This is a genomic window from Streptomyces sp. GS7 (assembly GCF_009834125.1).
Classification (GTDB): Bacteria; Actinomycetota; Actinomycetes; order Streptomycetales; family Streptomycetaceae; genus Streptomyces.
This window is the reverse complement of the sequence record NZ_CP047146.1, coordinates 6,291,550-6,406,892: the sequence shown is the minus strand read 5'-3', so window position 1 is coordinate 6,406,892 and position 115,343 is coordinate 6,291,550. Positions and strand designations below refer to the sequence as shown.

Here is a 115,343-nt window from a genome sequence, read left to right as displayed (position 1 = left end):
CCAGCAGGACCAGGATCCTGATCTCGCCCGGGGCCCGGTAGGCGGTGAGCAGTTCGTACTGCCGCTGATGGCCGGTCAGCCCGGCCGGGGTGTCGACGACCAGGAAGAGCGGGTGGTCGGGTTCCGGCAGTCCGGCCCGGCCGAGTTGCCGGGCGACCGTGGCCCGCAGAGCGCGGGCGGTGCCGAGTTCCGCCGCCCCGGCGCGCAGGTCGAGGTGGACGACCGCGCCGATGTCCTCGGGGTTGATCACTCCGTGTCTCCGTCCCAGGGGTTGCGTCGCGAGCGGTCCCGGCCGCCGTCGTCGGCGGCCTCGTACGGACGGGGATCGCCGGGCTCGTCCCACGGCACCGAAGACCGATCGGCTCCGCCGGAGTGCCCGTTGACGCGTTCCCCGGAGGAACGCGGGAGCCGGTCGTCGCACGCGTCGTCGTAGTCGTCCGCCGGGGCGCGTCGCGCACGCTCGTCGATGCCGCCGCCCTGGTAGGCGTCGGTGGAGGCCCGCGGGGCGGTGCCCCAGTCGTCGTCATCGGCCACGGAACGCCGGGGTTGCGTGAACTCCTTGCGCGGACGTGGCTTCGGTGTGCCGCCGCGGACGTGCTCCAGCAGCGTGCGCAGGGTCGGCTGGACGGCGCGCTGGTCCCCGAACTCGGCGTCCAGCGCGGCTGGCAGTGTCTCCGCCCAGAACTCCCACAGCGGCCGCACCCATCCCTCGACCTGCTCGCCGCCGCGCTCCCGGCGCCCCCTCAGCAGCTCCAACTGGCGCGGGGCGGTCTTCTCTACCAGCTCGACGAAGAGCGAATGCGGTTCGCTGCCATTCCTGGCGAGCCCCAGCGGCTGGGCCGTCATCAGCTTCTCGCAGTAGTCCTCGACGGTCCGCTCGTCGTCGAGGACTATCCAGCGTTCGTACGAGCGCAGCAGCTCCGCCCAGCTCGACACGCCGCCCGGGAAGTCCCCCAACCGCAGCCGGACGCCGGGCACTTGGTCGCCCGTCTCAGGGAAAAGACGCAGCCGGATCCGGCCCGGCGACGCGGGGTCGCCGTCCAGCACGTCCAGCTGGCCGTTCCACATGCAGCACAGCAGCCGGTGCAGGATGGCGCGGCGGTCCTCCGCGCTGCTGACCATCCAGCTGTCCCGGAAGCCGAGCCGTTGACGCCACCTCAGCACGTCCTGGGCTTGCTCGGAGTCCTTGGCCCTGGCCCACTGGCGCAGCACCTTGCGGGCCTCGGGCACCTGGGTGAGGCTCATCTCGCTACGGAAGAGGACCACGGTGATCGAGTCGCTCTCCATTCCCCGGTACTCCACGGCATTCTTGGCGTCGGAGGGCAGCCGCAGCGCCTTGCCGAGGAACTCCTGCACCTCCTCCACGGCCTGTACGCGCGGGTGCGTGACGAGCACCCGCAGCGGTCCGGTGCCCTCCGGGGTGAAGCCCACCGGCAGCAGGCCGGTCAGTTTGCGGCCGAACAGGTCGAGCGCCTCCTTGCTGACCTGTTCGGCGGCGTCCGCGTCGCCCGCCGCGGCGGCCAGCAGGGTGCTCATTGGCGGCAGCAGCGGGCGCTCCTCCAGATGTTCGCCGCTCTCCGCGAACAGCCGGGTGATGCGGCCCTCCAGCTGGGCCTTGACGGCCGCCACCGCGCTGTCGGGGTTGCGGCGGCTGAGCGAGTGGGCCCTGCGCCAGATGTCGCCGTTGATCATCTTGAGCAGGAGCGCGGCCTCGTCGTCGTGCTCACGCAGCCCCTCCCGGCGGATCAGCCGGGTCACCAAGTCCTCGTAGAAGTGGTTGAGGGTGCGCTGCGGCGGGAGCAGATACGAGATACCGGTGCGGTCCTCGTACAGGTCGAGGCCCTTCTGCGCGGAGACCTTGCGTTCCCGCTCGGAGTGCGTGAGGAAGGCGTTCACCAGGCGTCCGAGGTCGGTTCCGGCCGCATCTGCCTGGGACTGCCAGCGCTGCTGCTGCTCGCGCCACGCCTCGTGCCACACGACCCGGCAGCGCCACTGGTACCAGATGTTCTGCGCCTGGAGCGCCGCCTGCACGTCGTCGTCGCCCCAGCGGGCCGGCGACATACCGGCCAGCCGGCCCCTGATCCGCGGGATCTTGGGCGGTTGCTCGGTCACACCCGGCGGGCGCTGGGGGGCGACGGCTCGGCTGTTGAGCATGCCCAGGAAGCCGAGCCGGGCGATCGGTTCGTCGCTGTCCGGGACGCCCCGCACGACGCGTTCGGCGAGGAAGGGGTCGACAGTCTGGAGGAGCTTGTCGATGGCGGGGCGCGGGGCGAACCGGTCAGCCATCGAGGCAGCCTGGCGGTCCGCGACGGACTGGAGGTCGGACAGCAACCGCTGCATGTCCGCGATCCGTTCGCCCAGCGCCAGCTCGATGGCCCTGCTGCCGCGCGGCAGCGGTTCGGGCTCCGGTACCGGCAACTGCTTGCGCTCCCAGAGTTCTTCGAGCTGGGAGTCGGCGAACAGCTGCCGGATCATCGGCACCGCGGTGTCCCGCAACGAGGTACGCGGTCGCTCCACGAGATCCGTGACGGCCTCCCGCAGCAGCCGGCCGGCAACCAGGTCGGCCAGCTGGTCCATCGGGGCGGTCATGGAGGCCACCAGGCTGGTGGAGACGCCCTGCCGGCCGATGCCGGTGGGGGACAGGGCGCTGCGGTGCACGCCCCGGTTGATGAAGCTCGCGGCAAACGTCTGGTAGTCGTCGTCGGCCGCCGCCATCCGGCCCCGGGAGCGGCCGTCGCCCAGCTCGGTGCCGACCAGGGACATCACCAGGGAGACGATGGAGCGGCGCAGGTCGTCCTGGCGGATGCCCGCCGTCGGGCTGAACAGGAACGCCGTGGGCAGAATGCCGGTCCGCAGCCGGATCGGTGTCGTGCCCGGGTAGCGGATGCCGATCCCCGCCTCGTGATCCAGGTCGCCGATCTCCGCGCCCTCCGTCGGCGCGTTCTGCCCATCCACCAACCGGAACAGGTCGACCACGGCGCGGGCCGCGTTGAGATCCGCCTCCCGCCCGCCGCCGGCGGCAGACGGGAACGAGGAGGGCATCACGACCAGCGGGTAGATCTTCACCCCGTCGAAGCGGCGCATCCGGAACGCGTGGTTGATCAGGTGCAGGTAGTCCAGGAAGATTCCGGCGCCGGTGCCTCCGGCCACCGAGAAGGCGACGAACACGTCGCAGCCGTTGACCTTGCCGCCGCCCAACTCGCCGAGCTCGCCAGCCGACTTGGCGATCGCGTCGATCGCCTGGAGCAGCGGCTCCAGGACCGGGGCGAGGCTGTGCCGGAGGGTGGCGAACAGGGCGGCCCGCCCGACGGTGGGCAGCTGGCCGGCGCCGTTGTGGAGCGGGGTGACCTTCGGCTCGTCGATGCGCGGCGGCAGCCAGTCGGCGACCTCGTCGCGCAGGCTCGCCCGGAGCATCTTGGTCACTTCCGGTGAACTGTCGAAGTTCGGCAGGAGATTGTGGGTGGCCCGGGAGGTACGGGCGTACGCGGCCCGCAGCGACGGGTCCACGTTGAACTGCGGCAGCCGCTGGAGATCTGACTCGCTGTAGTCCGCGTACACGAACTGGAGGCAGTCGGGAAGCTGGTAGGGGGCGTGGCCGCCGAGGCGGCCGGTGAGCGCGACGCCGTCCGGGCCGCACAGCTCGGCGCGCAGCCTGCGTTCCAGTTCGGCACCGACCAAGCCGCCGGTGCCGCCCAGACCGACGAAGAGCATCGGCTGGAAGATCTTCATGGGTTTCCTCCCGTTGCGGCCGTATCGCGGACGGTTCGTCCTCGATACGTCTGTGGACTGCCCGCGGCACGGTGGCCGCGGTGCGGTGTGCGGGGGCGGGCCGGCGACGCACCGTTCCCGCCCTGCGCCTCACCGGTACGACTCGTAGGCGCTCGCGCTCTCGCCCTCACCGGTCGTGGGGGTGGTGGCCGTGGTGGTCCGGGACCGGGAAGGCCGTGTTCTGCGGGCCTTCGGGGTGCGGGTCTCCTCGCCGAGGGACAGGCTGAGCGTGTCGGTCAGCGGGACGCTGCCGTGCGCGGGTAGCCGGGTCCGTCCGCCACCGCGCGTGCGCAGCACCGCGCCGCCCTCGGGGCTGCGCTGGATGGCGTACGGGCCGTGGCTGCGCCGCTCGATGCGCGGGCTGCGGTGGGGTTCGACGACGGCGAACTCGTACCACTGCTTGTGCCCGTGCCCCGCCGGGTGATCGTTGAGGACGTCCCCTTCCTCGGAGACCAGTTGCAGCACCAGACCGAACGGGTCCCTGCGCATGCGGCGCTGTCGCAGCAGGGCGATGGCCGCCGCGATGGCCAGCGCGATCAGGACGGCGGCGAAGAGGAACGCCCACCAGTACGTGTCCCAGACGCCGGGTTCCGGCGTCAGCCGCACCGAGAGCGGCGACCGCACCAGCGCCCGGTTGCCGTCCGTGGCGTCGGCGACCGTGACGGTGCCGCCGAGGCGCAGCCCGTCGCCGTGGAGGCGGCCCCCGAAGGCGCCTTCAGGACCGATCTCGACGGTCACCTTCCGCGTCCCGGACTCGCCGGGCTTCACCTCGATCTCGGCCGGGGTGACCGAGAGCAGCCCGGGCTGGAGGTCGGTGACGGACAGCCGCAGGGTGTGCCGGGTGCCGCTGGTGTTGTGGACGGCCAGGGCGCCGGTGACCGTGGAGCCGGGGTGGGTGTCCGCGGTGGGCAGGGTGAGCGCGGCGGTGACGGGCAGCTCGCCGGGCGCGATCTGGCCGCTCTCGCTGCGGGTGTCGGCGGTCAGCCCCGAGGCCGTCAGCGTGCCGCTCGCCTTCAGCGCCCCGTTGGCACTCCTGGGGATCTGCACGGTTCCGGTGAAGGAGCCGTCGCCCGCCTCGCGGTCGGGCCCCTTTCCGTCGTCGGCGAGGTGCACCGGCAGCGGGGCGAAACCATCGCCGGTCAGCTCGCCGCGGACCTGCAACCCGGCGTAGTCGCGCGGGTCCTTGATCTCGTAGCCCTCGCGGGTCTGCAACCGCATGGTCACCGTGGCCTTCTGCCCGGCCTGCGGCGACGGCGGGTCCATGGTGATGGCGCCGCGCAGCTCGCCGTGCCACAGCGCGCTGACGCCGACTGGCAGGGAGCGGTGTCCTTCGGGGGCTTCGACCTTCACCTTCCAGACGCCGGGCACCGGGTCGGTGATCTTCAGCGCCTCGACGGCGTGCCCGGCGCCCGCTAGCTCGAACCGCGACTTCTGGTACATCCCCGAGGTGGGTACCTGGTGGCCGCTCGGGTCGAGGTAGGTGACCGTCACCTCGGGGTCGCTCTTGTCGACCACGATGGTGCCCACCGTCGCCAGCGGCGAAATGCCGATCTCCAGGGTGGCGGGCGGCCGTTCGGTGGTGCCCTGCGCGTACCGCAGGCAGTGCGCGGCGGCGAAGATCTGCTCCAGCATCGGGCCGACGTCCTTCGCCCCTGAGACCTTGCCGGCCTTGGGGAGCGCGGAGGGCAGTTCGACGCAGCCCTTCTGGTATCCGCCGGCGGCCATCCTGTCGAGCTGCGTCTTGTCCGGTTCGGGGCCGAAGCCCAGCGGCCAGATCTGGACATGCTGGTCGGCGGCTTCCTTGAGCGCCAGCTCCAACTGCCGTTCGCCCTCGGCCCGGCGATGCGCGGGGTCGCCGTACTGGGGGCTGTCGCTGACGTCCAGCATCCCGTCGGTGAGCAGGAACAGTACTCGGGGCACCGACGGGTCGGAGCCGGTGCCGAGCTCGTGCACTCCCTGGCGTATCGCGCTCGGGAAGTCGGTGCCGGCGCCCTCGCTCTTCTTGCGGCTGCGCAGCTTGCCGACGCACCCGCCGATCGACTCGCGCCCCGCCGCGTCCAGCGCGGTCCGCGGGCACACCGGGTCCACCGCGCGCTGGTCGCTGGACTCGGCGTCGGCGAATCCGAATACCGTGACATGGGAGGACGGGGTGACGTCGCCCAGCGCGATCCGTGCGGCGGCGGCCTTCTCGGCCGCCATGTCCTCGGGCGCGAGGCTCGCGGACTCGTCCACGGCGACCGCGTAGTCGACCGCCCCGAAGGCCGGCTGGGCGTCCGCCGCCGGCACCGGATCACGGCCGGGGGGTGCCAGCAGGGACACCAGTACCGCGGCGCCACACAGCACACGGGCCGCGCCGCGCCGCGCCCGGCCCCTTCTCGTCCGCCGGCTTGCCCTGACTGTTCCCACGGCCGTCCCCTTGCTTCGTCTCTGCTTCGTGTGCGTGATGGCCCCGCGCCGCCCGGCGGCGCGGGGCGGCCGCGGTCAGCGCGCGGTCAGACTCCAGGTCAGTGCCAGTGCCGCGGCGGGGCTCAGCGCGCCCACTCCCCAGCGGATGGCCCGGTATTTGGCGGCCAAGATCGCGCTGACGTCCACGGCCTGTGTGAGTAGCCACCCGGCCGGATCCCGGCCCGCCTCGGCGATCTCGGCGGACAGCCGCCCGATGTCGCGGCGAGACAGCAGGTCACCGAAGTACGTCACTCCTTCCTGGGTGCGGAGCGTGCCGGTGCGCGGCATGAGCGCCCGGACCAGCGCAGCCACCGCGACCGCCCAGAGGACGCCCGCGGCGACCAGTGTGAGGTCGGCGGGCCCGTGCCAGTCGGGTACGCCGTTCCCGCCGATCAGGAACGCGGGCAGCGCCAGCGCCGCGGAGAGCAGCACGGCCGCCTTCGAGTCGGCTCGGCCGAGGTCCTCCCGAACCGAGGTCAGCAGGTTTTCGGCGATGCGTTCCCCGGCCCGGTCGCGACCGTGCCGACCCTCGTCCGGCACGACCGGGTCCGGGGAGGTCCGCGCCTCGCCGTCGGCGGTCATCGGTCCTCCTCCACCCAGGACCATCCGTCGTCCCGGTTGCGGCTCCGGCGGCGCGGCGGCTCCGGTGCCGTGTCCTCGTCCTTCCGCAGGGAGGGCCGGTACTCGGTCCGGGAGGGCGGTTCGTCCGCCACCCAGTCCGGGGTGAAGGGCTCGGCCGCAGGCGGCGCCAGCTCCGGGGTGTTCCGGCGGGCGGGCAGCGAGCCGATGGGCCCCTGGACGCGGTGGCGGCCGCGGTTGAGAAGTTCCAGCGCCTGGGTCTCCACGTCGTTGGAGTGGATCTGGCCACTGGCGACCATGCCGAAGAGCCGCTCGACGCGTTCCTTCTCGTCCTGCCTGCCTTCCTGGCGGATCTTCTCCAGGAAGGCTTTGGCCGCTTCGGGTTCGGCCGCCAGCATGTAGCTGAGCTGGTCCAGCTCCCCGCCCTGGAGCATGGCTCGGAACTTGTTCTGGTGCACCCGGGTCAGCTCGGCCGAGGCACGGGCGTCCCGGATGCCGTCCATGTGCTGGATCGTCCGGTCGTCCACCCGCAGCCGGACGTACAGCCGTACCCGCAGGCCGAGTTCGGACCCCAGGTCGTCCCAGCGCCCGCTGGCGCAGTGCCGGGTGATGTCGCGGTCGGCCTGCTCGGCCTCGGCCACCGGGTACTCCGAGGAGACCTCGCGCAGCCGCTCCAGCACCGGGGCGGTGAGCCGCTGGGCGACATCGGTCACGACCTCGGTCGCGGCCAGATACGGATCGCTCACGGCCCAGTGGATGTCCACCTCGGCCTTGAAGAACGTGGTGCCGCCCGCGGCCGGCAACTCCATCTGGAGCGTCGTCTCGAAGGTGCCGAGCGCGATCTCGCAGACGGTGTACGGCCGGGCCAGCGTCCGCTTGTCGTGGTGCTCGACGCCGGTGACGGTGACCACGCTGTGGCCACCGTTCCGGTAGAAGAGCACCGAAGCCGTCCGGGCGCTCGCCTGCCGGAACGCACCGGTCGGCGTGTACTCCCGCAGGAACGGACCTGCGGGCATCGGGCCCGCGGCAGCGCCCCCGTTCGCCACGTCCTCAGCCATGCCTCTCCTCCTTGCCCGTCCGGTCCCGCGGCGGGACGGCGAGCCGCCACAAGGAGCGCGCCTGTGCGTCGGGGAGCGGATTCTCCGGATCGTTCATCATGCGGCGCAGCAGCCAGTCCAGCCGCCGCCGGTCGTGCTCCTCGGCCGTCAGGGCGGGCAGCAGTGCCGCCAGGCCCGGCCGGGTCCACTCTGTGCCGTCCCCGCGTTCGGCGGAGCGCAACAAGGTGTCCAGCGCGTCCATGGCCACCTCCTGCGACCGTGGGGTGTTGAGTGCGGTCCACAGCAAATCGGCCATCGGGCCGACGAGTTCGGGGTATGTGGCGGCCAGGGCGAGCGCCAGCGGCCAGTCGCCGCGGTCCCCGAGCGGGGAGCCGGGCTCGTCGTCCAGCACTTCGGCCACCCGGGTCACGGCGAACCGGACGGTGGTCGCCAGACCGAGGTCCTGGTACGCCTCGCGCGGATGGTGGGTCCAGTCGGCCAGCCTCCGCAGCACCGTCGCGCTGTCCCGGAGCGCCAGCAGCCGTACGACGTTGAGCGAGGCGACCGCCAGCTGCTCCCCGTCATCGCGGCCCCCGATCCGGGCCAGGGCGTTCAGGCTGGCCTCCGTCGTGGCCGCCGCGTTCCCGTAGCCCAGCGCCATCGCCGCTGTCCAGCGGAGGGACTTGGTCCCCTGCCGGCTCCACTCGTCGACCAGGTGCTGCACCGCCTTCCGGTGCGAGGCATGACCGGCCGCCTGGTCGATCATGGTGGCCGCGAAGATCCTCCGGCGTGCGGTGGTCGCCTCGGCGAGGGGCCGGATCAGATCCGCGTAACCGTGGTCGAAGTCCCGTACGCACAGTTCACCGGCGGCCACCGCGGCCCGCATCCACACCTGGGGGCGGGGATCGTCCGCCAGCAGCCGCAGCCAGCGGACGACCGGTGCCCGTACGGGGAAGTGCCGGTCCCAGATCTCGGACAGCACCGCGGCGGGCAGGGCTGAGCCCCGATACCAGATCAGCTGGGCTTCCACCTCGGTGCCGGCCACCTCGACCCGGCCGTCGACGAGTTCGCCGCGCGAGAGTGCCAGGTCGGATTCCGGGTCGTCGCAGAACAGCGGGCGGGCGGGGGTGCTGTCCGGATCGGTCTGTACGGACAGTTCCCAGGTCAGCAGATGGGCGGCGGCGGCCACGGCACTGTGCGAGGCCCCGCCCAGTACGGCGAGCGCGATACGGAATGCCACCGGGTGGAACAGGGCCGCCGTGCCCGGCCGCACCACCGCGCTCCCCTCGGCCGGGGGCGCTGCCGCCACCCGGTCCACGCCGACGAACCACTCCTGGGCCTGGGCCGCGGCGAGGCTGCGGCAACCGGTCAGCAACTCCTTGTAGGAGACGTCCTCCAGCAGATGCCCGGCCAGCAGCGACGCCAGCAGCTCGGCCTCGGCGGGGCGCAGGTCCTTCAGGCCGACCGCGTCCCTGACGTCCTCCCGGCCGGCCAACTCCTCCGCCTGGCTCAGCAGGTCCGCCACCCGATGCCCGTCGTCCGGCACGTTGCCCCCGGCCTCGGCGACATGGTCCTCCAGCCGCTCCCGCAGCCGGGTGGTGAGCAACTCCTTTGTGGGCACGGGTAGGCACAGCATTCCGTACCGCCCGGCAAGCAAGGGGTTCGCAGCCGATCCGACCGGGACGACGATCACCGCGAACCCCTGGCACCTGTCGAGGGCAGCGGCCAGTGCGTCCAGGTCCATCGCGTCCGGCGGCGGCGAACCGGTTTGGGTGAGGGCGAGTTCGAGCAGATACCCGGGAGCGGGTTGCTCCTCGGTGGCCTCGCCGCCCGGTGCGTCGCCGAGCGATGTGGCCAGCCCACGTACGTCGGCTTTCGGATCGACGCGCAGCACCCGCGGCCGAGTCGGCGGCTCCACGCCTGCGCAGCTCACCGCGAGGGCGGTGACCTCGTCTAGGAGTGCGAGCGCGGTGCTGGTGCGTCCGGTGCCGGGCGCGGCACCGAGTACCAGCAGCCGGCGGGCACGAAGCGCGTTGCGCAGCGCCGTGTACCCCTCCGGCTCCACATGGACCCGGCGGAGCCTGCGCAGCTCCTCTTCGGGTACCGGCCCGCTGCGCATCCCCTCGGCGGACTGGTGGGCGTCCATCCGCAGATGGATGTCGCCGATATGGGCGCTCCGGATGTACGAACGGTCGAAGCTGTTCAGGTCCCGGCCAGTGTCGAACAGTATCCGGGTGGAGCGGCGGGCCCGCGACGCGGCGGCGAGATCCGTGGGCCCGTCCTCGCTCTGCTCCTCAGCGAGCGGATCGCGGGTGTACTCCCTGAACCGTTCCGCGGCACGCTCCCGTTCGTGTTCCCTCTCCGCGGCCTCGTCGCGGGTGGCGTCCCCGTCGCCATCCGCCGCGCCGGCTTCCCGGGGCGCCCTGTCGTCCCTCTCCCCGCCCGTGGCCTGGTTGCCGGCGTTGTCGGCCTCGGGAGACCTGCCGTCGGCCGCCCTCCCGGGTGCGGGTTCGGGGGAACCGTCCGCCTGATGTTCGTCGGGCATGAAGCTCAGCCCTTCCGTCGCTCGGCGCCGGTGATCCGCCCGATGTGGACGGACTGCTGGTAGACGTTGTCGCTGTGTTGGGACAGGTCGCCGTGAACGGTGTATCGGGCGCCGGAGGCACCACACCGGTCGCTGTCGTCCGCACCGGCATCCGCGGCATTGTCCGCGTCGGCGGCCCCGACGTCCCTCTTATCGGGCTTCTCGGGCATCCGTGCATCGGCGGCCGGCGGCGCATCGCCCATGCCCGGGCCCGTGCCGAAGTCCGTGCTATCGGGAATCGCCGGAACAGGCCGACCGGGAAGGTGGAACCAGGCGGTGACCTCGCCCTCCTTGAGCGCCAAGCGGGCCGCGGAGTAGCGCGCGGGCTCGATGAACTTGCCGCCGCTGCTGACCACGTCCTCGTACAGCGAATCGGAGGCCACCAGCACGAGGTCGGCCCGCTCGGCGTCCAGCAGCCGTCGGGCGACGGGAGAGTCCGCCAGCCGGCAAGCCAGGTCGACCGCGCGTCCGCTGATCCCCCGGTCGTCGTGCCGGACCGGGCCGACATGCATGCCCACGCGCAGCCCCAGAGGTACGCGCAGGGCACGGTTCTCGTCCCGCAGGTTCTCGTGCACCTCGACCAGCCACAGGCCGAGCAGCCGGGTCACCGCGATCCGGCCGGCCACCGACAGCAGCACACCGTCGCCGCGGTCCTCCATGTGGACCGCGTCCCGTGCCACCTTGGCGTGGGTGAACGCCGCCTCCAGGACCCGGTAGATCCGGGCCCGCATCCGCGGCTTGTCCACGTCGTCGTACGTCCCGGAACTCCGGGCGTCGACGCTGATCACCAACTCGTAGCGCGCCTCGCCGACATCCATCGCGTCGTCCACCCCGTGCCCCTGTCCTGTTCGGTTGCCGTCACCCCGAGCTTCGGGCCCGGGGCCAAGGCCGTCTGTAGCCGTTTACACACGACCGGGCGTGGATTTACTCGTGATGACCGTCCGCCAGGAGGGCGAGCAGTGCGGGATCGAGGATTTCCACCATCCGGTTGCCCGTGCGCACGAACTTCTGGGTACGCAGCAGCCGCAGTGCCTTTGCGACGGCTTCGCGGGTGGCTCCGACCGTGGCGGCCAGCTCGTCCTGGGCCATGTGGACGACGGTGCCTGCATGCGAACGGCCCGGAACGGAAGGGGTGTAGGGGCCAGAGGGTTCGGCGCGGGACAATTCCGTGAGCCGGGCGGCCAGGCGTTGCAGCACGGTGAGCGAGGCGAGTGCGGACCGCTCCTGGTCGGCGCTGCGGAGCCGGAAGGTGAGCTGGCGGATCACCAGGCTGCTGACTCGTGGGTGCAGCGCGAGGAATCGACGGAACGCGTCTCCTGAAATGACCTGCGCCTCGATCGGCCCCAGGGCGCGCACGGTGGCGCTGCGGGGGTGGCTGTCCAGCGCGGCCATCTCACCGAGCAGTTCACCGGGACCGCGCAGGCCGAGGATCAGCCTGGTTGCACCACGATCCGTGGCCACGGAGACGGTGGCCCACCCCTGAAGAATGATCACGACGTGACTGGACCCGTCGCCCTCCGCCAGAAGTTGGGCATCGGCCGCATAGCGCTTCCGGTGTCCGAGGGCCATCACGCCCTCGCTTTCCTGGGCCGTCAGAGCCCGCGCAAACGCCAGCTCGTCGCCGAGCAGCCCCATGGCCATTCCCCCCACGGCAATCCGTATGGCCTGAATTTCGTTGGCGCCGATAGTCGCAGAGTGACGCTTCGGACGACGCTTCGGATGGACTGAATCGCGCCATGTCGCCTGTACTGCACGGTAATTGGCGAACCACCAGCAAAATCCTGCTCCGAACCTCCATCGAATCCGGACACATGTTCCCCTTCTGTGCGGTTGCCCGTACTTCCCGACCGCCCGTCGTGGCCCCTGCATCCCCCGACGTCCCGAGGTGGGGACCGCTCCCGGGGCCAACCGGGCGCATCGATGACGGCAGTGAGATCCGGGCGGCGAGCTTGGCGAAAACTCGGGTTTCGACCACGTGGCAATTCAGCCCGCATCAAGGGGATTTGACTATTCCGCAACGAACCCGCAGAGACTCGGAAGAAGGTCACCACCACAAGGGGATGTCGAAATGCCCCTGATCGGCAGAAGCGGCCCCAGCGGCGCGCACGCCGCGAAGGTCCAGACCTGACGTTCGACCCCGACGGCGGAACGTCAGTCAGCGGCAGCGAACCCCGCACGACCAATTCGTGGAAATTTGCGGTGATTTCTCGCGCGGCAAGGCGAGCGAGGTCCACGTCTCAGCCCGCCAGCCCGCCGGATAACCGGATTCACCGTACTCGCGAGTATCTCCCGCCATACGGAAGGGAAATTCAGAAACCGAGTTCAGCAACAGTCTTCAGACCGGGGCGAGGCGGAGAGGAGGGCCTGGCGGGCGCATGGCCCTCCTCCTCCGCCTCGCGGGGCCTGTGTGGGATATCCGTTACAGGCAAATGGGGACGACGCCGACGCAGTCGTCACCGCCGCCACCCATGGCCGCCGACAGCCTCGAAGCAGGTGAGCCTGTTGCCGTCGACGAGGGCCTGAGCGAAGGGCATCCCGCTGGCTCGTGTTTCTTGCTGTGCGTCGCGGCTGCAGCCCAGTTGGCCAATCCATGCCTGCCGTGAGTGAGCTGCTGTCTTTGCTGGTGGATCGGGGGTGATCGGGTGCCGCCATGGTGGACACCTTCTGGACCAGTGCCGTGTTTCATCGCCGCCCAGTACCTTTCAAGCGTGCGTGCTTGAGAGGTACTGAGGTGGAGGGGCAGTGGGCGGCCACGCGAATGGGCGGCTTTGGCCTTGACGGTGCGGTACCTCGTGCTAGTGAGTCCAGGCGGTGAGGACGTGCTGCTTGCGCTCGTGGGCAGCAGCATCAGGAGAACCGGCCATCACCAGCCAGCTGCAGGCCGCTGCGACGATGACGCCCTCAGTCTCCGTCATTCTCGACAACTTCCTGCCGCAAGAGATGGCGGATGAGGACCCAAGACGGGTCACCGCTGCGCGCGGAGAGCCGTCCCCGTCGGAGCCATCCCACGCGCGCGGGGAACAGCAGGTCCTCCCCCGGAGCAGACTTTCGCGGGGGCAGGTGGTCGAGCCGTCAGAAGGATCAGACCACTCTGTCGATGGTGCCTGAGCCGCGGCTTGCCTCAGGCATCGTGGACAACTCGCTCGCGAGGGCCTGACGTGCCATTGTGACGAACTCCCCAGCGCTGGAAAACCGAGCGCGGAGTGCTTCTGAGCGTGCTGACACATCGATTTCGGCGGCACTGCATGTCATACCCGATTGGGAGGTGACGATGCGCGAGTGGAGCCGGAACTCCTCACTTACGCTGCGAACGACTTCGGCTCCCCGCTCTGCGACCTCCTGGGGCCCGACCAGCCGGACCCGGAGGTATGTCTCATCGAGGGTCCTACGGGCAGCAAACCCCGCCTCCCATCGCCCTGCGTCTGGAAACGGTTGGATGAACCACCTATCGTCCAGCGCTCGATATGCCTCGTCAGCTTGAGACAGAAACTGCTCGTACGACTCCCGAGCATCTCCCGAAAGTCAATTGCTCGCAGCTCAACCCGTTCCTCGCGTGCCAGCACTCCCTGATGTCGTGCTTTCCTAGCGGTTGCCCATACCGAGGCCGCTCCTGCCAGTCCGGCAGCACTCAGGCTCGGCAGCGAGGTGATCAGTGCCACCGCGATCGTGTCGTTCATGGCGGCCATAGTTTCCCCTCGTTCGGCCTCGGATCACGCGAACCACTCCGTGCAGGCCCTGGCACGCCGCAAGAGGGGACATCATTCCGATCTGTTACGCGCGGCCCGGATCCCAAAAGGAGGCTGTGGCCGGGCATCGGGGTTCATCTCCTGTACCGATAGCAATGTGTACTGCTCCGTGCCCGGCTCACCTCCGCCTGTACGGAACGAACGAGCAGGCGGCCCCACGGGCGACGAAGAGGCAGGAGCCTGCAGGCTCGCCGAGGGTGTTCGCGCCTCCCCGGATGCGGGTGGTTCGCGGCGACGCCCGCCGGCTCACTCCCACGGCGCGCTGCGCTCCACCCTCGCCCGACCTCATGCCTCCCGCACGCTGCTATCCACCTGTCACGGACGCCGACGCATCGGCTGAGGTGAGTGGTCCCGCGTTCGTGGCGACGAGGGCGTATTCGTTGTTGCGGGTGCTCTTGTGGGTGAGGAACGCGGTCACGGTGGTCAGGGAGGGCAGCGCCCCGGTGGTGATCGTCTCCGCGTTGGGGAACTTGCCCGAGGGCGCGCTAGATGTAGCAGATCAGGCTGGCGACGCCCAGTCGGACACGGCCCAGGGCACGACCGGTTTCCTCGCCGCGTGGGCGTTTTGATGCCCGCGAGGTTGCAGAGGACAACGCCGGCGACGGCAGTGGCGAGGCCAGCGCTGCTAACCAGTCTGAGCACGCCACGTGACGGAACTCCGCGTGCGGGCCAGGCAAGTGGTGGGGCAGCAGGTTTCAAGGCTAATCGCTGTCAAGGTGCTTGAACGTGCCAGTGTCGGCGTGGACCGAAGCCGTCTCTCGTAGGGTCATGACCTCTGTAGAGCGCCGGCGTACACGCGTGTCGCCCAGGGACAGCCTGTGGCCTCGGGCTGTCATGCCTCCGACTCCTCACCGGGCCGTGCCGGCACTCTGGTAGGGGCTGCCATCGTGGTAGGGCGTAGGCGGGCGAGCGGATGCAAGAGGAGCCCTTGCCGCCGTATCCGCGGATGATCGTTATTTGGCTGCATATTTACCCTTGCATTACTCCCTCTTGAATGTCTTCTGATGAGCTGTCACGGATACGAACGGGGGATCAGCATGGCGATCGAACTGCCCAGTCAGGTGGTGTCGTTCCTCCAGTTCATCGGAGTGAACTGGCCAGACATCAATGAGGACAAGGTCCGCGAGTTCGGCTCTCACGTGCGGGATTTCGGGCAGAAGGTGGATGACACCCACAAGGATTCCACTTCCACGGTCAAGCAGTTGGAGGACGTGTATCAGGGGGCGTCGTATGAGGCGCTGCTGGCCAAGTGGGGCCAGATGTCCGACAGTCACATGACGGAGCTAGTCAACGCCTGTCACGTGGTGGCGGACGCGCTGGACATCGCGGCCGACACGATCGTGGCGATGAAGGTGGAAGCCATCGCGGAACTCACGGTGCTGGCCATCACGTTCGTTGCCGACCAGGCCGCGGCGGTCGCCACCCTGGGCATCGCGGAGGCGGCCGAAGCTCTGGTCATCGAGGCCGCCGAGAAGCTCATGGACTACCTGGTGCAGCAGCTGGAGCAGTACATCATCGGCCAGGTCATCGAGGCTGCCATCGATCCGCTGATCGAGACGGTGGGCAAGGCGGTGGGCGGCCTAGTCTTCCAGGCCGCCGAGTCCGCCCTGGGCGTCTCCACCAGCGGGGGCGGAGGGCGTTCGGGCGAGAGTTTCTCGATCCATCCGGAGGCGCTGCACGCGCGCGCGGAAAAACTGCATGGGCATGCTCGGACGGTGGCTTCGCATGCCGCGGAATTTGAAACGAAGGCTGCGGGGGTGAGCTTCGTATGAGCAATCCGATCGTGAAGGCGCTGGAGCACGGCGCGGCGAAGCTGGGCAAGGCGCTGGGGAAGGATGCGGGCAAGGCGGTCGAGGACCTGTATCACGGGGCGGGCCATCGGTTGAAGAAAGTCGCCACCAACCACGCCGAAAACGACAAGGGACTTGTCGACCATTTTAAAGGCCTCGGCAAGAGCGACAAGAAAGACCTCACAGCCCTCAACAGCGGACGAGGTGGTAGCGGCCTTGGCGGCAAGAGCCGTAAAGGGAAGGGACGCGACCAGCTCGGCAAGGACCACCCCAACAACAGCACGCGGACCGAAGACAGCGTGTGCTCCGGCGGCAGTGACCCGGTCGACATGGCAAGCGGCAAGATGTATCTGCCGCAGACCGACGTCTCGCTGCCCGGAAGGCTTGCGCTGGACTTCTCGCGCCGCGCCGAATCGGGTTACCGGATCGGTCGGTGGCTGGGCCCCTCGTGGTCGAGCACCGCCGATCAGCGACTGGAGATCGACGACCAGGGCATCGTCTTCGTGACGCACGACGGCCTGTTGCTCTCCTATCCCCACCCGGTCGGCGACACACCGGTGTTGCCCGAGTCCGGCCCACGCCGACCCCTGAGCCGGGACGGGAACGGCGACTACGCCATCTCCGATCCGGCCACCGGACTCGTGTGGCACTTCACCGCGCACGACGACGCTCTCGCACTGCTCGATGAGATCTCGGACCGTAACGGCCAGTGGATCGGCTTCGACTACGACGAGGTCGGCACACCAACGGACATCCGCCACGGTGCTGGCTACCACCTCAAACTCACGACGGACGACGGGCGCATCACCGAGCTGCACTTGGCCGGTGCCGGCCCCGAAGGGACCGACCAGCTGTTGGTGCGCTACGGCTACACCGACGGCGACCTCACCGAGGTCGGTGATTCCGCCGGTCGCGCGACACTCTTCGAGTACGACGGGGCTGGCAGGATCGTCTCCTGGACCGACAGCAACGGCAGCCGGTACGACTACTCCTACGATGACCAGAACCGGTGTGTCGCGCAGGGCGGCGTCGCCGGCCACGTCAGTATGCGGCTGTCCTACGACCAGACCGTCCCTGCGACCGGTCTGCGCGTCACCACGGCCATCGACTCCCTGGGGCACACGAGCCGCTACCTGGTCAACGATGCTCTTCAGGTGGTAGCCGAGATCGACCCGCTGGGCGGCACCGTCCGTACGGCACGCGATCGCTACAACCGCGTGCTTGCGACCACCGACGCTCTGGGACGCATCAGGCGCTTCGCCTATGACGAGGCGGGGAACGTGGTCTCGCTCACGCGCCCTGACGGTCTGGTGACCACCGCCACCTATAACGCTCTCAACCTCCCGGTCGAAATCATCGATCCGGACGGGGGCATCTGCCGGCAGACATACGACGAGCGCGGTAACCGCACCTCGGTCACGGATCCCAGTGGTGCCACGACTCTCTACAGTTATGACAGCCGTGGTTTTCTCACGAGCGTCACGAATGCCATGGGCCAAACGGCCTTCTTCGAGCACGATCCGGCCGGATTGCCCACCACTGTCACCGGCCCACAGGGGGCAATCACGCGATGCTGGCGCGATGCTTTCGGCCGCGTCATCGCGGCGACTGATGCGCTGGGCCACACGACGCGATTCTCCTGGACCGTCGAAGGCCACCTTTCCGCCCGGACCGAAGCCGATGGCACCAGCGAGTCGTGGACATACGACGGTGAAGGCAACTGCCTCACCTCCACCGACGCCATGGGCAGGACGACGAAGTACGAGTACACCCACTTCGACCGGATGACCGCCCGGCACGACCCTTCGGGCGTACGTTACGAGTTCACCCACGACACCAATCTCCAGCTCACCAAGGTCACCAACCCACAGGGCATGGAGTGGAGTTATGTGTACGACCCGGCCGGCCGCCTGATCTCCGAGACCGACTTCGACGGCCGGACGCTCACCTATGCGCGTGACGCTGCGAGCCAGCTGGTCGGCCGGACAAACGCCCTCGGCGAGGAAATCCGCTTCAAGCACGACCTTCTCGGCCGGGTCGTCGAGAAGACAACGCCGGAAGGCCGAACCTGCTTCACCTACGACATGTCAGGAAGGCTCCTTCAGAGCGCTGGCTCCGATGCGACCGTCACCCTGGAACGCGATGCACTAGGTCGCGTCCTGGCCGAGACCGTCAATGGCCGAACGCTCAGGCACACTTACGACGTGCTCGGCCGCCGCACCCACCGGTGTACACCTACCGGCGCCGAATCGACACAGGTATATGACACCGCGGGAAACCGCACCAAGTTGGTCGCATTCGGCCATGACATCGACTTCACCCATGACGTAACCGGCCGCGAAGTTCTGCGGTCCTTGGGTGAAAACGTTGCTCTCTCCCACACCTGGGACGCCGTCGGCAATCTGACCGGCCAGTCGCTGACGACCGCCAGCCGCACGGTTCAGCGAAGAGCCTTCACCTATCGGGCCGACGGCAATCTCGTGGGTATCGACGACCAGCTCAACGGGCCCCGCAGCTTCGAGCTCGATGTCGCTGGGCGGGTCACCGCGGTTCACGCCCACAACTGGGCCGAGGCATACGCGTACGACGCTGCCGGGAACCAGACGTCCGCCGACTGGCCCGCTCGGCACGCCAGGGCGGAAGCGCACGGGCCCCGCACCTACAACGGAACCCGCATTATCGGTGCAGGCCGGATCCGGTACGAACACGACGCCCAGGGGCGCATCATCCTCCGCCAGAAGGCTCACCTTTCACGGAAACCCGAAACCTGGTGCTTTTCCTGGAACTCCGAAGACCGTCTCACCGCCGTCACCACCCCTGACGGGCAGCTCTGGCGCTACCTCTACGACCCCCTCGGCCGCCGCATCGCCAAGCAGAAGATCGCCGATGACGGCACCATCCTGGAACAGGTCGATTTCACCTGGGACGGCACCAACCTTGCGGAGCAGACGACCCGTTCCGGCGGCCCGGCCCACGCCCTCACTCTCACCTGGGAACACGACGGGCTGCAGCCGATAGTCCAGTACGAACAGAAAACGGCGGCGGCCGACGCGCCGCAACGGGAAGTAGACCAGCGATTCTTCGCGATCATCACCGATCTGGTCGGCACCCCAACCGAACTTGTGGACACGGCGGGCGACATCGCCTGGCGGACCCGTGCCACTGTCTGGGGCACGACCACCTGGGCCACCAACAGCACGGCTTACACCCCGCTGCGGTTCCCCGGCCAGTACTTCGACCTGGAAACGGGCCTGCACTACAACTTCCATCGCTATTACGACCCAGAGACGGCCCGTTACGCTAGCTACGACCCGATCGGTCTTGCCGCTGCCCCCAGCCCGGTCGCCTACGTCGGCAACCCGCACTCGTGGGCGGACCCGCTCGGACTTGCTCCCAAGTGCAAGCCGCGACCGCGGGACGGGTACTCGTCCGCCCCGTTCGTGGAGGACGACCCATATTCACCTGAATCAGTTCATAGACGCAGTGATGCCAACCGGGCATATTACGAGACGCCGCAGGACATTCATGACCTGGTGGGCAGGGTCGTCGCAGACCCCAACTACCCGCAGCGGCAAACCGGGCCGCGCCATGACCGGCGACCCGACTTCTACGAAGCGTCGGGGGGTGTTCGAGGGACCCATCGATGGCGGGGTGCGCCGATTTACGACAACGGTGACCCGTTCAGTCAGGCGCGAGTCGTCGTCCACCCAAATACCGGAGAAATAGCCTACTTCGGCAGAAACAAGAAAACCGGCGAACACAACTACAACCAACTTGTTCCTTACCCCTGGGCGAGGAGAAGGTAGGGTATGAAACATGGATGAATCCAGACTGGCCGATTCGCTCGCCGAGGCGGGGCTCAAGTACCTGGGCATGATTGACTCGACGGCTCGCCTCATCCCTCCGGCTCTCGCCGGCTTCGCCAACAGCTGCCCTGCCGAGGGAGTGGCCGATGTCGAATATTTGATGTCGGACGATCCGCAGTTTTTGGAAAAGGTGAATTCCGGATGGTACCGCCTGTCGAGGGAGGGTGGGCTCTTCCCATCAGGGGATCCTGAATTCCTCCTTGCGGTGAATTGTGCAGAACCCGACGAACCGCGCGTCTGGCGGTGGGCGAGGATTTCACTGTCGGATCAGTGGGACATCGCGGGCACCGGTGCGGCCACCGGAGTCCTCGGAAACGGGTCCGGCCTTCCGGCGTTTGTCATGCTGTCTCTCGACGGAAACACGATTGTACGAGCACAACAAGGCGAAAAATCCACCGAGTTCGTGCTCGTGCGCGAGCCTCATCATGTCCAGTTCTTCCGGCAGCTCGCTGTGCAGATGTCCCGATGGCCTGACACCACGGAGTTGACCAAAGCTGCCATCGAACGCTGGCTGACCGCCACTGCGGAATGACGCACACAGGAATGCCGTACGAGCTTCCGCCTCATGAGGCACGACTGGCCCCGCGACGCGCCCCCGGGCAAACGCTCGGAGGTCACCAGGAGGAACGCCGCTCACACGCCGCAGGCGGTGGCCCTCGGCACTGCTGTTGCGGTGCCCTTCCCCACGACATGCATCTGCTGTCAGTTTCTACGCGAAGCCGTACGCGCCCTCAACGGTGACCATGGATCCGGAGAACCGCACGTCATGCCCAGTCCCTGCGGAAACGAGCACATCAAGTACGAGAAGCTCATCACCGAGCCCGGCCGCGGCTACCGCCTCCAGTACGGACAGCCCATCTGCGCCGGCGCCCCATCAGGCTCCCATGTGGTCGCCTCCGTCCCCGACACCACCAAAACGTGGAGTGACTGCGGACAGATCGCCTCATCAGGCAGCTTCCAGTTCACCTTCTACCCCGACAGCGACAACAACTACGAAGCAAAAGAAGACCTCTATCAGATCGGCGGCGGCTACGGCGGCCACTTCTGGTACGCCCGCACTCGCAACGCCAACCACCTAGTGTCTCGTGATCCTGTCAGCGTTACTTAATCTTGTGTGTCTCGTTCTCTTGGCATGGAGCTCTCTATGGAACAGGCCGCCGAGCTGCGGGAGTTGGTGAGCAGTCGGGACGTGCCTGCGGATATAGCCACGCGCGGCCGGATCGTGCTGTGGTCGGGTGAGGGGCGACGACGCAAGGACATCGCTGAGCTGCTTGGAGTGTCGCTGCCGACGGTGGACCGCTGGAAGCGCCGTTATGCCGAGCACGGCCTGGCCGGGCTGGAAGGCGACCGGCCCGGCGGGGCCCGGGAACAAGTGCCGGCGCGGGTTCGGGCCCGGGTGATTGCGCTGACGCGCATGACGCCGCCGGACGGCACCGGTCTTTCGCACTGGTCCACACGCGAGTTGGCGAAGTACCTGAAGCGCGCTGAGGGCGTCACCGTGTCCTGGCACTACATCGCCAGGATCTGGAGGGAGGAGCATCTCAAGCCGCACCGGTCGGGCACCTTCAAGATTTCGAAGGACCCGGCGTTCGCGCAGAAGGTCGCCGACGTGATCGGTCTCTACCTCGACCCGCCCGGCGGCGCGGTGGTGCTGTCGATCGACGAGAAGACGCAGGTGCAGGCGCTGGATCGGACCCAGCCGGTGCTGCCCGTGGCGTTCGCGGCCACCGAGAAACGCACCCACGACTATGTGCGGAATGGCACGACGAACCTGTTCGCGGCCCTCGATGTCGGCACCGGCGAGGTGCTCGGCGAGTGCAAGCCGAACCGGGACGGCGCGACCTTCCTCGCCTTCTTGAAGAGGGCCGTAAAACCACACGCGGGCAAGGAGATCCACGTCGTCTTGGACAACCTGTCCACGCACACCACGCCGGAGGTGAACGCGTGGCTGTCGAAGAACCCGCAGATCCACTTCCACTTCACTCCCGCCGGCTCCTCCTGGTTGAACCAGATCGAGATCTGGTTCGGCATCCTGACCCGGCAGTCGATCCGTCGCGGGACGTTCTCCAGCGTCAACGTCCTGGTCAAGCAGATCCGCGACTACATCAACTCCTGGAACCAGGAGGCAAAACCCTTCACCTGGACCACGACCGCCGACGAGGTTCTCGCGAAGGTCCGGCTCGTCCAGACCAGCGTGAGGAAACTCGTCAACAACAACGTGAACTGACGCAAACAGGATCACGAGACACTAGGCGGCGTAGACGGCCCCATGACCATCAACGGCACCTGGACCGACCCCGAAACCCTCGGATGGGCCCGCGTCCTGGTCCACCTCCCCGGCACCGGCGCACAGACCCGCCAGGCGAAATACAGGGTCCTCAATACCGACAGTCACAGCCCAGAACGCGTCGTCGAGCAGCGCGCAGGCCGATGGGTCAGCCTCGGTGTCTTCCACTTCAACGGAACGCCCAAGGTCGAGCTGTCCAACAACACCAAAGACGGCACCGCAGACGAAGACATCGCCTGGGGGCCGTCGCCTTCCAGCCCCTTTCCGGTAAGCCGAAGAACATGATCGTCGCCATGGGCGACTCCTACTCCTCCGGCGAAGGCGCCTCCGAAGGAAACCGCGACTATTACCCTGAAACCAACTACCGCAAAGTCAACAACGAAAAGACCCGCGACGCCTGCCACCGCTCCCACTACGCCTGGTCACGGCAGGCCAAACTTCCCGGCGAGTCCCAGTCGATCGGATACCTCGACGACAACTCGGACTTCGACATGGACTACCACCTCATCGCCTGCTCCGGAGCCCGCACCTACAACGTCCTGAGCAAGGTCCAGGACAGCGGTGGTGAACTCCCGCAGATCGACCAGGGCTACCTCGACGAAAACACCACCCTGGTCACCATCTCCATCGGCGGCAACGACGCCCGCTTCTCCGACATCATCCAGAAGTGCCTGATCTCCTTCGGAGGCGGCAACTGCAAGGACAAGACGTTCGACAAGCCGGACGACGACGTCCACGGCCGGGACCAGAAGTTCCTCGGACAGCCACTGGAGAACGCCGCCCCCGGCATCATCAACGAAATCGTCCGACCCGACATCACCCAGACCCTCTACCAGATCCACGCGCTCGCCCCGAACGCGAAGATCGCCCTCATGGGCTACCCGCCCCTGATCTCCGACAAGGGCTCCTGCCTCAACATCAGCATCATCGGCCTGCCCGTCATCGGCCTGACCGAAGACTCCACCGCATGGCTCAACAGCACAGCCGACACCCTCGCCACCGCCATGCAAGGCGCAGCCGACGACGCCAAGAAGCAGGGCGTACCCGTCTGGTTCTCCAACCCCAAGAACGACTTCGAGGGCCAGGCGGTATGCGGTGACCCCGAACAGGTCCACGGCATAGTGAAGACCCTCACCGCATCCGACGATCCGATCAAGGACTGGCCGCTCATCAACAAGTACGGCCTCTCCGCCCAGTCGTTCCACCCCAAGATCGGAGGAGCCCGCCTCTACGCGAACTCCCTGGAACGCACCATGGCAGGCATGGGCCTGTAGCCACACCAACCCACCAATCGGCGGGGGCACCTCAAACGGGCTGCCCACGCACCCAATATGAGTACCCGTACGGATAGACGCCGCGGGCCGCATCGCCACAATGGCCGCATGACCGTAAACCAGGCGCAGGACGCCGCAACCGCCATACGCGCCGCCGCCAAACGCCTCTTAGGGCTCCTCTCCGTCCTCCTCATCTTCGCCCTCACCGCCTGCTCCTCCCAAACCCGCGCCACCAGCCCCAAAGAGGTACGCAGACTCGCAGGAAGCAAACAGGCCGAAGAATCCCGGCACAAGGCAGAGAAACAACTGCGATCCATCGCAGACGCCTACGACAAGAAAACCCCCCTCACCCTGGCCCTGATCACCGTGGACGACATCTGCTCAGGCGGAGAAGCCAAACAGTGGTTCTTCCAGGACGGAAAAGACCAGTACAAGATCCGCTGCGCCCTGCGCCTCACCGCCTACTACGGCGCCGACCCCCACCGCATCGGAGACGTCCTGGACGGCATCTTCACCGCCGGTGACCACTACTCCTCCGACGGCGCTCCCGGCGACACCATCCCGTTCAACCACGACACCCATCGCAGGCGCCTCGTCGGCTACTACCGCGGCCACGGCCCGAACCCGACGGGCCCGGACACGCAGGAACCGGCCCAGGTGTTCAACCCCTCGCAGACCTTGTCATGGGACACCGTACGCAGCAGCAAGAGGCGGCTGGTGCAAGAGCTGAGCCCGTGCATGAAGAGCGATCCGCCAGCCACTCGGTGCCTGCGCGAACCGGCGCAGAAGACGGTGGCTGACATACGCAAGCAGTACGGAATGGTGTTCAAAATGGAATTATCGGTCACTGACTACTACAAGGTGTCTAAGAAGGGTGAAGTCCTTATAAGTTAGAGAGCCTTCACGCCCACCGCGTCCGATCAGTTCGGTCACCGGCCTCCTACGTTGCCTCCCCGCCCGGCAACCACCGGCCCCGAGATCCCGATGCTCTACCCCGCCCTCCACATACGCCTGCGGCACCCCGATGACCGGATGGTTGACGAAGGGGGCCGGAGCACGCCACGGGTCTTCCAGGGCGGCCTGGTCCCGGGAGTCGCGCGGCGTATGCAGCGACGCCTCACCGCCGATGGTTCGCGCCGCGGCAATCGCCGTGATGATTCCCTCGTGCTCGATCGCGTTCCACTCATACTCCCCGGTCTCGACCTTCACGTTCGTCCGGTCGTAGTTCTTCATCGCGCCCGCAACACGCTCCCCGCCATCGGCATCAATCGCGGCGCGAACACCGTCCGCAGCTCCAGCGCCACCGACAGAGCCGCGTAGCCGGGTTTCATGCGAAGGGAGTGGTAGGCCTCGCCCGGGATGAGGTAGCTGAGTCCAGAGCGGCGGCGCCGGTGGCCGGGTCTATGCCTTCGAGGACGAGCGGTGTCTGTGGGGCGCTAGCGTTTGAGGCGTTGGGAGAACGATTCAGCGGATGCGTTGTCGCAGCTCGAGCCGACACGGCCCGTGCTGCCGCGGCGGATGCCGTGCCAGCGGTGGACCTTGGCGAAGGCGGCCGAAACCTGTTGCGTGCCTCTGTCCGTGTGGAAGACGTCCCCAGGACTTGAACCGGTGCTACGGCAGTCGCAATTCGCCCCGCATCACCGGTGTGTATGTATGGTTCAAGTCTCCCCTCGGACACAAACCAAATCCCCACGGCTTCTCTGAAGCCGTGGGGATTTGTCGTTGTTGGGGGTGTGCGGGGTGGGGGCGATCTCGGCGTGGATGGTCTGGTTGCCGGGGGTGTAGGTGAGCTGGAGTCCGAGTTGGCGGTAGAACTCGGCTCTGTCTTCGGGGTCGGCTTGGCGGATGACGGCGACGAGCTCGCTGATGGAGCGGACGAGGTGGGCGATCTCGTCTCGGGTCATGCGGCGGGGGTGGGTGCCGCGGGTGGCGGTGCGCAGGTCGGCTTCGGCGCGGGCGCGTGTGGCCTGGGTCTCGGCGATCCACTGGGTGATCACGATGGGGTCGGGGCCGGCTTCGAGGGCGGCGCGGTGGGTGGCGAGCTTCGTGTCGCAGTCGGCGATCAGTGCGCGGGCGGCTTCGGCTGAGGTGGTCTGTGCGGTCGGGCAGCTCTCGGGGGTGGCTGCGGCGGCCATGTGGTCGAGGGTGTCGTCGAGGCGGTGGGGTTGGAACACGGTGGTGAGCCAGTCGTCGAGTGTCGAGGTGATCCACTTCTCTCGGAGGTAGACGTTGCGGGGGTGGTGGATGCGGTTGGCGAGTGCGTATTCCTCGGGGAAGCGGCAGCGGTAGGAGGCGTCGCCGTGGGACCACTGGGCCTGCATCGGAGCTGGCGGGCAGGGTCTCGTAGTCGCGGGCGAGGCGGCGACGCAACGTGATCCATCCGGTGCTCCGTCCCACGATCCAGCGCCTTTTGAGGACATGAAAGCCACGGGTTTCAGGGCTTCTGTTGACGACCTCGACATCGATTCCACGCTTCGCCCATGCTCGACGACGGCGCTCTTGAAGCCGGTGTCGCCCCAACTCTTGGTTGGAGATGGTCGGGTGGGTCTTTTTGGCCTGGTCGAGGAGTGGTATTCCCACGGCGTTTTCCGACAGGCTCGCGGCGGTGACGGTCACGGCGAGGATCAGCCCGATCGCGTCGGTGAGGATGCCCCGCTTCCGGCGTACGATCTTCTTGCCCGCATCAGTTCCCTGGCGGGTCAGGGGCACGTTCGTGGAGGTCTTCACACTCTGGGTGTCGATCACGGACTCTGTCGGTTCGGGCTTGCGCCCCTCCTCCACGCGTGCCAGGCCGGCGGGTCGTAGTTGAGCTGGGCGAAAGTTCCCCCGTCGCGCCAGGCCGCGTAGTAGGCGTACACGTTGCCATGGTTGGGGAAGTCGCGCGGGAGGCATTTCGATGGGATTTCCGTGCGGTTGACGTAGAGGAGCGCGTCGAGGACGTCGCGGCACGGGCACCGCTTGCGTGGTCTTGCCGGCCGGACTGTGACGAGAGCCCTTGGGAGCCAGGGATCGGCGCCACGATGCGGGCCGTACCAGCCGAGCGTGTGCAGACGTTCTCCGGCAGGCCAACCACGACGGGGCCGGGCCGGCCGCTCCGAGCCGTATGGAGGCGCCGATCGGTAGCACTCCGCAACGGCCGCAGTGCTCCACACCAACAGCCAGGAGCGCGACGCGGCACTCGCCCCCGCCGGCTGACGGCCGGCCTCTACCCGTTCCGTCCCATCGTCCGCGCCGCGTCCGCGGAGCGGCCCGGTGTGTGGCCGAAGGCGCGGCGGAAGACGTCGATGAACGCGCTGGCTGAGGACCAGCCACACCGGTGCGCCACCACCGTCACCGGCGTGTCCTCGGCGAGCAGCACCAGGGCGTGGGAGAGCCGCAGTTGAGTGCGCCACTGCGGGAACGTCATGCCGAGGTCGGCCTTGAACAGCCGTGACAGTGTGCGGTCGCTGGCGCCGACCTGTCTGCCCAGGGCGGCCAGGGTGCGGTTGTCGGCCGGGTCGGCGTGCAGGATCTCGCACAGCGTCCTGAGTTGCGGTGCGGCCGGCGCCGGGACGTGCAGAGGCTGCTGGGGTGAGACTCGCAGCTGGTCGCACAGGACGGCACGCAGGCGCCGACGTTCCGGGCTGTCGTCCGCCGGGTCGCGGGTGCAGGTGAGGATCAGTTCCCTCAGCAGCGGACTGACACTCAGCACGGTGGGCTGGTCGAGGTCGATCGGGTTGGTGTCCGCAGGGAGGCCGACCAGGTGCAGTTCCAGCTCGCCGTGCGCCCGGTGGGAGTGCACGGTGCCGGCCGGCACCCAGATCGCCCGGGTGGCCGGGGCCGTCCAGGAGCCGGCGCCGGTCGTGACGGCGAGCACGCCCCGGCCCGCGTAAACGAGCTGGTGGTCGTCGTGCCGGTGGGCGTCGATCCCTGTGCCCGGAGCCAGCCAGCGGGCGCTGGTCGGTGCCACTGACTCATGGCGGATATTCTTCATCGATTGGCAGATTATCGGAAGCGCGACAGGGTGGCCATGAACCACCATGGCGCCATGTCAAGGAACAAGTCGATCGTTCTGCTGTCGGTCGGACATGCCTGTGTGGACGTCTACCAGGGCGCCGTGGCGGCCCTGGTCCCGTTCTTCGTTGCCGAGCGTGCCTACACCTACGCCGCGGCCTCGGGCATCGTCCTCGCCGCCAGCCTGCTGTCCTCGGTGGTGCAGCCCTTATTCGGCGCGCTCACCGACCGGCACTCCATGCCCTGGCTGCTGCCGGCGAGCACGGTCCTCGGCGGGCTCGGCGTGGCCCTGAGCGGGGTCAGCGGCTCGTACGCGCTCACGCTGCTCTTCGTGGCACTGTCCGGCATCGGGGTCGCCGCGTACCATCCGGAGTCCGCTCGGGTCGCACGGGTCGCCAGCAAGGGCAGCCACAGCTCCATGGGCTGGTTCTCCCTGGGCGGCAACGTCGGATTCGCGGCGGCTCCTCTCCTGGTCTCCGTCGTGATCGCCACGGGCGGGCTGCGGTTCTCCCCGCTGCTGATCCTGCCCGCGCTGGTCGGCAGCGTGCTGACGCTGCCGGTGCTGAGGGCGCTGGACAAGGCGCCGTCCACCGACGGCGGCAAGGGCGCCGCGGAGGGGCGGAACGACTGGGTGTCGTTCGTGCGGCTGTCGCTGGCGGTGGTGTGCCGGTCGATCGCCTTCATCGGTATGAGTACCTTCGTCGCCTTCCACGTCCGGGAGCAGACGGGCGGCGGGACGGCGGCGGGGACGGTCGCGCTGTTCGTGCTCTATCTCGGCGGTGCCGTCGGCACGGTCGTCGGCAGCAAGCTGGCCCACCGCTGGGACCGGGTCACGGTGGTGAGCATGTCGTACCTGATCACGGTCGCGGCCATTGCCGGCGTGGTGTTCGTGCCCGGCCCGGCGATCTACCTGTTCGTGGCGCTGACCTCGATCGGCCTGTACGTCCCGTTCTCGCTGCAGGTCACGCTCGCCCAGGACTATCTGCCCACGCGCGTCGGAACGGCCAGCGGGGTCACCCTCGGCCTCATGGTCAGCGTCGGCGGTCTGACCAGTCCCCTCATCGGCAGCATCGCCGACGCCACCTCGCTGCGCACGGCCCTGATGCCGCTGATCGTGATGCCCGCCCTGAGCTGGCTGCTGTTCCGCACCCTGCCCGAACCGGCCGTGCCGAAGCTGCTGTTGGGAGAGGGCGGCGAGGAAGCGGCGCAGGAGACCGCGGAGACCGCGCAGGAGACCGGGAAACACTCCACCGAGCGCAGCAGCCTCTGACCGGCCCGCGTCGCTCCCCCCGGGCCGCCTGATTACCCGTCACGGAAGGACGACGAAGTGCGACGAGCAGCGAGCCGGCACGTGACGTCCCCTTCGGCCGCACCGACCCAGGATGTCTGCCCGCTGGCCGCCTGGGGCTGCCGTACCGGACTGCGGCAGCCCGACTGGCGGCTGGTGTCCAGCCATGACACGTCGGACGGCAGCGTCGAGTATTGCCGCTGCACCTGTGCGGCGCTGGTGATCCTGCACGAGGGCGAGCTGGCGGCCTTTGCGGCGGATCACCCTGCCCAGTAGTGCTTCGTCAGGTTGAGTTTGCCGTGCGGTGGCCTGTTCGGGGTCGGGCCGGTAGGTCGCAGTGGTAGGTGGGCATGCGCCGGTCCAGCACAGCAGCAGGTCCTGTACAACGTTGAGGACTTGGTAGAAGGTCAGGCCGGCGCTTGGGCCTTTGGGCCCGGGCGGCGGAGGGTGAGGAAGGCGTGGGCGGCTGTGACGAGGGTGACTTGGTGGTGCCGGCCACGCCAGGTGCGACCCTCGAAGTGGTCCAGTCCCAGGCCGTGCTTCATCTCGCGGTGGTCATGCTCGATCCGCCGGCGGATCTCGGAGGCAGGCGGGAGTTCGACAACAGGCCGTGGTTCAGGGCAGCAGCAGCTGCTCCAGGTCCGCCGGCGGCCGGCGGCCGACGAAGGAGCCGAGCCGGGAGCGGGACCCGGTATCGCCCGCGAGAATGCCGCCGAGCAGAGTGCCGGTGTCCGGCCGCAGGAAGATTTTGGCGTAGCGGGTGGTGCCGTCGGCGAAGGCCACCTCGACCGGCCGGAGGTCCCCCGAGTGCGTCGTGGTGCCGAAGGTGGCCATGTGTACGCCGAGGAGCTTGAGCGTCGTGGCGCCGTCGGCCCGGTCGAAGGGCTCCGCGTCCCGGCCCGTCAGCTGGGTCGCCACGGACTCGGCCATGGCGTATCCGGGGGCGACCAGGCCGTGGCAACGGCCCTGTACGGCGGCGCACTCGCCGATGGCCCAGATGTGCGGGTCAGCGGTACGGCAGTAGGCGTCGACGAGGAAGCCGCCGCGTTCGCCGCGTGCCAGGTCGAGCGGTCCGGCCAGCTCGTCCCGCGGCCGGATCCCCGCGGCGAAGACGACCAGGCCCGCGTCCAGTGTCGTACCGTCGCCGAGCGTGACGGCGCGCACCGTGCCACCGGACCGGGCGTGCACCTTTGCGACCACGGTGCCGCAGTGCAGGCGCAGGCCGAGTCCGGCGGCGTGCCGGTGCAGCACCTCGGCGGCTTCGGCGTCGAGTTGAGCGGGCATCAGGTGGGGTGCCGCCTCCACGACGTGCGGGCGCACGCCCAGTCGGCTCAGGGCGTGCGCCGCCTCCAGGCCGAGCAGACCGCCGCCGACCACCACACCCTGACCGCCGGGGCGTACCGTGCGGCGGATCGCGTCCAGGTCCTCGAAGGTGCGGTAGACGAAGCAGTGCTTGAGGTCCCGGCCGGGTACCGGAGGGACGAAGGGGCGGGAGCCGGTGGCCAGGACCAGGACGTCGTAGCGGATCCGGTCGCCGCCCTTCGTCACGACCGTGTGTGCCGCGCGGTCGGCGCGGACGACGGGCGACGCCAGGCGCAGCTCCACACGGGGATCGGTGAGGAAGTCCCGGTCGGCGAGGGTCAGTTCGTCCCTGCTGCGGCCGGCCAGATAGGTGGACAGGGCCATGCGGTCGTAGGCGGGGTGGGGTTCCTCGGCGAGGATCACGATGCGCCAGTCGCGTGCCGTGTCCAGGGCGAGCAACTGGTCGGCGAGCCGGTGTCCGGTCATCCCGTGTCCGGCGACCACCAGGACCCGGGTCATGGGGTCTGCTCCCCGTCGTGCCGCATCTCGCGTGCCCATCGGGCGCACAGCTCCGCCACCTCACGGCCGCAGCCGCCGCAGCCGGTCGTGGCCCGGGTGGCGGTGGCGAGCGCGGTGACCGTACGGGCGCCGGCCCGCCATGCTTTGGCCAGGGACTGGCGCTGCACGCTGTTGCACAGACAGATCAAGGCATCCTCGGGCGGGTCGAGATCCGTCGACGCCGGCTGCGGCGGCCCGCCGAGGAGCAGCCCTAGGCGGTCGGAGGGCAGCACCCGGCCTTTTCGGTGGAGCTCGCCTACGGAGGCGATGGCGTCCGGCAGGCCGAACAGCGCGGCGGCGACGAGGTGTTCACCGCGCAGCGCGAGCCTGGCGTATCGCCCGCCGTCCCGGTCGACGAAGGTGAGGCGGCGCAGGGCGGGATCCGCGAAGGCGTCCGGTGCGCCTACGCAGGCCACCTCGGCGATGTCGGTGCGCAGCCGGAACACCGCGGGCGTGCTCCGGTGCGCGGACGCGTCCTGCCCGGTGAGGATGAGGGCGAGGCTGTCGGCCTGGGCCCAGGCGGCCTCGATGCCGGCCACGGCCCGGCCCTCGTGCTCGGCGCAGTCGCCGATGGCGTGGATGCGCGGGTCGCTGGTACGCAGCCGGTCGTCGACGACGATTCCGGTACGGACCCTGAGTCCGGCCGCCCGGGCGAGGCCCACGTCAGGGTGCGCCCCGGTGCACAGGGCAAGGGTGTCGGCGGGCAGCCGGACCCCGTCGTCGAGAAGCACGCTGCCGGGCTCGCGCCCGGTGACGGTACGCCCGGCGAGCACGGTGACGCCCGCGCGTTCCAGGGCCTCGGTGAGCATGCCGGAGGCCGCCTCGCCGAGCCGGTCGTGGAGGGGGTGCGGGCCGGCGCAGACCAGGGTGGTGGCGGTGCCGCGGGCGGTCAGGGCGGCGGCGGTCTCCACGCCCAGCGGCCCGCCGCCGAGGACGACCACGGCTTCCCCCGTGATCCGTGCGCAGTCTGCCGCGGTACGCAGCACGGTCACGCCGGGGCTCCGCGCACCGCGGATGTCCGGCACGTCGGCGCGTGCTCCGGTGGCGAGGACCAAGATGTCGTATCCGTGGACGGCCTCGGACGTGCGTACCTCGCGGCGCACCCGGTCGATGTGGGTGACGGGCGCGCCGGAGTGCGCCTCGACGCCGGGCAGGGCCGGCAGGCGCAGTGCTTCGGGGGCGGCCCGGCCGGAGAGGACGTACGACAGCAGGGGCCGGTGGTAGGCGGGTTCCGGTTCGGCGCCGAGGATCGTGACGGGCCCCGGGTGGCCGTGGTGGCGCAGTCGGCCGGCGAGGCGGTGGCCGGCGGGGCCGCCTCCGACGACGAGGATCCGGCTCATGGCGTGGCCTCCGGGAGCCGTTCGAGGCGTACGGCGCTCAGCTTGAATTCGGGCATGCCACTGCGGGGGTCGAGGGCGGGGTGGGTGAAGAGGTTGGCGCGGCCGTCGCCCGGAAAGTGGAACGGTATGAAGAGGGTGTCCGGGCGCATCGTCGGGTCGAGCCGGATCCGGCCTGTCATGCTGCCGCGGACAGAGGTGACGCGGGCGAGGGCGCGGTCGGCGACTCCGGCGCGGGCGGCGGTGTCGGGGTGGACGGAGATCAACGGCTCGGGTACGGCGCCGTGCAGTTCGGCGACGCGCCGGGTCTGCGCCCCGGACTGGTAGTGCGCGAGGACCCGGCCGGTGGTGGCGTGCAGCGGGTACGCGGCACTGGTGTGCTCGGCGGGCCCGCGGTGGTCGACCTCGTCGAACCACGCCCGGCCGTCGGGGTGCGCGAACCGCTCCAGGAAGAGCCGGGGCGTACCGGGGTGCGCGGGCTCGGTGTCGGGGCAGGGCCAGTGCAGGGCCTCCCCGGCGTCCAGGCGCCGGTAGCTGATGCCGGAGTAGTCGGCGCGTCCGCCCCGGGATGCCGCGCGGAGTTCGTCGAAGACGTCCCTCGGGGCGGTCGGGTAGCGGTGCGGGGGTTCGCCGAGCCGCACGGCGAGGCCGTGCAGGACCTCCAGATCGGTGCGGACGTGCGGGGGCGGCGTCAGCAGGGCGCGGCGGCGCAGCACCCGGCCCTCCAGGCTGGTCAGCGTGCCCTCCTCCTCGGCCCACTGGGTGACCGGCAGTACGACGTCGGCCGTGCGGGCGGTCTCCGAGGGGACGAAGTCGGCCACCACCAGCAGGTCCAGCGAGGCCAGCCGCTCGGCCACGCGCGCGGCGTGCGGTGCGGAGACGACGGGGTTCGACCCGAACACCAGCAGGGCGCGCGGCCCCTGGTCGCGGCCGAGGGAGTCCAGGAGTTCGTACGCGGTGCGCCCGGGGCCGGGGAGCGACTCGGGCGGCACGCCCCAGACGCCGGCGACGTGGGCGCGGGCCTCGGGGTCGGTGAGGGAGCGGTAGCCGGGCAACTGGTCGGCCTTCTGCCCGTGTTCGCGCCCGCCCTGGCCGTTGCCCTGGCCGGTCAGGCATCCGTATCCGCCGTGGCCGGAGCCGGGCAGGCCCAACGCGAGGGCGAGGTTGATGAAGGCCGCGGCGGTGTCGGTGCCCTGGCTGTGCTGGTCGACGCCGCGGCCGGTGAGGACGTAGGCGTTGCGGGCCGCCGAGAGCATCCGGGCGGCGGTGCGCTGGGCGCTCGCCGGGACGCCGGTGACGGCCTCGACCCGCTCGGGCCACCACGCCATCGCCCGGCGTACGGCGCTTTCGAAGCCGTGCGTGCGGCGCCGGATGTACTCCGCGTCGGCGAGCCCGTCGACGACGGTGATGTGCAGCAGCCCGAGCGCCAGGGCGAGGTCGGTGCCGGGGGCGGGCTGGAGGTGCAGCTTGGCTCGCTGGGCGGTGGGGGTGTGCCTGGGGTCTATGACGATGAGTTCCGCCGCGTCGAGGTGCTGCATCAGCGGCGGCATGGTCTCGGCGACGTTGGCGCCGGCCAGCAGCACCGCGTCGGCGGTCGCGAGGTCGGTGACGGGGAAGGGCAGGCCGCGGTCCACGCCGAAGGCGGCGTTGCCGGCCGCGGCGGCGGACGACATGCAGAACCGGCCGTTGTAGTCGATGTTCCTCGTGCCCAGCGCCAGCCGGGCGAACTTGCCGAGCAGATAGGCCTTTTCGTTGGTGAGGCCGCCGCCCCCCAAGACGGCCACCGCGTCGGGGCCGTACCGCGTGCGCAGCTCGCGCAGCCGCCCGGCGACCGTGTCGAGGGCGAGGTCCCAGGTGGTCTCGGTGAGATGGCCGTCCGGCGCGCGGACCAGCGGCTCGGTCAGCCGGTCGGCGGCGGCCAGGACGTCGGGCGCGGTCCAGCCCTTCTGGCACAGGCGGCCGCGGTTGACCGGGAAGTCGGCCGGGCGCAGGGTCACGCCGATGTCCCGGTCGCCGGCCAGCCGTGTACCGCATTGCAGGGCGCAGTACGGGCAGTGCGTGTCCACTTCCGGTGTGCGGGAGGGTGGTTCAGACACGGCTTCTCGCCTCGGGGCGGTCGGTCGGGGCTGCGTGCTCGGCGGGTTTCCGGCGCAGGTAGACGACCCGGATGAGCACCATGCACAGGGCGTAGTAGCCGAGGAAGGCGAGGAAGGCGGGCGCACCGGAGCCGGTGCCGTCGGCGTACGACAGCTTGAAGGTGATGTTGATGGCGGCGCCGCCGAGCGCGCCGATCGCCCCGGCAATGGCGATGACCGCCCCGGACAGCCGGCGCGCCCGGGCGAACGCGGAACCGGCATCCCGGCCGGCGGTGACCTCGTCCTCGGCGCGCCCCGAGAACACGGCGGGGATCATCTTGTACGTGGAGCCGTTGCCGATGCCGCTGAGTACGAACAAGGCGGTGAAGCCGGCGATGAACAGGGCGAAGGAGCCGACCCTGGTCGCGCAGAGCAGGAGGAGGGTGCCGGCGCCCATGCCGAGGAAGTTCCAGAAGGTCACCCTCGCCCCGCCCAGCCGGTCGGCCAGCAGCCCGCCCAGCGGCCGGGCCGCGGAGCCCAGCAGTGGACCGAGGAAGGTGTAGCCGACGGCGGTGAGCGGGGTGGCGTCGAACTCGTTCTGCAGCACCAGGCCGAAGGCGAAGCCATAGCCGATGAACGAGCCGAACGTGCCGATGTACAGCAGCGAGATCCACCAGGTGTCCCGGTCGCGGGCGGCCTCGCGCTGCGTTCCCGGGGTGGCCCGCACGGCGTCCACGTTGTCCATCCGCCAGGCCGCGAGCAGCGCGACGAGCACGATCAGCGGCAGATAGACCGCGGCGACGTACGACGGGTGGGTCCGGCCCGCCACGGCGACGACGGTGAGCCCGACGAGTTGCACGGACGCGACGCCGAGGTTCCCGCCGCCGGCGTTCAGGCCGAGGGCCCAGCCCTGGTGGCGCTGCGGATACAGGGCGGTGAGGTTCGTCATCGACGATGCGAAGTTCCCGCCGCCCACGCCCGCCAGCGCACCGATGACCAGGAACACCCACAGCGGTGTGCCGGGCCGCTGGACGAAGTACAGCGCGAGAAGGGCCGGCACGAGGAGGATCGCGGTGGCGAACACGGTCCAGTTCCGGCCGCCGTACCGGGTCACGGCGAAGCTGTACGGCAGCCGCAGCAGGGCACCGACGACGGTGGGCGTGGCCACGAGGAGGAACTTCTCTCCGGCGTCGAAGCCGAGGCCGATGTCGGGCGACATGAACAGGACGAGGACGGACCACAGCGTCCACACGGAGAAGCCGATGTGTTCGCTGAGCACGGACAGGACGAGATTGCGGCGCGCGACCCGCCGGCCGTACCGCTCCCAGGCGTCCTCGTCCTCGGGATCCCAGTCGACGAGCCACTTTCCCTTGCGGGGACGGTGAGCCATGGTGTGCTCCAGCGGTGTGGGAAGGCCGGCTCAGGATGCCGAGATCAGGGACTTGCGGAACTGTTCGATCACGTCGTCGAGCAACCGCGTGCTCTCCGGGAGCAGGTGCGGCCGGCCCTCCTGCCACGCGAGGTGTTCGTCGAGGAGGAAGAGGCTCTGCACCACATGCCGGGCACCGAGCGCGTGCGCCACGGGCCGCAGGGCGTAGTCGAGGACGAGGAGGTGGGCGATGCTGCCGCCGGTGGCCAGGGGAAGCACGGCCTTCTGCTGGAATCCGTACTGGGGCAGCAGGTCCAGGAAGGTCTTGAGCAGACCCGAGAAACTCGCTTTGTACGTCGGTGTGGCGAGGACGATGCCATCGGCCCGGGCGACCTGTTCCAGGGCCTCGGCGATGGCGGGATGCGTGGCGTCGGCGTTCAGCAGTGGCGCGGCCGGCAGGGTGCGGACCCTGAGGTGTCCGACGTGCCACTCGTAGTCGGCGAGGCGTCGCGCCACGTGGTCGCCGATGGCTTCGGTCTTGGAAGTCGCGGACGGGCTGCCGGATATGACCAATACGTGGGACACAGCCACCCCTGGTGTCGTGTGGTCCGGTCGGGAAACTGGGCGGGTGCGGAGCGGGCGGGGCGTGGGACATGTCCCACGCCCCGCCCGTGGGGTGTCAGGAAGGCCAGCCGAAGGCGCTGATGGTGTCGCGGGCGCGCTGCGGCTCCGGGTCGCTGAAGACGAAGCACCGGGTGTTGGTGACGCTGCCGCCCTCGGCCTGGGCGGTCGAGAAGATCAGCACGGGTTGCGGGGCGCCCTCCCTGGTCAGGAAGTTGGCCCGGAAGTTGATGATCGGCGAGTCCTCGTCCCAGCGGCCGAGGAAGTCGTCGAGCAGCCCCTTGTCCTCGTAGATGGTGCGGATGTGCTGGCCGACGTACTCGGACGGCGCGGAGGTGTAGCCGACGAGGGCCACGTCCGCCGGGTTGGCACGCATGACCTGGCCGTTGACGCCGATCAGGTGGATCGCCACCGGGGCGACCTCGTAGAACTCGCGCATGACGTCCTCGGACTCCTTGGTGGGAGCCAGGGTGGGCAGCGGGCGCTCGTTGACGGCGCGGATCCAGGACGCGGCGTCCGAGGTGACGTCCTCGGCGCTGTCGTTGGAGACCGGGAGTCGCTCGCCGAGCTCCGGCCGGCTCACCCAGTGGATGCGGGTGTCGTCGCCGCTGCCGGTCAGCACGGCGTTCACGCGGGCGATCTGCTCGTGCCCGCCGTCGATGCCGCGGTAGGTGACCTGGACGTTCTCCACCCGCTGTTCCTCCTCCAAACGCCGGATCAGCGTCCGGAGGCCGTCCTGCGCGCTGTCGAGCAGGATCCGGCCGCCGAGGTGGTCGGCCTCCCCGCCCATCAGCACGGACTGCGCCCGGTTGTGCAGTACGACGGCACCGGAGCGGTCGGTGACCGCGATGCCCACCGAGCTGTTCGCGATGACGTCGATCAGCTGCTCGACCGAGGGTGCTTCCTGGGGGTCGTTCGGCATCTCTGAACTCCATTCACTTCGGGTGTAGGGATGAGGGAGATCGGTTCCGGAGGGGGCCCGGACGCCGGTTCATTCCAGGTGCGGAACGAGTTCCGGATGCCGGCTGTCGTCGACGATGCGGGCGATGGCGTCGGCGACCGTCCGCTGACCGGACAGGTAGTAGTCGTGACCGCCGCGGAAGGTGAACATCCCGAGGTACGGGCCGCTCGTGAAGCGTTTCCACTGCTCCATCTCGTGCGGTCGGGCAAAGGGGTCGGAGGTGCCGCACAGCGTGGCCAGGGGGGCCCGCACCACCTGGTGCGCGGTCCGGTACTCGCCCCGTATGCGCAGGTCCCGGTCCATCCACTGCTCCCCGGCGCTCTCCTGCCGGTCCGGCGTCCGCAAGGCGGCGAAAGCGGTGGCCAGCAGCGGGCGGGGAGTGCTGCCCGGCTCGCGGGCGCCCGACGCGGACAGGCTCGCGGCCGCGCAGTCGGGCCGGGCCTCGAAACGGAGCGTCAGTTCGTAGGCGTACAGCGCCCCCAGGCTGTGTCCGAAGAAGTGCAGCCGTCGGCCCGGCACGGTCTCGGCCAGGTCGGCGGCCCAGCGGTCGGCCGCGCTGTGCACGGAGTCGGGTGACTCCTCGTCCGCCAGTCGTCCACGCCCCGGCGTCTCGCAGTGCACGGTGGGCAGGGTGTCCGGGAGGAGCTCACTGATCGGGAGGTAAGGCGAGGTGACGCTGCCCGCCGGCGGAAGGAACACGACGACATCGTCGGCCTTGTCGACATCGCCCTGGATGACTAGGGATCGTTCGTTTCTCGTGTCCATCGCCGCTCCCTGCACGGATGTCGGCCGTCATTGGAAGAAGGTCTGCTCGATGCCCTTGAGGGTGCGAAAGGAATCGAGGCTGACGTCGTTCGACTCCAGCGCCGCGCCGCGCAAGTCCTCGATGAAAAGGACGAGTTCGACGAACTGCAGGGAGTCGACGATGCGTGAGTCGATGATGTCGGTCTCGGGCTGCAGATCCGTCAGGTCGGGATTGCGCTCAAGAATCCAGTCGCGTACGTCGGTCCAGTCCGCTGCCATCAGCCCTCCTCGGTGGTGACCGGCGTTCGGTGCGGCCGTGTCACTGCCCGGCGCGGGCGGTCAGGCCGGCGAGCGCGTTGAACGCCCCCACGCGGTCGGCCACTTCGGACGCCAGGGCGAGGTCCCCGGGGCTGAAGGCACCCCGGCGGTGGTTCGCCTGCCGTACGAGGACGAGGTACCCGCCGGACAGCCCCCGGTAGGCGAGGGAGAGGGCCACCGCCGATTCACCCCCTCCCTCGCGCAGCAGTTCCAGGTGGCGCGGGTCGGTCTTGGGGGCCAGCCCCTCGTGCTCGCTGATGACGAGCTGCCGCTGCCCCGTCTCCGCGGCGAGGCCGCGCAAGGACTCGACGACGGAGGTCAGCTCGTCCGGGCCCTGGAAGACGGCCTGGCCGTGGGTGGGCTCGGCGTCCAGCGAGACCGCGTGGGCGAAGAACGGCACGCAGGTGCGGGCCACCGCCGGGATGACGCCCGACGCGTCCTCGGTGTCGCGGACGGTGGCGCTGACGTGCGCGACGAATCCCAGGGACTCCTCGGCTGCTTTGCGCCCTGCGATGTACTTCAGGGCGGTGTTCCAGTTCTGGGCCGGGCTTTCGGCGGTGTTTTCAGGCATGACGGATCCTTGGAGGTGGGATGCGGATGGATGCGGCGGCCGGTCGGTGCCCTGCGCCTGCATGAGTACGGGAAGGCCGGCTCCGGTCGGGAGAGGCCGGGTGTTCAGGCGAACCGAACGTCCGGGTCCAGCAGGCAAAGCCGCCCGTCGGCCAGGTGCAGCCGGTCGTTGCTGTAGTTGAGGGCGGCCGAGCGCAGGTCGCGCAGGGCCTTTTCCAGGCGGGTCGGCGAGTCCTGGAGATAGCCGTGCTTGAGGCCGGTCGCGTCGATGAGCTCGTCGACGGCGGCGTAGCACTCCTCGGCCGCCGTGATCTTGAGGTTGTTCAGGAGCAGTTGGTGACTGGTGACCGACCAGTCCGTCCCGGACTCGGCCAGTGCCTGGGTCCGGCGCAGCAGCGCGTGGACGGTCTCCAGCCGCTGCCGGGCCCTGGACAGCCGGGTGAGCAGCAATTCCGAGCCCAGATCGAAACGTTTGCGGCCGGCCGGGTCGCGCAGCAGGCGTAGTACCCGGGACAGGGCCCCGGAGGCGGTGCCCAGCCAAACGGCCGACCAGCCGATGTGGGCGAGGGGGCCGAAGACGGACTGCACGATGCGGTGGAACGCGCCGTGCTCGCCGATCACCTGGTGGGCGGGGATCCGGCCGCTGAGCGTCAGCGGCAGACTGTGCGTGGCGCGCATCCCCATCGGGTTCCACTGCCCGGTGACCTCCACGTGCAGCTGGTGGCGGTGGGCGTAGACGAGGGAGACATGCTGGTCCGCCGTGGCGTTCGGGCTGCGCATGGTGATCAGGAAGCCGTCCGCGGAGGTGCCGCCGGTCGAGATGGGGACGGTCCGGTCGACCACCAGAGTCCCTGCTGCCTCGTGCAGCGGGGCCTCGGACTTGAACAGGTCGGCGCCCTTGCCGCTCTCGGTGGTCACGGACGCCAGGTACAGCTTGCCCTCGGCGAGAAGCGGGATCAGCTCCTCCCGCAGGGGCGACGCGGCGTGCCGCACCACCGCCTCGGCCTGCTGACAGTGCATCACGAAGATCATGGCCAGCGACATGTCGGTGCGCCCGAGCACCATGCCCGTCTCGATGAGGTCACCGAGGGTGCCGCCGAGGCCGCCCTCCTCCTTGGGCACCTGAAGGCCGAGCAGGCGGGTGCTGCGCAGCTCCGCCATCGCCTCCTCAGGGAACGTCGCGTCCCGCTCGGTGCGGTCCAGGTGCTGTTCGGCGACCCGGGTCACCGCTGCGAGGCGTTCCGCGAGGTCGGGGACGCCGACCCGGCCCGTGTCCTGGGACGCCCTTGCCGTCGCTGTCGTTGCCGTTGTCGTGGTCATCGCGCCTCTTTCCGGGGGCTGGCCGTGGCCGCCGTGAGCGACCGGTAGTCGATCTTTCCGTTGCGGCTCAGGGGCAGCTCGGCCCACTCCTGCCAGCGGCGGGGGACCATCACCGGGGGCAGGGCCGCGCTGAGCGCCCGACGTAGTTCCTGCTGCGGCACCTCGGTGCGCAGGGTGTAGTGGGCGACGAGTTCGCTCAGGCCGCCCTCGTCGGAGACGGTGGCGGCGCACTGCTCGACGGCGGGGTGCCGGCTGAGTACGGCCTCGATCTCGTCGAGTTCCATCCGGACGCCGCCGACCTTGACCTGCCGGTCACCGCGCCCCAGGTAGTACAGAAGTCCGTCCTCGACGCGGGCGAGGTCGCCGGTGCGGTAGATCCGGCCGGTCGCGGAGTCCGGGTCGAAGGGGTCGCGGAAGAAGGCGCGTTCGGTGGTGGCGGGGTCATTGAGATAGCCGAGCCCGACACAGGTGCCGCCGACGAACAGTTCGCCGCTCTCTCCCGGCTCGGCCGGCCTCCAGGTGCCGTCCTCGGTCTGGAGCAGGACATGGAGGGCGCAGTTGGCCACGGGGGTGCCGACCGGCAGCCGGGGGCGCCTCAGGTCGGCGCGCGCCACCGTGTGCAGCGTGACGTCGTCGGAGCACTCCGCGGGTCCGTAGGCGTTGAGGAGGGACACGTGCGGGAGCGTGTCGAGCACCTGCTCCGCCAGGGCGGGATACAGCTCCTCGCCGGTGGACAGCAGCCACCGCAGATTCGGCAGCGTCGGCCCCTCTTGGCGCCGTGTCTCGTCGACGAGCCGGCCGACGACCGTGGGCACCAGCTCCACGACGGTCACGCCCGCGGTGTCGAGGGCACCGATGAGCCAGCGCGGCATGCGCATGACAGCATCGTCGATCACGACGACCTTGCCGCCGACCAGGAACGGGCAGAGCATCTGCCAGATGGAGATGTCGAACACCAGCGGGGCCGAGAAGGCCACCGCGTCCTCCGGTCCCAGCGACAGGTCGGCTGTCTTGGACCACAGGTGGTTGAGCAGACCCTGGTGCTCGATGGTGGCGCCCTTCGGGCGGCCGGTCGTGCCCGAGGTGAAGATCGTGTACCGGGCCTCGCCGGTGCGGTCGCCGTACGTGTCCTCGTCCATGGGGCCGGGCTTGCCTTCTGTCGGCAGGCTCAGTGTGCCGATTTCCTCGGCATCGGCGGCCGAGCGCGCGGCCGAGTCGGTGCGGCCGGAGTAGTCGAGCAGCAGGGCCGGCTTGCTGCGGTCGAGCACATCCCGGACGCGGTCCTCCGGCCAGCTCATGTCGATCGGCAGATACGACGCCCCGAGGCTCTCCAAGGCCAGGAAGGCGACCGGCGTGTGCGCGCTGCGCGGCCCCACGGCGGCGACCACGTCACCGGCTCGCACCCCGTGGGCGTACAGCGCGTCCCTTGCCGAGGCGACCCTGGCGAGCAACTGCCCGTAGTTCAGGGTGCGTTCGCCGTCCAGGACCGCACAGGCATCCGGCCGGTTCCGGGCGTGCCGGACGACGTGGTCGAGGAGGGCGGTCTCCGTATCGAGCGCCACCGGGTTGCGCAGGGCCAGTTCCTGTGCCCGGGTGACCGCGCCCGGTGCCAAGGGCAGTTCGGGGCGGAACTGTGGATCGGGGTCGGCGGTGCGCTGCGGGGGCGGGGCCTGGCTGTTCAAGGTCTCTCCAGGGGCCGTAGGAGGCGAGTGGCGATGGGTCAGCTGGGCACCGCGACGAGGAGATGCGACTCCAGCGGCAGCCGGTGCAGGGATTCCACGGCGAACCCGGCTTTTCCGAGGAGGGCGCGGTAGTGCGTCTCGTCCCGTTCGCGCCCCTGGCCGAGCACCACCAGCATGTGCAGGTTGTAGCCCTGGGTGAGCGAGGAACCGGTGCCCTTGGTGAGGATGCGTTCCAGGATCACCAGCCGGGCGCCCGGGGCCATCGCGCGGCGGCAGTTGGTGAGGATCCGGTGGCAGGTCTCGTCGTCGAAGCAGTGCAGGATGCGGGAGAGGAGGTAGACGTCGCCGTCGGCGGGCACCGAATCGAAGAGGTTGCCGGCGATCCGCTCGCAGCGGTCCGCGTGCACCGTGGCGATCGGGCGGTTCGCCGTCTCCTCGATGACATCGGGTGCGTCGAACAGTACGGCGCGGGCGCCGGGGTTCGCCTTGAGGATCTCGTCGAGGAGCGCTCCGTGCCCGCCGGCGACGTCCACGATCCGACGTGCCCGGGAGAAGTCGAAGGCGTCGGGGACCTCGGCGAAGAAGGGGGCGCTCGCCGTCATGGCGCGTTCGTACGTCAGCGACACGTCGGGGTTCTGGTGCAGGTACGAGAACAGGTCACTGCCGAAGACACGGGTGAAGGCCGGTCGTCCGGTGTGGAGGGAGTGGGACAGGGCATCCCACGCCTGGTAGAAGTGCGAGCCGTAGATACGGACGTGGTCGATCATCGAGTCAGGGGCGTCGGTGCGCAGCAACTCGCCGACGCGGGTGAGGGCGTAGCCGCCGGTGTCGTCGCCGTCGACCACACCCAGGCTGCCGAGGAACAGCAGCAGCCGTCCCAGGGCGTCGGCGTCGGTGCCGGTGCGGTGCGCCAGGTCGACGGTGGGGGTCCGTCCGGCGGCCGCGATGCGGTCGACGATGCCCAGTTCGGTCGCCACGTAGACGGCCTGCGTCTTCCAGAAGCCGGCCATCAGCTCGATGAGCTGCCGACCCGCCGTGTTCTCGGTGGCGCTCCGCGTGGTCACGTCCACCTCCTCCTGGTCGTCCATGGTCAGGCCCCACCGTTCTGCTCTGCCTCGACGCCGGTTCCGCCGGGATGCCGCCGGGCTCCCGTACGGGCCGGACCGGTTCCGGCCGCTGGATGCGAGCGGGCGGCCCCTTCGCGGGGGCCGTTTGCGTTGTCAGCCTCGCAAACGCCTGTCGAGACCTTGTCGGGAGCGAGCCCCAGAAGCAGTCAACGTCGAGTCTGGATACGGCAGAGGTACAGGTCAGAGGGGGTTTTCCGGCACGCCCGGGCTGTGTGGAGGCCGACGAGCCGAGAAAAGGAGAAGAGCCCGCCCGGGGGTTTCGGCCGGAACGTGGTGCGGAGGGCGGTGACCGGACCGGCGCGACCGGCGAGCGGGGCTTCACGAGGGTCGGCCGCAGAGTCCGGGGGAGGGCGATACCGGTGTCCGCCACGGCCGTGCAGCACGACTGCAGCCCTGTGGAATGCCCCGGACCGCGCACGGCGGTGGCGACACCGACTCCTGCCGGGCCGCGCGGCACACCCTGCCGCGGTTCACAGCGGCGCGCCCCACCGACGCGGCCGGCGGCGCGAGCAGAGGCGGCGCCAGGAGGGAGACAGTGTCAGCAGGCAGGTGATCGGCGGCCTGCAGCGCCTCGCCGCCGGGTGACACGGCAGCCACCCGGTCGACGTGCGTCCTTCGACGGGCCGGAGAGCGGCGTGTTGGTCCTCGCCGTCCGCGTCGACGCCCGGCACGGCCTGCGGTCCGCACCCCGGCCGCTCGACGGGGCCGCGCAGCGTCGCCGCGCCGCATCTGCAAGGCGGCGGGCGGTTTCTCCCCGCACGGTCGGCGACGTACGGGCCGGCTGATGCGCGGCGCGAGACCACAGGGCCGGCCACGCCCTGATCGGAGTCGCTCGGCGACAACCGAGCCCGGCTCCGCAGTCGGCCTGTGGCCGACTGCGGAGCCGGGCTCACACGGCGCCGGACTCCGACTTCAGTATGGCCAGTTGGAGTTCCCTGAGCGGGGCGCCGGGCTCGATCCCGATCTCGCTCACCAGTCGGGTGCGCAGCATCCGCAGCACCCCCAGGGCCTCGGCCCTGCGTCCGCCGAGCGCCAGCGCGCGGATGTACTGGGCCTGCAGCCCCTCGTGGAGCGTGTGCTCGCTGGTCACCACGGCGAGCTGGGTGACGGCCCGCTGATGCAGGCCGGCCTTGATCTGCGCCTCCGCCCGTATCGCTATGGCGTCGAGCCGGGACTCCTCGAAGAACCGCCGTTGGGAATGGAGTACGGGGCCCTCCGGAGTGTCGACCAGAGCATCGCCCCGCCACAACGCCAGGGCGGCGTCGAGCAGTTCGATCCCGGCTGCGCTGTCGCCCTCTTCCAGCGCCTTGGTCCCGAGGTTCTTCAACCGCTGGAACTCCAGCCAGTCCAGGCGGACATGAGTGCTCTTCAGCCCGTAGCCGCCCGCCCCGGTCACCAGGATCTCCTGGGCGACGTAGGTGGCTGGGCGACCGGTGAGTTGGGACAGTGTTTTTCTACAGTTCAGTATGTAGGTCTGCAGGGTACGCAATCCGGTTGCCGGCGGTTGTTCCCCCCAGAGTTCGCGCATGAAGGCGTGGACCGGAACCACCTGGTCGGCGTGGACCAACAGCATGGCCATGACTGTGCGAACCTTCGGTGCGATCGCGACACTTTCGGCCGACGCGGAGGCGCCCAGATGCAATGGGCCGAGAACTCCACCGTGGACTGTCACCCCGCTCCCCTCGGTCACAGGGCGTTCTCGTGCAAGCGGCCTCGGGTTGCGTTCGTTCACATGCTTCGAGCGATCCACCAGTCCCCCATCTCGGATGCAAATAGCGGTCCTATCGAGTCGAGATTCACTGAAGCAGCAAGAAACATACACATCGGTCCACAGTGCAACCAGATGGGCCTGAGCGTCCTGTGGCGCTAAAGCTACGAATGGCGATTGCATACAATGCGTGTGACAGCGGAGGGAGAACGCCCTTTCGTCCCTTCTGCGGCAATTACGGTCAGAGCGGTGAACCTGCCTGAACGCCCGGAATCGCCTGGGGGAACGCGCAGCTGCGCCCCTGCGGCGCCTCCTCGGCCCGGTCGCCGGACCGACGGAAGCGCGAGTCCAGCCACGAGTCCACGAAATGGCGCAATCTGTGCTGAGAGTCTCAAGGCGCTCTGACGGCCGGTCGCCGGCCATGTGCCTGGCCGGAAATGAACCGCTCCCGGGTCTGATGGAGCTCCACCGATCCCGGAGCGGTCCACGCCACCCTCTCCGCAGGCAACCGATGAAACCTCCTGGTTTCGCAGCTGTAACGGCCACCGGCTGCCCGCGCAGGGACGCTGCACATCAGCGCCAGGCTCCCCGAGCTGTGATTCGACGTTCTCCCAACAGTTTCTTGAACGCCCTTTGCCACACTTCCGGTGATCCGCAACCAGCTCCGCCTCCGGCCGAATCCTCGTCATAAGGAGTCCACCATGCGAATGCCACATTGACGGGCAGCGCTGTACGCACGGGCAGACTGTCCGGTTACGGGTCGGCCGACCTGCGTGCGTTCCTTTGGAACACGTGATGGGCCCGTCGGGCCCATCACGGCGGCTGCGCGCTTCGCCGAGCTGATCGCGGTGTCATCGCTGGTGAGCCGATGCCGTCATCGTGCGCAGGGGGAAGCCCTGCTGCTCGCTCCAAGGACGGGACCCCCAGCCGGCTCACGGGGGAAGGCACCGCGCGCCCCGCAGGCGGCCCGCCGCCCGACGCGGCATCTCCCCGGCTCCGGAGACCCGACCCCGCCCTCCCCAGCAGGCCCTTCGTCCGCCGCGAGACACCCGTGGCGGGCCGTAGGCAGGAGACAGCTCATCATGCCCGACGCAAACACCTCACCTCGTGCAGCCCGCCAGGCGCCGCGGCACCGGCAGGGTACCGCCGTGCAACGGCAGGGCCTCGCTCTCCGGTTCACCCTGATCATCGGCGACAGCCGGCTGGCCGGGGTCCTTCAGGTCGTGTGCCACCAGGACGCCGTGACGGTGGAGTTCCCCGAGACCTCCATCCGTATCGGCCTGTCGCGACTGTCTTCCGAGGAAAACGGCGGCGTCGTACTCCACTGCCGTGCGTCGTACCGCTCCGGTGGCCTCGGTCCGCGCGAGACCACCCGCGTGTGGCAGCGGGCCCTGAGCGGCCGCTCGGGTGCGCTGCACCAGAGGGAGGCGCTCCTGCGGGAGATCCTGGCCGCCCGCAGTCGAGCCCCCGGCCGGGTCGTCGCACGCCCGAATCCGGCCTCGCTCCGATTCCTCGCGGCCGCGGTCTGACGCCACGTACCCGCTCTCTCCCTCAGGTTCGCCTGTCCACTCCTCCGCCCCTCAAGGATGTGCCATGGACCGTCATCACGGGGTCACCGAACCCGATCCGGATGTCTTCGAGACCCTGGAGTCGGAGGCCCGCAGCTACTGCCGCGGCTGGCCGACCGTCTTCGACCGTGCCCGCGGCTCATATCTGTACGACGAGCAGGGCCGCGCGTACATCGACTTCTTCACCGGGGCGGGCTCGCTCAACTACGGCCACAACAACCCCATCCTCAAAGGCGCGTTGCTCGACTACCTGCAGCGTGACGGCATCGCCCACGGTCTGGACATGTCGACCGTGGCCAAGCGCACGTTCCTGGAGACCTTCCGGGACGTGATCCTGCGGCCGCGGGAACTGCCGTACAAGGTGATGTTCCCGGGCCCGACCGGCACCAACGCCGTGGAGGCGGCGCTCAAGCTGGCCCGCAAGGTCAAGGGGCGCGAGGCGGTCGTGTCGTTCACGAACGCCTTCCACGGCATGACCCTCGGATCGCTCGCGGTCACCGGCAACACCTTCAAACGGGCGGGCGCTGGTGTGCCGCTGGTGCACAGCATCCCCATGCCGTACGACGGCTATCTCGACGACGCCCCTGCCTTCGCCTGGTTCGAGCGGCTCCTGGCGGACAAGGGCTCCGGACTCGACCGTCCCGCGGCCGTGATCGTCGAGACCGTGCAGGGCGAGGGCGGCATCAACGTGGCTCGGCCCGGGTGGCTGCGCGAACTCGCCGAGCTGTGCCGGCGCAACGACATGCTGCTGATCGTGGACGACATCCAGATGGGCTGCGGCCGCACCGGCGCCTTCTTCTCCTTCGAGGAGTCGGGCATCATCCCCGACATCGTCACCGTGTCGAAGTCCATCAGCGGTTACGGACTGCCCATGGCGCTGTGCCTCTTCACACCACAACTCGACATCTGGGAGCCCGGCGAACACAACGGAACCTTCCGCGGCAACAACCCCGCCTTCGTCACCGCCACCGCCACGCTCAACGCCTACTGGGCCGACAACCAGCTGGAGAAGCAGACTCTGCTGCGCGGCGAACAGGTCGAGCAGGCACTGGCAGAGATCCATGCCGAACACCCCGAGGACACCGTGGAGTTCCGGGGCCGGGGCCTGGTGTGGGGCCTGGAGTTCCACGACACCGATCGCGCGGCACTGGTCGCGGCGCGGGCCTTCGAACTCGGCCTGCTGGTCGAAACCTCCGGCCCGGACAGCGAGGTGGTCAAACTGCTGCCGCCTCTCACCGTGACCTCCGGTGAACTCGACGAGGGCCTGCGCACCTTGGCCTGCGCGGTGCGCGAGACGGCCTCGCTGAGCAGAGACGCGTAGTCAGGGGCGGGCGCACTCGACAAGCCCGGAGTTGTGGACTGTTCCCGGATCCGTCGCTGATCACGGGTTCTGGTCAGGAAGAGTGAAGGCCATGTCCGGATCCCTGATCCGGCCTTGCCGACCCCATGCGGTCAAGAAAGCCTTGAGCGCGGGTCGCAGTACCGGCCGGAGCCGAAACGCCGCCGCCCCCTGGGCAGGAAGGAGGGTGCCGAGGTAGAGGGGCCTGGCGGCCGTGGTTTTCCTCGACCATCAGTGCCGACATTCACGAAAACATGCTTTTCGTAAGGGAGTTGACATCTCGCATGTGATGTCAACGGCCCCCGGCCACTCTTCGCCACCACCGATTACGGGACAGAGCCCCCGGCCGCGGCTGCCGCCTCCAGTACGGACAGCCCATCTGCGCCGGCGCCCCGTCAGGCTCCCATGTGGTCGCCTCAGTCCCCGACACCACCAAAACGTGGAGTGACTGCGGACAGATCGCCTCATCAGGCAGCTTCCAGTTCACCTTCTACCCCGACAGCGCCAACAACTACGAAGCAAAAGAAGACCTCTACCAGATCGGCGCCGGCTACGGCGGCCACTTCTGGTACGCCCGCACCCGCGACAAAGACCACCTCGGCGGTGAGGGCGGCCCCATGACCATCGAAGGCACCTGGACCGACCCCGAAGCCCTCGGATGGGCCCGCGTCCTGGTCCACCTACCCGACGCCGGCGCCCAGACCCGCCAGGCGAAATACACCATCCTCAACACCGATGTAAACGACAACACCGCAAAAGCCGACCCTCAACGCGTCGTCGAACAGCGCGCCGGACGCTGGGTCAGCCTCGGCTCCTCCATTTCACCGGAACACCCAAGGTCAAGCTGTCCAACACACCGCGGACGGAAGCGCCGACGAAGACATCGCGTGGGGAGCCGTCGCCTTCCAGCCGCTGTCCGGCAAGCCGAAGAACATGATCGTCGCCATGGGCGACTCCTACTCCTCCGGCGAAGGCGTCTCCCAAGGGAACCGCGACTACAGCCCCGAGACCAACTACCGCAACAAGAACGGCGACAAGACCCGCGACGCCTGCCACTGCTCCCACTACGCCTGGTCACGGCAAGCCAATCCGGTCGTCAAGGCGCTGGAGCACGGCGCCGAAAAGCTGGGCAGGGCCCTGGGCAAGGACGCGGGCAAGGCGGTCGAGGACCTGTACCACGGGACACGTCAGCGGATGAAGAAGGTCGCCGCCAACCACGCCGAGAACGACAAGGGTGTGGCCGACCACTTCAAGGGCCTCGGCAAGGACGGTACGAAGGACCCCAAGAGCCCCAAGCCGCAGGGCGGCGGTTCTTCCGGCGCGGGCGGGGGAGGCAAGGGCGGCGGGCAGAACGGTCCGGCCGGCGGCTCGGGAAGAAACCCGTGGTGGCACGGCCACAGCTCCGATGAGATGCGCCATCATCGCCGCCCGCCCGTCGACGTGTCGGGAATGGACCGGGAAGCCCAGCTCAAGGTCCTCGGCGATGAATCCCGGCATGTTGCGGACGACGCGAGAAAAGCCGACCCGAATAACACCGTCCCGGGCAAGGACTACCGGAAGGACGGATGCGCGGGAAGCTTCCTGCATGACGGCACGATCACCGCGCATACCAGTTCGGTCAGGCGCAAGGTGCCGCAATCACAGAAGGATATTGACGCCGGCATTCCGGCGCCCATCGCACAGGAACACCCCAAGGCGCACCCGGCGTTGCAGAATCCGCTCGACGACGTCAAAGCGAAACAGCTGGCCGAAGGGAATAGGCCAGGAGTGGGACACGGTAACTGCGCCGAAGGCTCACTCGTCTCCGACCGGCTCCACCAGCTGGATCCCACTGGCACTAGAATCAAGACTCCCGAGGATGCCCGTAGGGAGCTTGAAGGAGGTGTCATGCACAGCCGCCAGATAGGTGAACTCAAGGAGAAGGATCCGGAGACGGGAAAGAAGGTCGTTGCACTGGAGCACGGGGCTTTCAAACCACCGTGCGTGCGAACACATGCTGCCAGCTCTTGGGATATCTGTTCACAGTGAATGATGAGGTCTGCCATGATCCCCGAAATGTCGAGGGAAGAAATTCTGCAATGGCTGTCCGCGAACGGATGGAGTCCGGAACGGGATATTGCCGACAAGGCCCGTGAATTCATCGACGACGCTGTAGCGGATTCGGTGGCGGAGGGTTTCCCGGTAGTCCCCTCGGAAGCGGCGGAGCGGTTTGTCCGCACGTACGGACTGCTTCAACTCAGACACCCAGGCGATCCGGGTGACAAGCTCGTCACCAATCCGACCGGCGGCTACGAGGGAGACTTCGAGGAAATCGCCGAGCTTGCGCAGGAAATCGGAAAGAGCCTGTTTCGGGTCGGCTATGATCTGCCGGAAGGGGGCATCTTCGCCCTGGCCGAAGACGGCTGCTTCTACTACATCCATCACACCGGCACATCGTATATCGGGGCCGATGAATACGAAGCCTTCGGTAACTGGTTGAGAGGGAATTTTCAAAGTGTCTGAGCATCCGGAGGATGGAGTGGTTCCCGGGACGGCTTCATCCCTCCTCGTTCAGGGAACCGTTGTCAGCCACACCGATCTGAGTGGTGATGGCGAGCCGAACCTTCATCCGACGGTGCGCGCCTACTTCGACGAGATCCCCATAGAGCTGCGGGAACCGTTTCTCGGTTACTGCGCCGAATCGACCCTCGTATCCGACCAGCTCTGGGCGCTGGACGCCAGACGGCCGGGGCTACCTCCGATCTCCTTGGCGGAAGCCGCACCGCACTTCGCCGGCGCCGCCATGACGTCGAAGATGATCCGCGAGCACGGAGACCCGGACCACGGCCGGCCCACGGAGCCGTGTCGTGCATGCCAAGGTCTGCTGGATCGGCTCGGCATCGAGTTCATCAGGGTCTGATGAGGGGCGTTGAGGATGGACATGGCGAAAGCAACCAGCATGAGTGACAAAGCCAGTGCGGCCGTCGGCGATGACGTGGGACCGGGGGTGCGCGACGTCCTGGAGAAGGCAGGCTGGTCGCCGGGACGGGATGTCGGCCCTTCAGCGCAGCTGGCCATGCCGCAAACGGTCAGTACGGTCAGCCCGCAAGGCGGCGGCACCTGGGAACTGTTCGCGGCCGTGGAGCGCGCCTTGCGCGAATTTCACGGCGTGGAATTCCTGTTGGACGGTCCGGGTGCAGAAGTGGCCCTGCACGGGCTGGTGATCGATCCGCGCTAGGTGTTCTGTCCGGGGAGGTTGTGGACGGTGAGGCAGGTCTCGGCTGAGGGATCTTGAACAGGTGAGGGCCTTCCGGGTTCGGTGTGGATTGCGACGTCTACACCGACCGAAAGGCCCTCGTGCCCCACCGTAATGCACCCCTGACCGAGACTGGACGGCTGCGTCTGGCCCGCTGCGTCGTCGACGAGGGCTGGACCCTGCGGTGGGCCGCCGAACGCTTCCAGGTCTCGCCCACCACCGCCCAGCGCTGGGCCGACCGCTACCGGCTGCTGGGTGAGGCGGGGATGGCAGACCGTTCAAGCCGCCCGCACCACAGCCCGCGCCGCACCCCGACACGCACGGAACGGCGCATCATCAAGGTCCGCCTCCTGCGCCGGTGGGGCCCGGCCCGCATCGCCCACCTGCTGCGACTGGTCCCCTCGACCGTGCACCGCGTGCTGACCCGGTTCGGCCTGGCCCGCCTGACCCACCTGGACCGGGCCACAGGCCGGCCGATACGCCGCTACGAACGCGACCGCCCCGGCGAGTTGGTCCACGTGGACATCAAGAAGCTCGGCAACATCCCCGACGGCGGCGGCCACAGGACACTCGGCCGGCAAGCAGGCCGCAAGACCCGCTCGGGAGTCGGCTACAGCTACATCCACACCGCCGTCGACGACCACTCCCGCCTGGCCTACAGCGAGATCCACACCGACGAGAAAAAGGAGACCGCCACCGCCTTCTGGACCCGGGCCCAAACGTTCTTCACCACCTGCGGCATCACCGTCGAACGCGTCCTGACCGACAACGGCGCCTGCTACAAGTCCCACACCTGGCGCGATGCCCTCGCAGCAGCCGGGATCACCCACAAGCGAACCCGGCCCTACCGGCCACAGACCAACGGCAAAGTCGAACGCTTCAACCGCACCCTGCTTGACGAATGGGCCTACGCGAAGCCCTACCGCTCAGAGACCGAACGCCGCGAAGCGTTCCCCCAATGGCTCCACACCTACAATCACCACCGCGGACACACCGCGCTCAAGGGCAAACCACCCGCCAGCCGCGTCCCCAACCTCACAGGGCAATACAGCTAGGGGCGCCACTCGCTCCGGACGTTTCAGCGGTTTGCGGTCAAGATCGGCCATCGGCTCTTCCCGTTCGGTTCCCACGGCGAGGATTCACTGCTGGCCATTGACGAGGAAAGCAGGCTCTTTCTCGTCAACCATGGCGGCTGGTGGTTCGCCGGCGATACCGTTCTCGCCGGCCTCACGACCCTCATCGAAGGCCGCCGTCCGCAGCGCGTCCGAGCGGATGGCACATGGGGGGAGGAAGCGGCCAGGGAGGAAACGGCCACGGTGGAGGCGACCACGGTGGACGCGGTCCCGCCTGCTGTCGACTGTTTCGACGAGGCGGAGGGTACGGGGTTGGACGTCGAGATCCGGCGAGCCTTTGGCTGAAGCCTGCCTCGTAAACCCGTAGCGGGGTGTTGCGTTGGGCTGATTGTGCAGGTCATCACCGCTCAGCGCCATGAGTTCATCAAGGTGTTCACCGGGCTCCGCCCGGGCCAGTTCCAGCGTCTGGTGTGGGCTGTCATCCGTGAGGGCGGCCGGCCCCTGGCTTCTGACCGACCGGGTCGCCGGTGGGCGCTGTCGCGCCGGTGCCGAGAACCGCGATCTTCATGGGGTGGCTCCTTGCTGTGTGGGGTCGGGAGGGATGGCTCCCGGGGGATTGGGAGGTCAGTGCTGGGCCTTTTGGGTGACGCCGATGAGGTAGCCGTTCGGGTCGCGGAAGTAGAGGGCCTGGTGGCCTCCGGCGTCGACGGGGCCCTTGATGACGTCGATGTGGTCGCGGTGTTCGGCGACCCAGGTGTCGAAGTCGTCGACGGCGAGGTAGTGCATGCCGCAGCAGCCTGTGGGGGTGTCCTTAAGGGGCGGTAGCCAGATGCCGAGGAGCTTGGTCTGCTGGAGCATGAAGGCGAACTCGCCGCCGTAAGTGAGCACGCGGATGTAGGCGTTGGGCGGGGCGGGGAGGGCCTGAAAGCCGAGCTTCTCGTAGTAGGCGATGGTCTCGTCGAGATCGCCCACGCCCAGGCAGGCGGAGATGGCGGGAGTATGCATGGGGCAGTCCTTGTCGTGCTCGGTGTCGTGTGTTGTCGTGTCGGTGGAACGTGTTCGGCGGTGGAGGCCGAAGATGCCGTGGATGCAGCCGTTCGGGGCGCGGAAGAAGAACTCCGGCCGGTGTGGTCGTAGTTGGTGACGGTGTCCCAGACGACCTTGGCGTGGGGCCGGAGGTGCTCCACGGCCGCGTCGAAGTCGCCGACGATGAAGTAGTGGATGTGGATGTCTTCGTGGGCGGCGCGGCGGACAGGCCGCGACGACGAGGCCGTCAGGCGAGCGTGCCGGCCCCATCATCAGTCTGGGAGAGGTAGCAGTTGGTCTCCCAGATGACGCCGTACTTGTCGCGCACGGCGCCGTAGGCGGCGCCCCAGAACCGGTTCTCCAGGTCCTCCAGGACCTTGCCGTCCCTGGCGAGCTTGTCGAAGGCCGTGCGCTGCTCGGCAGGGTTCTCGTAGACCAGGCCGATGTGGATGTTGTTGCCGATGACATGCTCGCCGTCGGCTTTGGTGTCGGCAGCCAGCTCGGCGACGCCCAGCGCGCTGCCGTCGGTGAACTGAAGCTTGGAGTAGACGACCGTCCGGTCCGCGCCCGGCGTCTGCTCCATGCCGGGCACCTGGGCGAGCAGCATGGTGCGCTCGGTGAGCTCCTCGACGCCGAAGGCGTCGGTGTAGAAGGCGATGGCCTCCAGACTGTCCTGTACGTACAGCAGGGGCACGAAGCGCTGGAAGATCTCCTTGGTGGCCATGGTGGGCTCCTCTAAAGACGTGATGGCCTGATGGCCAGAAACGTGGAGGAAACGGGTGTTTCGCTCGGTGTCTTCGACGGTAGAGAGTCAATAGGTCACTCGGCGACCTAAGGACTCCTAGCAAAATGAGCTGTACTGCCTTGGAATGACAGGCCGTCAGCCGGTGTTGTGCCTCTGTCTGGTGTTGTGGTGGGGGCGTTGGGCATGGTGCAGCGGAGGCCGTGGGAAGTCGAGGACGGGTTGTGGGAGCGGATTGCCGGGCTGCTGCCGGTGATTGAGCGCCGCGTGAGGTATCCGGGTCGCAAACGGCTCGATGACCGGCGGGTGCTGAGCGGGATCCTGTTCGTGCTGTACACCGGCATCCCTTGGGAGTTCCTGCCCCAGGAGCTGGGATACGGCTCGGGCAGCACGTGCTGGCGCAGGCTGCGCGACTGGCATCAGGCCGGGGTGTGGCAGGCTCTTCACGAACTGCTGCTGGCCGAGCTACGTGCGGCCGGGCTGCTGGACTTCTCCCGGGCCGCGGTCGACGGCTCCCATCTGCGGGCGATGAAGGGCGGCGCGAAGACCGGGCCCTCACCGGTGGATCGGGGAAAGACAGGCAGCAAGCACCACGTGATCACCGAAGCGCACGGCATCCCGCTGGCGGCCACGCTCACAGGCGGAAACCGCCACGACGTCACCCAGCTCATGCCGCTGGTCCACGCCATACCGGCCGTCAAAGGCAAGCGGGGGCGCCCCCGAAAGCGCCCCGACGCTCTGTTCGCCGACCGCGCCTACGACTCCGACACCTACCGCCGCGAACTGCGCGAGGTGGGCATCCGCCCCCTCATCGCCCGCCGCGGCACCCAGCACGGCTCCGGTCTGGGCATTCACCGATGGGTCGCCGAAGCAGCCTTCGCCCTCCTGCACTGGTTCCGGCGCCTGCGCATCCGCTGGGAGATCAGAGAAGACCTCCACGAAGCTTTCCTCATCCTCGGCTGCAGCATCATCTGCTGGCGACGCCTGAAAACCTCATTTTGCTAGGAATCCTAAAGGTCGGTGAGGGTGAGCGGTATGCCAATCAGTCCAGGAGCGGTGCGCGGAACCAGAGATCCTGCTGCCCGTCTGTTGCAGCTGCTGTCGCTGCTGCAGGCGCCGCGGGACTGGACGGGCGCCGAACTCGCCGAGCGTCTGGGGGTCACGCCGCGCACCATCCGTCGTGACGTCGAGCACCTGCGGGAGCTGGGCTATCCGGTCCAGGCCACGCAGGGCAACATCGGTGGTTACCGCCTCAGCGCCGGCACCGCGATGCCGCCCCTGCTTCTGGACGATGATGAGGCCGTGGCCATCGCCATCGGTCTGCGTGCGGCGGCCGTGGCGGCGGTCAGCGGCATCGAGGACACCTCGCTGCGGGCCCTGGCCAAGCTGGAGCAGGTGCTGCCCTCGCGGCTGCGGCGCCGGGTGTCGCACCTCGCCGAGGCCGCCACCGTCCTCGCCCAGCCGGTCCCCGGCCCCGACGCCGAGCTGTTGGCCGCCCTCGCCGCCGCCTGTGTGGCCCGAGAGAAGATCCGCTTCGGTTACGCGTCGGCGCGCGGGGCGTCCTCGCGGCGGCTGGCCGAGCCCAAGCGGCTGGTCGCCGCCGGACGGCGGTGGTATCTGGTCGCGTACGACCTCGATCGCGGTGACTGGCGCACCTTTCGCGTCGACCGGATCGAGGCACTGCACCGCACCGGCGCTCGTGTACCGGAACGCGAACTGCCTGGCGGTCAGGACGCCGCCGCGTATGTGGCCGACGCGCTGGGCGCCGGGCCGGGCAACTGCCGCGCGGAACTGATCGTCCATGCGCCGATCGAGCGCGCCGCCGAGGGGGTGCCGGCCTCGCTGGGGGTCCTGGAGCGGCTCGACGAGCACCGTTGCAGGTTGCGCACGGCCGTCGACTCGCCCGAGTACCTGGCCTTCCGCATCGCGGCCCTGCGCCTGGACTACACCCTCGTCGGACCGCCCGAGATCGTCCCGCATCTGCGACGGATCGCCGAACGCGCGACAGCCTCCATCGCGGACCAGGACGGCTGAGGCGCGATGACAAAAGTGCCGAAGTATCGCGTCAGTATGGGACGTTGTTCCTTGCCGCTTCGGGCGAGGGGGTGCCCGGCCGGTCATGAGGCGTTGAGGTCGCGGCGGAGGTGCTCTGCCGGGAAGGACCCCTTGGCCGTCAGGAGGTCGGCTGGGGTGCCTTCGAAGATGATCCGGCCGCCGCCCCGTCCGCCGTCGGGGCCGAGGTCGATGATCCAGTCGGCGTGCTCGATGACGTCGCGGTCGTGCTCGACGACGAGCACGGTGTTGCCGCGGTCGCGCAGCAGCGTGTTCATCCGGCCGACGTCGCGGGGGTGCAGGCCGGTGGACGGCTCGTCGAAGATGTAGGTCATCCCGGTCAGCGACGAGCCCAGGAAGCGCACCATCTTCAGGCGCTGCGCCTCGCCGTCGGACAGGGTCGCAGTCTCGCGGCCCAGGTTGAGGTATCCGAGCCCGATGCCGTCCAGGCGGCGCAGTCCGGAGGCGGCCTGTCGGGCGAGCGGGGTGCCCAGGGGGTGGTCGATCCGGCCGAGCACGTCGATCAGCTCGGTGATCTCCATCGCCATGTAGTCGGTGATGTTCTGCCCGTTGATGCGGGTCTGGAGTGCGGCCTCGTTCAGCCGTGCACCCTCGCAGGTCGGGCAGGGGCCCTGGATCGTGAACTCCTCGACCGCCTTGCGGGTGCGGGTGGAGAGGGTGGAGAGGTCCCGGCCCAGGTAGAGCCGCTCGAAGCGCGGGATCAGTCCCTCGTGGGAGGCCGAGGAGGATCCTGGTTCGCCGTGCAGCAGGCGCCGCCACTCCTGTTGCCCGTAGTGCTTCCATGGCTTGTCCAGGTCGAACCGGTCGGTGCGCGTGAACAGGTTCCACTGCACACCGCCGACGTTGAACATCGGGAACAGCAGCGCCCCCTGGCTCAGCGACCTGGTGGTGTCGAAGAACGCGTCCACGTCGGGCTGGACGGTCCGGCCGAGCCCCGCGCAGGTCTGGCACGCATCCTCGGGCGTGTTGAAGGAGTACGCCGTCGCCATGCCCGCCGAAGGTTCTCCCGCACGCGAGAACAGCAGCCGGATGATCGAGGCGATGTCGGTGGCGGTGCCGACGGTGGAGCGGGCGTTGGCGCCGATCGGCTTCTGGTCCACGACCACCGCGGTGGACAGCTGGTCGATCCGGTCGGCGTCCGGCTTCTCGTAGCGCGGCAGCCGGTTGCGGACGAAAGTGGTGAAGGTTTCGTTCAACTGCCGCTGTGCCTCCGCCGCGAGGGTGGAGAACACCGGCGACGACTTGCCCGAGCCCGACACACCGGTGAAGACCGTGATCTTGTGCTTGGGGACGCGCAGCGAGACGTTGCGGAGATTGTGCTCGCGGGCGCCCTCGATGAGGATTTCCTCGTTCATGAGCTCTTGGAAGTTCGCCAAGTTCGCTTGCTCTCCTACGTGTTGCCGTTGATGCGGTGGTCGATGTCGAGGGTGAGCTGGAGCGCGTCCAGCACGGTGGCCGGTGCGATCTCGTTGTCGGCCTCGCCGCGCAGGCAGGCCAGGACGTGGTCGATCATCGCGGCGTACTGGTCGGCGGGCGGCAGGTCCAGCTCACGGACGGCTTCGCCGGTGCAGGCGGTGAGCGTGCCGCTCGGTTTGCCGTCGAAACCCATCGACGACACGGCCTCCAGCACGCCGTCGCTGAAGGTGGCCGTGTATCCGCCGCGGGCGCCCCACGACATGGGCATCAGCGAGGAGACCGAGTCGCGGGCGAACGCGCCGTCGAAGCTCAGGGTCGCCTCGATCGCGGCGCTGTCGGCGTCGCGGGCGACAGTGGTGACGTCGACGCTGTGTGGCCGGCCGAGGGTGCGCGTGACGATGTCCATATCGCTGTGCATGGCCTCCAACGGCAGCGTCCCCAGGCCCAGCGAGACGCCCGGCCACAGGTGCGCGGTCCGGTTCGACAGCGTCAGCTGCTCAAGGCGGCCGTACGTGCCGTCGCGGACGGCGTCGAACAGCGCCCGGTTGGCCGGGATGAACCGCTCGAACATGTCCACGAACACCTGCCTGCCGCTGCGTTCGGCGGCCTCGACCACGCGCCGGGCGTCGTCCATGGCGCCGGCCAGCGGCAGCTCGACCAGCGCGTGCTTGTCCGCGTCCAGCGCCCGCAGCACGTACTCGGCGTGCAGGGGCAACGGCAGGCAGATGTCCACCAGGTCGAAGTCGCCCTCGAATGCCTGGTCCATGTCGGTGGACGAGGCGAACCCGAACTTCCCCGCGGCTTCGGCGGTCTTGTCCGGGTTCCGGCCGAACATCACCACCTCGACCTCCCCGCGGCGCGCGGCGTACACGGCGGCGTGTGCCTGCCCGAAACCGGTGCCGAGCAACGCGATCTTCATGACTGTCTCCTGCTTCTTGCGGATGGCTTCCGTATGGCTTGGGTGCGGATTGCGTGCGACTTGCCTGCGGATTGCCTGGGCACCGGATCGACGGCTGCGCGCAGTCAGTCGGCCTGCGGTGCGGTGGGCGCGGAGAACAGGCCGAAGCGGTTGCCGCGCGGGTCGATGATCCGGGAGTACACCAGTCCGTCGGGGTTGGTGTCCGGGCCGAACTCGACGGCGGCGCCCAGCTCGGCCGCCTTGGTGGTGACGGCGGGTACGTCGCTGACCAGGAAGTCGGGCATCAGGTAGTCGACGCCGTCCGCGCCGAGGTCGTACATGCCGCCCGACGGCCACTGGTTGCCGGTGAAGACGTTGTGGTACCGCTTGCCCCCGGCGGTGTCGTCGAAGACGAACCGCCAACCGAACGCCTTGCCGTAGAAGTCCCGTGTCGCCTCGGCGTCGGTGGTGCCGACCTCGAACCAGGCATAGGAGCCGGGCACCGGCTTGCCCACCATCTCCTTCATCTGCTCCTGCCCCTGCTCGGCGAACTCCTTGAGCCGCTCGGGCGTCTGGTTGTTCTGGAACAGCGAGAACACATTGCCCCGAGGATCGGCCATCCGCGCGAAAGTGGTCACATCCGATACCCGGGTGGCCGGGACGATCACCCGGGCGCCCAGCTTCTCCAGCCGCTCCTGGTCGGCGGCGACGTCCGCAGAGACGATCGAGACGTTCAGCGCCTCCTCGGGGCTGTAGGCGTTGTCGTAGATCGCGCCCATGGGGAAGGCCATGCCCGGCGCCATGATGCGCGTGTAGGTGACCCCGCCCACTGACGAGTCCGGGTCGACGGCGAAGCCCCAGCCGAGCAGCGCGCCGTAGAAGTCCTTGACTGCCTGGTCATCAGCGGTGCTGATCTCGAACCAGACGACGTTTCCCGGGTCCATGAAGCCCATGACGGCTCCTCCTTCTCCAAAAGATCTTCAACGGGGGTCTTCGAGCAGGTCTTCGGCAGGTGTGTCGTGCGGTCGCACATCCGCCGCCCACCGCCGCATTCGGTGGGTGCCCGGCGGGCGGAGCCGCGTGGCCGCAGTCTCCGATCGCCACTCCGTCCGACACCTCGACGCTAGATGTCCAATAGGTCAGCGGATGTCCCATTGGGCGACCGCGTCGCCTTCGCGGTGCCGTAGCACCGCTCCGCTCCTACGTCAGCGGACGAGCGCGGCATCGTGATCCGGCCGCTCCGTCGTCTGCCCCTCGGCCTGCGAGCCGCCGACGGCGTTCGCGTCCCTGTGCCCGGCCCTGCACGGCACCGCGTACAGCAGCGCGAACGCGGCGAGGAAGGCGGCGGCGACGTACGGCAGGGTGTGCGCCCAGCCCGCCCGAAAAGCTCCTGCGGGAGAACAACGAGAGCACCACCAGCGGCGAGCCGCCACGGGCGATCACCTGGCGCTCGTAGACGACGAACAGCGCCAGCACCGGCACCGAGGCCACCAGCATCACGTACGTCCACACCGGCCAGCCCAGCTCGCGCCCCTGGATCAGCGGCAGGACGAGGAAGAGCAGCCCCGTCGCGGACAGCAGCATGCCGCCCACATCGAGCCCGGCCGCGTGCCCGTCCCTGGTCTCGCGGATCAGCATCGCGCCGGCGATCAGACCGGCCACGCCCAGCGGCAGGTTGACCAGGAAGATCGGCCGCCAGCCCAGCCCGAACACATCGCCCTCGACCAGCAGCGCACTGACCAGCGGCCCAGCCAGCACGCCCAGCGAGCTGACCGCCCCGAAGATCCCGAAGACCTTGCCGCGCTCCTCCTTCGGGAAGGAGACATGGATGATCGACAACACCTGGGGCACCATCAGCGCGGCCGCCCCACCCTGCGCGATCCGGCCCGCCAGCAGCGCCTCGGGGGAACCGGCGACCGCGCACACCAGCGAGGTGAGAGTGAACCCGGCGACCCCGGCGAGAAAGACCCGCTTGCGACCGTAGAGATCGCCCAACCGCCCGCCGGTGATCAGCCCCAGCGCGAAGGCGAGCGCATAGCCGCCGACCACCCACTGGATCTGAGAGGTCGACGCCCCTGTGTCCGCCTGGATGTGGGGCACCGCGATATTGACCACCGTCACGTCCACCGCGTCCATGAACGTCGCAACGAGGAGCACGATCAGCGCCACCCAACGGCGAGGATCCACCACACCCTGTGAGGACCCGACCAACGGATCGACAACCGACGCTTGCGCACCACTTTGATGAGTTTTGTTCTCCGGCATGCCTTCGACGCTAGGGACCCAATAGGTCACCCAATGACCTCGGAGAGCCGGGCAGCCTGAAGGGCATGACCACCGACCTGCCGCCCGCCTGGGTGCGCCTCCCCTTCGACGACGAGGAGGCCGTCGCTCTCGCCGCCGCCCTGTGCGCCGCCGCAACGGGCGCCTCCAGCCTGACCGGCATCGACGAGACCGCCGTCCGCGCCATGGCCAAACTCGAACAGATCCTGCCCACCCACCTGCGCGACCAGGTCTCCGCCGTCCAAAAGTCCACCGTCTCAATGTCGTTCGACGGCCCGTCGAAGGTCGATCTCGCCGCGCTGACCACTCTCGCCGCCGCCTGCCGCGACCACGAGATCCCCACCCGCTACTCCGCCCAGGCCACCGTCCCGTCCGACACCGAGACCGTCCGCACCCGCACCGGCGCCTTCCCCTCCCGCGTCCACTCCCTCGACAACCGCACGTGCACCATCGACCCCTCCGCCGATGACCCGCTCCACATCGCCGCCGGAATCCTCACCCTGGGCCCCGGAGCCACCCTGCACGGCACGCCCGAACTTGCCCCGCACATGGAAGAGTTCGCTCACCGGCTCGCTCACGCAGCCCGCGCCCTCGCCCAGTCCGACGACGAGTGCGAGGCGGACCGGTGACCGCCACCGATCCGCAACCCACCCTCTTCCCGGCCTCCGCCGTAAGCCCCGAACCACCCCCATCACCGGACTTCCACGGCATCACCCTCCACGAGATCCAGCCCCGCATCCTCCTCAACCGCATGCCCGGCGCCACCCCCAACGGCCTGGGCTGGACCCTCAACCCCTACCGCGGCTGCACCCACGCCTGCACCTACTGCTTCGCCCGCGACGGCAACCACCACCTCGGCACAACACCGGCGAAGACTTCCAGGCCCACCTCCACGTCAAGACCAACGCCGCCAGTGTCCTCCACGGCGAACTGCGCACCGGCAAGACCGGCGACCAGTGGGTCATGGTCGGCACCTCCACCGACTGCTACCAACGCGCCGAAGGCCGCTACGAGTTGATGCCCGGCATCCTGCGCGCCCTCATCGACTACCGCGTCCCCTTCACCACGACCACCAAGTCCGCCCTCCTCCACCGCGACATCCCCCTGTACGCCGAAGACGCCCGCGTGACCGACGTCCTGGTCATGACCTCGCTCGACTCGCTCAGCACATGGCCGACCACGAAGCCGTTGCCCACCTCGGCCATGGCGACGATGGAGCGGTGGAAGCCCAGGTCCGCGGCAGCGCGGCGTTGAGCCCGCTCCGTCGGCTGAGACGGTTGCGGCCCTGAACCGCGTGCTGCGTCTGCCGGACGCGGGACTTGGGTCCGCCCGGTCAGAGCGCGTGAGTACCACAGCGCAGTGCCGTCCGGTCGGGACGTCCTCCGAGATAGGCCTGAGAAGGTCCTGGACCCACTGCGCGAGGCATCTACTAGGGCATATAGGGCAATCTACCTAAAGCAAATGCCCTCTGAGTGGCCTGGGAATGAGCTGGCGAAGTGGATTCCTCCACCGCTCGCGGACCCCTCCGGATACCAGGGCCGCAGGCTGCCGTCGTACGATCGAGGCAGGTGAGCCGGGAAGTCTGGTCGGCGCTTTTGTCCGTCGAGCCCCGGAGGCATTGGTGCAATCTTCCCTGTCGTGCTGCTCTGCCGAACGCAGCGGACCACTCGGGTGCGGGTTCTGATGCGCGGCGGCGCGTATCTGGAGGCCGACTGGCGGCGGGAGACGCTGCGGACCAACCTGTGGTTCGTACCCGCTGCCGTGGTGCTCGCCGCTGCGGGACTCTTCGCCGCCACCTACAGCTTCGACCGCGCCGTCTACAGCGGGCGTGCCGCGCTGCCCTCCTGGGTGATCTCCGGCCACGCCGACGAGGCACGCCAGATCCTGTCGACGATGGCCGCCGCGATCATCACCGTCGTCGGTCTGGTCTTCTCCATCACGATCGTGGCGCTGACGCTGGCCTCCACCCAGTTCGGACCGCGCATGCTGCGCAACTTCATCCGGGACCGCGGGACGCAGCTGACCCTGGGCACGTTCGTGGCCACGTTCTTCTACACCGTGGTCGTGCTGGTCGTGATCAGCCCGGGTCCGCACGGTGACTTCGTGCCCCATCTTTCCGTCACCGTCGCGCTGGGACTGACCCTGGTCGACCTCGCGGTCCTGATCTACTTCATCAACCACATCGCCACGAGCATCCAGCTGCCGCAGGTGATCGCCGGTATCGCGCGCGACCTGTCCGGGGCGATCGAGGCCCAGGGGGGCGAGGACCCCGCCGCGCCCGTCAACCGGGAGTGCGGGCCCTCCTGGGAGGAACTCCTGGTCAAGATCGACGAGTCCGGCACGGTGATCCGCACTCCGCACAGCGGGTATCTGCAGTTCATCCGGCATGAGCGACTGGTCAGGATCGCCGCCGACGCCGACGCCGTCATCCACCTGCCCTACCGGCCGGGGCACTTCCTGGTCAAGGGCCATCCGCTGGCTGCCGTGTGGCCGGCCGAGGCAGCGGCCCAAGTGGAACACGAGCTCGCCCGAGGACAGGTCACAGGCCCTTACCGGACACTGACCCAGGACGTCTCGTTCGGCGTGGACCAGCTCGTCGAGATCGCCATCCGCGCACTGTCCCCGGCGGTCAACGACACCTTCACCGCCATGACCTGCATCGACTGGCTCGGCGACTGCCATTGCCGCATCACCACGGGCTGGCACCCGCGCCGGGTACGGCGGGACCCGAATGGATGGGTGCGGCTGATCGCCTACCAGGCGGACTACGAGCGACTCATCGCGCGGTCCTTCGAGAAGGTCCGGCAGGCCGGAGTGGGCATGCCGGCGGTCATGATCCGGCAGCTCGACGCCCTGTCCAAGATCATGGAGCAGACCCTGGAAGCAGAGCGCCGCCAGGTGCTGATGGACCAGGCGGACATGATCCAGCGGGCGTGCGACGACACCGTGCGGGAGGACAACGACCGCCGCGATGTGCTGGTCCGCTACCAGGCCTTGCAGGCGCAGATGAAGGCCGGTCCCCGCCGGTGACCGGGGGCGCGGCCGACCACGGCCGTGACGTCCCGGCAACCGTCAGCCGTCGCCACCGCACTCGGTTCGCACTCCGAACGGGTTCGTACATCACCGAGGAAGGCGGTCCGGTCTGGGGGATGGCTCTGGAGACGGGCGGGTCGTGAGCGGGTCCGGGGGCTCGGTGGGGTTCAGCGCCGGTTCGGCTGGAGAGGTGCTCCGTTCGCTGCGCGGTAGCGGCTGACGAGCGCCACGGCCAGGGCGCCCTCGCCGACACCAGAGGCCACGCGTTTGACTTGCAGGGATGTACGTCATGGGGAGGCGCCCCCGAACAGCCTGGGCCAGTTCGGGGGCGTCATGGTGGTGCCGTTCGGCTCGGCGGGGGAGTCAGCCGACCAGGGCGCGTTCCCGCGGTGAGTGCGGCGCGGGGGCGGCGGCGTTCTGGTCGAGCTTCTCGCCCTCGACGTCCACTCGGGGCAGGATCCGGTCCAGCCACTTCGGCAGCCACCAGGCGGACCGGCCGAGCAGGGCGAAGAGTGCGGGCACGAGTGCCATGCGGACGATGAAGGCGTCGAAGAGGACGGCGATCGCGAGGGCGAAGCCGATCATCTTGATGAAGTCGTTGTCCTCCATGATGAAGCCGGAGAAGACGCTCGTCATGATGACCGCTGCCGCGGCGACGACCCGGCCGCCGTGCCGGAAGCCGTCGACGACCGCCTCGGCGGGGCGTGCCCCGTGGGCGTACGACTCACGCATCCGGCTTACCAGGAACACCTCGTAGTCCATGGCGAGGCCGAAGACCACGCCGATCATGAAGATCGGCATCGTGCTCATGATCGGGCCGGTCTGCTCGATGCCGAGGACGTCCGCGAGCCAGCCCCACTGGAAGATTGCCACGACGGCGCCGAGGGCCGCGGTCACCGAGAGCAGGAAGCCGAGGGACGCCTTGAGCGGGACCAGGAGGGAGCGGAAGACCACCATCAGGAGCAGGAAGGCGAGGCCGACGACCAGGCCGAGGTAGGGCAGGAGTGCGTCGTCGAGGGTCTGGGAGAAGTCGATGAACATGGCCGTCTGGCCGGTCACGAGGATCCGGGGCGCGGTGCTTCGCTCCAAGTCATGGGCGGTGGCTCGCAGTTCGTGGACCAGCTGCTCGGTCTTGTGCTCGGTCGGTCCGGTCTTCGGGATGATGTTGAGGATCGCGGTGTCGTCCGCCTTGTTGGCGGTGGCCGGGGAGACCGAGGCCACGCCGTCCGTGGTGCGGAGGGCCGCGCCGACCTTGTCGCCGGCGGCCTTGGCGTCGTTCGCCTGCACGGTGACCATCAGCGGTCCGTTGAACCCGGGGCCGAAGGACTGAGAGAGCATGTCGTACGCCTTGCGCTGAGTGGTCTTCGTCGACATCGAACCCTCGCCGGGCAGCCCGAGTTGCAGGCTCGCGGCCGGTACGGCGACCGTGCCGAGGCCGACCACGCCGACGAGCAGCACGGCGACGGGGTGGCGCAGCACGTAACTCGCCCAGCGGGTGCCGAGGTTGGGCCTGCCGCGCTTGGTCGACCTGGCGGCGTGCTCGGCGGCCTTGCGCTGCCGGCGCTCCGACAGCGGCTTGACGGCGTACTGGAGGCGGCCCCTGCGGGCCATCACCTTGACCGGTGCGAGGCCCAGCAGGGCGGGGACCAGGGTGATCGCGACGAGCACGGCGACCGCGACGGTGCCGGCCGCGGCCAGACCCATCTTGGTGAGCATCGGGACGTTGACGACGGCCAGTCCGGCGAGGGCCACGATGACCGTCAGCCCCGCGAAGACCACCGCCGAACCCGCGGTGCCGACGGCCCGGCCCGCGGCCTCTTCGGGGGCGCGCCCCTCGACCCGCTCGGCCCGGAACCGGGACACGATGAACAGCGCGTAGTCGATGCCGACCGCGAGGCCGATCATCATCGCGAGCGTCGAGGTGGTGCCGGACAGGCCGAGGGTGGAGCCGAGCGCGGCGATACCGGAAATCCCGACCCCGACGCCGATCAGCGCGGTGATCAGCGGCATTCCGGCCGCGATCATCGAGCCGAAGGTCAGGACGAGAACGATCGCGGAGACCAGGATGCCGACCTTCTCGCCGGTGCCGCCCATCGCCTGGTCGACCTTCACTGCGTCACCGCCGGCCTCGACGGTCAGGCCCGCCTTGCGGGCCCTCTTGACGGCGGCGTCCAGCGCGTCGTGCGCCTTGTCACTGACCTTCAACGCGGGGACCTTGTACGTCACCACCGTGTAGGCGGTCGTTCCGTCCTTGCTGATGCTGACCGCGGGGGTCCTGTACGGGTCGGCGGCGGCCACCACCTGCGGGGATGATGTGCCCAACCCGGCGACGAGCCTGCCGACTTCGGCCCGCTGCCCGGCGTCGGTGATCTTCTGGCCCTCGGGCGCCCGGACGACGACCCGGGCGCTGGAGCCATCGGCACGCGCGTCCGGGAACTTCTTCGTCAGCAGGTCGAAGGCTTCTTGCGACTGGGTGCCCGGCATCGAGAACGTATCGGCGGGCGGTGGCGGAGCGGAGGCGGCGGCGAAGCCCATGCCGACGAATATCAACAGCCAGAGCAGCAGTGTCACCCCCCGGCGGCGAAAGGCGAGGCGGCCGAGTCTGGAAAGGAACGTAGCCACGCTGGGGCTCCCGTCAGGTCGGTTCGGGCGGTGTGTGTAGGCGGTCGGGTCGGGCCGAGTCGGCGCTTCTGGCGCCTGGGCAGCGCGGTATGACGCCGTGATGGCGCATGACTGGTCCTTGCCCGGTGCACGATTGACGCTGCGGGAACAATGCGGGCCTGATCTCTTGTGGCCGCAAGTCCGCAAGGGGAGTGCTGCGGCCCTCGCGCCTCGCCATCATGGCACATGCGTGGCGCCATCGCGAGTCAATGTGGCGCCATGTCTTGTTGAGGGTGTCGTCTCCCTCTCGTGGATCCTCGTTGGTGTTGATGTCCTGGCCTGCTCGCCCTTCGATTCTCCGGCCTGCTGGCGGGTCGAGGCGGTCGTCGATGCGCATACCGCTCGGTGGTCACTCCTTCTCGGGTGTGGTGGCTGCGCTTTGCCCGTCCTGTGCGATCCTTGCGCCAAGCTGAGCCGTAATGGCTTGTGTCGGCGTCATGGATGTGCCATGTTGGCGCCGTGGTGACACGCAACGACATTCTCGGCGCGGCCGAGCAGGAGGTTCCAGGAATGACCAGGGGCTCCAAGAACAACGGGGGCCGGATGCCGCGGGGCTCCCGGCGGTTAGTGCTCACGGCGTTGGCGGCCACGCTGCTGGCCGGTGTGGCTGTGCCCGCAGTGGCCACCGCGGGTAGCACGGCCGTGCCGAAGGCTGCTGGCGGGCAGAAGCGCCCGGAGCTGCAGAAGGCCATCCAGGCGATGGTCGATTCCGGTCTGGCCGGGGTGCAGATGCGCGTGCACGATCAGCGGGGTGAGTGGGTCGGTAGCGCCGGGGTGAGCAAGCTGGACGAGACCGCCAAGCCGCCGACCGACGGGTACTTCCGGATGGGCAGCGCCACCAAGACGTTCACCGCGACCCTGGTGCTGCAACTGGTGGCCGAGGGCAAGATCGGGCTGGACAGCCCGGCGGCCGACTACCTGCCCCAGTTCGGGCTGGACCCGCGGATCACCGTGCGGATGCTGCTGCAGCACACCAGCGCGTTGTTCGACTACACCGGCGAGCACTATCCCGACGGGAAGGTCGTGCCGGGGATCCCCTGGCAGGGCAAGGAGTGGGTGGACAACCGGTTCCACACCTACCAGCCGGAAGAGCTGGTGCGGTTCTCGTTGTCCAAGCCGGCGCGGTTCGCACCGGGCACGAACTGGAGCTACTCCAACACCAACTACGTGCTGGCCAGGCTGCTGATCGAGAAGATCACCGGCCACTCGTACACCGAAGAGATCAAGCGGCGGATCGTGCGACCGCTCAATCTGCAGCACACCCTGGCGCCCGGCACCTCGCCGGAGATCCCCGAACCCCACGCCCACAGCTACTACCGCTACCAGGACGCCGGGCAGCAGAAGACGGTCGACGTCACCCGCCAGAACCCCTCCTGGATCTCCAGCGCCGGCGAGATGATCTCGACCACCCAGGACCTCCACACGTTCTTCTCCGCACTGCTCGGCGGGAAACTGCTCCCGCCCGCGCTGCTCGCCGAGATGCGCAAGCCGCACTCGACGACCGTCCCGAAGATGGGCTACGGCCTCGGGTTGCAGGTGCAGAAGGCGGACTGCGGCAGCACCGTCCTCTTCCACGACGGCGGCGTCCAGGGCGCCGGAACGCTGATGTACAGCACGCCCGACGGCAGCAGGACCATGGAGGCCGCGGTGAACTACGTGGACGGCGTGAACGCCCCGGTGGGCGCCTACCAGAAGGAGGTGCAGAAGCTCGTCAACACGGTGTTCTGCGGCAGGTAGGCCGGACCGGCTGACGCGCCCCAGCCAGCTCGGTCGACGGAGCCGAGCGCCGTGGACCCGTATGCCTTGAGCCGGTGCCCCTTCTGATCGTGCATCAGGCCGAGCGGTGAACTGGGTCATGCCCAGCTCGGCCAGTCGGTCCACGCGCGCGCACGCCCGGCCGAGCAGGCAGAACAGGCAGAGCAGGCAGAACAAGGACGATGCCCCTGTTGGGGAGCGCTCATGACGCATCCCACCGCGTTTCTCCGTCCCGTTGGGCTCTTGCCGATCACGCGCTTCGGCCTCTTCGTCCTGCTCACAGCGCTCCCGCTCCGTCCGGCGCTGACGCCCGGTGGAGACATCAACGCCCGCGTGTCACCTCCGCCCAAGGCAGGGTGACGGGCAGTACGTCAGTCCCGTCGGGCGTCCTTCCACGGAGGCGAGACGCTCAAGACCGAGAGTCTCGGCCCGGCTCCGCTTGACTGGTCCGGCGGTGAGCGGGTGAACGTGGGTGTACCGGAGCAACGGTCCGTATCGGCCGGGGAGTTGGAGGCCAACGCCCTGCGTTCGGCGCCGAAATGTGCGCAGCGCCGTCGGGGCCCCGGTTGATGTCGCGCCCAAAGGCTCCCCACTCGTCGAGGTCGGGGCGCCGCTCGTCCAGCCGGAGCGAGCCGAGCAGCTGGTCGAGCGCGGTCCGGTCGGCGACGTAGTCGGCAAGCGTCCCACCCACAGTGGCCCGCGGCGGGGCACGGGGTACCGCCGTTCCAACTCGGCAGCAACACGCCGATGGTCGCGCTCGACGAGAACATCCGTGCTGATCACCGCGCCGAGCTGCTCGTCGCTCATCTCGCGCAGCGTGGCGTCGTCTCAGCCGCGCACATGGGCAGCCTCGACAGCGTCCTGCGGTGGGCGGGGCGCGGTGCTGGGAAGGTTCCCGGCGCCAGACTGCTCGCGGTACCGCTGACGGAACAACTCGGGGTGAGCGGCGAGGTGTTCGGGCTGTTTCTTCTGCCACTGCCGCACCGTGGCCTCGACCGCGCGCTTGCCCTCAGGCGTGGTCGAGGCCGCGGCGCGGTTCTTCCACTTCCGGATGCCGCGCTCGATGGCGCGCTGCTTCTGCGCGGCCTCGTAGCCGTAGGGGGCGGTGGAGTGCTCGGCCGGAGCCCGGGTCACCCCTGGCAGGTCGGCACTGGTGCTGTGCCGGCAGTTGGGATGTTGGAACCCGTGACGGCTAGCTTCGTCGAGGGAGCAGCCCACCTGCACGCAGACTGTGCGGCCGTCCTCGACGGCGTGCTGCTTTCAGCGATGCGGCGGGAGTCCCCAGTCTTCTGGGGCGCCGAGTTCGGCAAGCCCGGCGCGGGCGCCGGTGTTGTACGCCTCGGCGACCACGTCGAACACTTCACGTTCCATGGCTGTACCGAGGGCGTCAACGACCTGTTGCGCGGCGCAGTGGCTGGATGTCGGCGAGTTTGACGGTGGCCCAGCCGGGTGCCTGCCTCATAACCCGCGGCGAGCTGATGCGCGATGATGCCGAGCAGTCGCTGCTCGGTATCGGCGTACAGGCTCCGGACTCCGACTGACAGATCCTCCACCATGGCGGGGTGAACGGGCGTCTCCGCTCACCCCCCGGATGTTGCCGGACGCGCAGGTCAGTCGTGGTGGGCGGCTCCTGGGGAGCGCCTGACGATGCTCAAGTGTTCCGCGTGCCAGCCGCGTTCGTCTTCCACAGGCACGTAGGTCACCCGCAAACCCTCGACGACAAAGGTTCCGTCCTCGATGGCATCGCGGTCCACCCTCACCTCGCGGCCGTCGTCCCCGTCGATGTACCCGACGCCCCGGACTTGGTTGTACCAACGAACCACGCCACTGACTCTGTCGGCCACTATCGCCTCCAACTCTGTTGTTTACGCAAGCCATCAATTGTCACATGGGGCCATTCCCACCCCGGCGTGGCATGCACCCTGGTCAGACGTATTAACTCCACCACAGCCCCCGATCATGCTGGCAAGGCTTCGGCGAGCCGGGCGCGGACGGTGGCGACACGGGCGAGTGCAGTTCGCATGCCCGGAGTCCTTCCAACACGGCCCGTGCCCCGGTGTTGTGCGCCTCGGCGACCGACCTCGACGATCACGCGCGAGGTGATGCGCAACGGCGGCCCCATCGAATACCGCGCCGACCTCGCGCACCGGGCCACCGAACGCCGCGCCCGACGGCGTAGGCAGGCCGCCCCCCGGCGGGCCGCAGGCGTCCCCCCAGCCCCATGGACGCGACGCCGAGGTGGTGCGCGCGTACGAGGAGACGTTCACCGCCGTCCTCATTCAAACGGGCATGCCCAAGATGATGTCCTGGGTGCTGGTATGCCTCTACACCACCGACGCGGGCAGTCTCACTGCGGCCGAACTCGTCCAGCGCATCCATGTCAGCCCGGGGTCGACCTCCAGGGCGATCGCGTTCCTGAAGGGGCAGGGCCTGGTCCGGCGGGAACGCGACGGGCGTCCCCGCGAGCGCTACGTCACCGACGACGACGTCTGGTACCAGGCGATGATCGCCGACGCCCGCGGCACCGCCCACCTCGCCGGAACCGCGCGCCAGGGTGTCGGCGCCCTCGGCCCCGGTACCCCGGCCGACGCCCGACCCGAACGCATCGCCCGCTTCGTCGACTTCGTCTCGGAGAACATCGCCCGCGCCGCGGAGCAGGCACGCGACATCCTCCACACGAAACCCGAAACGACCTCGGACGCGGCTGGGCCGGGAGTCGCTGACGGAGGTCGGCTCCTTCGGCCGTGATCGAGCCGGCAGCGGATGCCGACTCGGCGGAGGGAGCCTGGTGCTGGGCCTGGGCGCAGACGCTGTCGCAGCCGGCGCCGCCCGGGCTCACGGCCGCGTTCGCCCAGGGGATGTGGCACCGGGGGGCACGGCCTGGGGGGCGGTGAAGGTGGCCCGGGAATGGAAAACGGGGCGAAGCTGCCAACGCGACGTGCGGGGCACTCACCGCGTCCCCTGCAGGCGGGCGGCCAACGTGACCGACACCGAGCCATGATGATCCAAGAAACCTTCGACTGGCAGCTAACCCATCGTCACCACACGCCAGTTGTGACGAAGTTGGGCGGACGAGTCGCGCTCAGACTGACGAACTGACCAGCTCTTTAACTTCCGTGAGGGTCCGTGCCGCATACCGTGACGGTATGGCGGATTCCAGAAATGCAGCCCTGGCTGCCTGGATGACGGCGCCGGTCCGGACCCGGGACATGCCGCCGGGGTTGCCGACAAAGTGGCCGAGGCGGCCGGAATCCGCTCGACGGGGGAATCCCGATGTGGCCTCAACGGGCGAGGTGAGGCAGCGCCACGCGCACCGAAGCGGGACGGAGGTCAGCCCACCAACTCCCTGATATCGATGGGACGTTGCCAGATGTTGCGGCGATGAACGGCATCGAGCGCGTGATGCAGGGGCGAGGGAGGCACCGCCAGCACCGGACAGCCGGCGCGGGCGACACAGTAGCGGGCGACGGACGGCCGCAGCGCCCGGCGCAGCCGGCCGCGGGCTCCGGCACCGATCACCAGGAGATCGTCGGTCCGATCCGCGACCACCGTCAGGACCTTCCTCGGTTCGCCGCGTACGACCAGGGTCTCCATCGGCACCCCGGGCCCAGCACTGCCGAAGGCGGCGTCGAGCGCTTCCAGCAGCCGCTCACACGCCATCCGGCGCCAAGCGGCCAACGATGCGGGGCATGGCCCGCCGCGGGTGGGGACGTCGCCACCCGGCGGCTCCCAGGCCAGTACGGCCCACAGCTCGGCTCCGGTACGACGGGCCTCCGCCGCAGCCCTGTGCAGCGCCGTGAGGCTTCCGAGCGAACCGCTCACACCGGCCACGACGCGCCGCTCTGCGCCGGATCCGCTCATCGAGCCATGCTCCTTGTTCCATGCCACGTTCATGTCGTCTTCATCGAAATCCCCCTGGCGGATCGATGGAGATTTGTTGGCGCTTCCCTGACGCGGGGAGGGGAGGCTCTGACGGATCCCTGACGAGACCGGCAGCCCTCCGATGACTCGGCGACACCGGCAACAGCACCGGGCTCGGACCGGGCTTCGCGCTCTCCCAGGGCCTCACGGAGGCAAGGGGACCCTCAGACGTAGGAGATCCGTTCCGCACCACGCACTCGGCGTCAACCTTCGGGTGCCGACGACCGGACGTCGCGCTTGCGGCGGAGTCGCCAGAAGCCGAGAAGGGCCAGCACCACGTGGGCGCCAAGAGCGCCCGCCGAGCGGTTGACGCAGATCGGTCCGGTCGACGAGACGGGAACCCCGCGCCGGCCCCCAGGCCAACACCGCCTTCACCGACCCCACCCACCTGATGCGCGTCCTTCGGCGAGGCCGGCGAAGGATCCAGTACCGCAGCGCCTTCCTCGACGGATGCCGTGCCGCCACCGGACTCGACATGCCGACAGCACGCCTTCGACCTCATAGCCCAGCGGCACGCGCCCCCGGCTGATCAGTGGGCCCGGAACAGGACTACCGTGTCGCCCCGTGAACACGGGCACAGCACAGCAGTTGCCGGATCTCGCCAGGGCCTGGGTGGCGGGCTGGACCGTCTCCCGGCGAACACCCCCGCCGGTGGAGGAAACCTGGGGCCTCCGCGTCGATGTCGGCCTCCCGAACCACACAACCCGCCACGTGCTGATTGACACCGACGAGGTGACCGTCCGCACCGTGGCCTGCAGCACCGGCGCACCCGGCACCCGAATAAAGGCGTTGATGCCCTTGGAGACGCTGGTCTCGTGGATCGGCGCGGCCTGGGTCCCGGACAGCCAGAACCCCGCCTTTCTGCTGGCTGCCGATCTGCAACCGGGCACGGAACAACCTCCCTGCGGCTACCGTGTCACGACCGAAACGCACGAGGCCGTCACCTGCGTACGGGTCCTCAGCCACGACGGGTACCCCGCCGCACGCGGACAGATCGCGGCCACCGGCGAGACCGCGGTCGTCGACCGGGTCAAGACCGATCCCGCCCACCGGCGCCGGGGGCTGGGCACACTGGTGATGCACACGCTGGCGAACGCCGCGACGGCGCGCGGCGCCACGGCGGGCGTGCTCGCAGCGAGCATGGACGGCCGGGCGCTTTACGAGGCCCTGGGATGGCCGTTCTCTCTCCGCTCGCCGGAGTGATCTACAAGCCGGTCCGCACCTGACGCACAGCGCCCGGGAACCGGGACAGTTCGTGGCCGCCATTGAGGACCTTCGCCGACGCGAGGGTGGTGAGGGGGATGCGGCGTGTCTTCAAAAGGACTCCTCGACGTCGGTGGTGCTCAGGCAGCAAGCCCTGCGACGGGGCGGGCGGGCCGCCCGGTGCGGTAGTGGACGTACTCGTGCTCGAGGCGGAAGCCGGCCGTCCAGGCGAGGAGCCGGCTGGGGCGGTTGTCGCGGGAGCAGGTCCAGCTGGGGGTGTGGCCGCGGGCGGCGATGTCCTGGCACAGGGCGGCGACACAGGCCAGTGCGAGGCGCTGGCGGCGGTGTTCGGGGACAGTGAGACAGGCGATGTCCTCGTATGCGCTGCCGCGGAAGTACGTGCAGGCCATCGCGAGCACACGGTCCTTCGCGAAGGCCGCCCAGCCGTGACCGGAGGCGGCGAGGCCGGCTGAGCCGCCCCAACTGGCGTGAATCCAGGCCGACTCGGGTCCCAGCGCGGCAACCGCGGGAGCATCCGCGGCCGTCAACCGACGCACCGTCACCCCGCGGGACGGGCGCGGCGGCAACACGGGAACGCGGTGGACGTACCCCATGCGCTCCCACGGCACGAGGCCGTCGAACGCGGAGCTCAGCAGGGGGAGGAAGCGGGCCGGCGCCTGGACGTAGTGCGCGGCGAACGGGGCGAGCGCGAGCGGGGCCAAGGCGGTTGGTTCGCCGCGGAGCAGCAGGTGGTCGGCGCAGGCCACCGCGACGGCTCGGGGGGCGACGGGACGGTCGGTCCACCAGCGACCGGCTCCCGGGGTCAGCGCGTGTTCGGCCAGGGCCTTCGTCCCAGGGGGCCCGGCAGTGAACCAGTGGGACACAGCGGTGGCTTGTGTGGGGGAGAGCTCGATCACGGGGGGCTCCTTGTGGTGCTCGCGGGGTGCACGGGCGGGGCGGCTGAGCGCCGCCCCACCCGGTGATTCAGCTCTGACCGGCCTTGCTGCCGTGGTTGGCCTTCTTCTTACGGCGGGCCTTCTTCTTGCGGGCGCGCTTGGACATGGGACGTATGTGCCTTTCGTTTTACGGGAGTCCGCCTGATGGCGCCTCAGCCGGTGGTGTGGCTCAGGCGTGCTGGCCGACGAGCTGGTCGGCGAGTTTGCTGAGGCGCCTGACGGTGCGGTCCCCGGTGGCGGCGGGCGCCGGCTCGACGCGCTTGTCGCGGTCGTAGTAGGCGCCGTTGATGACATCGATGGCCGGGTTGCACAGCCGGACCACATGGGCCGCGCCCTGTGCCGCGGTGCTGCCCTCGATGCCGTAGAGGGACAGCAGGTCCGTCTCGCAGACGCCCGGGTGGACGGAGACCGCCGTGACCCGGGGGTCGGCGGCGAAGACGGTGAGCGCGAGCTGCGACTGGGCGTAGGCGGCGAGCCGGGAGTAGCGGCGGGCGCGCTGGGGGTCGCTCCACTGGATGGAGGCGGTGCGGTGCAGCGAGGAGGAGACGTTGACGACGCGTCCGCCGGGCTCACGGGCAAGGGCCGGTTCCAGGAGGCAGGTCAGCAGGTAGTGGGAGAGGAAGTTGACCTGGAGGGCGATCTCGTTGCCGTCGGGGGTGAGGGTGTGGCGCTCGGGGGCGGCGGTGGCGGCGTTGTTGACCAGGACGTCCAGCCGCGGGTGGTCGGCGAGGACGCGGCGGGCCATCGTCTCGACCTCCTCAAGACGCGTGAAGTCCGCGCAGAACGCGCACAGTTGCGAGGCGTTGATGCCCGCGGTGGCGACGAGCCGGTCGGTGGCTGCCTGCGCTGCCTCGGCGGTGCGGCCGTGCACGAGGACGGTGGCCCCGCGTTCGGCAAGCTGTCGGGCGGTTTCGAAGCCGATGCCGGAGGTGGCACCGGTCACCAGGACGGTACGGGAGGAAAGGTCGAAGACGGACATGATCCATTCACGGGAAGAGGGCAGAAGGGGTCGAGTGCGCCAGATTGGCCGCTCAGGGCCATGGCGTACGGGTGCACAAAGAGGCGGGGCGCCCGATGAGGTCAGGGCGCCCCGTCCGAATGCGGAAGACGTCTCAGCGTGAGGCGGAGGTCTCCGGGCAGCGCGGCGCACGACACGGGGCCGCCGGATGAGGCGGTCGGTCGAGAAGGAGCCAGGCGCTGTTCACAGCTCCATCAAATTCCGCCCGGCACCCGCCTTCAAGAGGGCCGCAATGCTTTTGACACACCCCTGATGAGCCGGGCTTCCCGGACACCCTCACCGCCCCGCCGGGGTGCTCGGTTCACGGACGTGCGCCGGTTGCGCTTCGCGGCCGCCACCGTCACAGCGGTCCCGGCGAGGTGCGGCGGAAGACTCGCGGCGAATCGCCCGGTGGCGCTCGCGACGCAGCTTGCTGTCGGTGTAGCTGCCGGTGGGGTCGGTAGTGGCGAGGTTCTCGGCCATGTCGCCGGCCCGGGAAGCACGCACCCGCCCGTCGAATTCCGGTGCGATCAGTTCCCCAGGGTCCCGCGCCACCTTCACGTGGTCGCCCACCCGGTCATCGTCGCCGCAGCCGACGGCGTCGGTCGCCGCCTTGGCGGAACTCCCGTAGTGGACCGTGCAGTCGCGCCCGTACGCGCACCGACTCGGTGCGGGACCTCATCCGGTGTGACCCCCACGGCTTCGTCCTGACCGGCCCCGACTGCCTTGACCCGAAGCGGCTCCGTCGCCCCACCTTCCTGGCCCCTGGAACGCGCCCCGCTCCTCCTCGAAACCAGCGTCCCCGGAGTGTTCGTGGCCGGCGACGTCCGCGCCCAGTCGATCAAACGCTTCGCCTCGGGCGTGGGCGAGCGTGCGATGGCGGTCACGCTCATCCACTGCCACCGCGCGGCGAGCGGAGCCCAGCCACGACCGAACCGGCGGTGAGTCCGGCCGCAACCTGGCCTACCTCCGCCGCCTCGCGGCCCTCGTCCCGGACATGGCAGGCGTCCCTCAGCCGTGTATGCCGTATCGGGCGTTCCAGTCACCGTCCTCCTGCGCCACCCTCAGCGGCACGCGCCTGCTGCCCATGACCGCGAAGGCGAGCATGGCCGCCCTCAGGGGCTCGGGGGCGGCGGGCATGGGGGCACAGACCGCGGATCGGCGGCCGGGTTCGAGGACGACAAGGCCGACGGTCTCGCCGAGCGGTCCTACGGCCTCGTGCGCACCCGCCCAGGAGCCTTTGGCGGGACGGAGAACGCCCAGCTGGATCCCCTGGCCGTCGAAGATGTCCACGTGGGTTGCCCGGCCGTCCGTCTTGCTGAGCACGGCGAGGGGCACCGTAGGCATCGACCCAGGGGCGAAGACCACGGTGTCCACGGGCACCCGGAGGGTGAGGCCGCGCTGCAGCCGGTACCGGAGCCCGTCCGGCTCCACCACATCGGTGACCAGCGCCGAGGGGCGGAATCCCGGGCCCGGATGGCCACTGCGCAGGACAGCCCGGGTAACGCCGGCCCGGTCGGTCAGCGTCGTGTCGGACACCAGCTGCGTGCCCGGTGCGGCAGTCCTCAGGAGTCGCAGCCCGACTCGGCGGCGCCACAGCCGCCCCAGCAGCACCCGAGCCCCAGGAACTACCACCGCCAGCAGAGTCAGCACACCGGGTAGGAAGGCAATGGCCGGCGGGTTCCCGGGACGGTGGTCGATGACGCCCCCGGCACCGACCCGTACGGGGATGCTCTCTCCCTCCGTGTCGGTCTGGCCCACCTCAATCCCGCCGCTGCCCCGGCGACCGTCGGGCAGGACCCAGTCGGCCCGGCACATCTGGGTCCCCTTGGACATATGACAGTGCGCCAGGGTCGCGGTGGCCCGGTCGCCGCCGAAATAGGTCCCCAGCCGGATTCCGGCATAGATGTTGAGACCCAGCGCCAGCAGCACCACCAACGCCGACCAGCAGCCGAGACGCCATATCCCCCGCACGCCGCCACCCTACGGAGCCCACAGTGGGACAGCCGGACATCCGCCCGGCGCCTGACGGAACCCTGACGGCCCGCGCCGCCCAAGAGGGCGCTGTCGCAGTCATGCCGGCAGCTCATCAGAGGTGCATCAAGAGCCGTGGACGACCTCTTGCAGCCGCGAGTGGCCGTGCATTTGACGGTGACGTGAACAGCGACCGGCTTCTGCTCGGCCCTCCGTCCCAGAGACTGCCTGCCGGCTCGCCGAGCGCGGTGCCACCGGCCTCGTCCACGGCCGCACCGCCGAAGACGCACAGGCCGCCACCGGCAAGCTGATCGCCACGGCAGGCATCGGCGCGTCCCAACTCTGCGGCCTCAGCGCCGCCTTCGCGCGCCTGGAGGAGGCCGAGGTGAGGGCGCGACCGCATTGCAGGCGCGCATCCCGTACAGGCGTGGCCACTGCTCGCATCCCCTCGCACTTCGGTGACCGGCGCGCCTATACCTCGATGTGCGAGCCCATGATGACTGTCCGGTCACGGGGGAGGCCGAAGTACTCGGCGGCGTCGGCCGTGATGTAGGAGGTGGCGATGAACAGCCGCTTGCGCCAGAGCGCCATCGTCGGGGTCTTCCCCCGCCGGAGCTCGATCTTCGACAGGAAGTAGGTCGCTTGGTCGAGCTGCAACCGCCCCTCGGTTTCGGCCGGGTCGAGCATCGCCATCGCGCCCGGCACGTCCGGTGTTTCCATGTAGCCGAACCGGGCGGTGACGTGGAGGATTCCGTCGTCGGCGTAGCCGAGGTCGTCGACGGTGATCCGCTGGTCGGCCGGGACCCGGGGCACCGGCTCGGTCTCGATGGACAGGATCACGACCTGCTCGTGCCGTACGTGGTTGTACTCGACGTTGGCCCGCATGGCCAGTGGCGCGGTCTGCTTCCCCCGGTTGAGGAAGACGGCGGTGCCGGGGACCCGGAGTGCCGGCATCTGCCCGCTGTGGAGCTGGTCGACGAACTCCCGCAACGGGCCTTCGTGCCGTGCTCGCTCCGCGGTGACGGTCTCGCGCCCGCGCTGCCAGGTCGTCATGACGGTGAACGCGGTGATACCGATCAGCAGCGGCAGCCACGCGCCGTGGACGAGCTTGGTCACGTTGGCCGCCACGAACAGCAGGTCCACGAAGAGCAGCACGCTCGCGCCGACGGCGACCAGCCACACCGGCGTGCCCCACCGTGCCCGGGCGACGCAGAAGAACAGCAGGGTGGTGATGGTGATGGTTCCGGTGACCGCCATCCCGAACGCGAAGGCCAGGGCCGTGGAGCTGCGGAAGGCGAAGACCAGGGTGAGCACCGACACCATCAACAGCCAGTTGATCCAGGGAACATAGATCTGGCCCATGGTGGACTCGGAGGTGTACGCGATGCGCAGCCTCGGCAGGTAGCCGAGCTGGGCCGCCTGAGAGGCGACCGAATATGCGCCGGTGATCACCGCTTGGGAGGCGATCACCGTCGCGGCCGTGGCCAGAACGACCATCGGCAGCCGTCCCCAGGCGGGAACGAGCAGGAAGAACGGGCTGCTGACGTTGTGCGGGTCGGCGAGGATCAGCGCGCCCTGACCGAGGTAGCTCAGTACGCACGCGGGGAAGACGAGGACCAGCCAGCCACGGGTGATCGACCGGCGGCCGAAGTGCCCCATGTCCGCGTAGAGCGCTTCGGCGCCGGTGACCGCGAGCACGACCGCGGCCAGCGCGAAGAACGCGGTGCCGAAGTGACCGACCAGGAACCCCAGGGCGTAGCTCGGTGACAGCGCTCTGAGGATCTGCGGGTGGTCGGCGATGGCGGCCACGCCGCACGCTCCGATGGCCACGAACCAGACGATCATCACCGGTCCGAACAGTCGGCCCACCGCCGCGGATCCCCTGCGCTGAACCAGGAACAGCAGCACGATGATCACCGCGGTGACCGGCACGACGACGCTCTCCAGTGACGACTCGACGACCTTGAGCCCCTCGACCGCGGACAGCACCGAGATCGCCGGGGTGATCATGCTGTCGCCGAAGAACAGCGACGCCCCGAAGATGCCCAACGCGGCCAGTACGGCGGTGGACCGCCGGCCCCGCGATGAGCCGGACCGTCGCAGCAGGGTGATCAGCGCCATGATGCCGCCCTCACCGTCGTTGTCGGCGCGCATCGCCAGCAGCACATAGGTGACCAGGACGATGATGACCACCGACCAGAACACCAGCGACACCACCCCGTACACGTTCTCCGTGGCGACCGGGACCGGATGCGGGTCGCTCGGGTTGAACACGGTCTGGAGCGTGTAGATCGGACTGGTCCCGATGTCACCGAAGACCACCCCGAGAGCACCGATCACCAGCCCAAGACGCACCGTGTCGTGCGCACTCGGACCACGAGCCCCCGGTGACCGCGACGCGGACCCGCCGTCCGACGCACTTCCGTGCCGGCGATCGGCCATGGTGATCCTTCCTCCGCACGGGCAGTTACGCTGCAGGCCAGGTGCCTTACGGCGGACAATACCGATCCCCCTGCACAACCGTCCGGAGGTGCGCGCCGCATCGTCCGTCGAGGTGGGCGCGTATCAGCAGCATGACGACCAGGCGCAGCGCGAGAGAGGGCGGAGACAGCGCCATCACCGCCGCGATCAGCCCCACACCACCGCCGAGGATCAGCCCCCGGGCACCCCAGCCATCCCGGGGGTGCCGGCGCCCCGCCGACGGGGAGCAGGACGGCGATGAGGGGGACCGACGCAGCGGTCGGCGCGGGACGGGGCGGGTAGGTCATCCGCTCTTTCTCCGGCCCGGCCGCATCGGGCGGCGGGACGGTGCGGTGGTGTGTTGCGACAGCGTGACGTGGTGGGTGCGCCGCATGAGGTAGGCGCAGCGCCGCGCGCAACGGCTCAGGTGCCGCCGGGAGTTGCCGCGGCACGGCGGCGGGCATCCGTGTGCCGCTTCACGAATCCCACGGCAACCACCCCATCGGCCAAGCACATCACCAGGAGATCCGCGGCCACGGCGAAGTCCGCGTGGGACGACGCGTCCCCCACATCCCGCTCGAATTCCGGTTTGACCGCCCCCTCGGGATCCCAGACAACCCGCACTTCGTCACCGACCCGGTCATCCTCCTCGCAGGAGACGCTCCCCGGCCCCTGGGCCCCTTCTCCGTAACGCAGGACGCACTCGTACGAGGTGTACTTCCCGTGGTGCTCGACGACCCGCGCGACGACGGCGGGCCGTGTCATCCCGCGCACCTCCAGCACATGGGCATGCGACGCCTTCGCGGCCAGCACCAGAGGGGCGAGCACCAGGCCGAATATCAGCAACAGCAGCACCCCCGGTGGGTCCGGAGCCGGCGACGGCGACGGCAATGCCCAGAACACCGCCACGGCCAGACCGGTGACGGCGACGGCCCCCAGGATGACCGCGAACAGCAGCATCCAACCGAACGGCGCTACCGCCCCGGCAACGAGCAGAGTGGGCGCGGACGGCGGAATCAGCAGCAGGACGACCAGCCTACGCTCCGGGGTCCCGGGGCCGCCCGGCCGCAGCCAGCGCCGGTGGCGCCGCTGCGGTACGAGGCGTGGCCCGCCCACTCGGTGACGTCCTGTCACCACCGTCTGCTCCCAGCGCACCGTTCCCGATCCTCCCCCTGCTCCCGACTCAACCTCACCGCCGCGGGGCATGTGCTGAGTCATGGCCGTGTGCTGTGCGTCGGTGTACTCGTATCCGGCCGCCGAGTGGTCGAGTCCGCCGGCGTATCCCGCCAGTTGCTGACGGAGCTGCTGGAGGCTGTGCACCGTGGCCTTCGTCATTTCCACGTATTTCGCCAGGGCTTCGGTGGATTCGCTGAGCACTCCGAACGCGTCGTCCACGTTCTCCGCCTTGTCGGCGAAGCGTGTGACCTGTTCGCCGAGCCGGTCGCCCGTGTGCGTGAAGTCCTCGGACAGCGCCCGGAGTTTGTCCGGGTGCACGGTGAAGTGCTCGTGTGTCATGAGTGGCCCCCGACCGGCCCCTGGCGATGAACGTGCTCTGCGTTGGCCTTCTGGATGGCGTCGGCTGTGTGGTCCAGCTGCTCGGCGACGGCGGCGAAGTGCGGCAGGACCTTCTCCGCCTTCTCTTTGGTGTGGCTCCAGCGGGCGTGGAAGGTGTCGGAGGCCGCGCCGGTCCAGTTGTCGCCGAGGCGGGTGACCTCCTGGTCCCGGGCCTCGATCGTGGTCTTCAGGTCGTGGGCCAGGCGCCGCCATGCTTCGGCGCGGGACCGGAGTGCGGAGGGGGCCGTGTCGGGGGCGAACAGGTCGAAGCTCACCTCGATCTGCTCAACCTGCATCCGTTGTTCCTGCTGTTCCTGCTGCTGGTTGGTCATGTCACTTCCCCAGGAACTGCTGAGCTCGCGCGTACTCGGCGCCCTCGTAGGAGGCGACGGCGTGGTGCAGACCGGAGGCGTGGTCCCGCAGGTCCGCGGATATCTCCCGGAGGGCCGTCGCCGTATGGCGGGTCATCTGCGCGTACGGGGAGTGGACTTCGGTGGACCCCGAGCTGGGGCCGGAGGCGTCGGTCACGTTCCCGGCCTGCGCGGCGAACTCACGGACGCGACTGTCGAGATGGTCGGCGGATGCGGTTAAGCCCTGGGCCAGCACGGTGACCGGTTCGGGACGGAAGGAGAAAAGGTTGCACGTCAAGACTGGCCCCCGTGGTGATCTCGTGGCGTCGTCGTGGTGATCATTACGCTCAGGGAGGCTGGGCAGACGGGTCCCGCGGATCGGGCCCCGGGGGTAGGCGAGGTGATGAATGCTGGCCGATCACCGACCGGATCAAGCCACGTCACAGCAGGACAACACCGTGCCAGGCCGCTCCTCACCCCGTCCCCCAACCATTTCCTCGCTCACGGACGAGGAGCGGCGGCGCGGCGTCGTCTGCGCCAGTGCGGGCAACCACGGTCAGGGAGTCACCTTCGCGTGCAGCCGGCTCGGCATTCGCGGCCGGGTGTTCGTCCCGTCCAACACTCCGCGCCAGAAACGGGAGCGCATCGAGGCGTTCGGTGGTGACGCCGTCGAGCTCGTGGTCGTCGGCAGCACGTACGACGAGGCCAGTGCCGCCGCACACTGGAACAGTGAGCACACCGGCGCGGTGTACGTCCATTCCTTTGACGACGTGCGGACCATCGAGGGCCAGGGCACGGTCGCCCGGGAGATCACGCGGGGTGGAGCGCTCCCTTGTGCACGTGGGCCTGCGCCACTACTTCCTTGTGACGTTTCCCCAACAGCCGGGTGCGCTGCGGCACTTCCTGGACGAGGTTCTCGACAACGGTGAGGACATCGTTGCCTTCGAGTACGTCAAGAAGAACAACCGTGAGACGGGGGCAGCCCTCGTCGGCATCGAACTGGAGCGTCCCCAGGACCTCGACAGCCTGTTGCAGCGCATGCAGGACAGCCCCCTGGCGATCGACAGGATCTCGCCGGGATCTCCCTGGTTCTCCTTCCTTCTGTGAGCTCTCGGTGAAGTGAAGTCGGCCGCGCCAAGGAAAGTTAGCGCGCTCTCCGCCTCCGCCGTGATTCAGAGGCGGTGGAGGCGTGTGAGGGTCTGTTCCAGCTCGGCCTGGAGGGTGCTGCTGGCGGTGTCGGCGTCACCGCGCTCGATGGCCCGCACCAGGGCGTCATGGGCTTCGTCTCCATGATTCGGCTCGTGGGCTCGCAGGTCGAGGAGGTCCAGCAGGTCGATCAGCCCTTTGCGCAGCGCGGGGATGAATTCGTTGAACAGGTCGGTGAGGACGGGGTTGTGGGCGCCCGCGACGACCGCGGCATGCAGGGCGATGTCCGCGTCGACGAAGGCCGCGTCATCGCCGGTGGCCGCCGCTCGACGGGCGTCCAGAGCCGTCCGCATGGCCGTGAGATCGACCTTGGTACGGCGCTGCGCGGCCAGGCGCGCGGCTTGCACCTCGATCAGCATGCGGACTTCGTAGATGTCGGTGACTGCGGCGTGCCGCAGCCGGGTGGCCCAGTCCTCTTCGGGCTCGGTGGCGATGACGAAGACGCCGGCGCCCTGGCGGGCCTGCAACAGGCCGGCTCCGGCCAGGGCGCGCAAGGCTTCGCGCACCGTGGAGCGGCCCACGCCGAGGGTCTTGGCCAGGGCGGTTTCGGCAGGGAGCTTGGTCCCGACCGGCCACTGCCCCTCGGTGATCTGGTCGCGTAGGTGCTGGGTGGCCTGTTCGACCAGTGGGCTGGGGCGGAGGGCACCGAGCGGCATCCCGCTATCACCTCTCAGGTTGTCTGATGACGTGCCGGCCAGTGTACTGGGCGTGACGCTGAGGTCAGGCGAACGAGAAGGGGCATTCCATCAGGTGTCCAACGTTCCGTATTCGCTGGAAGGTTGACGGGCTGACACTTCCTGACGCCCGACTCCACCTGCGCAAGTCTCTCAGGTTGTCTGAGGAGTTGGTTGTGGCTACTGTACCCGGCATGTTGCTGCGTGAGCTTCTCCTTCTTGGCAGCCGCTGCGGGGCCTGATGCGACCGGCACCCCGCAGCGGGGTACCAGGCTGTGCTGGTCATCAGAGGGCCGACCGAGAGAAGTTCTGCACCATGGCTTCCTGCGAGACCACGAAGTTCCCCACGCTGCGCACTCCGTCCGGTGATGTTCCGCCGGATTCGCCGGTGTGGAATCCGCAGCGACCGAGCGCGATGCCGCATTACCGCTATCAGCCCGTACATCACCGTGTCGCCCTGCCCCTGGCGGACCGGACCTGGCCGTCCCGCCGGATCGAGCGGGCCCCGCTGTGGGTACCGGTCGATCTGCGCGACGGTAACCAGGCGCTGGCCGAGCCGATGGACACCGAGCGCAAGCGCCGGATGTTCGACCTCCTGGTCACCATGGGCTTCAAGGAGATCGAGGTCGGCTACCCCTCCGCCAGCCAGACCGACTTCGACTTCGTACGCCACCTGGCCACCAGCGGGGCGGTGCCCGAGGACGTGACCGTGTCCGTCTTCACGGCGGCCCGCCGCGATCTCATCGACAGGACCGTCGCCTCGATCGAGGGGCTCCCGCGCACCGTCGTCCACCTCTACACGGCCACCGCTCCCACATGGCGGGACGTGGTCCTGGAACGATCCCGCACGGAGGTTCACGGGCTGATCCGGGACGCGGCCACCTACCTGATGCGGCGGGCCGAGGAACAGCCGGGGGCGGACATCCGGTTCGAGTTCTCCCCCGAGGTGTTCAACCTCACGGAGCCGGACTTCGTCCTGGAGGTCTGCAACAGCGTGACCGAGCTGTGGGAGGCATGCCCGGACCGACCGGTGATTCACAATCTGCCGGCGACGGTGGAGGTGGCAACGCCCAATGTGTATGCGGACCAGATCGAGTACATGGACCGCCACCTGACGCGGCGTGAGTCGGTGATCCTGTCCGTCCACCCGCACAACGACCGTGGCACCGGCGTCGCCTGCGCGGAGCTTGCCATGCTGGCTGGCGCGCAGAGGGTGGAGGGCTGCCTGTTCGGCAACGGCGAACGGACCGGGAACGTCGACCTGGTCACCCTGGCCCTGAACCTGTATGCGCAGGGCGTGAACCCGATGATCGACTTCTCCGACATCGATGCCGTACGTGAGGTGGTGGAGCGCTGCACCCGGCTGCCGGTCCACCCCCGCCACCCCTATGGCGGCGAACTCGTGCACACGGCCTTCTCCGGCACTCATCAGGACGCCATCGCCAAGGGCATGGCCCATCACGCCAAGCAGGCTGCCGAGCAGGGCGTCCGTGCTGAGGAGGCGCCATGGGCGGTGCCATATCTGCCCATCGATCCGGGTGACGTCGGCCGCACGTATGAGGAAGTCATCCGCATCAACTCCCAGTCCGGCAAGGGCGGCATCGCCCACCTTCTCCACACCCATCACGGCCTGGATCTGCCGAAGGCGATGCGCGCGGACTTCTCCCGCACGGTGCAGCACATGTCCGATGCCAGCGGACGGGAACTGTCGCACAAGGACCTGTGGGACCTCTTCCGTACCACGTACATCGGCCCTGTCCAGGAAGGCCCGGTCGAGCTGGTCTCCTGGAGCACTATGGAATCCGGCCCCGGCGAGCACCGGTTCGCCTGCACTCTGCACATCGACGGCCAAGCGCGCCACTGTCAGGGATCCGGCAACGGACCACTGTCGGCCTTCACCGATGCCCTCGGTACGGCCGGGATCGAGGTCGACATCCTCAACTACACCGAGCACGCCACCACCACCGGACCGGGCAGTCACGCCATCTCCTACGCCGAGTGCCGTGTGAAGGACATCACCTGTTGGGGCGCAGGCTGGGACACCTCCATTCTGGCCGCGTCGGTTCACGCCGTCATGGCCGCCGTCAACCGCGCCGAACGGAGTCGACCGTGAACGAGACCGCGGTACTCCGTGCGAACAACGTGGATCTCGTCCGCGACGGTGATGCGATTCTGGAGGAAGTCTCGCTGACCGTACGGTCCGGAGAGCACTGGGCGCTGCTCGGCGCCAATGGCGCGGGCAAGAGCAGCCTGCTCAGCCTCCTGGGAGCGCTCGCGCATCCCACCCGGGGTACGGTGGAGGTCCTGGGTCACGAGCTGGGCCGGGTCGACATGCGCCAACTGCGGTCCTGCATCGGCCATGTGGACCCACGGCATGCGCTGCGCTCGCCCTTGAAAGTCCGGGATGTCGTGCTGACCGGGCTGACCAACACCATCGAACGGGTGCCCCGCTGGAGCCCGACAGCTGAGCAAGTGGCGATGGCTGACCGCCTCATCGGTCTGCTCGGCCTGAGCGACCGCCTCGGGGCACGGTGGCCGACCCTTTCCCAGGGTGAGCGGGGCCGGGCACTGATCGCGCGGGCTCTGATGCCCAGTCCACGGCTGCTGCTGCTCGACGAACCCGCAACCGGACTGGATGTCGCGGGCCGGGAGCAGCTCATCGAACGGATCGACACGCTCCAGCACACCTACCCCGAGCTGGCATCGGTCCTGGTCACCCACCGATTGGAGGAGCTCCCTCCGGGCACGACGCATGTGATGCTGCTGCGCGACGGGCGCTGCCTGTCCTCCGGGCCGGCCGATGAGGTCCTGACCAGCGACCAGGTCAGCAAGTGCTTCGACCACCCGATTCGCCTCACCCGTGTCGATGGGCGCTGGAGCGTGCGGACACGCCGCCCGGCGGGCCGGCCAGGCCGTCGGCGGCCGGTGCGTCAGCAATTGTCCATTCCCGTGGATTGCGTTGAAGCACAGCGTTCGGGCCCATGTCGCGTGGCCGTACTCCGTGGCCGTGCTCCCCCTGCCCCGCGCGCTCCCGGCCACCGCCTTCACCAGCAGGCGGCTGATGCTGTCCGGGCGGGAAAGCGTCCCGCGCTGCCCCGCGCTTCCGGCCGGTTCCGGGACCTGACAGAGATCGGCACCCACCTGGTGCAGTGGGCAGCAGGCTTCCGATGGGTCGGTACGCCGCAGCACCGTTGCCGCCTGCGGTGGCGGAGCACGGCTCCCCGCTCTGCCTTGTTGGACGTGGCCCCTGGCGGTTGGACGCGGCACAGCGCCGAGGGGCGGGTCATGTCGGGGGACAGTCCATCCTATGGCCGAGTCCGGGGGAATAATCAGCGCTCGAAGCGGAGTTGATGCCCGCGTGATCGAATACACCGAGATTTCCTACGGTCCTGAGTCCCGGAACCGACTGCATGAGGCCGGGGATCCTTCCGCCGAAGGCGCGCTCGCCGCGCTGGAGTCGTTCTACTACGCACTGAACAACCGTGACATCGAGGCTCTGCGCGCTGACTGGACCGCCGATCCGCTGGCCCAGTTGAACAACCCCGTCGGAGGCATCCTTCGCGGTGGGGTCCTGATCGCTGAGCTCTACGAGAAGATCTTCGCCGGCTCGCTGAATGTCACCGTCACGTTCGGCGATGTCGTCGCTTACGTCGGCGAGCGGCACGCCGTCTTCGCAGGTCGGGAGAGCGGCCACTACCTGGGACCGGACGGCAGCCGGATCCCGCTGGAGATCCGCACCAGCCGCTACTTCCGCTACGAGGCAGGGCGCTGGAGCCAGTACCACCACCACGGGAGCATCGACGATCCCGCTGCTCTCGGCGCATACCAGCAGGCCGTGCGCGGATGAACGGCGACTTGGATCTCGGTGCCCGTGCCGCCCTCGCGGCATTTTCGCCTGGCACGCCGAGATCTACCCGGGCGCACCCACCCCCTCTCGCGGCTGGCCGGTGGCGCCCCGACCGCTGCTGTCAGCCGTTGAACCTGTCTTCTGCCCAACTTCTATGACGGACCGTTGGTACTCCCATTGGCCGTCCCGGATCGGGCGCCTTCGTCACTTCCCCTGCAAGGGCGCCCCACGCAGCCCGGCCACCTCGACCCGCGCCATCGGGACACCAGCCCATCCTTGAACCACGTGCGGGCACGCGCCGCCGGCCGGCACCGCGGGCGAAAATCGGCAGCATGCCGCATGCCGCCGCCAAACTCCCCGCAGGCGGGAAGCACAAACCATCCAGGAGCATCTACACGTACTGGGGATGCAATTCGGCACGCGTCGCCAGTGTCCCCTTCACCAGAGCTCCGAGCCGGCCGGCCCGCGGCGCGTGCGGTTGGAGCCGACCCTGGTCGCGTTCGCCTTGCGGAGCGATCGAGGGCTCGCTGGCACCCGCCCGGGCGCCGAACCCACGGTTATGGCAGCTGCAATTCTCCCCGCATCACCGGCATGTGCGTATGGTTCAAGTGCCCCCTCGGACACCAACCAGATCCCCACGGCTTCTCTGAAGCCGTGGGGATCTGTCGTTGTTGGGGGCGTGCAGGTTGGGGGGCGATCTCGGCGTGGATGGCCTGGTGGCCGGTGGGAACGGCGAATTGAGGCGGACCCCGAGCCCCCGCAACCGTGCATACCGCTGCGGGGGCTTCGATCGTGCGTGCCCCGTCTGTTGCGGGGCGGCGAGCCGGCTCTCCGGCCTGCTCGGATACAGGTTCCGCGGGCTCCGCCGGTCTCTTCTGGTGCGGTGCACAGGTGATGGGCGCCAGGTCGGTCAGGACACTTCGTCCGTAATTCTCAGGCGCCTTGAACATGGACCGCTATGTCGGCATTTACGGTTTCTTGTGGAAAATTGGTCCATCATTCCGATGTGACACTGAAAGAGGGGATAGTTCGGCATGCCTTGCCGCTACCCTCGCGTCGCCGCCTCGGGCGTCGCGTAGTGATATTTGTCGATTGAGCACAGCGGGATCGGTAAATTTTCGCGGGTTGTCTGGGCGGCGTGCAGTTCCTCCGGTCCAGTCTCCGTAGATCCAGGACGCCCTCTGGCGTCGGCGCTCGCCGCCAGAAAAAGGGCGATAGTGTTTCGGTATAGCGGCCGGGGGGCGTCAACCCCTCCATGTATGGCATTGCGTACAGAAACGTGTGGGGGCATGGAAAGAATTCTCGATCGTTCACTCCATGATTCGATTGGCATATGGAGCGAATTCCCCCGGGATTCCTTGAGGTCATCGGCTTCGACAACTACGGGACCGGGCCCGGCCCGCGGGTGTCCGCCGGGCAGATCGTGGCCCGCTTCATGCTGCGCGGACCAACCGTCCGTGGTGCGGACAGCCGAGCAGATCCTGCGGCGTTTTGAAGAGAATCTCGGAATTGCCCTGATGATCGGCGAGAAGGACTGACCATGACCTCTGCTTCCGCCTCTTCCCCCGCTGCCTCCTCCTCTACGGGGGAGCTTCCCGGCTCCCTCGACGGGCCGCGGCTCGCCGGCGCGGCCGCGGAGTACGGCACCCCGCTGTGGGTGTACGACGCCGATACGATCCGCGCGCAGATCGCCCGGCTGCGTCGGTTCGATGTGATCCGCTTCGCCCAGAAGGCCTGCTCGAACCTGCACATCCTGCGTTTGATGCGCGAGGAGGGCGTACTGGTCGATGCGGTCTCGGAGGGCGAGATCGAGCGGGCGCTCGCGGCCGGCTACCAGGTCGCGGGAGCGAACGAACCCATCGTCTTCACCGCCGACCTGCTGAACCGGTCCACGCTGCGCCGCGTCGTCGAACTGGGCGTCCCGGTCAACGCCGGCTCGCCGCAGATGCTCGACCAGGTGGGCACGGCCGCCCCCGGCCACCCGGTCTGGGTACGGGTCAACCCCGGCTTCGGCCACGGGCACAGCCGTAAGACCAACACCGGTGGTGAGCACAGCAAGCACGGCATCTGGCACGAGCACCTGGAGGAGAGTCTCGCGCTGGTCGACAAGCACGGGCTGGACCTTGTCGGCCTGCACATGCACATCGGCTCGGGCGTGGACTACAGCCACCTGGAGTCGGTCTGCGAGACCATGGTCAAGCAGGTCAGGATGACCGGGCGGGACATCCAGGCCATCTCGGCCGGCGGCGGCCTCTCCGTGCCCTACGCGCCCGGTGACCCGGAGATCGACACCGACCGCTACTTCAGGCTCTGGGACGCCGCCCGCCAGGAACTCGCCTCCGAACTGGGCCACCCGGTCCGGCTGGAGATCGAACCCGGACGCTTCCTGGTCGCGAACTCCGGTGTCCTGGCCGCCGAGGTACGCGCCCAGAAGCCCGTCGGGAGCAACTACTTCGTGTTGGTCGACGCCGGGTTCAACGACCTGATGCGGCCCGCGATGTACGGCAGCCACCACCGTGTCTCGGTGCTCGACGCGGAGGGCGGGCTCCGCCGCGAGGAGGCCCGGGACGCGGTTCTGGCCGGCCCGCTCTGCGAGTCGGGGGACGTGTTCACGCAGGTCGAGGGCGGCGATGTGGAGCCCGTGCCGCTGCCCCGCACCGAGATAGGTGACCTGGTGGTCTTTCACGACACCGGGGCGTACGGCGCCAGCATGTCGTCGAACTACAACTCCCGGCCCCTCATCCCCGAAGTCCTCGTCGACGGCGACGAGACCAGGCTGATCCGCCGCCGGCAGACGATCGACGAGCTGCTGGCACCCGAGCTCGATCCCGGGGTCTGACCCCGCGCTGTGCCGTCAACACCTGCAACAGAATCTCCGACACAGGACACTCCCTCAAATCCAGGGACCGTATTGAACGGTGGGTTCTTCGTCAGGGAAGTCGTCGGGAAACACCTGGGTCGACCACCTCACCTGACCGGTCCGCACATCGGCACTGAGCAGGTCCGTGCCACGGTGGCCCGAAGCGCGGGAGCCGGCGAAGGGAGCGGTCACCGCATTGCCGCTGATGGACATCGATGAGCCACCGACCCGGTCGGGGAAACCGGCCGATCCGCCGCTCACCAGGCTGACCGGCCGGTCCCAGCCGAGCCTGCCGGAGGTCACCGAGACGGTCTGGAGGTGCTCGCACCTCTCGATGCCCTGGTTCGTGGCCCACACACCGTAGGTGAACGCTCCCATTCCCCCGGACGTGCTGTGACTCATGTTGCACAACAACCCTGCCCCCGGCGGCTTCCAGGACCAGAGCCGATCGCCGGTCGCGGTGTCGTACGCGGTCAGTCCCGACTTGGTACCGAGCACGACAGACGTCGGCGTACTCCACAGTCCCACGAAGGAACCGGTCTTCGCCTTGGCCAACGACCAAGTGAAGCCCTGCGTCCCATGGGGAGCGGCGCTGCGATTGCCGGGGGCCGCGGAGGAAGTGGTGGCGGACGTCGAGGCACCGGGGCCGCAGTACGTGAGTGCGATGGCAAGAGCGAGGATCCCGGCAACTACCCCCGCCAGAGCGGCAACCGGTCCACGTGCCACACGTATGCGGCTGGGTGAAGGTGAAGGCTGGTCAGCTGGTAAGGGCGGCGGGGCGGCGGGAAGGGGCGGTAGCCGCGGCCGACTCTGCGGAGTTCGGGGCAGTTGCCCGGCGGTGGGCCGGGACACCGACTCGCGCATGCCGTGAACGTCCTCATGGCAACCGTCGGTCACGGTACCGTCACCCCGATCATCCTGGGTATCCGGAGACGCCGCCGAGTGCTCCGGTTCCGTCCGTACGACGCCATGTCTCCTGCGCGACGGTCAGTCGGGCACCGACGGTGCCGGCCGCCATCGCCGCCGCTATGGCGGCGCCAACAACCCATGCCAGATCGCTCGCTTTCGTTTCCTGCCTGGTTCCCCCCTTGGGCTGAGACGTGCCCGTATGGGGGGCGGCGGCGCTGACCAGGGCCGATGAAACGGCGATGACCTCGCTGATGGCCCGCGGGGCGGCTGTCCGCGTGGGGGCGGCTGCCCCGGCCTCTTCGTGCAGGGGTGCCGGCGGTCGGTGTCAGCTCTGGGAGGCGCGGCGGCGGGAGGCCAGGACCAGACCGGCGCCGGCGGTGAGGGCGACGACGGTGCCGCCGACGGCCCAGGGGGTGGCCGAGCCGGCGCCGGTCGCGGCCAGCTGGGCGCCCGAGGAACTGGTGCTGGAGGTGTCTGCGGCGGGCTTGGCGCCGGTGGTGCCGTTGGGCTCCATGGCACCCTTGACGTCCTTGGCGCCGCCCTGCTGCTGGTTCTCGCCGCTGGTGGCCTCGGCGTCCTTGGACTCCTGGGCTTCCTTGGCGTTCTCCTGGTCCTTGCCGTCCTGGTCCTTGCTGTCCTTGGCCTTGGCGGCCTCGGCGTCGTCCAGCCTGCGGGCCTCGTACTGGCCGACGTCGAGGAAGTGGCGGATGTCCTCGGCTCTGTCACTCAGCAGCGCCTTCCTGGCTGCTTCCATGAGGTGGCGGCCGCCGCTCCCGGAGATGCGGGTGACGAGGATGCGGTCGTCGGTCTCGCGGGCCTCGTACTGGCCCACTTCGAGGAAGCGGGTGCGGTCCTCGGGGCTGCCGTCCAGGACCTTCTGTATGGACTCGTAGAGCACGCTTCCGCGCTTGGCCGTGTGGAGGATGCGGGAGATCTCGACGCAGTTGTCCTCGTCGCGCGCCGCGTACTGGCCGACCTCCAGGAACTGGCGAAGAGCTTCGTGGGTGCCCTTCCTCAGCGCTTCCAGGGCCGCCCTCCGCAGCCCCTTGCCGGCGGTGCTGGAGATCTGGACGGTGCGCAGCCTGTCGTCCGCGAACCGGGCCAGTTCGCAGCCTTCCTTCAGGAAGCGCACGCGGTCCTCGGGGGAGCCGTTCATGGCCGCCTGCCCGGCCTCGTAGACGCTGCTGCCGGGCTTGGACTTGTGGATGATCCTGAGGATGGCGACGCGGTTGTCGTCGTCGGCCTTCGCGTTGCCCTGCGTGTCCGGCTTCGCATCCGGTGCGGTGTCAGGGGCCGAGTTGACCGGCGCCGTGGCGGCGTCGGCGGCGACAGCCGGAGAGGCGAACAGGACGGCAGGCGCGATCGCCGCGGCGGCGACAACAGATGAAATACGGGACAGCTTCACGCTTACCCACACTTTCACGGGAAAGAAGTAGTAAATGTCCTGTAAAGCATAGGGGATGTGAGATTTCCCGGTCAGGGACCCCTGGCATGGGGCGGCCCTGATAGCCACCGGCGGGCACGTGTCACGGCAGCCAACACACGTCTTCGGTAGGTCTACCGACATGGTCACGATGAGCGAGCCTCCGTGGTCACAGGGGGTGCGGCACGACCAGCCCTCGTCCGCGGCTCCCGCCGGGGGTGCGCAGAACATGGCTGGTCGCTCCCCTCGCCCTCTCGGCTTCCGGGTCGCCGTCGGCGTGGTCGTCGGGGTCGTCCAGTTCGTCGAGCAGGAGCCGTTTGCGGCGCTCCAGGGCCCTGATCTGCTTGCGGAGCTGTTCGGCTTTCCCTATGGCGAGTCGGGGGAAGGATCCGCCGGCTGCGCCGTGCGGAACAGGTTCCCGCGTGTGGCACGGACGTCGCACTTGCCGTTGGGGGTGAAGACGATCTCGGGGACGACGTGGACCTCCTGTGGGACGAGAGCGGAGGGCAACGCTTCGGCGAGGGCACTGCGGACGGTCTCGGCGAACGCCGCCGGGTCGAGCGGGGGCTGACGTGGCAGCACGAACAGTTCCAGGACATCGAGCGGACCGCGAACGACGTCGAAAGCGGCGTTGGCGACGCCCGGAATGTTCAGTACGTGATGCCGGAGTTCGCCGAGTTCGACGCGATGGCTGTTGATCTTCCATTGACACCGGGTCAGTGGCGATGTTGTGGGTGTAGCGGGTTGGCCAGCATCTTTGCAGCTCAGAGGTGGCGTAAGGCGGATTGGTGCATGTGCATGTGTCGCCACCTGTCACCACCTCTGGCGGGATGCATGCTGACTCAATGCTGACATTCATGACTACCCGTCAGCTAAATCTGACGAGTAGTCCTGACGCCGCGTCGCGTGTCGCAGATCAGGCGGCGGATGGCTTCGGATGGCGAGCTGTTGCGTAGGCTCGATTTCGGAGTCGACCTCTGTCGATATCCGCCTTGAGGAGCATCTGGTGCCCCGAGTATGCAGCCGGAAGCAGGGCGGCTAAGGGGTTGTGCGATCGAGGTCCGGGGCTGCTAAGCAGCGATCTTTTGTTTTGGGCGGTGGGGGAGGGGGGAGCGCCTTGTGGCGGTCCGAGCGGGGCGATATGTCCCTGCGCCTCAGCTTCGGTGATGAGCGCCTGGATGATGCGCAGGTCCTCGGATGGGCTTGGTGAATCCCTTGGGATCCGTTTTTGGGCGCTGCGGCGTGGGGTCGGGTGAGTTTGGCCGGAACGGGGGAGAGATGAGCTTGGTCAGGCGCCAGGCTGGAAGGGGCCTCCACGGCGGGGAGTAGTTATTGAAGCGGGCCGAGATCGGGACCCCCGTGGCGCTGCAGAAGGGCGCCGAGTTCTTGACGTCGCACGGGGCGTCGCTTGTCGGCATCTCTCGAATGGTCCCCGACTGCCAGTTGTGGGTCAGCAAGGCTGCACAATGGGAGGCCGCAGAACTGAGATTCCCTCGTGATCAAGCACGAGGTACTGCTCCATGGTTGCAGTGGTGGTTGCATTCGCCGGCGCGACTGCCGGTTTGGCAACCTGGGCGGACAGGGTGTCGATGGGGTCCGTTCCATCTGCGGCGAGATCAAGATTCTGGTCGCGGGGCAGACCGTCGAGGCCGCACCGCGAAAGCGTGGGCGATCTCCGGAGCCGCTGAGGTCGCCTGTCGCAGAGCCCTGGGGCGCCGTAGAGTCGGCGAAGTGCGCTACGGACAGAAGGCGTTGTTGCCAGCACCCGAAACGTTCCCTGACGAGAAGGCTCTCGCCGCGTTCGTCCTCGGCAAACTGGACAAGTGGTTCCACATTGAGGAGCAGGTGCCAGGGCGCTACTGGACTGGCGAAGAGGCACGAATAGACGCAGTGCTCAGGCCCCGGGATCCGGAAGGTTGGCACGATAAGGAGCCTGCCTTCGGCGTCGAGTTCAAAAGCCTCGCTCCGAACAGCGGCACCGGCGACCGGTACGGGTGGGTTGCGCAGGCTGTCGGATACACGCATTGCCAATGGCAGGGCTACGGCAGGCTGGGTATTTTCCTGTGCCCTTCCCCTCTGACCTGGCTCCTGTCCCGCGCGGACGAGGTCGCAACTGCCCGCCAGCGGCAGATCAGTCCTGAGACGCTGGAGAAGGAACGTCAACGGGTCCGCGAGTACGGGCGCCGCTTCGGCAAGGAATACTCAGATGCGTATGTCGACAGCGAGGCGCTGCGGACGCACCGCCGTCGCCTCGGTGAACTGACCTACGAGGAGTTCACCGCTCGCGCCGACGGGTACGCCAACGCCGACGAGCGAGAGCGCGAGCATGATTTGCGAGTAGCCGAGGAGCTGACCCACCTCCTGGGACAGCTCAGCGTTGGCGAGCTCATGCCGTACGAGAAGATCGGCTGGGCGCTTATGCGGTCGGGAACACGGCTGTGGAGCGAACACGACGGCACGGCCAAAGTCCCGTACGGGCTACGCCCCCGCATAGGCTCCGAACGACGCAGGCACTGAACCCCGATCCCTCAGGCAAGCTGACCTGGGTAGCCGGTGGCAACCTCCGGCATCTGCCGCGGCCGCCGCGGCGACGATCTTGTTCCGCAGCTGCCAGCCGAACGCCACCCCGTCGTACGGGTTGGCGTCGCCGGGCTCGACCAGGCCGACCTCTACCAAGAAGTCGTCTCATTTGGTGAGTCTGCGGTAGCAGATGAGGCTGCAGGCGATGGCGGTGAAGGCGAGGAAGTGTTCAGCCTTGCGCTCGTAGCGGCGGTGCAGGCGGCGGCAGCTGGCGAGCCAGGACATTGTGCGCTCGATCGTCCAGCGGTGCCGGCCCAGTCGGGTGGAGGACTCGATGCCTCTGCGGGCGATGCGGTGCCGGATGCCTCGCCCGCGGAGCCATCGACGCAGGTCGTCGTAGTCGTACCCCTTGTCCGCATGGAGCTTGGCGGGCCGTCGTCGGCGCGGCCCGCGGCGCGAGCGGATCGGCGGGATGCCTCGGACGAGCGGCTTGAGTGCCTGACCGTCGTGCAGGTTCGCACCGGAGATCCCGATAGACAGGGGTAAAACGGTCCGCTCGGTGATCAAGTGGACCTTCGAGCCCTTCTTGCCCCGGTCGACAGGATTCGGACCTGTCAGCTCCCCCCTTTCAGGGCCCGCATGTTCACCGAGTCGATGGCGCAGCGCGACCAGTCCAGGTCCCCGCGCGATCCCAACTCGTCGAGGATGACGCGGTGGAGCTTGGCCCAGACCCGGGCAGCGGTCCACTCGGTGAAGCGCCGGTGGACGGTCGGCCCCGACGGACCGAAGACGGGCGGCAACTGCCGCCAGGTGCAGCCCGTCGTGGCCACAAAGATGATCGCCGCGAGGACCTCACGGTCACCGTACCGGCGTCGGCCCCCGCCCTGCGGCCGCGACGGAGCGGGTGGCACAACCCGCTGGAACAGCTCGTACAGCTCGTCCGGCACCAAGCGTTCCACCATCAGCACGAGCCCAGACTACCGACGAAGCCAAATGAGACGACCTCTAAGGAGTTCGAGCCGTCCACCCAGGCGATTCGCAGCCGGGTGAGCCAGGACCGCGGCGGAAACGAACCCGAGGTGTATCCGTCGGTTCAACACCTGACTGTGAGTCGCCGATACAGAAGCCGACACGGGAACGGGATCAAGGACGAGGGGAACAGGTCATGGCCATCGTCAACGAATGGCAGATGGTGGACAACATTGCTGCCGGGCTCGGCTTCGCAGCTGCCATCGGCCTGGAGCGGCAGTGGCGGGCCCGGATGGCTGGGCTGCGGACGAACGCGCTGGTGGCCGCCGGGTCCGCGCCGTTCGTCCTGTTTGTCCAACTGCGGCTTCGCGCAGGCCACCAGTACCGTCGGATGCGACGGCTCGCGGCCCAGATCGTCTCCGGCATCAGCTTCCTGGGAGCCGGTGTCATCATCCGGGACGGGCTGAGCGTGCGCGGCCTCAACACCGCTGCCGAACTGTGGTGTTCGGTTGCAGTAGGAGCCCTGGCCGGTACGGGGCTGTACGTACTGGCGGGGCTCGGGACGGTCGCGGTGGTGGGCGCCAACCTGCTGCTGCGGCCGCTGGGCCGGCGTCTGGACCGGGAGCCGCGCGGCGGCGCCGAGGTCGCCACCGACTACTACTTCGAGGCGGTGTGCACCGAGCCGGAGGAGGCACACATCAGAGCCCTGATCGTCCAGGCCGTCGCCCAGCCTGGCTTCCGGTTGCGCTCGGTGTTCAGCCGCGACGCGGAGGAGGGGAAGGTCACCGTCGCCGCGGAACTCACCACCGAACGCCGCGACGACTCGCTTCTCGAAACGGCCGTCAGCCGACTGTCGTTGGAGCCCGCGGTCTCCGCGGTGAGCTGGACGGTGATCGGCTACCCGGCCGAGAACGGCGACGGCTACCCAGCGGAGGAGGCATCCCACCACCGGTTCCGGAACTTCTTCACCGGGCGGAGGCGTGGAGGAGCACCACGGCGGTAGTCGGGGATCGGCTAGAGGGCTCGCCTCCGCAGGCCCGAGCACGACCTGACGTGGACGAAAATCGCGTCCTCGTGCCGTGGTGGGACGGTCGGAAATGCGGAGGTGTCGTTCATGGTCTTCCCTCTTGTCCTTGTTCCCCGCCACCGGACCGGGTGGCTTCCGCGCGGTCACCTTCAACCACCGCTCCCACGAGGACAGTTCTTCCGGGACACGCCTGGTGATCAGCCACGTACCGGTCACCCGGGTGACAAGACGGCCGAGGTCAGGGCATAGCCGTCGAGCGTTTCGCTCGGACGACCACATCGACGGTCGCGGCAGAGCCGTTGGCTGATGAGAAGTGGGTACGGCGCCTCCATCGGCTGCGCCCGTTGTCCTCTGAACCGGTGTCACTGGATTCTGCGACATGCGGACGACGTTCTCCGACATGAGAATCCATCACACCGCGAGGGGCCGTTCACCGAAGGCGAAGGTGGACGCTCCTGATGCGGGACCGCGACGAGCCCAACGACCGGATCAAGCTCCCGGGAGACGATGTGCCCCTGGCGCGAGCGGAACGCTCAGCTGTGATGGCGCTTCTGGACGTTTCCGGCCGCTGGTACTGGTATTCACGCAGCGGTGACGGTGTCGGCGTGGTCCGGCGCGTTGCCGGGCTGCGCGTTGAGGAGCTTCGTTTGTTCCTTTCCCAGATCGGGGCGCAGCGGATCGACCGGCTCGCGACGTCGTCGTTCCTCATGGACGTCACCGTGCAGACCAGGCCGTTCACCCTTCGTGGTCATCGTCACCTCGTGGACCGGTTGAATGTGGCTGGCTTTGCGCACGCCGGCCGCAGCGACTCGTCGAGATCAATTTCACGGACGGGGGTGAAGCCTCATGATCCGTGCTCTTTCCGGTAGGTCTGTCGAGCACCACAGAGTTCGGATGCGAGTGCGTCAGGGAGGTACTGGTGAGCATGCTCTCCGTCGTCTTCTTCCAGATGGGCAGTCGGGCACGCAGGCGCCGGGTCTTCACCAGGTAGCGGACAGCGCCGAGAAGAGCCGGTGGAAAGGGATGCAGTGAGCAAGGAATATGAGCGGCTCCTCCTGCTGGAGCCGGAGGCCCATATCCTCGCAGCCGCGACGGCGGCCGGGTTGGACACTTGGTTGGTCACAGGTCTCGTGGACGGGCGGCTGAACGAGGAACAGCTTTGCGGACGACGGGTGCGCACCGACTTCCAGGACGCGGACAGGCTGTTCACCAAACTGGTGAAGACCGCCGTCACCCATGAGATTCCCCATGTCCTGTACTTCGGCGACGAGGAGGTGATCCACCTTGCCGTCGAGCGCGCCCTCCTGGAACTGTCGCCGACGAGCGCGGAGCCGCTGCGCAGGCTCCGTGATCCTGAACTCATGCGACGCATCCTCAATCAGGCCGGAGTGTCCGTCGTGAGGGCCAAGTCGGCCCTGAACGTGGTGGCCGTCCGTACCTTGGCCGAGGAATTCACTGCGCCCGTGGTCGTCAAGGCCGGGTTCGGACCGCGGACCACTGTCCTGCGCGACGGGGATGACCTCGACGCCTGGGCGGCCGATGCTCCTGCCGGGCCGTATGTCGTCGAGGAATTCCTGACCGGGCCACGGATCAGTGTGGACACGCTTTCGCGGGAGGGCATGCATCAGGTGACCGGCATGACCGCCAGGGCGGACTCGGGCGCCGATCTGCTGTATCCGGCGCCGCTGTCCGAGGCCGACAGAACTGCGATCCGGACGGCCGTAAGAGCCCTGCTGGACTTGGCAGGACTGGAGCACGGGCCTGCTCACACGGAGGTGGTCGTCACCGAACGCGGCCCTCGGATCGCCGCATCCGCGGCGCGGCCGGCCCCGAGCGCGATCCGGCGCCTCATACAGGCGGCCACCGGCCGGCCTCCGGAGGAGGACGTGCTGTCCGCACTCATCGGCTCATTGCCACGGTGTCCCGCTCCGACTTCCTTCGCTGCTCTCACCCGCCTGGCGGTCCCCTGCACCGGCCCGAATCTGGCAGCAGCCTTGGACGACATCCGCGGCTTGAGCCACGTCCACGACGCTCGCTTTGCAGCAGCCAGTGACGGCACTCCCGCGCACGTCCAGGTCATTGTCCGAGGCGGTTCGCCGGAGGCGGCCCAAGAGCGACTTACCGAAGTGCGGAGCAGGTGGGCGACGAATCCGAACGTGAGCGGGAACGTGGCCGGCGGGAAATGGTAACGGGACGGGACCGGGACGGGAAGGGGCACGGCGAGCATCGGTGACGACACAGCGGCAGCACCGGTCACCAAGGAGAAACATGCACAGGAAGCTGGCAGGACTCATCGGCATCCTTTCGGCGGCCGTCCTGGTTCTCGGCCTCGACGCGACGGCCGGGTCGTTCGCAGACGGCGCACAGCGCACTCACCGCATCGTCGCCGACGACCAGCAACCGGGCTGGACCACACCGTGAAGCGGTCACCGAGATGGTGTGCGGGTCAGTCCAAGGAGTCGAGCAGCGCGGTCGCCGCCGCGCGATACTCGGCCGACGAGGCGGTGTCACCGAGTGCCCTTGCCGCATCGGCCATTCCGCTCAGGGCTCTCGTTTCTTCCGCACGGTACTGGATTGCGGCAGCGAGCTGATGTGCGTGGGTGTGCAGGGACAGGGCCCTGTCGTGCTCGTTCCTGCACCGGCACAGTCCACCGACGAGGTTCTCGACCTTTGCCTGCCGCGTCGGACTGCCACTCGCCTGCGCGAGTTCGAGTGCCTGTCCGGCGAAGCAGGACGCCTCTGACCGCCGGCCCAGGTATTCGGCCACCTCGGCGGAGAGTGCCAAGGTCAGAGCAACGTCTCCCGGAGCGCTCGACACTTCGCACAGCGCACGGGCCTGGGTGAGACAGGCGTCAGCCTTCTCATACGCCCCAAGGCCAACGTGAGCGAAAGCCAGGTCGGTCAGCGCCATCACACGGTTGTTGCGGTCGTCGAAGGTCCGGTGGAGCTCCAGGGCCTGACGTGCTGCGGCGGCCGCCTCCTCGTACCTGCCCCACTGTGCGTACAGCGTGCTGAGGTTGGTGAGGGTCTGGGCCTCCGCCCTCGGTACCTTCAACTCCCGCTCCAGTGCGATCGCGTGCTCCAGATGCGGCAGCGCTTCAGCGTGGCGTCCGAGCACGGTCAGCAAGAGCCCGATCGTGGACTCGCTGTGTGCCTCGGTGTGCCGATCACGGAAGCCGACCGCGATGCCGCGCCCTTCTGTGGCCACCGCGAGCCCCTCTTCCAGAAGCCCCAGTTTCCAGCACGCCACACCGAGGTTGGACAGGCTGATGCCGAGCAGCGCCAGATCCTCGGCCCGGCGTGCGGCCTCGACCGCCATCCGCCCGAGATCCCTGAACTCCTTGAACTGCCCGCGGGCGTTGAGCCAGAAGACGACATTGCGTGTGAGACATACGGCGTGACGGTCGAGATCGCTGCGGTGGGCGAGCGAGACGGCAGCGATCAAGCTGTCGTGTTCGCGGTCGAACCAGCAGGTGCAGTTCGCCGTATCGGTGAGAGGCGGCAGTTGACCGAGGTAGTCGGGTATGCCGGTGGCGCGGCTTTCGCGGCCGGCGAAGAGCACCGTGCACGCCGACTCTGTGGCGGTCACGTAGTAGTCCAGGAGACGGCGGACGGCTGCGGTGTCCTCCTGCTCGGTGGCGGGGTGGCGACGGCTCTGGGCGAAAGTGCGCACAAGGTCGTGGAACCGGTACAAGCCGATGGCGGGCTGCTGGAGGAGATGTACGTCCAACAGCCGTTCCAGTACGTCCTCGGCGCCCCGTACGTCCGAGCCCAGCATGGCGGCCGCCGTGTACACATCGATGTCCGGGCCCGGGTGCAGGCCCAGCACGCGGAAGGCGGTGCGGTGTTCCTCGTCCATGGCCTGGTACGACAGGTGCAGGGACGCCGCGACGCTGCGTTCACCGGCGCTCAGCTCTTCCAGCCGCTGGGTCTCGTCTCGCAGCCGATCCACCAGGTATTCCACGGTCCATCGCGGGCGGTTGCGCAGCCTGGCGGTCACGATGCGCAGCGCGAGGGGCAGTCGGCCGCACAGCTGGACCAGTTCGGCGGTCGCCGCTGGCTCAGCGGCCACACACGCCGCACCGAGTACTTCCTCGATCAACAACAGGCTGTCTTCACGGGACATCGGGCCGATCGAGAGCCATTCGGCTCCGTCGAGGTCGACCAGCCTCGCCCGGCTCGTGACCAGGACCAGGCATCCCGGTGAGGCGGGCAGAAGGGGAAGGACCTGCCCAACGTCTCTGGCGTTGTCGAGCAGAAGCAGCAACCGGCGGCCGGCCAGGGTGGAGCGCCACAGCGCGGTGCGGCCCTCGATGTCGTCGGGTATGCGGTCCCCGGGGGTGTCGACCGCTCTGAGCAGCACACCGAGGGCGGTCGTCGGGGACACCGGTGATTCGTCGGGCGTGAAGCCGCGCAGGTCGAGGTGGAGCCGGCCGTCGGGGAATTCCCCCGCCACTTGGTGGGCCGCCCGCACGGCGAGAGACGTCTTGCCGCTGCCGCCCATTCCGTCGATGGCCACGATCCGGCTGGTCCGCTCACCGCGTTCCTTACCGGCGGTGATGCGGGCGAGAAGTGCGTCGAGTTCCTTCCGGCGGCCGGTGAAATCGACGAGGTCGGACGGCAGAGTGCAAGGGACCACGGCCCTGTCGGCCGGGGGCGCGGATGGCTCCTCCGGTGGCTCGTGAGCCTGCGTCGGGTGAGCCGGGGGCAGCGGTTCCGCAGGCGCCAGCTCCGGGGCTTCTCGCAAGATCGCCTCGTACAGTCCGCTCAGCTGCGGTCCGGGGTCGATTCCGAGTTCCTCCTGGAGGAGTTTCCGGACCCTGTGGAACTCCTCAAGGGCCTCGGCCTGGCGCCCAGTGCGGTACAGCGCGAGCATCAGCTGTCCTCGGAGGGTCTCGCGCGTGGGGTGGCGTGTGACGGTGTCCCGCAGGTCGATCACCAACTGGGCCGCATCACCGAGGCCGAGGCGGATGTCGAAGAAGCGCTCGGCCGCCGCCAGCCGGCGCTCGTCGAGCATGGTCGAGGCGGCCTCGATCAGCGCACTTCCCCTGCCTTCCAGGACCGGGCCGCGCCACAGCCGAAGGGCCCGGCGCAGTTCCTCGGCCGCGTGCGAGGGGTTGTCCGCAGCGGCTGCTCCGCCGGCTTTCGTCAGGTGGGTTCCGAACTCGATCAGGTCCAGCTCATGGTCGGCCGGCATCGCCCGGTAGCCGGGGCCGTCGGTGACGATGAGGCGGCTACCGTCCGGGATGCGCCGACGCAGGTCGGCGACGGCCTTGCGGGTCTGGTGCGCGGCCGTCGCGGGTGGATCCTCGTCCCATGCGGCCTGCACTAACCGGGATACGGGCACCGTCCTGCCCGGTTCGAGCAGCAGAGCCGTGAGTATGCGTTCCTGGATCACTCCCCCCAGACGCAGTCGGGTGCTTCCATACCACCCCTCCAATGCCCCGAGGATGTTGAACCGCAGGGCTCCATTCTTCCCAGACACGGATACCTGACCCCCTGTTGGCCACCAGACTCTGATCTGGGCATTGGCACCCGATCATAAGAGATTGACCTCGTGATAACAGAGATAATACAGAGGCGAATTCGGAGCCCCTGGTTCCGCCGGGTTACGACCTGTTGGTATTTTCCGAGACGCCTCCAGTGTGCGTGCTCCCGGAATGGTTCGGCTTCACTCTCCGGCGAAGGCAGCGCAATGGAAATCGTTTCCCCGAGGGGACGCCTCCACGGTCCCCTTTCACGAGGGGCTGAGGCTGAGGGCAATGCGAGTGAGTTCGGCCTTGTTTCCGACGCTGAGCTTCGAGCGCACCCTCTTGACGTACGTGTCGACGGTGTGCTGGCTGATCCCGATGCGTCGTGAGACCTGACCGTGCGTCATTCCGGCAGCAATGAACCGCAACACCTCTTGCTCGCGAGGGGACAGCACATCCACCGAGCGGCCAACCGACGATGGGCGGATGGCGTGCAGTTCGGACACGCGCCGCAGCACCTCATCGGGCGTCACCCCGGCACCCATGACGACGGTGCTCGCGCCGCGCCCATCGGTCTGCGACCACTCCTTCGATGCGGGGACCATCGGCCCGTCTTCGACGAACAGCACGTCGACCTCCTCTCCCGGTCCGGGGAGAGCGGAGGCCGACACGAATACGATCTCGGCGGAGGACCGCGTGGTCAGCAGGTGCGTGAGGCCCATGAGGACCCACGGCCGACTATCACAGATGGCAGTTCGCATACGGGCAGCGTCCGCTCGGACCTTCCCGATCCGATCCCGGTGCGGTCCCGGCTCCCGCCCGGCCCCCCCGGCCTTACTTGCGTATCCACTTGACTATCGGCGGCGGCCGGAGGTCTACTGATGACCGGCGGCCTACGCCCAGAGGGGAGTGGGGTATGCGCCGTCGAAGACACTGTTCCTGAAGAGACGGTTCGGGTAGGGCGGGCGCCTCCCATTCGGAAGATCTGCCGAGACATTTCTGGAACGGAGCACGCCTTTCCCATCAGAGGAAAACTGGTTCTCTGATGCTGTCTTATGGGCCGGCGGCATATGGTCGAATATTCTGTAGTGAACGCGATTCACGTTGGCGGGCAGCCTGCAAGGCTGCGAGCCCACAGGCTCGAAAAGAGCCGGAGTATCTCTGTCTTCACGTAGCGCCCCTGGCCGCTGACCACAACGCCCTTGGCTCGCGGCCTTCCGGTGCGCAGACAAGTACCGTTCGATGGTGCCGGTGGGCGGTAGGTCAGTAGTAGTGGCGCATGATCTCGGTGGCCCAGGCGGGTTGGGTGACGGTTCCTTGGGGGCTGAATTCGGTCATGTAGGGCTTGATGTCGAGGACGGGGGTGTCGTCGATGGCGTCCAGGCCCTGGACGTGGAGGTCGAGTCCGTCGATGTCGAGCAGGCGGCAGCGGGAGACGCCAAGGCGGTTGGGGCGGTTCTTGCCGCGCTGGGCGAAGATGCCGGCCAGGGGCCAGTCGGTGTTGCCGCGGGGGTGACGGGCCCCGGTCTCGATCCGGTCCACGGGGACGCGGTGGAAGTGGTAGACGACCTCCAGGTGGGAGAAGGCGTCCAGGCCCGCGACCGCGTCGGGGCCGAACCGGTCGGCATCCAGACGGATGACGGCCCGCTCCGTACCCCAGTCGTCGTCCCGGACCTCACCCCGTCCACCGACCACCCGGCCCACCGGACGACACACCACCTCGGAAGGAGTGTTGTTCTCGGACATGTCTTGCACCTTTCGTCAAAGCCTCGGAAATTCAGAGGAGTTGGTCCACCGTATCGATCGGCCGACCCACGTCGGCGAGCGGACCTGTGTGCCGCGCCAAAAGCGGCCCAGCCGGTGCTGTAGCTGCTCCAGCAGCGTCCCCAACTCGGCGTGAGTGGAGACGGATCCGTACAACACACCGATCGCGCCGGTCGTGCCCCGTCGCCAGTCGGTGTACCAGGCGTCGGGCGGGGAAACCTCGACGAGATCGATCCCGGGCAGCTCCGCAAGTCCTTGGAGGAGCGACGGCGGCCCGGGCCGCAGCAAGCCACCGGGAGGGATCAGGAGATACTGAAAGGCCACCCGGTCCCCGCACCTCGGTGCGGGCTGCGGTGCAGCGACAGGAAACCCGAGCGCCAGCCGCAGCACCGCCGCCACCATGTCGTACCCCGTGTGGCGCTGCACGATCTCGGCGACGAAACCGCCCAGCCGTCCGTTGACCTCGATGATCTTCGGTCCGTCGGTGGTGAGCTTGACCTCGGTGTGGGTCGCCCCGTGCCGGATGCCCAGGGCACGTACCGCCGCTTGCTCCAGCCGTATGACGTCCGTCGCGAGAGTGGGCGGGACGGCAGCGGGCAGGACATGCCCGGTCTCCCGGAACGGCGGGACCAACGGTGGCTTTCCCGTGACGGCCACGGTCCGCGGCTCGCCGTCGACGATCAGTGACTCCACGGAGACGTAGTCGCCCCGGCCCGGGCCCGTCTGCCCGGGATCCCCGCGCAGATACTCCTCCAGGACGAAGTCGCGCTGCGCTTCCCCGGCGAACTCCGCCAGTTGGGAGCGGCATTCGTCGGCCGAGGCGACCAGGCAGGTGTCCACGCTTCCGGCGCCGTGCCTTGGCTTGAGCACGGCGGGCGTCCCCACCAGAGCGAGTGCAGAGGCGGCCTGGTCCGGGTGCCGGACCAGTGCACATCCGGTGCGCTGGACACCGCTCTCCGAAAGTGCCTTCCGTTGCAGGTACTTGTCGGTCAGGGCGGCCGCGGTCTCTCGGGAGTGGAAACGCAAGCCGCAGTGCTCAGCTACCGCCGCGGTGAGCCGCAGCCGATGCTCGCTGAAGGTGACGACGCCCGCGGGTTCCAGGCTCTCGGCGAGTCGGCACACCTCCGTCTCGCCGAGGTCCGTGATGTCCGCAACCTTGGCGTGCCCCGCGATCTGCCGCAACTCGGTTGCCAGAGAGGGGTGTTCCCGCTCGCAGAGGAAGACCACCCGGCACAGTCCCCGCGCAGCGGACAGGATGCGCAGGGGGCTGGCGGATCCCTGGTCGTGGACGACCAGGAGAGTGGGGAGGGCGGGGTGTGCCATGGAGTGCCTCCGTCAGGCGCGGCGGGCGGTGAGGTTCAGCCGTACGTAGTCGACGACCGGCTCGGGCAGGCGGGCGGCGACCGCGTGGACGAACTCCTCGTGATCGGACTCGGGGAGCCGGTCGAGGTGAGAACCGAGGACCACGGTGGCCAGGTAGCTCCACAGCTGCTCGCCGGGCTCCAGCCGGGCAGGATCGGGCAGCAGGTTGACCTCGATGTCGGTGAACCCGGCGTTCCGCAAATGCTTGGTGGTCTCCTCGACGTCGGCGAAGTACCAGATCTTCTCCTTGTCGTCGGTCTTCTTGCCGAGCACCTCCTCCACGGCTGCGTTGATTCGCGCGACGTTTCCCTGGCCGCCGCACTCGGCGACGAACTGGCCGCCCGGGCAGAGGTGCTGTGCGAGGTTCGCGAAGAGCGCGGTGTGGTCGGTGATCCAGTGGAAGGTGGCCACGCTGGTGATTGCGTCGACCTGGCAGGAGATCGGCAGCGGTTTGGTGAGGTCGGCCTGGACGACCTCGACCCGGTCGATCCGGTCGGCCAGCTTCGTGCGGAGCTGGTCGAGCATCCGGCTGGAGCCGTCGACCGTGATCACCCGGCCGTCCGGCACCAGGTCGAGCAGCGCGGCCGTGTCGCGCCCCGTGCCGCAGCCGGCGTCCAGGACGGTCTCGCCGCCCTTCAGATCCAGCCGGCCGAGGGTGCGCTTGCCCCACTGCTGGTGGGGCAGGGGAAGCGAGTCGTACGTCTTGGCGTCCCATTCACGGGGCACGGTGCTGCTCCTTCGTGTCGTTGACGGCGCTCGTGCCGTCGTTCTCGGTGTGCTGCGCGGGGACCGGTTCGCCGTTCAGGACCAGCCGGACCTCGATCGGGTGGGCGTCCCTGACCAGCCGCAGGGCGTGGCCCTCGGCGAGCCAGCGGCGCATGGCCCGAGCCGCCGTGTCGCCGTCCACCGCGGGGTCGGCGGGCAGCAGTTGGACGAGGACGTTGCGGAGTCCGGCAGGGGCGACCTCAGTGGAGTACGGTCCGCGCAGGTCGATGCGGCCGGAGGCGTGGACGGAGGCGGGTGGCGTGTCCGGGGCCGTGGTGGGATCGGCGAAGCTCAGGGCCTCCGCTGCCAGTGCGGCCAGGAAGTACTCCTGGGCGCTGGGCGCGAGGTCCGCGCCGAACAGCTGCTTGGGCTGATCGGACTCCGCGTGCACGCCGTCGACCTCGGCGAGCACATGGGTGCCCACCTCCCACATCACCCGGGCCGCACGCCTCCGCTCCGGCACGAACGGCTCCGTGCCCGGCAGGACGGGCCGGCTGGTCAAGTGCACGTCCTGGGCGGTCTGCACCACAGCCTTGATGTCGTTGGGCTCATCCAGGGTGCGGTGGGCGCTGCAGCGCTCGCGGGCCGCAGCGAGCGCCCGTCGGGCCTGCTCGACCAGGACATCACCCTCGATACGTATCTCGTACGCGAGCCTGGCCGCACCCTCGCCCCGCGCGAACTCGACGCACGGCAGCACCTCCAGCAGCGCCGGACTGCACCCATCTCCGGTCAGCTCGGTGACGACGCTTTCCGCCACGGACGCGCCCAGCGCCACCAGCAGCGAGCCGACCGGGTCGAGGCAGCCGTCCGCACCGGATCCGCACCGCTGGTCGATGTCGAAGGTCCGGGCCACCCGGGTGGAGCCGAGCCGCATCGGCTCGGTCCGCACCCGGCAGCGGTCGGCGACAGCGGGATGCGCCGCCACACCCATGCTCAGCTGCGCCTCCCAGGAGTCCTCCCGGATCTGCTCGGCCAGGGCCCGCCTGGCGCGCAGATCAATGCCGTTCAGCATCGCTCTCCTCCGTTGCTCTGCTTGAGGGCCGTGCTCTGTTCGAGGGCCGCGTCCAGAGCCCGCCGTATCCTGCCGACAAGCGCGTCGCCGTCTTCGGCGCCCACCGACAGGCGCACCAGCTGCCGTGAGACACCCGCCTCCCGGCGCACCCGCTCGCTCAGGTGGGCATGGGTGGTGTGGACCGGGAGCCGTGCCGACGTGCCGAGCGGTGTGCCGTCGCCGCGGCAGGCGTCCAGCACCCCGGACAGGTCCCTGACCTCCGGTACGACTTCGAAGGACAGCAGTCCGCCGAAGCCCTGGTGGGTCTCCAGGGCCCAGGGCGCCTCGTCGTACGACGGCCGGTGCACTGTCCGTACGGCAGGGTGCCCGCGCAGTGCCTCGGCGACCCGCTCGGCGCCCGCTCGCTGAGCGGACAGGCGTAGTTGCAGGGTGGACAGGGAACGTTCCAGCAGGTGCGCCGCCCAGCCGTCCACCTCGCCGCCGAGGCGCGCGCACTGCTCGGCGATCCGCGGCAGGTACCGGTCCAGGCCGGTGACCAGGGCGGCGCCGACGTCTCCCCAGCCGTCCAGGTAGGGGGCCGTGTCTTCGATGACAACCACGGCACCGGTCTCCAGCGGCCGCAGCTCGGCGGGCGACAGCACGGTGTTGTCCACGACCAGCAGCAGGTCGTTCATCTGCGCGTGGATGGCGACCTCGTTGACCGGGCACAGCCGCATCAGCGGATCGCTGAGGGACTGTGTGTAGACGACCTGCGTCGCGGGCCGTACGGCGGTTGCGACCACATCCACGTCGGTGCAGTCGACGAACGTCACCGACCTTCCGAGGCCGGTGAGTTCCTGGGTGAGCATGCCGCGCAGCGGGTCGCAGGTCTGGTCGGAGGCGATGATGTGGCCACCTCGGTTGGTCAACGCGAGCAGCGTGCCCATGGTGGCGGCCACGACGCCGGGTACGAGCAGTGCCGAGTCGGCGCCGTGCAGGGCGGCGAAGGAGTTCTCGACCCGGCGGGTCGAGCCGTGGGCCGGGGCGGCGGACGTCGTCATTGTCGTCTGTTGCACGGTCACCGCCGGCACACGGGCGCGTCGGACAGGCCGATGCGCTGGTGGAAGTAGTGGAAGATGATCTCCTCGTGCAGCGCCTCACCGTCCAGGGTCGGCTTCAGCGCGGCCCCGTCGGCAACCTCCTCGATCAGCCCGCGCTCCAGCAGCTCCGCGAACGCCGAGGCGAACGGTTCCATTTCGAGCAGATCGGCGCCGAATCGCTCCCGATAGCGGTCCAGGACGATCGGCTGGTTGGCCTTGAAGTTGAAGCCGAGCGCGGTCCCGATGGCTTTGTGGCCGGACAGGCGCCGGCCGAAGCTCAGCGGCAGACCCTCGTTGTTCTGCATGAACGACACGTACTTGCTGATGTCGGTGATGTTGTGCGTCTGGAGGAACTCCTCCTGGTCGCCGGTGAGCCAGCCGTAGGCCCCGGGACCGTACGCGATCATGGTGTTGTAGTGCTCCCACTTGTTCTTCGACGTCTGCGGGATGTTGCCGCCCTCGTAGGTGCCCGGTCGGCTCCACCAGCCGCAGGGGCTGGGGTAGTAGCCCTGTTCGAGCAGGACCTCGACGGCCTCCTGGCGCATCGCGTACGTCGATTCCAGGTCCGGGAACCGGCCCTCGCTGATGAGGCGTTCGCGCACTGCGGGGTTGTTCCACACCGCCCGGTTTCCGATGCCCATCTCCTCGCGGTCGGCGTTGCGCAGCCGGTAGATGGTGATGGTCGGGACGCCGAGGCCAGTGAGGATCTCCATGTCGCGGCGTACCGACTCCGGGGTCTGGTAGGGCAGGCCGAACATCATGTCGACGTTGAAGGGACAGCCGGTCGCGAGCAGGTTCTCGACGGCCTCGATCGACTGGGCAGCGGAGTGACGGCGCTTGGTGAAGTCGTTCACCTCGTCCTGCAGGGACTGCACACCGAGGCTGAACCGGTTGAAGCCCAGCTCCCTGGCCGTCTCCAGGTGGTGACGCTGGAAGTTCTCCGGGTTGCCCTCGATGTTGAACTCGATGCCGTCCGCCAGGTCGTAGTTCTCACGGGCATGCTTGACCAGTGGCTTGATGAAGTCGGGGTTGTTGAGCAGCAGTGCGGCGGTGCCACCACCGATGTAGAAGGACTCGATGCGGGCGTGCGGCATCCAGTCGTAGCGGTCCAGGTAGCGGCGGGACTCCTCGATGAGGAGCTCGGACCACAGGCGCAGCGCGCCGTCCTCCTTGCCCCGCGGCACCAGTCTCTTCACGTAGTTGCAGAAATGGCAGATGTAGTTGCACAGCGGGAGGTGGAAGTACAGGTGCGCGGGGTGGCCGGCGCCCGGGAACGTGCCGTATTCCGCCGCGAGTTCGTCGCCGCTGAGCCGGTCTCCCTCGTTCGAGGTGACGTTGATGTTGTACTCGTCCCGGGGGATCTGGAGCTGCGGGTTGCGGTCGAGGAGGCGACCGAGGTTGAGTTCGAGATCAACCGTGGTGCCACCGCGGTTGGTGGTGAGGACGGACAAGGTGGTCTCCTTGGCTGTGAAGGGAGCCTCGGTCAGCTTGTGGCCGGGTCCGGGGCGTGGCGGAGAGGTACCGGGAAGGCAAGTGCCGCCGTCGAGCGCGACGTGCCCGCGCGGGGCGCCGTCAGGTGTCGTAGTAGGCGGACATCGCCGTGTGGAGCCAGGTCGGTTCGCGTACCGTGGCCGGGTCCGGCTGGAAGAGCTGCTGGTACGGCTTGACGTCGAGCACCGGCGTTCCGTCCAGCGCGTCCAGGGCCCGTACGTGCAGTGTGAGGCCGTCGACGCTGACCAGCTCGCAGCGTGACACGCCGAGCCGGTTGGGGCGCTCCTTGAGCCGCTGGGCGAGGATGCCGAGGTGGGGCAGGTCCGTGCGGCCCCTGGGGTGGCAGGCGCCGGTGACGGCCGCTGACTCGGGTACGCGATGGAAGTGGAAGACGACTTCGAGGTGGGAAAACTGTTCCAGACCGGTCACGGCCTCGGGGCTCAGGCGCGCGGGGTCGAGTTCGATGCGCGAGATGACCCCGCCCCAGCGGTCGTGCTCGGGCACGCTGCGAGGGGAGCGGACGACGCCGATGGGGGTCAGGCTGCAGGAAGGTGAGGATTCTTCGGGTAACGGCAGGGGCATGGGCATTCCTTTCCGCACGAAGGCCGTCACGAGGCCGGTGCGCCTGTGGACGCCAGGTTGAGCTGCTCGCGCAGGCGCCGGCCCAGGACCTCGACCTGGCCCGGCTCGACCATCGTGAAGTGGTCGCCCGGGACGTCGCAGACCGCGGCACGGGCCGCGAACTCGCTCCAGCCCAGGTCGTCGGGGAGGGAGTCGCCCTCCAGCGAGCGGTCGGTGACGCGGAATACGGTGACCGTGCCGTCGTACGGCTGGATCCGGTAGGCCGCCAGGGCGTCCAGGTTGAACTGGTACATGTCGACCATGCGGCGCAGGCGGTCGGCGTCGAAGTCGGCGGGCATGGTGCCCGCGGCGACGGCTCGCTCTACCAGGACCTGCGCCCTGGTGTCCGGGGTCAGGCCGCGCAGCCAGTCGACGTCCAGGTTCAGCTTGAGCCCGCGCCAGAGCAACGCGCGCAGGGCGAAATCCGGGTCGCCGCTGGGTTCGACGGTGATGCGGGTGTCGAGCAGGCCGACGAGCCCGACGCGCTCGCCGCGTTCCGTCAGCCGGCGGGCAGTCTCATAGGCGAGCAGCCCGCCCATGGAATAGCCGATCAGGTTCCACTCGGCGCCCTCCGGGTGGACGGTGCGCAGCTGCTCGATGAAGCACTCGGAGATGTCCTCCAGCGACGACAGGGGCTCCTCGCCCGGCAGCAGGCCGACCGACTGGACCGCCCAGAACGGCTGGTCGAGTCCCATGGCACGGGCGATGGGCGGGTAGAGGAGCACGGTCCCGGACACCGGCGGCAGGGCGTAGACGGGGCTGCCGCCGGCGCCCTGCTGGATGCGGACCAGCTGGCCCTTCCGGTCGGCGGTGCCGCGGCGGACGATCTCGGCCAGCTCGGCGACGGTGGCCGCGGAGAGCAGGTCGGCGGCGGTGAGGTCGACCTGGAAGAGCCTGCGCACCTCCACCGTGAGCTTGATGGCGAGCAGTGAGTGGCCGCCGAGCGAGAAGAAGTCGTCGTGGATACCGACGTCGTCACGGCGGAGCAACCGGCGCCAGACGTCGCAAAGTTGAAGTTCCACGCCGTCACGGCCGGCGTCCGAGGACGGCACGGTGGTGGATTTCCTATCGGATATTGCGGTGGATTTCGCGGTGGGGTGCGGGTGAGCCATCGTCTCCCTCGTCTGATGTGTCGTGGCTGATATGCGGAGCGCCGTTCAGGCAGCGGCGGCCGGCGCAGGGGTGGCCGTATCCGCGCTGGTCCGGCGGGTCTGGGCCCAGCGCACCGCTGGCGCCATCGAGAGCCCGGCGGCCAGGAACACCGCCCCGAGCAGCAGCCAGCCGGGCCTGCCCCAGTCGATCAGGAGCAGGGTCAGCGCGACCGGGCCGAACATCTGGACGGCCCCGATCCCGGTGTTGAACAAGCCCTGGTACTGGCCCTGTTTGTCCGCGGGCGCGAGTTCGTAGCCGATCACCCAGGAGCCGGCCGATTGCACGATCTCGCCGTACACGTGCAGCGCCGCCGCCACCAGCAGCACCACCGTCGCCGTCACAGGACCGCGGCCGGCCGACAGCGCGAAGGCCGTGCAGCAGCCGAGCAGGACGACTCCCGCGAGCCGGAAGGCCCGGACGGCCGAGCGCAGTTCGCCGATCCTCTTGGTGACGGGAACCTGCAGGGCGACCACGGCGAGAGTGTTGAGCAGGAGCAGTACGGCGGTGAGCGCGTGCGGTGCGTCCGTGCGGAGCGCGATCCACAGCGGGAGGATCACCTCGAGGATCGGGATATGCAGCAGCATCACCATGTTGATCACTGCGAGCAGCGCGTACGGGGTGTCCCGTAGTACCGCGAACCGCGGCTCGCCCGGGCGGCGCTCCGCCGAGGGCGGTACGGCAGGCAGCCGCAGGAACATCAGACCGCAGCCAATGAAGCTCAACGCGTTGAGGGCGAAGGTAAGTCGGTAGGCCGTGTCGGTGTCCCACAGCAGAGCCAGACCGCCCAGCCCGGCTCCCGCCGAGACGCCGACGTTCGTGACGACACGAATCTTGGCGCGGACACGCACCAGGTTCTCGGAGTTCAGGACCGCCGGGATCAAAGCCTGCCGGGCGGCGTGTGCACCACGTTCGAAGAGCGCGTACAGAAAGGCGATCACGACGAACAAGGCATACGAGTCGGCCGTCAGGTAGGCGGCAGTTGCAACGCCGGCCAGGGCGAGGAGCGCCGCCGCAGTGCCGCGCGGGCCCCTGCGGTCGGCGAGATGTCCGAAGGGAACACCGGCGAACAGCCCCGCGATGCCGGCGATGCTGAGTCCGAGGCCGAGCTCGGACGGGGAGAAGCCGGCGATCCGGGTGAAGTAGAGGGCGGAGCAGGTCAGAAAGGCGCCGTTGCCGAGGGAATTGACGAGATTTCCCAGAACGAGGGTGCGGGCCGGCCCTTCCTCGATGAAACGGACCTTCATGCGGCATTTTCCTTCTCATCGGTTCCGGGGAATTGACCACTATAGAAATCGCGCATCGCGGAGGCGATCTGGTCCGTATTGCGGTAGCAGTCGGCGTGGGATCCCCGGATGGTTTCCACCGCGAGCGCCTTGCCGTCCCGGTGGGAGAGGCGTTCACGTTCGTCGGCCGGGATGTTGCGGCTGTCCGCTGCGGCCAGCACCAGTACGGGGATGTCCAGCCGCTCCAGCAGGTCCGGGAGGTGCCCGAAGTCGTAGGTCCAGCGCAGCAGGCTGCCCTCGACCCACTCGTCTGCCACGTGCAGGGCGGGGTGGGCGTCGAAGGACTGGTCGATCAGCACGAGACTGCGCACCTTGGCCGCACCCCAGGTGACCGCAGAGATGGCTGCCACCAGTCCTCCGTATGAGTAGCCGACCAGGTGCAGGTCGTCCGGGAGGGCGTCGGCGAAGCGGTGGAGGTCGGCGGAGAAGTCCAGCACCGAGTAGCCCCATGCCGGCCGGTGGCTGTCGCCGTGCGCGCGCAGCGAGGGGTAGACGGCCACCGAACCGGTCGGGCACAGGGCGTCGCCGAGCGGTCGCAGCTGTCCTTTGTCGCCGCCGAAACCATGGATCAGGAGCATGTTTCCCGGGGCCGAGCCGACCGTCCGCCGACCGGGTACGGCGTCGTAGTCCAGCAGCTCGACACCGCTGCCGCCGCCAGCCAGTGCCGGCTCCGGAAGGCTATGCCTTTCCTTTTTGACAGTCGTCATCAAAATCAACTCCCTTGGGAAAGACCGAGGTTGGCGGCGACCCCGGGCTCAGCCAGATTCCATTCCGGCGGTACGGAAAGTCAATGCCGATCCGCGTCCCCGGAAGTGGGTACGTGACACCACATGTGAAGGGGGTCGAATATCTGCGAAGGGATTCCGAAAGACCGATCTGGAGGGCTGTTCCTTGGGGTTCGGACTCATCCACCAGGCCGTCGCGCACCAGGCCCGGACGGCACCAGGCGCCCTTGCGGTGGTCGACGGCGAGATACGGCTCGACTACGCGGCCCTCGACGCCATAGCCGACGTCTGGGCAGCCGCCCTGTCAGCCGCCGGCGCCGGCCGGGGCATGCTGATCCCTGTCCTGCTGCCCCGCTGTGCCCGTCTGTACGTCGCCCTCCTCTCCATCCTCAAGTGCGGTGCCGGTTACGCCGCGTTGGACCCGAGATGGCCGCAGGAGCGGATCGACGGTGTACTGGAACAGCTGGGCGCTCCCGTGCTGGTGACCGACACAGAGGAGTTGCCGGAGCAGTGGATGATATGGCGGCCGCCGGCCGACCTGCCGGCCCGGACCTGCACAGTCGATTTCCAGGCGTACGACGGCCCGGCGGATGTGCCCGCCTCGGTCTTCTTCACCTCAGGAACCAGCGGTACGCCGAAGGGGGTCGTCTCCCCGCATCTCGCCACCACACGACTGTTCATGGCGGACGGGCCGCTGGGCTTCGGGCCGGGCGTCGTCATGCTGCAGGCGGCACCGGCCGCCTGGGACGCGTTCTCGCTCGAGCTGTGGGGGACGCTGACGACCGGCGGTACCTGCGCGACCGCGACCGAGGACTATCTGCTGCCGGACACTCTGCGGCGGCTGATCGACGCCCATGGCGTCGACACCGCCTGGCTCACGGCGTCCCTCTTCAACCTCTTCACCGAGATAGACCCGGACTGCTTCCGCGGCTTGGGGCGCCTGTACATCGGCGGCGAACGCCTCTCGACGTCCCATGTGGGCAAGTTCCTCGGCCTGCACCCCGGTATCCAGCTGTTCAACGGATACGGCCCGGTGGAAAGCTGCGTGTTCGCCACCGTGCATCCCATCACCGCGCCGGACTGCGAGGCGGAGTACGGGGTTCCGATCGGCCGCCCCGTGCCCGGCACCGACATCCACGTCCTGGACGAGGAAGGCAGGGAGTGCCCGCCCGGCACTGTCGGCGAACTGTGCATCAGTGGTGCCGGGCTGGCGCAGGGCTACCTGCGCGACCCGGCGCTGACGGCCAAGCGCTTCCAGGAGTGGCCATCCCACGCCACTCGCCTGTACCGCACCGGCGACGATGGATTCCGGGATGCCGACGGCGTCTTCCACTTCACCGGTCGCGCCGACCGCCAGGTCAAGATCCGCGGCTATCGCATCGAACCGGAGGAGATCGAAGCGCACGCGGGCCGACTGCCCGGTGTCTCGCACTGCGTCGCCGTACCCGTACCCGGCGAACTGGGCAACTACGACCGGCTCGCGCTGTTCTACACGTCCTCCGGCGAGGGCAGCAGCCCCGCCGACCCCATCCTGTTGCGCCGTTCACTGGGGTTGAAACTTCCCCCACACGCCGTCCCGGACGTCGTACGCCGCGTGGACCACCTACCGGTCACGGCCAACGGAAAGATCGACCGGTCGAAACTCCTGGCCACACTCACCCCCTGAGCGCGACGCGCCATAGGCAATCTCCGCCCCGCAAAGACCGAACCCCCAGAGAGGCACCGCCCCCATGCCCGTCATCACCCTCCTCTCTCCCGACCCGAGCCCTGGCCGGCCTGCCCTCGCGCAGGTCGCCAAGGCGGTCACCACACTGCTGCGGATCCCGGCGGAGCACTGCTGGGTGACCTGGCAGCGGCTCGAGCCCGACGCGGCACACCGCCTGGACTGGGAGCGGGCCGCCGTTGGTGCGCGTGCCCCCATCGGCTTCATCACATGCAAGGCGACCTATCCGCGCGAGACCGTGGGGCGGCTGCTGGTGCTACTGCGCGACGAGTTGGGCACGTTGTTGGGTGTGTCGCGCGAGGAGGTCTATCTGACCGTACGTCGGGCCGTACCGGGTGAGCTGCTGGTCCGTGGCGGCGTGTGGGACGGTGACAGTGGCACTTCCGAGGTGGTGTGTCGTCCGGTGGGCCGGGTGGTCGGTGGACGGGGTGAGGTCCGGGACGACGACTGGGGTACGGAGCGGGCCGTCATCCGTCTGGATGCCGACCGGTTCGGCCCCGACGCGGTCGCGGGCCTGGACGCCTTCTCCCACCTGGAGGTCGTCTACCACTTCCACCGCGTCCCCGTGGACCGGATCGAGACCGGGGCCCGTCA

General features: G+C 68.8%; 99 protein-coding genes and 4 pseudogenes (2 of these 103 only partly in view). 41 read left to right on the top strand and 62 right to left on the bottom strand.

Features of this window, described 5'->3' with window-relative positions:
- The 8 genes from GR130_RS27865 to GR130_RS27830 form a co-directional block, all read right to left on the bottom strand.
- On the bottom strand, positions 1-250 hold the 5' end (the start) of the coding sequence (locus GR130_RS27865) for a hypothetical protein (RefSeq protein ID WP_159507257.1). Its footprint begins 2,354 nt before the window's first position; the window shows 250 of its 2,604 coding nt (coding positions 1-250); the start codon lies at positions 248-250; its stop codon lies beyond the left edge, outside the window.
- Complete coding sequence (locus GR130_RS27860) at positions 247-3,729, bottom strand: tubulin-like doman-containing protein (RefSeq protein WP_159507256.1); 3,483 nt, start codon at positions 3,727-3,729, stop codon at positions 247-249. Before GR130_RS27860 ends, GR130_RS27865 begins: the two co-directional genes overlap by 4 nt.
- A gap of 129 nt (positions 3,730-3,858) precedes the next feature.
- A complete protein-coding gene (locus GR130_RS27855; protein ID WP_236573572.1) occupies positions 3,859-6,174 on the bottom strand; it encodes a choice-of-anchor X domain-containing protein in 2,316 nt (771 codons plus the stop codon).
- A 75-nt stretch (positions 6,175-6,249) separates the two neighbouring features.
- Positions 6,250-6,795 carry a Pycsar system effector family protein gene (locus GR130_RS27850; RefSeq protein ID WP_159507255.1) on the bottom strand — a complete coding sequence of 182 codons (546 nt, stop codon included), beginning with the start codon at positions 6,793-6,795 and terminating at the stop codon, positions 6,250-6,252.
- Entirely contained in the window at positions 6,792-7,850 is a 1,059-nt protein-coding gene (locus GR130_RS27845; protein WP_159507254.1) for a hypothetical protein, read from the bottom strand. The genes GR130_RS27850 and GR130_RS27845 overlap by 4 nt, the downstream gene beginning before the upstream one ends.
- Complete coding sequence (locus GR130_RS27840) at positions 7,843-10,374, bottom strand: hypothetical protein (protein ID WP_159507253.1); 2,532 nt, start codon at positions 10,372-10,374, stop codon at positions 7,843-7,845. Before GR130_RS27840 ends, GR130_RS27845 begins: the two co-directional genes overlap by 8 nt.
- A gap of 5 nt (positions 10,375-10,379) precedes the next feature.
- Positions 10,380-11,231, bottom strand: coding sequence for a hypothetical protein (locus GR130_RS27835; protein WP_159510263.1), 852 nt, complete (start codon positions 11,229-11,231; stop codon positions 10,380-10,382).
- A gap of 106 nt (positions 11,232-11,337) precedes the next feature.
- Complete coding sequence (locus GR130_RS27830) at positions 11,338-12,048, bottom strand: Crp/Fnr family transcriptional regulator (RefSeq protein ID WP_159507252.1); 711 nt, start codon at positions 12,046-12,048, stop codon at positions 11,338-11,340.
- A 3,148-nt stretch (positions 12,049-15,196) separates the two neighbouring features.
- On the opposite strand from GR130_RS27830, the gene GR130_RS27825 reads away from it, so the two are divergent.
- The 8 genes from GR130_RS27825 to GR130_RS27795 all read left to right on the top strand — a co-directional run bounded on the left by GR130_RS27825 (position 15,197) and on the right by GR130_RS27795 (position 24,270).
- On the top strand, positions 15,197-15,931 hold the full coding sequence (locus tag GR130_RS27825; RefSeq protein ID WP_159507251.1) for a WXG100-like domain-containing protein: 735 nt from the start codon (positions 15,197-15,199) through the stop codon (positions 15,929-15,931).
- Complete coding sequence (locus GR130_RS27820) at positions 15,928-19,755, top strand: RHS repeat-associated core domain-containing protein (RefSeq protein WP_159507250.1); 3,828 nt, start codon at positions 15,928-15,930, stop codon at positions 19,753-19,755. The genes GR130_RS27825 and GR130_RS27820 overlap by 4 nt, the downstream gene beginning before the upstream one ends.
- 10 nt (positions 19,756-19,765) lie before the next feature.
- The gene (locus tag GR130_RS27815; protein WP_159507249.1) at positions 19,766-20,347 is read left to right on the top strand and encodes a hypothetical protein; all 582 of its coding nucleotides are present in this window, start codon (positions 19,766-19,768) and stop codon (positions 20,345-20,347) included.
- 234 nt (positions 20,348-20,581) lie between these two features.
- Complete coding sequence (locus GR130_RS27810; RefSeq protein ID WP_159507248.1) at positions 20,582-20,923, top strand: hypothetical protein; 342 nt, start codon at positions 20,582-20,584, stop codon at positions 20,921-20,923.
- A 36-nt stretch (positions 20,924-20,959) separates the two neighbouring features.
- Positions 20,960-22,042 (top strand): IS630 family transposase, encoded by a 1,083-nt coding sequence (locus tag GR130_RS27805; protein ID WP_201305020.1) that lies wholly within the window; start codon positions 20,960-20,962, stop codon positions 22,040-22,042.
- Between the two features lie 42 nt (positions 22,043-22,084).
- Positions 22,085-22,387, top strand: a complete 303-nt coding sequence (locus GR130_RS40990) for a golvesin C-terminal-like domain-containing protein (RefSeq protein ID WP_236573568.1) — start codon at positions 22,085-22,087, stop codon at positions 22,385-22,387.
- Positions 22,384-23,376: an SGNH/GDSL hydrolase family protein gene (locus tag GR130_RS27800; protein ID WP_236573567.1), complete on the top strand. Its 993-nt coding sequence runs from the start codon at positions 22,384-22,386 to the stop codon at positions 23,374-23,376. The genes GR130_RS40990 and GR130_RS27800 overlap by 4 nt, the downstream gene beginning before the upstream one ends.
- A gap of 108 nt (positions 23,377-23,484) precedes the next feature.
- Positions 23,485-24,270 (top strand): hypothetical protein, encoded by a 786-nt coding sequence (locus GR130_RS27795; RefSeq protein WP_159507246.1) that lies wholly within the window; start codon positions 23,485-23,487, stop codon positions 24,268-24,270.
- Here GR130_RS27795 and GR130_RS27790 read toward each other — a convergent pair.
- The 4 genes and pseudogenes from GR130_RS27790 to GR130_RS27775 form a co-directional block, all read right to left on the bottom strand.
- Positions 24,214-24,609: a hypothetical protein gene (locus GR130_RS27790; RefSeq protein ID WP_159507245.1), complete on the bottom strand. Its 396-nt coding sequence runs from the start codon at positions 24,607-24,609 to the stop codon at positions 24,214-24,216. The two genes, GR130_RS27795 and GR130_RS27790, sit on opposite strands and share 57 nt — an antisense overlap.
- Before the next feature lie 425 nt (positions 24,610-25,034).
- Positions 25,035-25,697, bottom strand: a complete 663-nt coding sequence (locus tag GR130_RS27785) for a hypothetical protein (RefSeq protein WP_159507244.1) — start codon at positions 25,695-25,697, stop codon at positions 25,035-25,037.
- Positions 25,693-26,324, bottom strand: a pseudogene (locus GR130_RS27780) (IS5 family transposase); the annotation flags it as partial. The pseudogene GR130_RS27780 and the gene GR130_RS27785, both read right to left, overlap by 5 nt.
- A gap of 257 nt (positions 26,325-26,581) precedes the next feature.
- On the bottom strand, positions 26,582-27,349 hold the full coding sequence (locus GR130_RS27775) for an AraC family transcriptional regulator (RefSeq protein WP_159507243.1): 768 nt from the start codon (positions 27,347-27,349) through the stop codon (positions 26,582-26,584).
- 54 nt (positions 27,350-27,403) lie between these two features.
- Between GR130_RS27775 and GR130_RS27770 the strand changes: the two genes are divergently transcribed.
- Positions 27,404-28,639 carry an MFS transporter gene (locus GR130_RS27770; RefSeq protein ID WP_159507242.1) on the top strand — a complete coding sequence of 412 codons (1,236 nt, stop codon included), beginning with the start codon at positions 27,404-27,406 and terminating at the stop codon, positions 28,637-28,639.
- 81 nt (positions 28,640-28,720) lie between these two features.
- Positions 28,721-28,933, top strand: coding sequence for a hypothetical protein (locus GR130_RS27765; protein WP_159507241.1), 213 nt, complete (start codon positions 28,721-28,723; stop codon positions 28,931-28,933).
- Between the two features lie 131 nt (positions 28,934-29,064).
- On the opposite strand, the pseudogene GR130_RS40985 reads toward GR130_RS27765, so the two are convergent.
- From GR130_RS40985 to GR130_RS27700, 14 genes and pseudogenes are all read right to left on the bottom strand, one after another.
- A pseudogene (locus tag GR130_RS40985) lies at positions 29,065-29,235 on the bottom strand (IS701 family transposase); the annotation flags it as partial.
- Positions 29,236-29,272: 37 nt separating this feature from the next.
- On the bottom strand, positions 29,273-30,478 hold the full coding sequence (locus tag GR130_RS27760; RefSeq protein WP_159507240.1) for an NAD(P)/FAD-dependent oxidoreductase: 1,206 nt from the start codon (positions 30,476-30,478) through the stop codon (positions 29,273-29,275).
- Positions 30,475-31,857, bottom strand: coding sequence for an NAD(P)/FAD-dependent oxidoreductase (locus GR130_RS27755; protein ID WP_159507239.1), 1,383 nt, complete (start codon positions 31,855-31,857; stop codon positions 30,475-30,477). The genes GR130_RS27760 and GR130_RS27755 overlap by 4 nt, the downstream gene beginning before the upstream one ends.
- Positions 31,854-33,950 carry a molybdopterin oxidoreductase family protein gene (locus tag GR130_RS27750; RefSeq protein WP_236573565.1) on the bottom strand — a complete coding sequence of 699 codons (2,097 nt, stop codon included), beginning with the start codon at positions 33,948-33,950 and terminating at the stop codon, positions 31,854-31,856. The genes GR130_RS27755 and GR130_RS27750 overlap by 4 nt, the downstream gene beginning before the upstream one ends.
- The gene (locus GR130_RS27745) at positions 33,943-35,319 is read right to left on the bottom strand and encodes a nitrate/nitrite transporter (protein WP_159507238.1); all 1,377 of its coding nucleotides are present in this window, start codon (positions 35,317-35,319) and stop codon (positions 33,943-33,945) included. Before GR130_RS27745 ends, GR130_RS27750 begins: the two co-directional genes overlap by 8 nt.
- Before the next feature lie 30 nt (positions 35,320-35,349).
- Positions 35,350-35,883, bottom strand: coding sequence for an NADPH-dependent FMN reductase (gene ssuE, locus GR130_RS27740; RefSeq protein WP_159507237.1), 534 nt, complete (start codon positions 35,881-35,883; stop codon positions 35,350-35,352).
- Positions 35,884-35,977: 94 nt separating this feature from the next.
- Positions 35,978-36,841: a PAS domain-containing protein gene (locus GR130_RS27735; RefSeq protein ID WP_159507236.1), complete on the bottom strand. Its 864-nt coding sequence runs from the start codon at positions 36,839-36,841 to the stop codon at positions 35,978-35,980.
- 69 nt (positions 36,842-36,910) lie between these two features.
- Entirely contained in the window at positions 36,911-37,645 is a 735-nt protein-coding gene (locus GR130_RS27730; RefSeq protein WP_159507235.1) for a thioesterase II family protein, read from the bottom strand.
- 27 nt (positions 37,646-37,672) lie between these two features.
- A complete protein-coding gene (locus GR130_RS27725) occupies positions 37,673-37,903 on the bottom strand; it encodes an acyl carrier protein (RefSeq protein ID WP_159507234.1) in 231 nt (76 codons plus the stop codon).
- A 40-nt stretch (positions 37,904-37,943) separates the two neighbouring features.
- Positions 37,944-38,513, bottom strand: coding sequence for a GAF domain-containing protein (locus tag GR130_RS27720; RefSeq protein WP_159507233.1), 570 nt, complete (start codon positions 38,511-38,513; stop codon positions 37,944-37,946).
- A gap of 104 nt (positions 38,514-38,617) precedes the next feature.
- A complete protein-coding gene (locus GR130_RS27715) occupies positions 38,618-39,832 on the bottom strand; it encodes an acyl-CoA dehydrogenase family protein (protein WP_159507232.1) in 1,215 nt (404 codons plus the stop codon).
- Entirely contained in the window at positions 39,829-41,514 is a 1,686-nt protein-coding gene (locus tag GR130_RS27710) for an amino acid adenylation domain-containing protein (protein WP_159507231.1), read from the bottom strand. The genes GR130_RS27715 and GR130_RS27710 overlap by 4 nt, the downstream gene beginning before the upstream one ends.
- A gap of 38 nt (positions 41,515-41,552) precedes the next feature.
- Positions 41,553-42,602 (bottom strand): methyltransferase, encoded by a 1,050-nt coding sequence (locus GR130_RS27705; RefSeq protein ID WP_159507230.1) that lies wholly within the window; start codon positions 42,600-42,602, stop codon positions 41,553-41,555.
- Positions 42,603-43,530: 928 nt separating this feature from the next.
- Positions 43,531-44,532 (bottom strand): AfsR/SARP family transcriptional regulator, encoded by a 1,002-nt coding sequence (locus tag GR130_RS27700; RefSeq protein ID WP_268977941.1) that lies wholly within the window; start codon positions 44,530-44,532, stop codon positions 43,531-43,533.
- An 899-nt stretch (positions 44,533-45,431) separates the two neighbouring features.
- On the opposite strand from GR130_RS27700, the gene GR130_RS27695 reads away from it, so the two are divergent.
- From GR130_RS27695 to GR130_RS42070, 8 genes are all read left to right on the top strand, one after another.
- Complete coding sequence (locus GR130_RS27695; RefSeq protein WP_159507228.1) at positions 45,432-45,878, top strand: hypothetical protein; 447 nt, start codon at positions 45,432-45,434, stop codon at positions 45,876-45,878.
- A 64-nt stretch (positions 45,879-45,942) separates the two neighbouring features.
- Positions 45,943-47,238, top strand: coding sequence for a diaminobutyrate--2-oxoglutarate transaminase (gene ectB / locus GR130_RS27690; protein ID WP_159507227.1), 1,296 nt, complete (start codon positions 45,943-45,945; stop codon positions 47,236-47,238).
- A 951-nt stretch (positions 47,239-48,189) separates the two neighbouring features.
- Positions 48,190-49,284 (top strand): YwqJ-related putative deaminase, encoded by a 1,095-nt coding sequence (locus tag GR130_RS27685; RefSeq protein ID WP_159507226.1) that lies wholly within the window; start codon positions 48,190-48,192, stop codon positions 49,282-49,284.
- A 15-nt stretch (positions 49,285-49,299) separates the two neighbouring features.
- Entirely contained in the window at positions 49,300-49,758 is a 459-nt protein-coding gene (locus GR130_RS27680) for an SUKH-3 domain-containing protein (protein WP_159507225.1), read from the top strand.
- The gene (locus GR130_RS27675) at positions 49,751-50,155 is read left to right on the top strand and encodes a YwqJ-related putative deaminase (RefSeq protein ID WP_268977940.1); all 405 of its coding nucleotides are present in this window, start codon (positions 49,751-49,753) and stop codon (positions 50,153-50,155) included. Before GR130_RS27680 ends, GR130_RS27675 begins: the two co-directional genes overlap by 8 nt.
- 21 nt (positions 50,156-50,176) lie before the next feature.
- Positions 50,177-50,473, top strand: coding sequence for an SUKH-3 domain-containing protein (locus GR130_RS27670; protein WP_236573563.1), 297 nt, complete (start codon positions 50,177-50,179; stop codon positions 50,471-50,473).
- A 119-nt stretch (positions 50,474-50,592) separates the two neighbouring features.
- A complete protein-coding gene (locus tag GR130_RS27665; RefSeq protein ID WP_159507223.1) occupies positions 50,593-51,546 on the top strand; it encodes an IS481 family transposase in 954 nt (317 codons plus the stop codon).
- 42 nt (positions 51,547-51,588) lie between these two features.
- Entirely contained in the window at positions 51,589-51,909 is a 321-nt protein-coding gene (locus GR130_RS42070; protein ID WP_201305223.1) for an SUKH-3 domain-containing protein, read from the top strand.
- Positions 51,910-52,188: 279 nt separating this feature from the next.
- Here GR130_RS42070 and GR130_RS27655 read toward each other — a convergent pair whose 3' ends face one another.
- Together GR130_RS27655 and GR130_RS27650 are read right to left on the bottom strand one after the other, a co-directional pair.
- Entirely contained in the window at positions 52,189-52,569 is a 381-nt protein-coding gene (locus GR130_RS27655) for a VOC family protein (protein WP_159507222.1), read from the bottom strand.
- Between the two features lie 268 nt (positions 52,570-52,837).
- Complete coding sequence (locus GR130_RS27650; RefSeq protein WP_159507221.1) at positions 52,838-53,314, bottom strand: VOC family protein; 477 nt, start codon at positions 53,312-53,314, stop codon at positions 52,838-52,840.
- Between the two features lie 204 nt (positions 53,315-53,518).
- Here GR130_RS27650 and GR130_RS27645 point away from each other — a divergent pair, with 204 nt between their 5' ends.
- Together GR130_RS27645 and GR130_RS27640 are read left to right on the top strand one after the other, a co-directional pair.
- On the top strand, positions 53,519-54,337 hold the full coding sequence (locus tag GR130_RS27645; RefSeq protein WP_159503645.1) for an IS5 family transposase: 819 nt from the start codon (positions 53,519-53,521) through the stop codon (positions 54,335-54,337).
- A 30-nt stretch (positions 54,338-54,367) separates the two neighbouring features.
- Positions 54,368-55,366: a helix-turn-helix transcriptional regulator gene (locus tag GR130_RS27640; RefSeq protein ID WP_159507220.1), complete on the top strand. Its 999-nt coding sequence runs from the start codon at positions 54,368-54,370 to the stop codon at positions 55,364-55,366.
- Between the two features lie 83 nt (positions 55,367-55,449).
- Here GR130_RS27640 and GR130_RS27635 read toward each other — a convergent pair whose 3' ends face one another.
- The 4 genes from GR130_RS27635 to GR130_RS27620 form a co-directional block, all read right to left on the bottom strand.
- On the bottom strand, positions 55,450-56,760 hold the full coding sequence (locus GR130_RS27635; RefSeq protein WP_201305019.1) for a hypothetical protein: 1,311 nt from the start codon (positions 56,758-56,760) through the stop codon (positions 55,450-55,452).
- Positions 56,761-56,795: 35 nt separating this feature from the next.
- Positions 56,796-57,740 carry a Gfo/Idh/MocA family protein gene (locus GR130_RS27630; RefSeq protein WP_159507219.1) on the bottom strand — a complete coding sequence of 315 codons (945 nt, stop codon included), beginning with the start codon at positions 57,738-57,740 and terminating at the stop codon, positions 56,796-56,798.
- 104 nt (positions 57,741-57,844) lie between these two features.
- Positions 57,845-58,672, bottom strand: coding sequence for a VOC family protein (locus GR130_RS27625; protein WP_159507218.1), 828 nt, complete (start codon positions 58,670-58,672; stop codon positions 57,845-57,847).
- 247 nt (positions 58,673-58,919) lie between these two features.
- Complete coding sequence (locus GR130_RS27620) at positions 58,920-59,906, bottom strand: MFS transporter (RefSeq protein ID WP_236573553.1); 987 nt, start codon at positions 59,904-59,906, stop codon at positions 58,920-58,922.
- Positions 59,907-60,049: 143 nt separating this feature from the next.
- Between GR130_RS27620 and GR130_RS27615 the strand changes: the two genes are divergently transcribed.
- The 3 genes from GR130_RS27615 to GR130_RS27605 all read left to right on the top strand — a co-directional run bounded on the left by GR130_RS27615 (position 60,050) and on the right by GR130_RS27605 (position 63,032).
- Complete coding sequence (locus tag GR130_RS27615; RefSeq protein WP_159507217.1) at positions 60,050-60,631, top strand: hypothetical protein; 582 nt, start codon at positions 60,050-60,052, stop codon at positions 60,629-60,631.
- Between the two features lie 334 nt (positions 60,632-60,965).
- Complete coding sequence (locus tag GR130_RS27610; protein ID WP_159507216.1) at positions 60,966-61,256, top strand: hypothetical protein; 291 nt, start codon at positions 60,966-60,968, stop codon at positions 61,254-61,256.
- 384 nt (positions 61,257-61,640) lie between these two features.
- Positions 61,641-63,032 (top strand): DUF2254 domain-containing protein, encoded by a 1,392-nt coding sequence (locus GR130_RS27605; RefSeq protein ID WP_201305018.1) that lies wholly within the window; start codon positions 61,641-61,643, stop codon positions 63,030-63,032.
- Between the two features lie 366 nt (positions 63,033-63,398).
- On the opposite strand, the gene GR130_RS27600 is transcribed toward GR130_RS27605, so the two are convergent.
- Entirely contained in the window at positions 63,399-65,657 is a 2,259-nt protein-coding gene (locus tag GR130_RS27600) for an MMPL family transporter (protein WP_159507215.1), read from the bottom strand.
- Between the two features lie 606 nt (positions 65,658-66,263).
- Between GR130_RS27600 and GR130_RS27595 the strand changes: the two genes are divergently transcribed.
- Entirely contained in the window at positions 66,264-67,433 is a 1,170-nt protein-coding gene (locus GR130_RS27595; protein ID WP_159510259.1) for a serine hydrolase domain-containing protein, read from the top strand.
- Between the two features lie 846 nt (positions 67,434-68,279).
- On the opposite strand, the gene GR130_RS27590 is transcribed toward GR130_RS27595, so the two are convergent.
- A complete protein-coding gene (locus tag GR130_RS27590; RefSeq protein WP_159507214.1) occupies positions 68,280-68,669 on the bottom strand; it encodes a phage minor capsid protein in 390 nt (129 codons plus the stop codon).
- 200 nt (positions 68,670-68,869) lie between these two features.
- On the opposite strand from GR130_RS27590, the gene GR130_RS41435 reads away from it, so the two are divergent.
- Positions 68,870-68,992 carry a hypothetical protein gene (locus tag GR130_RS41435; RefSeq protein WP_268977939.1) on the top strand — a complete coding sequence of 41 codons (123 nt, stop codon included), beginning with the start codon at positions 68,870-68,872 and terminating at the stop codon, positions 68,990-68,992.
- A 69-nt stretch (positions 68,993-69,061) separates the two neighbouring features.
- On the opposite strand, the gene GR130_RS27585 is transcribed toward GR130_RS41435, so the two are convergent.
- Entirely contained in the window at positions 69,062-69,307 is a 246-nt protein-coding gene (locus GR130_RS27585; protein WP_159507213.1) for a cold-shock protein, read from the bottom strand.
- A gap of 216 nt (positions 69,308-69,523) precedes the next feature.
- Between GR130_RS27585 and GR130_RS27580 the strand changes: the two are divergent.
- Positions 69,524-70,199: pseudogene (locus GR130_RS27580) on the top strand (GbsR/MarR family transcriptional regulator); the annotation flags it as partial.
- 582 nt (positions 70,200-70,781) lie between these two features.
- Here GR130_RS27580 and GR130_RS27575 read toward each other — a convergent pair.
- On the bottom strand, positions 70,782-71,312 hold the full coding sequence (locus tag GR130_RS27575) for a universal stress protein (protein WP_159507212.1): 531 nt from the start codon (positions 71,310-71,312) through the stop codon (positions 70,782-70,784).
- Between the two features lie 624 nt (positions 71,313-71,936).
- Between GR130_RS27575 and GR130_RS27570 the strand changes: the two genes are divergently transcribed.
- The gene (locus GR130_RS27570) at positions 71,937-72,575 is read left to right on the top strand and encodes a GNAT family N-acetyltransferase (RefSeq protein WP_236573549.1); all 639 of its coding nucleotides are present in this window, start codon (positions 71,937-71,939) and stop codon (positions 72,573-72,575) included.
- Positions 72,576-72,715: 140 nt separating this feature from the next.
- Here the strand turns inward: GR130_RS27570 and GR130_RS27565 are convergent, their stop codons facing one another.
- The 9 genes from GR130_RS27565 to GR130_RS27530 form a co-directional block, all read right to left on the bottom strand.
- Entirely contained in the window at positions 72,716-73,492 is a 777-nt protein-coding gene (locus tag GR130_RS27565; RefSeq protein WP_159507211.1) for a GNAT family N-acetyltransferase, read from the bottom strand.
- Positions 73,493-73,559: 67 nt separating this feature from the next.
- Positions 73,560-73,637 carry a 50S ribosomal protein bL37 gene (locus tag GR130_RS42065; RefSeq protein WP_397911949.1) on the bottom strand — a complete coding sequence of 26 codons (78 nt, stop codon included), beginning with the start codon at positions 73,635-73,637 and terminating at the stop codon, positions 73,560-73,562.
- A gap of 63 nt (positions 73,638-73,700) precedes the next feature.
- Complete coding sequence (locus GR130_RS27560) at positions 73,701-74,510, bottom strand: SDR family NAD(P)-dependent oxidoreductase (protein ID WP_159507210.1); 810 nt, start codon at positions 74,508-74,510, stop codon at positions 73,701-73,703.
- A gap of 315 nt (positions 74,511-74,825) precedes the next feature.
- The gene (locus GR130_RS27555; RefSeq protein ID WP_159507209.1) at positions 74,826-75,101 is read right to left on the bottom strand and encodes a hypothetical protein; all 276 of its coding nucleotides are present in this window, start codon (positions 75,099-75,101) and stop codon (positions 74,826-74,828) included.
- A gap of 438 nt (positions 75,102-75,539) precedes the next feature.
- Positions 75,540-76,502, bottom strand: coding sequence for a hypothetical protein (locus GR130_RS27550; protein WP_159507208.1), 963 nt, complete (start codon positions 76,500-76,502; stop codon positions 75,540-75,542).
- A 471-nt stretch (positions 76,503-76,973) separates the two neighbouring features.
- Complete coding sequence (locus GR130_RS27545) at positions 76,974-78,842, bottom strand: potassium transporter Kup (protein ID WP_236573547.1); 1,869 nt, start codon at positions 78,840-78,842, stop codon at positions 76,974-76,976.
- 543 nt (positions 78,843-79,385) lie between these two features.
- Entirely contained in the window at positions 79,386-80,477 is a 1,092-nt protein-coding gene (locus tag GR130_RS40975; protein WP_159507206.1) for a WXG100 family type VII secretion target, read from the bottom strand.
- Complete coding sequence (locus GR130_RS27535) at positions 80,474-80,848, bottom strand: WXG100 family type VII secretion target (RefSeq protein WP_159507205.1); 375 nt, start codon at positions 80,846-80,848, stop codon at positions 80,474-80,476. Before GR130_RS27535 ends, GR130_RS40975 begins: the two co-directional genes overlap by 4 nt.
- Position 80,849: 1 nt before the next feature.
- The gene (locus GR130_RS27530; RefSeq protein ID WP_159507204.1) at positions 80,850-81,164 is read right to left on the bottom strand and encodes an ESX-1 secretion-associated protein; all 315 of its coding nucleotides are present in this window, start codon (positions 81,162-81,164) and stop codon (positions 80,850-80,852) included.
- A gap of 109 nt (positions 81,165-81,273) precedes the next feature.
- Here GR130_RS27530 and GR130_RS42060 point away from each other — a divergent pair, with 109 nt between their 5' ends.
- On the top strand, positions 81,274-81,795 hold the full coding sequence (locus GR130_RS42060) for a pyridoxal-phosphate dependent enzyme (protein WP_236573545.1): 522 nt from the start codon (positions 81,274-81,276) through the stop codon (positions 81,793-81,795).
- Entirely contained in the window at positions 81,686-81,973 is a 288-nt protein-coding gene (locus GR130_RS40965) for a hypothetical protein (RefSeq protein WP_236573544.1), read from the top strand. Before GR130_RS42060 ends, GR130_RS40965 begins: the two co-directional genes overlap by 110 nt.
- Positions 81,974-82,038: 65 nt before the next feature.
- Here GR130_RS40965 and GR130_RS27520 read toward each other — a convergent pair whose 3' ends face one another.
- Positions 82,039-82,728 (bottom strand): FadR/GntR family transcriptional regulator, encoded by a 690-nt coding sequence (locus tag GR130_RS27520; protein ID WP_159507203.1) that lies wholly within the window; start codon positions 82,726-82,728, stop codon positions 82,039-82,041.
- 334 nt (positions 82,729-83,062) lie between these two features.
- On the opposite strand from GR130_RS27520, the gene leuA reads away from it, so the two are divergent.
- The 5 genes and pseudogenes from leuA (at position 83,063) to lysA (ending at position 89,432) form a co-directional block, all read left to right on the top strand.
- The gene (gene leuA / locus GR130_RS27515) at positions 83,063-84,859 is read left to right on the top strand and encodes a 2-isopropylmalate synthase (RefSeq protein ID WP_159507202.1); all 1,797 of its coding nucleotides are present in this window, start codon (positions 83,063-83,065) and stop codon (positions 84,857-84,859) included.
- A pseudogene (locus GR130_RS27510) lies at positions 84,856-85,647 on the top strand (ABC transporter ATP-binding protein); the annotation flags it as partial. The gene leuA and the pseudogene GR130_RS27510, both read left to right, overlap by 4 nt.
- 457 nt (positions 85,648-86,104) lie before the next feature.
- On the top strand, positions 86,105-86,593 hold the full coding sequence (locus GR130_RS27505) for a YybH family protein (protein WP_159507201.1): 489 nt from the start codon (positions 86,105-86,107) through the stop codon (positions 86,591-86,593).
- A gap of 1,333 nt (positions 86,594-87,926) precedes the next feature.
- Complete coding sequence (locus GR130_RS27500; protein WP_236573542.1) at positions 87,927-88,088, top strand: hypothetical protein; 162 nt, start codon at positions 87,927-87,929, stop codon at positions 88,086-88,088.
- 45 nt (positions 88,089-88,133) lie between these two features.
- Positions 88,134-89,432, top strand: a complete 1,299-nt coding sequence (gene lysA, locus GR130_RS27495; protein ID WP_159507200.1) for a diaminopimelate decarboxylase — start codon at positions 88,134-88,136, stop codon at positions 89,430-89,432.
- A 54-nt stretch (positions 89,433-89,486) separates the two neighbouring features.
- Here the strand turns inward: lysA and GR130_RS40000 are convergent, their stop codons facing one another.
- From GR130_RS40000 to GR130_RS41665, 3 genes are all read right to left on the bottom strand, one after another.
- Entirely contained in the window at positions 89,487-89,855 is a 369-nt protein-coding gene (locus GR130_RS40000) for a hypothetical protein (RefSeq protein WP_201305017.1), read from the bottom strand.
- A gap of 832 nt (positions 89,856-90,687) precedes the next feature.
- Positions 90,688-91,767 (bottom strand): ALF repeat-containing protein, encoded by a 1,080-nt coding sequence (locus tag GR130_RS27485; protein WP_159507199.1) that lies wholly within the window; start codon positions 91,765-91,767, stop codon positions 90,688-90,690.
- A 384-nt stretch (positions 91,768-92,151) separates the two neighbouring features.
- Positions 92,152-92,367, bottom strand: a complete 216-nt coding sequence (locus tag GR130_RS41665; RefSeq protein WP_328707568.1) for a hypothetical protein — start codon at positions 92,365-92,367, stop codon at positions 92,152-92,154.
- Between the two features lie 1,149 nt (positions 92,368-93,516).
- On the opposite strand from GR130_RS41665, the gene GR130_RS27475 reads away from it, so the two are divergent.
- Positions 93,517-94,302: a hypothetical protein gene (locus GR130_RS27475; RefSeq protein ID WP_159507197.1), complete on the top strand. Its 786-nt coding sequence runs from the start codon at positions 93,517-93,519 to the stop codon at positions 94,300-94,302.
- A 168-nt stretch (positions 94,303-94,470) separates the two neighbouring features.
- Here GR130_RS27475 and GR130_RS27470 read toward each other — a convergent pair.
- Positions 94,471-95,267, bottom strand: a protein-coding gene (locus GR130_RS27470) for an IS5 family transposase (RefSeq protein ID WP_236573540.1) whose coding sequence is annotated in 2 segments (ribosomal slippage) — positions 94,471-94,929 and positions 94,932-95,267 — 795 coding nt in all. Because the reading frame shifts where the segments join, the coding sequence is not laid out codon by codon here.
- A 203-nt stretch (positions 95,268-95,470) separates the two neighbouring features.
- Between GR130_RS27470 and GR130_RS27465 the strand changes: the two genes are divergently transcribed.
- The 4 genes from GR130_RS27465 to GR130_RS27450 all read left to right on the top strand — a co-directional run bounded on the left by GR130_RS27465 (position 95,471) and on the right by GR130_RS27450 (position 98,722).
- Positions 95,471-96,277: an MgtC/SapB family protein gene (locus tag GR130_RS27465; protein WP_201305015.1), complete on the top strand. Its 807-nt coding sequence runs from the start codon at positions 95,471-95,473 to the stop codon at positions 96,275-96,277.
- 482 nt (positions 96,278-96,759) lie between these two features.
- On the top strand, positions 96,760-97,170 hold the full coding sequence (locus GR130_RS27460; RefSeq protein WP_159507195.1) for a hypothetical protein: 411 nt from the start codon (positions 96,760-96,762) through the stop codon (positions 97,168-97,170).
- A gap of 159 nt (positions 97,171-97,329) precedes the next feature.
- Positions 97,330-98,490, top strand: a complete 1,161-nt coding sequence (locus GR130_RS27455) for an ATP-grasp domain-containing protein (RefSeq protein WP_159507194.1) — start codon at positions 97,330-97,332, stop codon at positions 98,488-98,490.
- Positions 98,491-98,569: 79 nt separating this feature from the next.
- The gene (locus GR130_RS27450; RefSeq protein WP_159507193.1) at positions 98,570-98,722 is read left to right on the top strand and encodes a hypothetical protein; all 153 of its coding nucleotides are present in this window, start codon (positions 98,570-98,572) and stop codon (positions 98,720-98,722) included.
- A 25-nt stretch (positions 98,723-98,747) separates the two neighbouring features.
- Here GR130_RS27450 and GR130_RS27445 read toward each other — a convergent pair whose 3' ends face one another.
- The 12 genes from GR130_RS27445 to GR130_RS27390 form a co-directional block, all read right to left on the bottom strand.
- On the bottom strand, positions 98,748-101,630 hold the full coding sequence (locus tag GR130_RS27445) for an AfsR/SARP family transcriptional regulator (RefSeq protein ID WP_236573538.1): 2,883 nt from the start codon (positions 101,628-101,630) through the stop codon (positions 98,748-98,750).
- A gap of 408 nt (positions 101,631-102,038) precedes the next feature.
- Positions 102,039-102,401 carry a response regulator transcription factor gene (locus tag GR130_RS27440; protein WP_236573536.1) on the bottom strand — a complete coding sequence of 121 codons (363 nt, stop codon included), beginning with the start codon at positions 102,399-102,401 and terminating at the stop codon, positions 102,039-102,041.
- A 634-nt stretch (positions 102,402-103,035) separates the two neighbouring features.
- On the bottom strand, positions 103,036-103,518 hold the full coding sequence (locus GR130_RS27435; protein WP_159507191.1) for an SAM-dependent methyltransferase: 483 nt from the start codon (positions 103,516-103,518) through the stop codon (positions 103,036-103,038).
- A 15-nt stretch (positions 103,519-103,533) separates the two neighbouring features.
- The gene (locus GR130_RS27430; RefSeq protein WP_159507190.1) at positions 103,534-104,859 is read right to left on the bottom strand and encodes an ATP-grasp domain-containing protein; all 1,326 of its coding nucleotides are present in this window, start codon (positions 104,857-104,859) and stop codon (positions 103,534-103,536) included.
- Positions 104,860-104,871: 12 nt separating this feature from the next.
- The gene (locus GR130_RS27425) at positions 104,872-105,624 is read right to left on the bottom strand and encodes a class I SAM-dependent methyltransferase (protein WP_159507189.1); all 753 of its coding nucleotides are present in this window, start codon (positions 105,622-105,624) and stop codon (positions 104,872-104,874) included.
- On the bottom strand, positions 105,614-106,675 hold the full coding sequence (locus GR130_RS27420; protein ID WP_159507188.1) for a hypothetical protein: 1,062 nt from the start codon (positions 106,673-106,675) through the stop codon (positions 105,614-105,616). Before GR130_RS27420 ends, GR130_RS27425 begins: the two co-directional genes overlap by 11 nt.
- A complete protein-coding gene (locus tag GR130_RS27415) occupies positions 106,669-107,715 on the bottom strand; it encodes a PLP-dependent transferase (RefSeq protein ID WP_159507187.1) in 1,047 nt (348 codons plus the stop codon). The genes GR130_RS27420 and GR130_RS27415 overlap by 7 nt, the downstream gene beginning before the upstream one ends.
- 17 nt (positions 107,716-107,732) lie before the next feature.
- On the bottom strand, positions 107,733-109,205 hold the full coding sequence (locus GR130_RS27410; protein ID WP_159507186.1) for a radical SAM protein: 1,473 nt from the start codon (positions 109,203-109,205) through the stop codon (positions 107,733-107,735).
- A gap of 121 nt (positions 109,206-109,326) precedes the next feature.
- Complete coding sequence (locus GR130_RS27405) at positions 109,327-109,827, bottom strand: SAM-dependent methyltransferase (RefSeq protein ID WP_159507185.1); 501 nt, start codon at positions 109,825-109,827, stop codon at positions 109,327-109,329.
- A 26-nt stretch (positions 109,828-109,853) separates the two neighbouring features.
- Positions 109,854-110,888 (bottom strand): thioesterase domain-containing protein, encoded by a 1,035-nt coding sequence (locus tag GR130_RS27400; protein ID WP_159507184.1) that lies wholly within the window; start codon positions 110,886-110,888, stop codon positions 109,854-109,856.
- A 135-nt stretch (positions 110,889-111,023) separates the two neighbouring features.
- Positions 111,024-112,262 carry an MFS transporter gene (locus GR130_RS27395; protein WP_159507183.1) on the bottom strand — a complete coding sequence of 413 codons (1,239 nt, stop codon included), beginning with the start codon at positions 112,260-112,262 and terminating at the stop codon, positions 111,024-111,026.
- A complete protein-coding gene (locus GR130_RS27390; RefSeq protein WP_159507182.1) occupies positions 112,259-113,008 on the bottom strand; it encodes an alpha/beta fold hydrolase in 750 nt (249 codons plus the stop codon). The genes GR130_RS27395 and GR130_RS27390 overlap by 4 nt, the downstream gene beginning before the upstream one ends.
- Positions 113,009-113,192: 184 nt before the next feature.
- On the opposite strand from GR130_RS27390, the gene GR130_RS27385 reads away from it, so the two are divergent.
- Together GR130_RS27385 and GR130_RS27380 are read left to right on the top strand one after the other, a co-directional pair.
- A complete protein-coding gene (locus GR130_RS27385) occupies positions 113,193-114,692 on the top strand; it encodes an amino acid adenylation domain-containing protein (protein WP_159507181.1) in 1,500 nt (499 codons plus the stop codon).
- A gap of 445 nt (positions 114,693-115,137) precedes the next feature.
- A protein-coding gene (locus GR130_RS27380) for an SAM-dependent methyltransferase (protein ID WP_159510255.1) crosses the window boundary here: on the top strand, positions 115,138-115,343 show its 5' end (the start). Its footprint extends 250 nt past the window's final position; only the first 206 of its 456 coding nucleotides appear in the window; the start codon lies at positions 115,138-115,140; the stop codon falls past the right edge of the window.

Coding starts and splice junctions, on each gene's coding strand:
- GR130_RS27685 (WP_159507226.1), top strand. CDS start 48,190: ATGATCGTCGCCATGGGCGACTCCTACTCCTCCGGCGAAGGCGTCTCC.
- GR130_RS27575 (WP_159507212.1), bottom strand. CDS start 71,312: ATGAGCGGATCCGGCGCAGAGCGGCGCGTCGTGGCCGGTGTGAGCGGT.
- GR130_RS27715 (WP_159507232.1), bottom strand. CDS start 39,832: ATGACCACGACAACGGCAACGACAGCGACGGCAAGGGCGTCCCAGGAC.
- GR130_RS27735 (WP_159507236.1), bottom strand. CDS start 36,841: ATGCCGAACGACCCCCAGGAAGCACCCTCGGTCGAGCAGCTGATCGAC.
- GR130_RS27635 (WP_201305019.1), bottom strand. CDS start 56,760: ATGAACGAGGAAATCCTCATCGAGGGCGCCCGCGAGCACAATCTCCGC.
- GR130_RS27695 (WP_159507228.1), top strand. CDS start 45,432: ATGCCCGACGCAAACACCTCACCTCGTGCAGCCCGCCAGGCGCCGCGG.
- GR130_RS27630 (WP_159507219.1), bottom strand. CDS start 57,740: ATGAAGATCGCGTTGCTCGGCACCGGTTTCGGGCAGGCACACGCCGCC.
- GR130_RS27800 (WP_236573567.1), top strand. CDS start 22,384: ATGATCGTCGCCATGGGCGACTCCTACTCCTCCGGCGAAGGCGCCTCC.
- GR130_RS27390 (WP_159507182.1), bottom strand. CDS start 113,008: ATGACGACTGTCAAAAAGGAAAGGCATAGCCTTCCGGAGCCGGCACTG.
- GR130_RS40000 (WP_201305017.1), bottom strand. CDS start 89,855: ATGAGTCACAGCACGTCCGGGGGAATGGGAGCGTTCACCTACGGTGTG.
- GR130_RS27520 (WP_159507203.1), bottom strand. CDS start 82,728: ATGCCGCTCGGTGCCCTCCGCCCCAGCCCACTGGTCGAACAGGCCACC.
- GR130_RS27680 (WP_159507225.1), top strand. CDS start 49,300: ATGATCCCCGAAATGTCGAGGGAAGAAATTCTGCAATGGCTGTCCGCG.
- GR130_RS27805 (WP_201305020.1), top strand. CDS start 20,960: ATGGAACAGGCCGCCGAGCTGCGGGAGTTGGTGAGCAGTCGGGACGTG.
- GR130_RS42060 (WP_236573545.1), top strand. CDS start 81,274: ATGCTGGCCGATCACCGACCGGATCAAGCCACGTCACAGCAGGACAAC.
- GR130_RS40975 (WP_159507206.1), bottom strand. CDS start 80,477: ATGACACACGAGCACTTCACCGTGCACCCGGACAAACTCCGGGCGCTG.
- GR130_RS27820 (WP_159507250.1), top strand. CDS start 15,928: ATGAGCAATCCGATCGTGAAGGCGCTGGAGCACGGCGCGGCGAAGCTG.
- GR130_RS27730 (WP_159507235.1), bottom strand. CDS start 37,645: ATGGACACGAGAAACGAACGATCCCTAGTCATCCAGGGCGATGTCGAC.
- GR130_RS27405 (WP_159507185.1), bottom strand. CDS start 109,827: ATGCCCCTGCCGTTACCCGAAGAATCCTCACCTTCCTGCAGCCTGACC.
- GR130_RS27705 (WP_159507230.1), bottom strand. CDS start 42,602: ATGGACGACCAGGAGGAGGTGGACGTGACCACGCGGAGCGCCACCGAG.
- GR130_RS27845 (WP_159507254.1), bottom strand. CDS start 7,850: ATGGCTGAGGACGTGGCGAACGGGGGCGCTGCCGCGGGCCCGATGCCC.
- GR130_RS27645 (WP_159503645.1), top strand. CDS start 53,519: ATGGTGCAGCGGAGGCCGTGGGAAGTCGAGGACGGGTTGTGGGAGCGG.
- GR130_RS27535 (WP_159507205.1), bottom strand. CDS start 80,848: ATGACCAACCAGCAGCAGGAACAGCAGGAACAACGGATGCAGGTTGAG.
- GR130_RS27430 (WP_159507190.1), bottom strand. CDS start 104,859: ATGGCACACCCCGCCCTCCCCACTCTCCTGGTCGTCCACGACCAGGGA.
- GR130_RS27830 (WP_159507252.1), bottom strand. CDS start 12,048: ATGGGGCTGCTCGGCGACGAGCTGGCGTTTGCGCGGGCTCTGACGGCC.
- GR130_RS40990 (WP_236573568.1), top strand. CDS start 22,085: ATGACCATCAACGGCACCTGGACCGACCCCGAAACCCTCGGATGGGCC.
- GR130_RS27795 (WP_159507246.1), top strand. CDS start 23,485: ATGACCGTAAACCAGGCGCAGGACGCCGCAACCGCCATACGCGCCGCC.
- GR130_RS27760 (WP_159507240.1), bottom strand. CDS start 30,478: ATGACCCGGGTCCTGGTGGTCGCCGGACACGGGATGACCGGACACCGG.
- GR130_RS27850 (WP_159507255.1), bottom strand. CDS start 6,795: ATGACCGCCGACGGCGAGGCGCGGACCTCCCCGGACCCGGTCGTGCCG.
- GR130_RS27810 (WP_159507248.1), top strand. CDS start 20,582: ATGCCCAGTCCCTGCGGAAACGAGCACATCAAGTACGAGAAGCTCATC.
- leuA (WP_159507202.1), top strand. CDS start 83,063: ATGGCTTCCTGCGAGACCACGAAGTTCCCCACGCTGCGCACTCCGTCC.
- GR130_RS27560 (WP_159507210.1), bottom strand. CDS start 74,510: ATGTCCGTCTTCGACCTTTCCTCCCGTACCGTCCTGGTGACCGGTGCC.
- GR130_RS27700 (WP_268977941.1), bottom strand. CDS start 44,532: ATGCAATCGCCATTCGTAGCTTTAGCGCCACAGGACGCTCAGGCCCAT.
- GR130_RS27835 (WP_159510263.1), bottom strand. CDS start 11,231: ATGGATGTCGGCGAGGCGCGCTACGAGTTGGTGATCAGCGTCGACGCC.
- GR130_RS27655 (WP_159507222.1), bottom strand. CDS start 52,569: ATGCATACTCCCGCCATCTCCGCCTGCCTGGGCGTGGGCGATCTCGAC.
- GR130_RS27745 (WP_159507238.1), bottom strand. CDS start 35,319: ATGGCTCACCGTCCCCGCAAGGGAAAGTGGCTCGTCGACTGGGATCCC.
- GR130_RS27785 (WP_159507244.1), bottom strand. CDS start 25,697: ATGCAGGCCCAGTGGTCCCACGGCGACGCCTCCTACCGCTGCCGCTTC.
- GR130_RS27825 (WP_159507251.1), top strand. CDS start 15,197: ATGGCGATCGAACTGCCCAGTCAGGTGGTGTCGTTCCTCCAGTTCATC.
- ectB (WP_159507227.1), top strand. CDS start 45,943: ATGGACCGTCATCACGGGGTCACCGAACCCGATCCGGATGTCTTCGAG.
- GR130_RS27650 (WP_159507221.1), bottom strand. CDS start 53,314: ATGGCCACCAAGGAGATCTTCCAGCGCTTCGTGCCCCTGCTGTACGTA.
- GR130_RS27615 (WP_159507217.1), top strand. CDS start 60,050: ATGACCACCGACCTGCCGCCCGCCTGGGTGCGCCTCCCCTTCGACGAC.
- GR130_RS27840 (WP_159507253.1), bottom strand. CDS start 10,374: ATGCCCGACGAACATCAGGCGGACGGTTCCCCCGAACCCGCACCCGGG.
- GR130_RS27775 (WP_159507243.1), bottom strand. CDS start 27,349: ATGAAGAATATCCGCCATGAGTCAGTGGCACCGACCAGCGCCCGCTGG.
- GR130_RS42065 (WP_397911949.1), bottom strand. CDS start 73,637: ATGTCCAAGCGCGCCCGCAAGAAGAAGGCCCGCCGTAAGAAGAAGGCC.
- GR130_RS27500 (WP_236573542.1), top strand. CDS start 87,927: ATGGAGCGAATTCCCCCGGGATTCCTTGAGGTCATCGGCTTCGACAAC.
- GR130_RS27670 (WP_236573563.1), top strand. CDS start 50,177: ATGGCGAAAGCAACCAGCATGAGTGACAAAGCCAGTGCGGCCGTCGGC.
- GR130_RS27435 (WP_159507191.1), bottom strand. CDS start 103,518: ATGTCCGAGAACAACACTCCTTCCGAGGTGGTGTGTCGTCCGGTGGGC.
- GR130_RS27460 (WP_159507195.1), top strand. CDS start 96,760: ATGCGGGACCGCGACGAGCCCAACGACCGGATCAAGCTCCCGGGAGAC.
- GR130_RS27465 (WP_201305015.1), top strand. CDS start 95,471: ATGGCCATCGTCAACGAATGGCAGATGGTGGACAACATTGCTGCCGGG.
- GR130_RS27815 (WP_159507249.1), top strand. CDS start 19,766: ATGGATGAATCCAGACTGGCCGATTCGCTCGCCGAGGCGGGGCTCAAG.
- GR130_RS27725 (WP_159507234.1), bottom strand. CDS start 37,903: ATGGCAGCGGACTGGACCGACGTACGCGACTGGATTCTTGAGCGCAAT.
- GR130_RS27640 (WP_159507220.1), top strand. CDS start 54,368: ATGCCAATCAGTCCAGGAGCGGTGCGCGGAACCAGAGATCCTGCTGCC.
- GR130_RS41435 (WP_268977939.1), top strand. CDS start 68,870: ATGTCGGCGAGTTTGACGGTGGCCCAGCCGGGTGCCTGCCTCATAACC.
- GR130_RS27450 (WP_159507193.1), top strand. CDS start 98,570: ATGCACAGGAAGCTGGCAGGACTCATCGGCATCCTTTCGGCGGCCGTC.
- GR130_RS27610 (WP_159507216.1), top strand. CDS start 60,966: ATGGTCGGCACCTCCACCGACTGCTACCAACGCGCCGAAGGCCGCTAC.
- lysA (WP_159507200.1), top strand. CDS start 88,134: ATGACCTCTGCTTCCGCCTCTTCCCCCGCTGCCTCCTCCTCTACGGGG.
- GR130_RS27415 (WP_159507187.1), bottom strand. CDS start 107,715: ATGACGACGTCCGCCGCCCCGGCCCACGGCTCGACCCGCCGGGTCGAG.
- GR130_RS27790 (WP_159507245.1), bottom strand. CDS start 24,609: ATGAAGAACTACGACCGGACGAACGTGAAGGTCGAGACCGGGGAGTAT.
- GR130_RS27755 (WP_159507239.1), bottom strand. CDS start 31,857: ATGAGCCGGATCCTCGTCGTCGGAGGCGGCCCCGCCGGCCACCGCCTC.
- GR130_RS27770 (WP_159507242.1), top strand. CDS start 27,404: ATGTCAAGGAACAAGTCGATCGTTCTGCTGTCGGTCGGACATGCCTGT.
- GR130_RS27720 (WP_159507233.1), bottom strand. CDS start 38,513: ATGCCTGAAAACACCGCCGAAAGCCCGGCCCAGAACTGGAACACCGCC.
- GR130_RS27625 (WP_159507218.1), bottom strand. CDS start 58,672: ATGGGCTTCATGGACCCGGGAAACGTCGTCTGGTTCGAGATCAGCACC.
- GR130_RS27860 (WP_159507256.1), bottom strand. CDS start 3,729: ATGAAGATCTTCCAGCCGATGCTCTTCGTCGGTCTGGGCGGCACCGGC.
- GR130_RS27395 (WP_159507183.1), bottom strand. CDS start 112,262: ATGAAGGTCCGTTTCATCGAGGAAGGGCCGGCCCGCACCCTCGTTCTG.
- GR130_RS27420 (WP_159507188.1), bottom strand. CDS start 106,675: ATGCTGAACGGCATTGATCTGCGCGCCAGGCGGGCCCTGGCCGAGCAG.